This is a genomic window from Roseateles chitinivorans, from assembly GCF_050632145.1.
Taxonomy (GTDB): Bacteria; Pseudomonadota; Gammaproteobacteria; order Burkholderiales; family Burkholderiaceae_C; genus Roseateles; species Roseateles chitinivorans_B.
Window position 1 is genome coordinate 3,267,553 of sequence record NZ_CP192577.1, and the last position, 114,268, is coordinate 3,381,820.

Annotated in this window: 95 protein-coding genes, 6 tRNA genes and 5 pseudogenes (1 of these 106 cut by a window edge); 81 read left to right on the forward strand and 25 right to left on the reverse strand. The window is 68.5% G+C overall.

Annotated elements, in window-relative coordinates; genetic code table 11:
* Positions 1-104: 104 nt before the first annotated feature.
* The 9 genes and pseudogenes from clpP (at position 105) to ACQ86G_RS15105 (ending at position 7,025) form a co-directional block, all read left to right on the forward strand.
* A complete protein-coding gene (gene clpP / locus ACQ86G_RS15065) occupies positions 105-710 on the forward strand; it encodes an ATP-dependent Clp endopeptidase proteolytic subunit ClpP (protein ID WP_067275631.1) in 606 nt (201 codons plus the stop codon).
* Between the two features lie 243 nt (positions 711-953).
* Positions 954-2,266: pseudogene (gene clpX, locus ACQ86G_RS15070) on the forward strand (ATP-dependent Clp protease ATP-binding subunit ClpX).
* A gap of 129 nt (positions 2,267-2,395) precedes the next feature.
* Positions 2,396-4,824, forward strand: a pseudogene (gene lon / locus ACQ86G_RS15075) (endopeptidase La).
* A gap of 237 nt (positions 4,825-5,061) precedes the next feature.
* Positions 5,062-5,137, forward strand: a tRNA-Gly gene (locus ACQ86G_RS15080).
* Positions 5,138-5,226: 89 nt separating this feature from the next.
* Positions 5,227-5,300, forward strand: a tRNA-Cys gene (locus ACQ86G_RS15085).
* A gap of 13 nt (positions 5,301-5,313) precedes the next feature.
* Positions 5,314-5,389: transfer RNA gene (locus ACQ86G_RS15090), tRNA-Gly, on the forward strand.
* A gap of 51 nt (positions 5,390-5,440) precedes the next feature.
* Positions 5,441-5,516 (forward strand) — tRNA-Gly (locus ACQ86G_RS15095).
* 100 nt (positions 5,517-5,616) lie between these two features.
* A tRNA-Leu gene (locus ACQ86G_RS15100) sits at positions 5,617-5,704 on the forward strand.
* Between the two features lie 28 nt (positions 5,705-5,732).
* Positions 5,733-7,025, forward strand: a complete 1,293-nt coding sequence (locus tag ACQ86G_RS15105) for an MFS transporter (protein WP_431261272.1) — start codon at positions 5,733-5,735, stop codon at positions 7,023-7,025.
* 43 nt (positions 7,026-7,068) lie between these two features.
* Here ACQ86G_RS15105 and murI read toward each other — a convergent pair whose 3' ends face one another.
* Positions 7,069-7,938 (reverse strand): glutamate racemase, encoded by an 870-nt coding sequence (gene murI, locus ACQ86G_RS15110; protein WP_431261273.1) that lies wholly within the window; start codon positions 7,936-7,938, stop codon positions 7,069-7,071.
* A 283-nt stretch (positions 7,939-8,221) separates the two neighbouring features.
* On the opposite strand from murI, the gene ACQ86G_RS15115 reads away from it, so the two are divergent.
* From ACQ86G_RS15115 to ACQ86G_RS15130, 4 genes are all read left to right on the forward strand, one after another.
* On the forward strand, positions 8,222-8,977 hold the full coding sequence (locus ACQ86G_RS15115; RefSeq protein ID WP_088403557.1) for an electron transfer flavoprotein subunit beta/FixA family protein: 756 nt from the start codon (positions 8,222-8,224) through the stop codon (positions 8,975-8,977).
* 28 nt (positions 8,978-9,005) lie between these two features.
* The gene (locus ACQ86G_RS15120) at positions 9,006-9,935 is read left to right on the forward strand and encodes an electron transfer flavoprotein subunit alpha/FixB family protein (protein WP_431261274.1); all 930 of its coding nucleotides are present in this window, start codon (positions 9,006-9,008) and stop codon (positions 9,933-9,935) included.
* 100 nt (positions 9,936-10,035) lie between these two features.
* Positions 10,036-11,829: an acyl-CoA dehydrogenase gene (locus ACQ86G_RS15125; protein WP_431261275.1), complete on the forward strand. Its 1,794-nt coding sequence runs from the start codon at positions 10,036-10,038 to the stop codon at positions 11,827-11,829.
* A gap of 130 nt (positions 11,830-11,959) precedes the next feature.
* Positions 11,960-12,898, forward strand: coding sequence for an NAD(P)H-dependent flavin oxidoreductase (locus ACQ86G_RS15130; RefSeq protein ID WP_431261409.1), 939 nt, complete (start codon positions 11,960-11,962; stop codon positions 12,896-12,898).
* Between the two features lie 62 nt (positions 12,899-12,960).
* Here ACQ86G_RS15130 and ACQ86G_RS15135 read toward each other — a convergent pair whose 3' ends face one another.
* From ACQ86G_RS15135 to ACQ86G_RS15145, 3 genes are all read right to left on the reverse strand, one after another.
* A complete protein-coding gene (locus ACQ86G_RS15135; RefSeq protein ID WP_431261276.1) occupies positions 12,961-14,490 on the reverse strand; it encodes an ABC transporter substrate-binding protein in 1,530 nt (509 codons plus the stop codon).
* Between the two features lie 255 nt (positions 14,491-14,745).
* Positions 14,746-16,350, reverse strand: a complete 1,605-nt coding sequence (locus ACQ86G_RS15140) for an ABC transporter substrate-binding protein (RefSeq protein WP_431261277.1) — start codon at positions 16,348-16,350, stop codon at positions 14,746-14,748.
* 70 nt (positions 16,351-16,420) lie between these two features.
* Positions 16,421-16,822 (reverse strand): hypothetical protein, encoded by a 402-nt coding sequence (locus tag ACQ86G_RS15145; RefSeq protein ID WP_431261278.1) that lies wholly within the window; start codon positions 16,820-16,822, stop codon positions 16,421-16,423.
* Between the two features lie 131 nt (positions 16,823-16,953).
* Between ACQ86G_RS15145 and ACQ86G_RS15150 the strand changes: the two genes are divergently transcribed.
* The gene (locus ACQ86G_RS15150) at positions 16,954-18,081 is read left to right on the forward strand and encodes a branched-chain amino acid ABC transporter substrate-binding protein (protein WP_431261279.1); all 1,128 of its coding nucleotides are present in this window, start codon (positions 16,954-16,956) and stop codon (positions 18,079-18,081) included.
* A 185-nt stretch (positions 18,082-18,266) separates the two neighbouring features.
* On the opposite strand, the gene ACQ86G_RS15155 is transcribed toward ACQ86G_RS15150, so the two are convergent.
* Complete coding sequence (locus ACQ86G_RS15155; RefSeq protein WP_431261280.1) at positions 18,267-19,109, reverse strand: isopenicillin N synthase family dioxygenase; 843 nt, start codon at positions 19,107-19,109, stop codon at positions 18,267-18,269.
* A 364-nt stretch (positions 19,110-19,473) separates the two neighbouring features.
* Between ACQ86G_RS15155 and ACQ86G_RS15160 the strand changes: the two genes are divergently transcribed.
* The 5 genes from ACQ86G_RS15160 (at position 19,474) to ACQ86G_RS15180 (ending at position 27,184) form a co-directional block, all read left to right on the forward strand.
* Positions 19,474-22,326 carry a 2-oxoglutarate dehydrogenase E1 component gene (locus ACQ86G_RS15160; protein ID WP_431261281.1) on the forward strand — a complete coding sequence of 951 codons (2,853 nt, stop codon included), beginning with the start codon at positions 19,474-19,476 and terminating at the stop codon, positions 22,324-22,326.
* A gap of 115 nt (positions 22,327-22,441) precedes the next feature.
* Positions 22,442-23,707 carry a 2-oxoglutarate dehydrogenase complex dihydrolipoyllysine-residue succinyltransferase gene (odhB, locus tag ACQ86G_RS15165; RefSeq protein WP_431261282.1) on the forward strand — a complete coding sequence of 422 codons (1,266 nt, stop codon included), beginning with the start codon at positions 22,442-22,444 and terminating at the stop codon, positions 23,705-23,707.
* An 18-nt stretch (positions 23,708-23,725) separates the two neighbouring features.
* Positions 23,726-25,153, forward strand: coding sequence for a dihydrolipoyl dehydrogenase (gene lpdA / locus ACQ86G_RS15170; protein WP_431261283.1), 1,428 nt, complete (start codon positions 23,726-23,728; stop codon positions 25,151-25,153).
* 112 nt (positions 25,154-25,265) lie between these two features.
* On the forward strand, positions 25,266-26,366 hold the full coding sequence (zapE, locus tag ACQ86G_RS15175) for a cell division protein ZapE (RefSeq protein WP_431261284.1): 1,101 nt from the start codon (positions 25,266-25,268) through the stop codon (positions 26,364-26,366).
* Between the two features lie 149 nt (positions 26,367-26,515).
* On the forward strand, positions 26,516-27,184 hold the full coding sequence (locus ACQ86G_RS15180; protein ID WP_431261285.1) for a hypothetical protein: 669 nt from the start codon (positions 26,516-26,518) through the stop codon (positions 27,182-27,184).
* Between the two features lie 139 nt (positions 27,185-27,323).
* On the opposite strand, the gene ACQ86G_RS15185 is transcribed toward ACQ86G_RS15180, so the two are convergent.
* Positions 27,324-28,091 (reverse strand): PP2C family protein-serine/threonine phosphatase, encoded by a 768-nt coding sequence (locus ACQ86G_RS15185; RefSeq protein WP_431261286.1) that lies wholly within the window; start codon positions 28,089-28,091, stop codon positions 27,324-27,326.
* Between the two features lie 115 nt (positions 28,092-28,206).
* Here ACQ86G_RS15185 and ACQ86G_RS15190 point away from each other — a divergent pair, with 115 nt between their 5' ends.
* Together ACQ86G_RS15190 and ACQ86G_RS15195 are read left to right on the forward strand one after the other, a co-directional pair.
* Positions 28,207-28,449: a YdcH family protein gene (locus ACQ86G_RS15190; RefSeq protein ID WP_431261287.1), complete on the forward strand. Its 243-nt coding sequence runs from the start codon at positions 28,207-28,209 to the stop codon at positions 28,447-28,449.
* Complete coding sequence (locus ACQ86G_RS15195; protein WP_431261288.1) at positions 28,436-30,556, forward strand: ATP-dependent DNA helicase; 2,121 nt, start codon at positions 28,436-28,438, stop codon at positions 30,554-30,556. Before ACQ86G_RS15190 ends, ACQ86G_RS15195 begins: the two co-directional genes overlap by 14 nt.
* 65 nt (positions 30,557-30,621) lie before the next feature.
* Here the strand turns inward: ACQ86G_RS15195 and ACQ86G_RS15200 are convergent, their stop codons facing one another.
* A complete protein-coding gene (locus ACQ86G_RS15200) occupies positions 30,622-31,404 on the reverse strand; it encodes an outer membrane protein assembly factor BamD (RefSeq protein WP_431261410.1) in 783 nt (260 codons plus the stop codon).
* Positions 31,405-31,546: 142 nt separating this feature from the next.
* Here ACQ86G_RS15200 and ACQ86G_RS15205 point away from each other — a divergent pair, with 142 nt between their 5' ends.
* From ACQ86G_RS15205 to ACQ86G_RS15305, 21 genes and pseudogenes are all read left to right on the forward strand, one after another.
* Positions 31,547-32,617, forward strand: coding sequence for an RluA family pseudouridine synthase (locus ACQ86G_RS15205; RefSeq protein WP_431261289.1), 1,071 nt, complete (start codon positions 31,547-31,549; stop codon positions 32,615-32,617).
* A 55-nt stretch (positions 32,618-32,672) separates the two neighbouring features.
* Positions 32,673-32,912 (forward strand): hypothetical protein, encoded by a 240-nt coding sequence (locus tag ACQ86G_RS15210; protein ID WP_431261290.1) that lies wholly within the window; start codon positions 32,673-32,675, stop codon positions 32,910-32,912.
* Between the two features lie 37 nt (positions 32,913-32,949).
* Entirely contained in the window at positions 32,950-33,843 is an 894-nt protein-coding gene (gene scpB / locus ACQ86G_RS15215; protein ID WP_431261291.1) for an SMC-Scp complex subunit ScpB, read from the forward strand.
* Positions 33,844-33,893: 50 nt separating this feature from the next.
* The gene (locus ACQ86G_RS15220; RefSeq protein WP_431261292.1) at positions 33,894-36,059 is read left to right on the forward strand and encodes a pseudouridine synthase; all 2,166 of its coding nucleotides are present in this window, start codon (positions 33,894-33,896) and stop codon (positions 36,057-36,059) included.
* Between the two features lie 190 nt (positions 36,060-36,249).
* On the forward strand, positions 36,250-36,675 hold the full coding sequence (gene ndk, locus ACQ86G_RS15225; RefSeq protein ID WP_067275554.1) for a nucleoside-diphosphate kinase: 426 nt from the start codon (positions 36,250-36,252) through the stop codon (positions 36,673-36,675).
* Positions 36,676-36,735: 60 nt separating this feature from the next.
* Positions 36,736-37,929 carry a 23S rRNA (adenine(2503)-C(2))-methyltransferase RlmN gene (rlmN, locus tag ACQ86G_RS15230; RefSeq protein WP_431261411.1) on the forward strand — a complete coding sequence of 398 codons (1,194 nt, stop codon included), beginning with the start codon at positions 36,736-36,738 and terminating at the stop codon, positions 37,927-37,929.
* Complete coding sequence (gene pilW, locus ACQ86G_RS15235) at positions 37,926-38,747, forward strand: type IV pilus biogenesis/stability protein PilW (protein ID WP_431261293.1); 822 nt, start codon at positions 37,926-37,928, stop codon at positions 38,745-38,747. The genes rlmN and pilW overlap by 4 nt, the downstream gene beginning before the upstream one ends.
* A gap of 64 nt (positions 38,748-38,811) precedes the next feature.
* Positions 38,812-39,816, forward strand: coding sequence for a helix-turn-helix domain-containing protein (locus ACQ86G_RS15240; RefSeq protein ID WP_431261294.1), 1,005 nt, complete (start codon positions 38,812-38,814; stop codon positions 39,814-39,816).
* 58 nt (positions 39,817-39,874) lie between these two features.
* Entirely contained in the window at positions 39,875-41,179 is a 1,305-nt protein-coding gene (ispG, locus tag ACQ86G_RS15245; RefSeq protein WP_431261295.1) for a flavodoxin-dependent (E)-4-hydroxy-3-methylbut-2-enyl-diphosphate synthase, read from the forward strand.
* Complete coding sequence (gene hisS, locus ACQ86G_RS15250; protein WP_431261296.1) at positions 41,176-42,483, forward strand: histidine--tRNA ligase; 1,308 nt, start codon at positions 41,176-41,178, stop codon at positions 42,481-42,483. The genes ispG and hisS overlap by 4 nt, the downstream gene beginning before the upstream one ends.
* Before the next feature lie 38 nt (positions 42,484-42,521).
* Positions 42,522-43,196, forward strand: a complete 675-nt coding sequence (locus ACQ86G_RS15255; protein WP_431261297.1) for a YfgM family protein — start codon at positions 42,522-42,524, stop codon at positions 43,194-43,196.
* A complete protein-coding gene (bamB, locus tag ACQ86G_RS15260) occupies positions 43,193-44,338 on the forward strand; it encodes an outer membrane protein assembly factor BamB (RefSeq protein WP_431261298.1) in 1,146 nt (381 codons plus the stop codon). Before ACQ86G_RS15255 ends, bamB begins: the two co-directional genes overlap by 4 nt.
* Position 44,339: 1 nt before the next feature.
* Positions 44,340-45,683, forward strand: a complete 1,344-nt coding sequence (der, locus tag ACQ86G_RS15265) for a ribosome biogenesis GTPase Der (protein WP_431261299.1) — start codon at positions 44,340-44,342, stop codon at positions 45,681-45,683.
* Between the two features lie 79 nt (positions 45,684-45,762).
* Complete coding sequence (gene hfq, locus ACQ86G_RS15270) at positions 45,763-46,005, forward strand: RNA chaperone Hfq (RefSeq protein ID WP_067275532.1); 243 nt, start codon at positions 45,763-45,765, stop codon at positions 46,003-46,005.
* A gap of 6 nt (positions 46,006-46,011) precedes the next feature.
* On the forward strand, positions 46,012-47,373 hold the full coding sequence (gene hflX / locus ACQ86G_RS15275) for a GTPase HflX (protein WP_431261300.1): 1,362 nt from the start codon (positions 46,012-46,014) through the stop codon (positions 47,371-47,373).
* 53 nt (positions 47,374-47,426) lie between these two features.
* Positions 47,427-48,704, forward strand: a complete 1,278-nt coding sequence (gene hflK / locus ACQ86G_RS15280) for an FtsH protease activity modulator HflK (protein WP_431261301.1) — start codon at positions 47,427-47,429, stop codon at positions 48,702-48,704.
* A gap of 19 nt (positions 48,705-48,723) precedes the next feature.
* On the forward strand, positions 48,724-49,632 hold the full coding sequence (gene hflC / locus ACQ86G_RS15285; RefSeq protein ID WP_431261302.1) for a protease modulator HflC: 909 nt from the start codon (positions 48,724-48,726) through the stop codon (positions 49,630-49,632).
* Positions 49,633-49,718: 86 nt separating this feature from the next.
* On the forward strand, positions 49,719-49,904 hold the full coding sequence (locus tag ACQ86G_RS15290; protein ID WP_431261303.1) for a DUF2065 domain-containing protein: 186 nt from the start codon (positions 49,719-49,721) through the stop codon (positions 49,902-49,904).
* Positions 49,905-50,091: 187 nt separating this feature from the next.
* Positions 50,092-51,254: pseudogene (locus tag ACQ86G_RS15295) on the forward strand (ATP phosphoribosyltransferase regulatory subunit).
* Between the two features lie 52 nt (positions 51,255-51,306).
* Positions 51,307-52,644, forward strand: a complete 1,338-nt coding sequence (locus ACQ86G_RS15300) for an adenylosuccinate synthase (RefSeq protein ID WP_431261412.1) — start codon at positions 51,307-51,309, stop codon at positions 52,642-52,644.
* Between the two features lie 72 nt (positions 52,645-52,716).
* Positions 52,717-53,238: a phosphoribosyltransferase gene (locus ACQ86G_RS15305; RefSeq protein WP_067275520.1), complete on the forward strand. Its 522-nt coding sequence runs from the start codon at positions 52,717-52,719 to the stop codon at positions 53,236-53,238.
* Positions 53,239-53,454: 216 nt separating this feature from the next.
* On the opposite strand, the gene ACQ86G_RS15310 is transcribed toward ACQ86G_RS15305, so the two are convergent.
* A tRNA-Leu gene (locus tag ACQ86G_RS15310) sits at positions 53,455-53,539 on the reverse strand.
* Between the two features lie 183 nt (positions 53,540-53,722).
* Between ACQ86G_RS15310 and rnr the strand changes: the two genes are divergently transcribed.
* Positions 53,723-56,131 (forward strand): ribonuclease R, encoded by a 2,409-nt coding sequence (rnr, locus tag ACQ86G_RS15315; RefSeq protein ID WP_431261304.1) that lies wholly within the window; start codon positions 53,723-53,725, stop codon positions 56,129-56,131.
* 126 nt (positions 56,132-56,257) lie between these two features.
* Here the strand turns inward: rnr and ACQ86G_RS15320 are convergent, their stop codons facing one another.
* From ACQ86G_RS15320 to ACQ86G_RS15335, 4 genes are read right to left on the reverse strand one after another with little or no spacing between them, the layout of a single operon-like run.
* Positions 56,258-57,355 (reverse strand): NAD(P)H-hydrate dehydratase, encoded by a 1,098-nt coding sequence (locus ACQ86G_RS15320; protein ID WP_431261413.1) that lies wholly within the window; start codon positions 57,353-57,355, stop codon positions 56,258-56,260.
* Positions 57,238-57,804: an NAD(P)H-hydrate epimerase gene (locus ACQ86G_RS15325; protein ID WP_431256159.1), complete on the reverse strand. Its 567-nt coding sequence runs from the start codon at positions 57,802-57,804 to the stop codon at positions 57,238-57,240. Before ACQ86G_RS15325 ends, ACQ86G_RS15320 begins: the two co-directional genes overlap by 118 nt.
* Positions 57,805-57,845: 41 nt before the next feature.
* Positions 57,846-59,051, reverse strand: a complete 1,206-nt coding sequence (locus ACQ86G_RS15330; protein WP_431256160.1) for an FAD-dependent oxidoreductase — start codon at positions 59,049-59,051, stop codon at positions 57,846-57,848.
* 1 nt (position 59,052) lies between these two features.
* Positions 59,053-60,420, reverse strand: a complete 1,368-nt coding sequence (locus tag ACQ86G_RS15335) for an amidase (protein WP_431256161.1) — start codon at positions 60,418-60,420, stop codon at positions 59,053-59,055.
* A gap of 199 nt (positions 60,421-60,619) precedes the next feature.
* Between ACQ86G_RS15335 and rpsB the strand changes: the two genes are divergently transcribed.
* The 16 genes from rpsB to ACQ86G_RS15415 all read left to right on the forward strand — a co-directional run bounded on the left by rpsB (position 60,620) and on the right by ACQ86G_RS15415 (position 75,848).
* Positions 60,620-61,366 carry a 30S ribosomal protein S2 gene (gene rpsB / locus ACQ86G_RS15340; protein ID WP_331614126.1) on the forward strand — a complete coding sequence of 249 codons (747 nt, stop codon included), beginning with the start codon at positions 60,620-60,622 and terminating at the stop codon, positions 61,364-61,366.
* A 130-nt stretch (positions 61,367-61,496) separates the two neighbouring features.
* Positions 61,497-62,393 carry a translation elongation factor Ts gene (gene tsf / locus ACQ86G_RS15345; RefSeq protein WP_331614127.1) on the forward strand — a complete coding sequence of 299 codons (897 nt, stop codon included), beginning with the start codon at positions 61,497-61,499 and terminating at the stop codon, positions 62,391-62,393.
* 106 nt (positions 62,394-62,499) lie between these two features.
* Positions 62,500-63,210 (forward strand): UMP kinase, encoded by a 711-nt coding sequence (gene pyrH / locus ACQ86G_RS15350; protein WP_431256162.1) that lies wholly within the window; start codon positions 62,500-62,502, stop codon positions 63,208-63,210.
* A 49-nt stretch (positions 63,211-63,259) separates the two neighbouring features.
* Positions 63,260-63,820, forward strand: coding sequence for a ribosome recycling factor (frr, locus tag ACQ86G_RS15355; protein WP_088403598.1), 561 nt, complete (start codon positions 63,260-63,262; stop codon positions 63,818-63,820).
* A gap of 13 nt (positions 63,821-63,833) precedes the next feature.
* Positions 63,834-64,565 carry a polyprenyl diphosphate synthase gene (uppS, locus tag ACQ86G_RS15360; RefSeq protein ID WP_255362421.1) on the forward strand — a complete coding sequence of 244 codons (732 nt, stop codon included), beginning with the start codon at positions 63,834-63,836 and terminating at the stop codon, positions 64,563-64,565.
* A 1-nt stretch (position 64,566) separates the two neighbouring features.
* Positions 64,567-65,400 (forward strand): phosphatidate cytidylyltransferase, encoded by an 834-nt coding sequence (locus ACQ86G_RS15365; RefSeq protein ID WP_431256163.1) that lies wholly within the window; start codon positions 64,567-64,569, stop codon positions 65,398-65,400.
* Positions 65,401-65,452: 52 nt separating this feature from the next.
* A complete protein-coding gene (gene ispC / locus ACQ86G_RS15370) occupies positions 65,453-66,661 on the forward strand; it encodes a 1-deoxy-D-xylulose-5-phosphate reductoisomerase (protein ID WP_431256164.1) in 1,209 nt (402 codons plus the stop codon).
* 54 nt (positions 66,662-66,715) lie between these two features.
* The gene (rseP, locus tag ACQ86G_RS15375) at positions 66,716-68,086 is read left to right on the forward strand and encodes an RIP metalloprotease RseP (RefSeq protein ID WP_431256165.1); all 1,371 of its coding nucleotides are present in this window, start codon (positions 66,716-66,718) and stop codon (positions 68,084-68,086) included.
* A 33-nt stretch (positions 68,087-68,119) separates the two neighbouring features.
* Positions 68,120-70,399: an outer membrane protein assembly factor BamA gene (gene bamA, locus ACQ86G_RS15380; protein WP_431261414.1), complete on the forward strand. Its 2,280-nt coding sequence runs from the start codon at positions 68,120-68,122 to the stop codon at positions 70,397-70,399.
* The gene (locus tag ACQ86G_RS15385; protein ID WP_297525927.1) at positions 70,399-70,908 is read left to right on the forward strand and encodes an OmpH family outer membrane protein; all 510 of its coding nucleotides are present in this window, start codon (positions 70,399-70,401) and stop codon (positions 70,906-70,908) included. The genes bamA and ACQ86G_RS15385 overlap by 1 nt, the downstream gene beginning before the upstream one ends.
* An 8-nt stretch (positions 70,909-70,916) precedes the next feature.
* Positions 70,917-71,993 carry a UDP-3-O-(3-hydroxymyristoyl)glucosamine N-acyltransferase gene (lpxD, locus tag ACQ86G_RS15390; protein ID WP_431256166.1) on the forward strand — a complete coding sequence of 359 codons (1,077 nt, stop codon included), beginning with the start codon at positions 70,917-70,919 and terminating at the stop codon, positions 71,991-71,993.
* Entirely contained in the window at positions 71,990-72,448 is a 459-nt protein-coding gene (gene fabZ, locus ACQ86G_RS15395) for a 3-hydroxyacyl-ACP dehydratase FabZ (protein ID WP_088403604.1), read from the forward strand. The genes lpxD and fabZ overlap by 4 nt, the downstream gene beginning before the upstream one ends.
* Before the next feature lie 58 nt (positions 72,449-72,506).
* Positions 72,507-73,298 carry an acyl-ACP--UDP-N-acetylglucosamine O-acyltransferase gene (lpxA, locus tag ACQ86G_RS15400; protein WP_431256167.1) on the forward strand — a complete coding sequence of 264 codons (792 nt, stop codon included), beginning with the start codon at positions 72,507-72,509 and terminating at the stop codon, positions 73,296-73,298.
* 18 nt (positions 73,299-73,316) lie between these two features.
* Positions 73,317-74,462 carry a lipid-A-disaccharide synthase gene (gene lpxB, locus ACQ86G_RS15405; protein ID WP_431256168.1) on the forward strand — a complete coding sequence of 382 codons (1,146 nt, stop codon included), beginning with the start codon at positions 73,317-73,319 and terminating at the stop codon, positions 74,460-74,462.
* A complete protein-coding gene (rnhB, locus tag ACQ86G_RS15410) occupies positions 74,434-75,078 on the forward strand; it encodes a ribonuclease HII (protein WP_431256169.1) in 645 nt (214 codons plus the stop codon). Before lpxB ends, rnhB begins: the two co-directional genes overlap by 29 nt.
* Complete coding sequence (locus ACQ86G_RS15415) at positions 75,075-75,848, forward strand: TrmH family RNA methyltransferase (RefSeq protein WP_431256170.1); 774 nt, start codon at positions 75,075-75,077, stop codon at positions 75,846-75,848. The genes rnhB and ACQ86G_RS15415 overlap by 4 nt, the downstream gene beginning before the upstream one ends.
* Before the next feature lie 45 nt (positions 75,849-75,893).
* Here ACQ86G_RS15415 and ACQ86G_RS15420 read toward each other — a convergent pair whose 3' ends face one another.
* Both ACQ86G_RS15420 and ppsR read right to left on the reverse strand, forming a co-directional pair.
* On the reverse strand, positions 75,894-76,784 hold the full coding sequence (locus tag ACQ86G_RS15420; RefSeq protein ID WP_431256171.1) for an EamA family transporter: 891 nt from the start codon (positions 76,782-76,784) through the stop codon (positions 75,894-75,896).
* Positions 76,785-76,799: 15 nt separating this feature from the next.
* The gene (ppsR, locus tag ACQ86G_RS15425) at positions 76,800-77,621 is read right to left on the reverse strand and encodes a posphoenolpyruvate synthetase regulatory kinase/phosphorylase PpsR (protein WP_431256172.1); all 822 of its coding nucleotides are present in this window, start codon (positions 77,619-77,621) and stop codon (positions 76,800-76,802) included.
* A gap of 333 nt (positions 77,622-77,954) precedes the next feature.
* Here ppsR and ppsA point away from each other — a divergent pair, with 333 nt between their 5' ends.
* From ppsA to dnaB, 7 genes and pseudogenes are all read left to right on the forward strand, one after another.
* Entirely contained in the window at positions 77,955-80,366 is a 2,412-nt protein-coding gene (gene ppsA, locus ACQ86G_RS15430; RefSeq protein WP_431256173.1) for a phosphoenolpyruvate synthase, read from the forward strand.
* A 239-nt stretch (positions 80,367-80,605) separates the two neighbouring features.
* Positions 80,606-82,684: a sodium:solute symporter family protein gene (locus tag ACQ86G_RS15435; protein ID WP_431256174.1), complete on the forward strand. Its 2,079-nt coding sequence runs from the start codon at positions 80,606-80,608 to the stop codon at positions 82,682-82,684.
* A 204-nt stretch (positions 82,685-82,888) separates the two neighbouring features.
* Positions 82,889-83,251 carry a 30S ribosomal protein S6 gene (gene rpsF / locus ACQ86G_RS15440; RefSeq protein ID WP_067062529.1) on the forward strand — a complete coding sequence of 121 codons (363 nt, stop codon included), beginning with the start codon at positions 82,889-82,891 and terminating at the stop codon, positions 83,249-83,251.
* A gap of 68 nt (positions 83,252-83,319) precedes the next feature.
* A complete protein-coding gene (gene priB / locus ACQ86G_RS15445) occupies positions 83,320-83,604 on the forward strand; it encodes a primosomal replication protein N (RefSeq protein WP_067275440.1) in 285 nt (94 codons plus the stop codon).
* Between the two features lie 57 nt (positions 83,605-83,661).
* Positions 83,662-83,952, forward strand: coding sequence for a 30S ribosomal protein S18 (gene rpsR, locus ACQ86G_RS15450; protein WP_088403615.1), 291 nt, complete (start codon positions 83,662-83,664; stop codon positions 83,950-83,952).
* Between the two features lie 11 nt (positions 83,953-83,963).
* On the forward strand, positions 83,964-84,416 hold the full coding sequence (rplI, locus tag ACQ86G_RS15455; RefSeq protein ID WP_431256175.1) for a 50S ribosomal protein L9: 453 nt from the start codon (positions 83,964-83,966) through the stop codon (positions 84,414-84,416).
* A 197-nt stretch (positions 84,417-84,613) separates the two neighbouring features.
* Positions 84,614-86,034: pseudogene (gene dnaB / locus ACQ86G_RS15460) on the forward strand (replicative DNA helicase).
* A gap of 6 nt (positions 86,035-86,040) precedes the next feature.
* On the opposite strand, the gene ACQ86G_RS15465 reads toward dnaB, so the two are convergent.
* Positions 86,041-86,796: an SDR family NAD(P)-dependent oxidoreductase gene (locus ACQ86G_RS15465; protein WP_431256176.1), complete on the reverse strand. Its 756-nt coding sequence runs from the start codon at positions 86,794-86,796 to the stop codon at positions 86,041-86,043.
* A 265-nt stretch (positions 86,797-87,061) separates the two neighbouring features.
* Here ACQ86G_RS15465 and ACQ86G_RS15470 point away from each other — a divergent pair, with 265 nt between their 5' ends.
* Positions 87,062-87,952, forward strand: a complete 891-nt coding sequence (locus tag ACQ86G_RS15470) for an AraC family transcriptional regulator N-terminal domain-containing protein (RefSeq protein ID WP_431256177.1) — start codon at positions 87,062-87,064, stop codon at positions 87,950-87,952.
* Between the two features lie 4 nt (positions 87,953-87,956).
* On the opposite strand, the gene ACQ86G_RS15475 is transcribed toward ACQ86G_RS15470, so the two are convergent.
* The 5 genes and pseudogenes from ACQ86G_RS15475 to ACQ86G_RS15495 form a co-directional block, all read right to left on the reverse strand.
* Entirely contained in the window at positions 87,957-88,592 is a 636-nt protein-coding gene (locus ACQ86G_RS15475; protein ID WP_431256178.1) for a DUF3299 domain-containing protein, read from the reverse strand.
* Between the two features lie 11 nt (positions 88,593-88,603).
* The gene (locus tag ACQ86G_RS15480) at positions 88,604-89,191 is read right to left on the reverse strand and encodes a DUF3299 domain-containing protein (RefSeq protein WP_431256179.1); all 588 of its coding nucleotides are present in this window, start codon (positions 89,189-89,191) and stop codon (positions 88,604-88,606) included.
* A gap of 1 nt (position 89,192) precedes the next feature.
* Positions 89,193-90,577, reverse strand: a pseudogene (locus ACQ86G_RS15485) (ABC transporter permease).
* The gene (locus tag ACQ86G_RS15490) at positions 90,574-91,305 is read right to left on the reverse strand and encodes an ABC transporter ATP-binding protein (RefSeq protein WP_431256180.1); all 732 of its coding nucleotides are present in this window, start codon (positions 91,303-91,305) and stop codon (positions 90,574-90,576) included. The pseudogene ACQ86G_RS15485 and the gene ACQ86G_RS15490 overlap by 4 nt, the downstream one beginning before the upstream one ends.
* 2 nt (positions 91,306-91,307) lie before the next feature.
* On the reverse strand, positions 91,308-93,074 hold the full coding sequence (locus ACQ86G_RS15495; RefSeq protein ID WP_431256181.1) for a ZrgA family zinc uptake protein: 1,767 nt from the start codon (positions 93,072-93,074) through the stop codon (positions 91,308-91,310).
* A gap of 141 nt (positions 93,075-93,215) precedes the next feature.
* Between ACQ86G_RS15495 and ACQ86G_RS15500 the strand changes: the two genes are divergently transcribed.
* The 5 genes from ACQ86G_RS15500 to ACQ86G_RS15520 all read left to right on the forward strand — a co-directional run bounded on the left by ACQ86G_RS15500 (position 93,216) and on the right by ACQ86G_RS15520 (position 96,713).
* The gene (locus tag ACQ86G_RS15500; protein ID WP_431256182.1) at positions 93,216-93,626 is read left to right on the forward strand and encodes a Fur family transcriptional regulator; all 411 of its coding nucleotides are present in this window, start codon (positions 93,216-93,218) and stop codon (positions 93,624-93,626) included.
* A gap of 213 nt (positions 93,627-93,839) precedes the next feature.
* Positions 93,840-94,460 carry a hypothetical protein gene (locus ACQ86G_RS15505; protein WP_431256183.1) on the forward strand — a complete coding sequence of 207 codons (621 nt, stop codon included), beginning with the start codon at positions 93,840-93,842 and terminating at the stop codon, positions 94,458-94,460.
* A 49-nt stretch (positions 94,461-94,509) separates the two neighbouring features.
* Positions 94,510-95,340: a cytochrome b/b6 domain-containing protein gene (locus ACQ86G_RS15510; protein WP_431256184.1), complete on the forward strand. Its 831-nt coding sequence runs from the start codon at positions 94,510-94,512 to the stop codon at positions 95,338-95,340.
* Positions 95,337-96,110, forward strand: a complete 774-nt coding sequence (locus ACQ86G_RS15515) for a molybdopterin-binding protein (protein ID WP_431256185.1) — start codon at positions 95,337-95,339, stop codon at positions 96,108-96,110. The genes ACQ86G_RS15510 and ACQ86G_RS15515 overlap by 4 nt, the downstream gene beginning before the upstream one ends.
* A gap of 24 nt (positions 96,111-96,134) precedes the next feature.
* Positions 96,135-96,713, forward strand: coding sequence for a DUF308 domain-containing protein (locus tag ACQ86G_RS15520; RefSeq protein ID WP_431256186.1), 579 nt, complete (start codon positions 96,135-96,137; stop codon positions 96,711-96,713).
* A 44-nt stretch (positions 96,714-96,757) separates the two neighbouring features.
* Here the strand turns inward: ACQ86G_RS15520 and ACQ86G_RS15525 are convergent, their stop codons facing one another.
* Both ACQ86G_RS15525 and ACQ86G_RS15530 read right to left on the reverse strand, forming a co-directional pair.
* Positions 96,758-101,047: a hypothetical protein gene (locus ACQ86G_RS15525; RefSeq protein ID WP_431256187.1), complete on the reverse strand. Its 4,290-nt coding sequence runs from the start codon at positions 101,045-101,047 to the stop codon at positions 96,758-96,760.
* A 120-nt stretch (positions 101,048-101,167) separates the two neighbouring features.
* Complete coding sequence (locus tag ACQ86G_RS15530; protein ID WP_431256188.1) at positions 101,168-102,076, reverse strand: class II glutamine amidotransferase; 909 nt, start codon at positions 102,074-102,076, stop codon at positions 101,168-101,170.
* 172 nt (positions 102,077-102,248) lie between these two features.
* On the opposite strand from ACQ86G_RS15530, the gene ACQ86G_RS15535 reads away from it, so the two are divergent.
* Genes ACQ86G_RS15535 through ACQ86G_RS15550 form a run of 4 tightly spaced genes read left to right on the forward strand, consistent with a single transcriptional unit; the run spans position 102,249 to position 105,581 of the window.
* On the forward strand, positions 102,249-102,710 hold the full coding sequence (locus ACQ86G_RS15535) for a DUF305 domain-containing protein (protein ID WP_431256189.1): 462 nt from the start codon (positions 102,249-102,251) through the stop codon (positions 102,708-102,710).
* 8 nt (positions 102,711-102,718) lie between these two features.
* Positions 102,719-104,212, forward strand: a complete 1,494-nt coding sequence (locus tag ACQ86G_RS15540) for a YncE family protein (protein WP_431256190.1) — start codon at positions 102,719-102,721, stop codon at positions 104,210-104,212.
* Entirely contained in the window at positions 104,209-104,781 is a 573-nt protein-coding gene (locus ACQ86G_RS15545; RefSeq protein ID WP_431256191.1) for an RNA polymerase sigma factor, read from the forward strand. Before ACQ86G_RS15540 ends, ACQ86G_RS15545 begins: the two co-directional genes overlap by 4 nt.
* On the forward strand, positions 104,781-105,581 hold the full coding sequence (locus ACQ86G_RS15550; protein WP_431256192.1) for an anti-sigma factor family protein: 801 nt from the start codon (positions 104,781-104,783) through the stop codon (positions 105,579-105,581). The genes ACQ86G_RS15545 and ACQ86G_RS15550 overlap by 1 nt, the downstream gene beginning before the upstream one ends.
* A 48-nt stretch (positions 105,582-105,629) precedes the next feature.
* Here ACQ86G_RS15550 and ACQ86G_RS15555 read toward each other — a convergent pair whose 3' ends face one another.
* On the reverse strand, positions 105,630-106,541 hold the full coding sequence (locus ACQ86G_RS15555; protein WP_431256193.1) for a LysR family transcriptional regulator: 912 nt from the start codon (positions 106,539-106,541) through the stop codon (positions 105,630-105,632).
* A 136-nt stretch (positions 106,542-106,677) separates the two neighbouring features.
* On the opposite strand from ACQ86G_RS15555, the gene ACQ86G_RS15560 reads away from it, so the two are divergent.
* Positions 106,678-107,391, forward strand: coding sequence for a type 1 glutamine amidotransferase domain-containing protein (locus ACQ86G_RS15560; protein WP_431256194.1), 714 nt, complete (start codon positions 106,678-106,680; stop codon positions 107,389-107,391).
* A gap of 10 nt (positions 107,392-107,401) precedes the next feature.
* On the opposite strand, the gene ACQ86G_RS15565 is transcribed toward ACQ86G_RS15560, so the two are convergent.
* The gene (locus tag ACQ86G_RS15565; protein WP_431256195.1) at positions 107,402-109,069 is read right to left on the reverse strand and encodes a UDP-N-acetylglucosamine-peptide N-acetylglucosaminyltransferase; all 1,668 of its coding nucleotides are present in this window, start codon (positions 109,067-109,069) and stop codon (positions 107,402-107,404) included.
* An 18-nt stretch (positions 109,070-109,087) separates the two neighbouring features.
* Complete coding sequence (locus tag ACQ86G_RS15570; RefSeq protein WP_431256196.1) at positions 109,088-110,017, reverse strand: LysR family transcriptional regulator; 930 nt, start codon at positions 110,015-110,017, stop codon at positions 109,088-109,090.
* Between the two features lie 200 nt (positions 110,018-110,217).
* Between ACQ86G_RS15570 and ACQ86G_RS15575 the strand changes: the two genes are divergently transcribed.
* From ACQ86G_RS15575 to ACQ86G_RS15590, 4 genes are all read left to right on the forward strand, one after another.
* Positions 110,218-111,543 (forward strand): amidohydrolase family protein, encoded by a 1,326-nt coding sequence (locus ACQ86G_RS15575; protein WP_431256197.1) that lies wholly within the window; start codon positions 110,218-110,220, stop codon positions 111,541-111,543.
* A 26-nt stretch (positions 111,544-111,569) separates the two neighbouring features.
* Positions 111,570-112,796 carry an arabinose transporter gene (locus ACQ86G_RS15580; protein WP_431256198.1) on the forward strand — a complete coding sequence of 409 codons (1,227 nt, stop codon included), beginning with the start codon at positions 111,570-111,572 and terminating at the stop codon, positions 112,794-112,796.
* Between the two features lie 58 nt (positions 112,797-112,854).
* Positions 112,855-113,973 carry a PA0069 family radical SAM protein gene (locus ACQ86G_RS15585; protein ID WP_431256199.1) on the forward strand — a complete coding sequence of 373 codons (1,119 nt, stop codon included), beginning with the start codon at positions 112,855-112,857 and terminating at the stop codon, positions 113,971-113,973.
* Positions 113,974-114,170: 197 nt separating this feature from the next.
* Positions 114,171-114,268: the start of a hypothetical protein gene (locus ACQ86G_RS15590; RefSeq protein ID WP_431256200.1), read on the forward strand. It continues 400 nt past the right edge of the window; the window shows 98 of its 498 coding nt (coding positions 1-98); the start codon lies at positions 114,171-114,173; the stop codon falls past the right edge of the window.

Consider the following 114,268-nt stretch of genomic DNA (forward strand, 5'->3'; position numbering starts at 1 on the left):
CGTCGTGAGAGGCCCCTCGCTGGAGGAGGGACCCTCGCACGGTCAGGGGATGGAGCGCACGACATAATGGTTTGTCGTGATCTCGAACCACATCAGAGGATTTCATGAGCGCGCTTGAAACCAGCAACCTGGGCATGGTGCCCATCGTCATCGAACAGTCGGGCCGCGGCGAGCGCGCCTACGACATCTACAGCCGCCTGCTGCGCGAGCGCATCGTCTTCCTGGTCGGGCCGGTGAACGATGCCGTCGCCAACCTGGTCGTCGCGCAACTGCTGTTCCTGGAGAGCGAGAACCCCGAGAAGGAGATCTCGCTGTACATCAACTCGCCGGGTGGCAGCGTCTCGGCCGGCATGTCGATCTACGACACCATGCAGTTCATCAAGCCGTCGGTGTCGACGCTGTGCATGGGCATGGCCGCGTCGATGGGCGCATTCCTGCTGGCCGCGGGCGAGAAGGGCAAGCGCTTCGCGCTGCCGAACTCCAAGATCATGATCCACCAACCGTTGGGTGGCGCCCAGGGTCAGGCCACGGACATCGAGATCCACGCCCGCGAGATCCTCAAGACCCGTGAGCAGTTGAACCGCATCCTGGCGGAACGCACGGGCCAGAGCCTGGAGAAGATCCAGGCCGACACCGAGCGCGACTACTTCATGTCGGCCGCGGAGTCGGCGACCTACGGCCTGATCGACAAGGTCATCGAGAAGCGCTGACCGCGGTTCCGGTCTCGTGTCCATGGCGGCGCCCCTCAAGGGCGCCGCTTGTCTTCTCCGGCCCCCGGCGTCGCGCCCGGGCAGGAGAAGTCCCGAGACCCGGAAGTCTCGTGACCGAGCGGATCGAACTGCCGGCGCCGTGCGTCAACTGACCCGCCGTCGACCTGACCAACTGACCACTCTTAGGGGCTTTTATCCCCCCAAGGGTGGTCCCGGCAATTGAACTATCATCAATGCAGGCACTTGCCTGTATTCCCCGCACCCCTTCAGCAGCCCCAGCAGCACTCCCATGGCCGAGAAAAAGGCAACTCCAGCGAAAAAGTCTTGTATTGCTCCTTCTGCGGCAAGAGCCAGCATGAGGTCAAGAAGCTGATCGCGGGCCCGTCGGTGTTCATCTGCGACGAGTGCATCGAGCTGTGCAACGACATCATCCGCGACGAGGTCCCCGCCGAGGCGGCGACCGGCGGACGTGCCAGCAAGTCGGACCTGCCCGTCCCCAGCGAGATCAAGACGACGCTCGACCAGTACGTGATCGGCCAGGACGTGGCCAAGCGCACCCTGTCCGTGGCGGTCTACAACCACTACAAGCGGCTGCGCCACGCGGCCGACACCAAGGACGGCGTCGAGCTGTCCAAGAGCAACATCCTGCTGATCGGCCCGACCGGGTCGGGCAAGACGCTGCTCGCGCAGACGCTGGCGCGCGTCCTGAACGTCCCGTTCGTGATCGCCGATGCGACGACGCTGACCGAAGCCGGCTATGTCGGCGAGGACGTCGAGAACATCATCCAGAAGCTGCTCCAGAACTGCAATTACGACGTCGAACGCGCGCAGCGCGGCATCGTCTACATCGACGAGATCGACAAGATCAGCCGCAAGGCGGACAACCCCTCGATCACGCGCGACGTGTCGGGCGAGGGTGTCCAGCAGGCGCTGCTGAAGCTGGTCGAAGGCACGATGGCGTCAGTCCCCCGCAGGGCGGCCGCAAGCATCCGAACCAGGACTTCCTGCAGATCGACACGACCAACATCCTGTTCATCTGCGGCGGCGCCTTCGACGGCCTGGAGAAGCTGATCCAGAACCGCTCCGAGCGCTCGGGCATCGGCTTCAGCGCCGACGTCAAGAGCAAGAGCGACAAGAAGGTCGGCGAGCTGTTCCGCGAAGTCGAGCCGGGCGACCTGATCAAGTTCGGCCTGATCCCGGAACTGGTCGGCCGCCTGCCGGTGATCGCCACGCTCGGCGAACTGACCGAGGACGCGCTGGTGCAGATCCTGACCGAGCCGCGCAACGCGCTGGTCAAGCAGTACCAGCAGCTGTTCTCGATGGACGGCGTCGAACTGGAAGTGCGCCCGTCGGCGCTGAGCGCCGTCGCGCGCAAGGCGCTGGCCCGCAAGACCGGGGCCCGCGGCCTGCGCTCGATCGTCGAGCACGCGCTGATCGACACCATGTTCGAGTTGCCGTCGCTGGAGAGCGTCGCCAAGGTCGTGCTGGACGAACACAACATCGACGAGGACACCAAGCCGTTGCTGGTCTATCGCGAAACCAAGGCCAGCGCCTGAGGTCGCGAGGACACCCGGGCGATTCGCTTGCCATCACTTCATGTGGAAAGCAATCGCTCAAAGGCTATTGAACGGCACCTTGTAATTGGTAGCTCGGGCCCTAGATGGGCTTGAGAAAGAGAGGTTTTCATGTCCGGTCATCCGATCCTTCCCGCGGAACCCATCACGCTGCCGCTGCTCCGCTGCGCGACGTGGTCGTGTTCCCGCACATGGTGATCCCGCTCTTCGTGGGTCGTCCCAAGTCCATCAAGGCCTTGGAAGCGGCGATGGAAGCAGGGCGCCAGATCATGCTGGTCGCGCAGAAGGCGGCCGGCAAGGACGAACCCAAACCCGACGACATGTTCGAGATGGGTTGCGTCTCCAGCATCCTGCAGATGCTGAAGCTGCCCGACGGCACGGTGAAGGTGCTGGTCGAAGGTCTGCAACGCGCGACGACGCGCAAGATCGAGGACGGTGAAGAGCACTTCACCGCCGAGGTCATGCCCATTCCGCCGGAAGCCGACGACCAGCCCGAGGTCGAAGCCCTGCGCCGCGCCGTGACGCAGCAGTTCGACCAGTACGTCAAGCTGAACAAGAAGATCCCGCCGGAGATCCTGACGTCCATCGCCGGCATCGACGACGCCGGCCGCCTGGCCGACACGATCGCCGCGCACCTGCCGCTCAAGCTCGACGCGAAGCAGTCGGTGCTGGACCTGTCCGAAGTGGGCAAGCGGCTGGAGAAGCTGCTGGACCTGCTGGAACACGAGGTCGACATCCTGCAGGTGGAAAAGCGCATCCGCGGCCGCGTCAAGCGCCAGATGGAGAAGTCCCAGCGCGAGTACTACCTGAACGAGCAGGTCAAGGCCATCCAGAAGGAGCTGGGCGACGGCGAGGAAGGCGCCGACATGGAGGAGCTGGAGAAGAAGATCCAGGCTGCTCGCATGCCGAAGGAAGCGCGCAAGAAGGCCGAGTCCGAGCTCAAGAAGCTCAAGCTGATGTCGCCGATGTCCGCGGAAGCGACCGTCGTGCGCAACTACATCGACACGCTGGTCAACCTGCCGTGGGCGAAGAAGACCAAGATCAAGCACGACCTGGCCAACGCCGAGGCGGTGCTGAACGAGGACCACTACGGCCTCGACAAGGTCAAGGAACGCATCCTCGAGTACCTCGCGGTGCAACAGCGCGTCGACAAGGTCAAGGCGCCCATCCTGTGCCTGGTCGGACCTCCGGGCGTGGGCAAGACCTCGCTGGGGCAGTCGGTGGCGCGCGCCACGGGCCGCAAGTTCGTCCGCATGGCGCTGGGCGGCGTGCGTGACGAGGCCGAGATCCGCGGTCACCGCCGCACCTACATCGGCTCCATGCCGGGCAAGGTGATCCAGAGCCTGAGCAAGGTCGGCACGCGCAATCCGCTGTTCCTGCTCGACGAGATCGACAAGCTGGGCATGGACTTCCGCGGCGACCCGTCGTCGGCGCTGCTGGAGGTGCTGGACCCTGAGCAGAACCACACCTTCGCCGACCATTACATCGAGGTCGACTACGACCTGAGCGACGTGATGTTCGTGGCGACGTCGAACTCGCTGAACATTCCGCCGGCGCTGCTGGACCGGATGGAGGTCATCCGTCTGTCGGGTTACACCGAGGACGAGAAGGTCAACATCGCCCAGCGTTACCTGCTGCCGAAGCAACGCGGCAACAACGGCGTGAAGGATGAGGAGCTCGAGGTCACCGAAGATGCGATCCGCGGCGTCATCCGCTACTACACCCGGGAAGCCGGTGTGCGATCGCTGGAGCGCGAGATCTCGAAGATCTGCCGCAAGGTCGTGAAGGGTCTGCAGCTGAAGACCTTCGACGGCAAGGTGGTGGTCAACGAGGACAACCTCAACGAATTCCTGGGCGTTCGCAAGTACGACTTCGGTCGCGCCGAGAAGAAGAACCAGGTCGGCCAGGTCGTCGGTCTGGCGTGGACGGAAGTGGGTGGCGATCTGCTGACCATCGAAGCCACCGCGATGCCGGGCAAGGGCACCATCATCCGCACCGGCTCGCTGGGCGACGTGATGAAGGAGTCGGTCGAGGCGGCGCGCACGGTGGTGCGTTCGCGGGCTCGTCGTCTGGGCATCAAGGACGAGCTCTTCGAGAAGCGCGACATCCACGTGCACGTGCCTGACGGCGCGACGCCCAAGGACGGTCCGAGCGCGGGCATCGCGATGACGACGGCCTTCGTGTCGGCGCTGACCGGGATCCCGGTGCGGGCCGATGTGGCGATGACCGGCGAGATCACGCTGCGCGGCGAGGTCACGGCGATCGGCGGCCTGAAGGAGAAGCTCCTGGCGGCGCATCGTGGCGGCATCAAGACGGTCATGATTCCGGAAGAGAACGTCAAGGATCTGCAGGACATTCCGGAGAACGTGAAGAACCAGCTCGAGATCGTCCCGGTCCGCTGGATCGACCGCGTGCTGGAAGTGGCGCTGGAGACCTATCCGCAGGCGTTGCCTGAGGAAGAGGTCGCTGCCGCGACGACGACGCCGGCCGAGAAGGTCGCGGAGCCGAAGCCGGATGCCGGTGATTCGCTGAAGCACTGATTCGTTCGCGAATCCCCATGACAACGGCGCCTTCGGGCGCCGTTGTTCGTTTCAGCGTGATGAGGGATCGCGCAGGGGCGGTTGCGTTTGGGCGATCTTCAGAAAGAAGTCGCCGAACTCTTGCGGGAGCGTCAAAAACCGTTCTATACTCTCGGCTTCAGCGCAAACGGTGCAGCAGCAACAAAGCAATTCGCAAGGATTGCACGGCAGTTGAGGCAGGCAGTGTGTTGAAGACCTGCGGGAATAGCTCAGTTGGTAGAGCGCAACCTTGCCAAGGTTGAGGTCGCGAGTTCGAGCCTCGTTTCCCGCTCCAGGTTTAAAAAATGGAAGCCCCGGCTTCCATTTTTTATCGAAGTCGGACAACCAAATCCGGCTTCTACAGAATCCCGTCCAGGGTTCTGGGGCGCGATAGCAAAGCGGTTATGCCCCGGATTGCAAATCCGGTCAGTCCGGTTCGACTCCGGATCGCGCCTCCAAAGAATGGACATTGCGGGAATAGCTCAGTTGGTAGAGCGCAACCTTGCCAAGGTTGAGGTCGCGAGTTCGAGCCTCGTTTCCCGCTCCAGACGACACCAAAGGTCGGTTGGGGTGATTCATCACTCCGCTGTCCTGCGATGCGGGAATAGCTCAGTTGGTAGAGCGCAACCTTGCCAAGGTTGAGGTCGCGAGTTCGAGCCTCGTTTCCCGCTCCAAATCCTCAAAAGGGAAGCCCATGCGGCTTCCCTTTTTTCTTTGTCGGTCGCCGTGATAATGCGCGCTCACTCCGACATGGAATCGATGCGGAGTCGTCGCGCCTCGATGGTGAAATTGGTAGACACAGCGGACTTAAAATCCGCCGCCCTCAACCGGCGTACGGGTTCGAGTCCCGTTCGAGGCACCACGCGATCGGCTTCCAGAGACCGCAGCGCATGGGCATGTTTGTGCAGGAACTGTTGAACCCGGGCGTGCGCAAGCGCGAAGTCTTCGGCTGGTCGATGTACGACTTCGCCAACTCGGGCTACACCACGGTCGTCCTGACCGCCGTCTACAACGCGTACTTCGTCGGCGTCATCGCCAAGGGCCAGCCGTCGGCGACGCTGCTCTGGACCGTGCTGATCGCCGTCTCCAGCTTCCTTGTCATGGTGACGATGCCGGGGCTGGGTGCCTGGGCCGATGCGCATGGCGCGAAGAAGAAACTGCTCGGCATCTGCACGCTCGGCTGCGTGCTGTCGACCGCCGCGCTGGCGGTGTTCGGCGCCGATCAGCTGTGGTGGGCCGCCGCGGCTGTCATCCTCTCCAACGTCTTCTTCTCGTACGGCGAATCGCTGATCGCGGCGTTCCTGCCGGAACTCGCTCGGCGCGATGCGCTCGGGCGCGTGTCGGGCTGGGGGTGGGCCTTCGGTTACCTGGGTGGGATGCTCGCGCTTGGACTGAGCCTGGGCTACGTGCTGAGCGCGCAGGCGCGCGGCGACTCCGCCGACCACTTCGTTCCCGTCACGATGTTGATCACCGCCGGCCTGTACCTGCTCGCCGCGCTGCCGACCTTCCTGCTGCTGCGCGAGCGCGCCGATCCCTGCGCCACGCGGCGCGTCTCACGCATGGGGTCAGGTCTTTCCCAGCTGTGGACCTCCTGGCAGCGCGCCCGCGCATACCCCGATTTCCTGCGCCTGCTGGCCTGCGGGACGAGCTATCAGGCCGGCATCGCCGTCGTCATCGCACTTGCGGCGGTCTACGCCGAACAGGCGCTGGGGTTCTCGCAGGCGCAGACGATGACCCTGGTGTTCCTCGTGAACATCGCCTCCGCCGTCGGCGCCTTCCTGTTCGGTTACTACGAGGACCGCATCGGTCACCAGCCCGCGCTCGCGATGACGCTGGTCGGCTGGATGGTCATGACGCTGCTGGCCTTCCTGGCGACCAGCGCCTGGCTGTTCTGGATCGCCGCGGTGATCGCGGGGCTGTGCATGGGCTCCAGCCAGTCCTGCGGCCGCGCACTGGCAGGCGCGCTCGCGCCTCACGACCGCCTGGCCGAGTTCTTCGGCCTCTGGACCTTCGCCACGCGCCTCGCCGCGATCATCGGTCCGCTGACCTACGGCGCAGTCACGGTGCTGACGGCGGGCAATCACCGGCTGGCGATCCTCGCGACCGGTGTCTTCTTTGTCCTGGGCTATTGGCTGCTGAGACGCGTCGACATGACGCGAGGACTCGCGCGGGCCCTGATCTGAGTTCGCATCGGGCGTCGTCGAACGCGGCTGCGCCGCCTGATGCTCAGGCGGTGATGCGGGCCGCCGTCACGTCGCGCCAGCCGAGCGCCTCACGCGCCAGATGCTGGAGCGGGGCGGGATCGCCGGTGCTTTCGAGCACGATCGCCGCAGGTCCGGTCGCGACCATGCCGAGGCTCTCCCACACGCGCCGGGCCTGACGCGCGACGGCGTCCTCGATGTTGAGCAACTGCACGCCGTCACCGAGCGCCGCCTGGATGCGCGGCTGCACCAGCGGATAGTGGGTGCAGCCGAGCAGCACCGTGTCGACACCACGCTCCCGCAGCGGTGCGCAGAAGCGCTCGATCAGATCGCCGAGTTCGGCGCTGCGCAGATCGCCTTGCTCGATCAGCGTGACCAGGCCGGGGCAGGGCTGGCTGATCAACTCGACATCGCTCGCATGGGCGGCGACGAGCTGCTCGAAACGTCGGCTCGCGATCGTCGCCGTCGTGGCCATCACGCCGATGCGGCCGTTGCGCGTCGCGGCCACGGCCGGTTTCACGCCCGGCTCGATGCCCACGACCGGCCAGTCCGGCCAGCGCTCCCGCATCGCCTGCACGGCATGCGCCGTCGCCGTGTTGCAGGCCACCACCGCCATGCGGGCGCCGACCTCGCGCAGGCGCTCGGCCACGCGCACGCTGCGCTCGACGATGTAATCGCTGCTGCGATCCCCGTAGGGCGCATGCGCGGTGTCCGCGACGTAGTGCAGCGGCACCTCGGGCAACTGCTCGCGCAGCGCCTTGAGCACGGTCAGCCCGCCGACCCCGGAATCGAAGACCCCGATGCAAGGGACGCGCAGATCGGTGTCGTGGGGGCTGGCGAGGGTGATCGCGGAGGCGGTCGTGAGGGGACTTAGTGGGGAGGGCAGGAGAGGCACGGAACTCGCGGGCGTGATCGTGAGAAGGCGGACGGCGTGTGTCGGGAGCGCAGTCTAGAGGAATCCCTCACTCCTGCCGTGAACCCCTTGGCAGCGGCGAAGCTATGGCTAGAATAGAACGATCGTTCGTTTTATTTTCGAGCCAGCGCCGAGGAGACGCTCGCGGTTTTCCGGGATGCCCGGGACGGGAGCAGGGGCGCATGACGGCTGGGAGACACGGGAGCGCCCCGGGGCTCCCATAGAATCTGATTAACGTTAACGTCAATCCGCTTGGAGTGCTTCGATGAAGGTATTGGTCCCCGTCAAACGAGTCGTCGATTACAACGTCAAGGTGCGCGTCAAGAGTGACGGGACCGGCGTGGACATCGCCAACGTGAAGATGTCCATGAACCCGTTCGACGAGATCGCCGTCGAGGAAGCCGTCCGCCTGAAGGAGAAGGGCGTGGTCACCGAGGTGATCGCCGTCTCCTGCGGCGTCACGCAGTGCCAGGAAACGCTGCGCACCGCGATGGCCATCGGCGCCGACCGTGCGATCCTGGTCGAGACCCCGGCCGACCTCGAGCTGCAGCCGCTGGCCGTGGCCAAGCTGCTGAAGGCGCTGGTCGACAAGGAACAGCCGCAGCTGGTGATCCTGGGCAAGCAGGCCATCGACGACGATTGCAACCAGACCGGCCAGATGCTGGCCGCGCTGACCGGCCTGCCGCAAGGCACGTTCGCGTCGAAGGTGGAAGTCGCCGACGGCAAGGTCAACGTGACGCGTGAAGTCGACGGCGGCCTGGAGACGGTCAGCCTGACGCTGCCCGCGGTCGTGACGACCGACCTGCGCCTGAACGAGCCGCGTTACGTGACGCTGCCCAACATCATGAAGGCGAAGAAGAAGCAGCTCGACGTGGTCAAGCCCGCCGACCTGGGCGTGGACGTGTCGCCGCGCATCAAGACGCTGTCGGTGGCCGAGCCGCCCAAGCGCAGCGCCGGCATCAAGGTGCCGGACGTCGCGACCCTCGTGACGAAGCTGAAGACCGAGGCCAAGGTCATCTGAACCGCAGAACAAGATCCGGAGATAAGACATGACCATCCTCGTCATCGCTGAACACGACAACGCCTCGCTCAAGGGCGCCACGCACCACGTCGTCACCGCCGCTGCCGCCATCGGCGGCGACGTGCACGTGCTGGTCGTCGGCTCGAACGCCGGCGCCGCCGCGCAGGCCGCCGCGAAGATCTCGGGCGTCGCCAAGGTCCTGCACGCCGACGGCGCGCAGTTCGCCGACGGCCTGGCCGAGAACGTCGCCGCCCAGGTGATCGCCATCGCCAAGGACTACTCGCACCTGCTGTTCCCGGCGACCGCCGCCGGCAAGAACGTCGCGCCGCGCGTCGCCGCGCTGCTGGACGTCGGCCAGGTGAGCGACATCACCAAGGTCGTCAGCCCTGACACCTTCGAGCGCCCGATCTACGCCGGCAATGCGATCGCCACCGTGCAGTCGACCGACGCCGTCAAGGTGATCACCGTGCGCACGACCGGCTTCGACTCCGCGGCTGAAGGCGGCAGCGCTGCCGTGGAATCGCTGTCCGGCGTGGCCGACAGCGGCAAGAGCAGCTTCGTTGGCCGTGAGGTCACGAAGAGCGATCGTCCCGAACTGACCGCCGCCAAGATCATCGTGTCGGGCGGCCGCGCGCTGGGCAGCAGCGACAAGTTCAACGAAGTGCTGACGCCGCTGGCCGACAAGCTGAACGCCGCGCTGGGTGCTTCGCGCGCCGCGGTGGACGCGGGCTACGCGCCCAACGACTGGCAGGTCGGCCAGACCGGCAAGATCGTCGCGCCGCAGCTGTACATCGCCGCCGGCATCTCCGGCGCGATCCAGCATCTGGCCGGCATGAAGGACTCCAAGGTGATCGTCGCGATCAACAAGGATCCGGAAGCGCCGATCTTCTCGGTGGCCGACTACGGCCTGGAAGCCGACCTGTTCACGGCCGTGCCTGAACTGGTCAAGGCGCTGTAATCGATCGCTGAGCACCGCGGCCGCATCGAACGGCCGCTGACAAGACCAAGGGCGCCCGCCGACGACGCGCGGCGCCCTTTTTCATCCGGAGACAAGCCCCATGACCTACCGCGCCCCGATCAAGGACATGCTGTTCAACATGCAGGCCCTGGCCGGCCTGCAGACGCTGGCCGAGCAGATCCCCGCGTTCGCCGACCACGGCCTGGACACCGCGCAGGCGGTGCTCGAGGAATCGGCCAAGCTGAACGAGGACGTGATCGCGCCGCTGAACGTCGAGGGCGACAGGAACCCGTCGACCTGGAAGAACGGCGAGGTCTTCGCGACGCCGGGCTTCAAGGCGGCGTTCAAGCAGTACGCCGAGGGCGGCTGGCAGGGGTTGCAGCATCCGGAGGCCTATGGGGGTCAGGCCTTGCCCAAGACGATCGGCGCGGCCTGCGGCGAGATCGTGCAGGCGGCCAACGTCAGCTTCGCGCTGTGCCCGCTGCTGACCGACGGCGCGATCGAGGCGCTGCTGGTCGCGGGCTCCGAGGAGCAGAAGCAGACCTTCATCCCGAAACTGATCTCCGGCGAGTGGACCGGCACCATGAACCTGACCGAGCCGCAGGCCGGTTCGGATCTCGCGATGGTGCGCACCCGCGCGGAGCCGCAGGGCGACGGCACCTACAAGGTCTTCGGCACCAAGATCTTCATCACCTGGGGCGAGCACGACATGGCGGACAACATCGTCCACCTGGTGCTCGCGCGCGTGCCGGGCGCGCCCGAAGGCGTGAAGGGCATCAGCCTGTTCCTGGTGTCGAAGTTCCTGGTGAACGCCGACGGCTCGCTGGGCGCGCGCAACGACGCGCACTGCGTGTCCATCGAGCACAAGCTCGGCATCAAGGCGAGCCCGACGGCGGTGCTCCAGTTCGGCGATCACGGCGGCGCCATCGGCACGCTGATCGGTGAAGAGAACCGCGGCCTTGAATACATGTTCATCATGATGAACGCGGCCCGCTTCGGCGTCGGCGTGCAGGGCATCGCGGTGGCGGACCGCGCCTACCAGAAGGCCGTCGAGTACGCGAAGGACCGCGTGCAGTCGCGGCCGGTCGACGGCTCGTCGAAGGACGCCGCGGCGATCATCCATCACCCCGACGTGCGTCGCATGCTGATGACGCAGCGCGCGCTGGTCGAAGGCTGCCGCGCGATGGCGATCGACGCCGCCGCGGCCTACGACATGGCCCACCACCACGAGGACGCCGAGACCCGCAAGGAGGCCCAGGCCTTCTACGAGTTCATGGTGCCGCTGGTGAAGGGCTACAGCACGGAGATGAGCCTGGAGGTCACCTCGCTGGGCGTGCAGGTGCACGGCGGCATGGGCTTCATCGAGGAGACCGGCGCGGCGCAGTACTACCGCGACGCGCGCATCCTGCCGATCTACGAGGGCACGACGGCGATCCAGGCCAACGACCTGGTCGGCCGCAAGACGGTGCGCGACGGCGGCGCCTTTGCGCGCAGCGTGGCGGCGCAGGTCGAGGAAACCGAAGGCGCGCTGGCCGCCAACGGCAGTGCCGACGCGCTGGCCGTGCGCACGCAGTTGGCCGCGGCACGCGCGGCCTTCGTCGAGGTGGTCGACTTCATCGCGGCCAACGGCAAGGCCAAGCCGAATGCCGCCTTCGCGGGATCGGTGCCTTACCTGATGGTGGGCGGCAACCTGATGGCGGGCTGGCAGCTGGCGCGCTCGCTGCTCGCCGCGCAGGAACTGAAGGCGACCGGCGAAGACGTCGCCTTCATGGACGCCAAGATCGTCACCGCGCGCTTCTACGCCGAGCACATCCTGCCCCGCTGCGCCGCGCAGCGCGACGCGGTCGTGAACGGCGCGGACAGCGTGATGGCGCTGCCGATCGACGCGTTCTGACGCGTCCTGACGCCTGATGAGCTGACTGCAACGTCCCCTGCGCGACGCATGATCGCGGGTGCGGGGGTCACCATGGACGGCATCGATCCGTCGACTTGACCCGAGGAGATTCCGAGGTGGCACTTCCCCGCTGTTCAACAAGCTGCGCCTGCCGGTCATCGGCTCGCCGCTGTTCATCATCAGCAACCCCAAGCTGGTGATCGCGCAATGCAAGGCCGGCATCGTCGGCTCGATGCCGTCGCTCAACGCCCGTCCGGCCGAGCTGCTCGACGACTGGCTCGCCGAGATCACGGAGACGCTGGCCGCGCATGACCGCGCGCATCCGGAGTCGCCGGCCGCGCCGTTCGCGATCAACCAGATCGTGCACAAGAGCAACGACCGGCTCGACCACGACATGGCCCTGTGCGCCAAGTACAAGGTGCCCATCGTGATCACGTCGCTGGGCGCGCGCGAGGACGTCAACGCCGCGGTGCACGGCTGGGGCGGCATCGTGCTGCACGACATCATCAACAACAAGTTCGCGAAGAAGGCGATCGAGAAGGGCGCCGACGGCCTGATCGCCGTCGCGGCAGGCGCCGGCGGCCATGCCGGCGTGAAGAGCCCCTTCGCGCTGATCCAGGAGATCCGCGAGTGGTTCGACGGCCCGCTGGCGCTGTCGGGCTCGATGGCCAGCGGCGACGCGATCCTCGCGGCGCGGGCGATGGGCGCGGACCTCGCGTACATCGGCTCGGCCTTCATCGCGACGGAGGAAGCGCGCGCGTCCGACGACTACAAGCAGATGATCGTCGAGAGCAACAGCGACGACATCGTCTACAGCAACCTGTTCACCGGCGTGCACGGCAACTACCTGAAGGGCTCGATCGTCAAGGCCGGCCTGGATCCGGAGAACCTGCCCGAGAGCGATCCGACGAAGATGAACTTCGGCGGCACCGGGGCGAAGGCCTGGAAGGATGTCTGGGGCAGCGGCCAGGGCATCGGCGCGATCCGCGAGGTGCTGCCTGCCGGCGAACTGGTGGCGCGCTTCGATCGCGAGTACCAGGCGGCGCGCCAGCGCCTTGCGCTGGTCTGACCACCGCGCGACATGACGACAAAGGCCACCTCGCGGTGGCCTTTTGCATGGGGTCTACGCGATCACTTGATCGTCGTGAACCGCGCCTCCGGTCGATCGTCGGAGCGGTGCGGCGTCGTGACGCTCTTCTTCATCGCCCACGGGCGGACCTGGTGATGCAGCGGGATGAAGAAGACCTCGTCGCGGATGCGCACGAGGCCGTCCTTCAGCAGCGCGTTGCGCTTGGCCACGTCGCCTTCGACCTTCGCGGCGTCGATGATCTGGTCCAGCTTCGCGTCGCTGAGGCGGAAGTAGTTGCCGCTGCCGTCCGCACCGCCCGCGCGCGTGCGCGCCAGCGACTGCATCGTGTACAGCGCGTCATACGTCGGCACGCCCCAGCCGTACAGGAACAGCGGGTACTCGAAGGCCTGCAGCTTCGGGCTGAAGGTGCTGAACGATTCGGTCTGCAGCCGGGCCTTGATGCCGACCTTGCTCCACATCGACACCACCGCGAGGCAGATCTCCTCGTCGTTGACGTAGCGGTTGTTGGGGCAGTTCATCGGCACGTCGAAGCCGTTCGGGTAACCGGCCTCGGCCAGCAGCTTCTTCGCGCGTTCGGCGTCGACCTTGGTCGGCACGTCGATGTCCGGCGCGTTGCCGTTCACGCCCGGCGCGACCATGATGCCGGCCGGCACCGACAGACCGCGCATCGTCGCGCGCTTGATCGCCTCGCGGTCGATGGCCAGCGACAGCGCCTCGCGCACCCGCTTGTCCTTGAACGGGTTCTTGCCCGTCACGCTGCTGCCCTTGAGCTGCTCGCTGCCCTGGTCCATGCCGATGAAGATCGTGCGCGTCTCGCTGCCTTCCGCGACGCTGAGCTTCGGATCGGCCTTCAGCCGGCCCACGTCCTGCGTCGGGATGTCGGACAGCAGGTCCACGTCGCCCGACAGCAGCGCCGCGACGCGCGTCGGATCCGACTTGATCGGCGTGTAGATGACCTCGTCGACATTGGTCGCGTTCTTCGCGTCCCACCACTCCTTGTTCTGGACCATCGTGATGCGCTGGTCCGGTTGCCAGCCGGTGATCCGGTACGGGCCGGTGCCGTTGGCGTTGCGCGTGGCGAAGGTCTCTTCCTTGGCCTTGAAGTCCGGCAGGTTGGTCGCCTTGTTCTTGTCCGCCCAGGTCTTGCTCATGATGCGGAAGTCGACGAACTGACGCAGCAGGATCGGATTGGGGGCGGCCAGGATCACATCGACGGTGTGGCTGTCGACCTTCTTGATGTCGGTGACACCGGCCACGAACAGGTGCATCGTGCCCACCGGCTGCTTGATCCGATGGAACGAGAACACCACGTCGTCCGCGGTGAACGGCGAGCCGTCGTGGAACTTCACGCCCTTGCGCAGCTCGAAGCGGACCTGCGTCGGGCTGACCTGCGTCCACTTGGTGGCCAGCGAGGGCTCGACCTGGTATTGGCGGTCGTAGCGCGTCAGACCCTCATAGGCGTGCTGCGCGATCGCGTTCGTGGTGCTGTGGTTCTGCGAGTGCGGATCCAGCGTCAGCACGTCGTTCTGTGCGGCCCAGCGCAGCGGGGCGGCGTGGGCGGTCCCGGCCATCGCCGCGAGGGCGGCGACGCACAGAGCGGTCAGAGCGGTGCGGGCGGATCGGATCGATCCGGAGTGATTCCTCGACATGAGCGGTAGCTCCCTTGGCAACGTCGTTAAGCAAACGTGAAGTCGCCTGGATGCTAGCCGCCGCAACCCTCGACGGGAGCGCGGTCCACCTTGGGGATTGCCCCAGGGGCGGGCCGGAAAACTCAGCCGCCGAGGAAGGACATCCGGGTTCCGAGCATGGCCCGCCCGGTCACGCCCTCACTTGATCGTCGTGAACCGCGCCTCCGGCCGGTCGTTGGAGCGGTGCAGCGTCTGCAGGTTGGCGCGCATCGCCCACGGCCGCACCTGATGGTGCAGGGGGATGAAGAGGTACTGGTCGCGCGTGCGCACCAGCGCGTCGCGCAGCAGGGCGTTGCGCTTGGGGATGTCGATCTCGCTCTTGGCGGCGTCGATCAGCTTGTCGAGCGCCGGATCGCTGACCTTGGAGAAGTTGAAGCTGCCGTCCGCGCCGCCGCTGCGGGTGCGCGCCAGCGCCTGCAGCGAGTAGAGCGCGTCCATCGTCGACACGCCCCAGCCCAGCATGTACAGCGGCGCTTCGAAGCGCTGGAACAGCTGGCTGTGTTGCGACATCGGCTGCGCGGTCAGGCGCGCCGTGACGCCGATCTTGCTCCACATCGAGACGACGGCCAGGCAGACCTTCTCATCGTTGACGTAGCGGTTGTTGGGGCAGTTCAGCGGCAGCTCGAAGCCGTTCGGATAGCCGGCGTCGGCGAGCAGCTTCTTCGCACGGACCAGGTCGGGCTTGGCGGGCTTGTCCAGCGCGGCGTCGTAGCCGTTGACGCCGGGCGGGACCATCAGCGAGGCCGGCACCGACATGCCGCGCATGATGCTGCGCTTGATCGCCTCGCGGTCGATGGCGATGGAGAGCGCTTCCCGCACGCGGATGTCCTTGAACGGGTTCTTGCCCTTCACGGACGAGCCGCGCAGCTCGTCGCTGCCCAGGTCCATCGCGAAGAAGATGGTGCGGGTCTCGGGGCCCTCGATCGACTTGAGCTTGGCGTCGGCCTTCACCGCGGCGACGTCCTGCGTCGGCACCTCGGTCAGCAGGTCCACGTCGCCCGAAGTGAGCGCCGCGACGCGCGTCGGATCCGACTTGATCGGGATGTAGCTGACCTCGGTGATGTTGCCCTTGTTCTTGTCCCACCAGCCCTTGTTGATCGTCATCGAGATCTTCTGGTCGGGCTGCCAGGAGGTGATCTCGTACGGGCCGGTGCCGTCGGTATGGCGGCTCGCGTAGTTCTCGTCCTTGGCCTTGTAATCGGCCATCTGCGTCGCCTTGTTCTTCTCCGCCCAGACCTTGCTCATGATCCGGAAGTCGACCAGGTTGCGCAGCAGGATGGGCTGCGGCGAGTCGAGGATCAGGTCGACGGTGAAGTCGTCGATCTTCTTGATCTCCTTGATGCCGGTGACGTAGATCTGCATCGTGCCCTGGGGCTGGCGGACGCGGTCGAAGCTGAAGATCACGTCGTCCGCGGTGAAGGGCGAACCGTCGTGGAACTTCACGCCCTTGCGCAGCTCGAAGCGCACCTGCGTCGGGCTGATCTGCGTCCACTTCGTGGCCAGGCAGGGCTCGACCTCCCACTGCTCGTTGTAGCGGGTCAGGCCCTCGTAGGCGTGCTGCAGGATGGCGCTGGTGGTGGTGTGGTCCTGCGAGTGCGGATCCAGCGTCAGCACGTCGTTCTGCGCGGCCCAGCGCAGCGCCACGGCTTGCGCGCCGGGTGCGGCGGCGATCGCGCCGAACGCGAGGGCCACGGAGAGCGCCATGCGGGCGCGGACAAAGCGGAATGTCTGGATGCGGGACATGGGCGGACTCCGATGAAGCCTGGTCAGGCGATGCTCGGCCCATGCTATGCCCGGCGGGGGCAGGCGTTGCTTAGCGCTTCTCCGGAGATGACGCGGAGGAAGCGCCGGAAGTCGGCAAGGTCGGCGAGACGGGCGCGGTCGTCGGCTCGATGTCCGCGTCGCAGCCGATGCCGGCGGCGATCATGCGCCGCGCGTAGCGGCGGATTAGGCGATTGAGCAGCCCCTCCGGCTTGAGTGTTCGCAACCCAACATAGCGCGTCGGATGCACCAGCATGCCGCATCGGTACTGCCGGTCGTCCTCGGACCACTGCAACGCGCGACACGCACCCTCGCGCTTCAGGCTGACCAGCATGCCGAGCGGACAGGGCTCGGCGAGGCAGCAGACGCCGCAGCCGTTGCACGGCGCGCCGACGGCGGGCTTGGGTGGCGCTTCCGGCTGGATCCAGATGACGCTGCCTGATCGGGAGGACATGCCCCACTGTAGACGGGCGCGCGTCGCCTCTTTCACGGGCGCGCTTCCCCGTCGCGCCGCAGCCGCTTCACGGCGTCATTACGTAGACTCGTGCTCTCCCTTACCGGGGAAGACCTTACCGAGGAAGACATATGAAGAAGTTCTCTCTGAAACTGCTGGTGCTGGCCGCCGGCTTCGCCGCCCTGGGTGCCCACGCGCAGGAGCGCGTCCGCATCGGCTTCATGAGCCCGGTCACCGGACCGCAGGCCGGTTACGGCATCGACAACCGCGACGGCGCGGCGCTCGCCATCAAGGAGCTGAACGCCAAGGGCGTGAAGGTCGGCGGCAAGCCGGTGGTGTTCGAGCTCGACGTCAACGACGACGTGGCCGATCCCCGCCAGGGCGTGCAGGTGGCGCAGGCGCTGGTCGACAAGAAGATCAAGTTCGTGCTCGGGCCCTACAACTCGGGCGTGACCATGCCGGCCTCGCGCGTGTTCTCCGACGGCGGCGTGATCGTGCTGACGGTGGCGTCCAACCCGCGCATCACGCAGCAGCCGAACCAGTCCAACCTGTTCCGCATCGGCGCGACCGACAACCAGCTCGGCGCGAAGATGGCCGTGTACGCGGCGCAGGACCTGAAGGTGAAGACGGTCGCCGTCATCGACGACCGCACCGCCTACGGCCAGGGCGTCGCGCAGGAGTTCACCGCACAGGCGACCAAGCTCGGCATCAAGGTCGTGTCCAAGGAATTCACCAACGACAAGGCCACGGACTTCAGCAGCATCCTGACCGCCGTGAAGGCCGCCAAGCCCGACGCCGTCTTCTACGGTGGCTACTCGGCGCAGGGCGGCCCGATGCTGCGCCAGATGCGCGGACTCGGCATCACGGTGCCGCTGCTGGGCGGCGACGGCATCTGCTCGTCGGAGACCGCGACGCTGTCGCAGATCGCGACCGACCTGAACGCGTACTGCACGCAGGGCGGCGCGCTGATCGACCGCAGCGCCAAGGGCAAGCAGTTCCTGGACAAGTACAAGGCCGAGTTCAAGCGCGACCCGCTGACCTACGCGGCGTCCTTCTACGACGGCGCCTACCTGCTGGCCGGCGCCATCGAGGCGACGCAGTCCACCGATCCGAAGAAAGTCGGCGAACACCTGGCGAAGTCGAGCTACGCCGGCGTGGCCGGCGAGTACGCCTACGACGACAAGCACGACCTCAAGTCGTCCGCCGTCACGGTGTTCACGCTCAAGGGCAAGGACGTCGTGCCGTTGAAGAGCCTCTGAACTCCTGAAGACCGAGCCAGAGCCGGCAGCACCGGTGCCCCTCTGCGCTCACAGTCTTCGCTTCGCTCAGGGTTCGCTTCGAGGGGCACCGGCGCCGCCGGCTCCCGCGTGAGATCGCCCTGAAATGCAGAAGGCCCGTTCCCGGGAGGGAAAGGGCCTTGCTTCTGATGGGGCCTGGCCTGGTGTCAGGTCTTGACGCCCAACTCCCGCAGCCGTTCTTCCAGGTACTCGTGCGCGGTATAGCGATCCGACAGGACCACGTCCTCACGCGGATGCAGGAACAGCGGCAGCGACACGCGGCTCTTCTTCGCGCCTTCGCCGGTCGGGTTGACCACGCGGTGCTGCGTCGACGGGTAGTAGCCCTGCGACGCTTCCTGCAGCATGTCGCCGATGTTGATGATCAGCATGCCGAAGTCGCCCGGCACATCCACCCATTCGCCGTCCTTGCCCTGGACCTGCAGGCCGGGCTCGTTGGCCGCCGGCAGGATGGTCAGCAGGTTGATGTCGCCGTGCGCTGCGGCGCGCAGCGACCCGGCCGGCTCGTTGCCGGTCAGCGGGGGATACCGCAGCACGCGCAGCAGGGTGTGCCGGCTGTCCTTGATCATGTGGGACAAGGGCTCGCGATAGTTCTTCGCGATGTCGGCCGGGGTGTGCTTCTCCACCCACGACAGCAGCTCCGCCGCCAGGTCGTTGGCGATGCCGTAGTAGCGCATCGCGTCCTCCTTCAGCGACGCCGGCATCCTTCCCCACGGGTAGAGGTGGAAGTACTCCTTGATGTCCTTCTGCGTGTGGCCCTTGGCGGTCTCCGAGATCTCGGTGGAGAAGTAGCCGTCCTGCGTCTCCTTGGAGAACGCCAGCTCGTGTTTCTCGGTCCCGTTGAAGTAGCCGAGCCAGTCGGCGTAGATCTTCTCGACCAGTTCCTGGGGCAACGGGTGGTTCACCAGGACGCCGAAGCCTGTCTCGTGCAGGGAGCGGGTGAATTGCTCGGCCGCATCCGCGGCGCGGTAGTCGACGACTCGAACTTGCATGTGGGATCTCCTGTGTCCCGGGCAGTCCGCCATTCAATCTCGGGGCGGTACGCCAACCCGCAGTCTACTGCTTGGAGTTGTTGCCTCGCAAACGTTTGTGAGTCGATTCCGGGTGTGAGGCCGATGTGACGATCCGTTCGCTTGATCCCCGTCATGGACAGGGCGCACAAGATGTGGGCGAACCAGCAACAGCACGGGTTCCAGCGTGGTGCTACAGTCCTGCGCTTGTGACTTCAGGTCCTTCCCGTACCCCTTTTCTGGCAACAGCAAAGGCGGGTCGCAATCCGCCAACCGGTCAAGCCGTGTCGCGGAAGGTTCATAACCAGCCGATAGCTCCGGAAGCCGGGGCAGAGGTGAGCGAAAGATGATGCAGCAATACAGCTCGAACTCCTACCTGTTCGGGGGCAATGCTCCCTACGTCGAGGAGATGTACGAGCAGTACCTCGACAACCCGGGCGCCGTGCCCGACAACTGGCGCGCCTACTTCGACGCGCTGCAGCACGTCCCCGCGGTGGACGGCAGCGACAAGCGCGATGTGGCCCATGCCCCCGTCGTCGAATCCTTCGCGCAGCGCGCCAAGGCCAATGCCTTCAACAACCAGGTGTCCTCCGCCGAGCTCGAAGTGGCCGGCAAGCAGGTGCACGTCCAGTCGCTGATCGCCGCGTACCGCACGCTGGGCTCGCGCTGGGCCGACCTGGACCCGCTCAAGCGCACCGAACGCGCCAAGATCCCTGAACTGGAACCCGCGTCCTACGGCCTGACCGAAGCCGACATGGACCGCACGTTCAGCGCGACCAACACGTATTTCACCAAGGCCGAGCGCATGACCCTGCGCGAGATCGTGCAGGCCCTGCGTGACACCTACTGCGGCTCCGTTGGCGCCGAGTTCATGCATGTCACCGAGCCGACCGAGAAGCGCTGGTGGCAGGAACGCCTGGAGGCGATCCGCAGCAAGCCGACCTACACGGCCGAGAAGAAGCAGCAGATCCTGGAGCGCCTGACGGCCGCCGAAGGTCTGGAACGCTACCTGCACACGAAGTACGTCGGCCAGAAGCGCTTCTCGCTGGAAGGCGGCGAGAGCTTCATCGCCTCGATGGACGAGCTGGTCAAGTGCGCCGGCGCCAAGGGCGTGCAGGAGATCGTGATCGGCATGGCCCACCGCGGCCGCCTGAACGTGCTGGTGAACACCCTGGGCAAGATGCCCAAGGACCTGTTCGCCGAGTTCGACCACACCGCCCCTGAAGACCTGCCCTCGGGCGACGTGAAGTACCACCAGGGCTTCTCCAGCGACGTGACCACCCCCGGCGGCCCCGTCCACCTGAGCCTGGCCTTCAACCCGTCGCACCTGGAGATCGTGAACCCGGTCGTCGAGGGCTCGGTCAAGGCGCGCATGGACCGCCGCGGCGACAAGACCGGCGAGCAGGTGCTGCCCGTGCTGGTGCACGGCGACGCGGCCTTCGCCGGCCAGGGCGTCGTGATGGAGACGCTGGCGCTGGCGCAGACGCGCGGCTACTACACCGGCGGCACCGTCCACATCGTCATCAACAACCAGATCGGCTTCACCACCAGCGATCCGCGCGACACGCGCTCGACGCTGTACTGCTCCGACGTCGTCAAGATGATCGAGGCCCCGGTGCTGCACGTGAACGGCGACGATCCGGAAGCGGTCGTGCTGTGCACGCAGCTGGCGCTGGAGTACCGCCAGCAGTTCAAGAAGGACGTCGTCGTCGACATCGTCTGCTTCCGCAAGCTGGGCCACAACGAGCAGGACACGCCCGCGCTGACGCAGCCGCTGATGTACAAGACCATCGCCAAGCACCCCGGCACCCGCCGCCTGTACGGCGACAAGCTGGTGGCCCAGGGCGTGCTGGACGCCGAAGGTCCGGACGGCATGGTCAAGGCCTTCCGCGCCGCGATGGACGAAGGCCGTCACACCGTCGACCCGGTGCTGACCAACTTCAAGAGCAAGTACGCGACCGACTGGACCCCGTTCCTCGGCAAGAAGTGGACCGACAGCTGCGACACCGCGCTGCCGGTGGCCGAATGGAAGCGCCTGGCCGAGAAGGTCACGACGCTGCCGGGCGGCTTCAAGGCCCACACGCTGGTGGAGAAGGTCATCGCCGACCGCGCGGCCATGGGTCGCGGCGACGTCAACGTCGACTGGGGCATGGGCGAGCACATGGCCTTCGCCTCGCTGGTGGCCTCGGGCTACCCGATCCGCCTGTCGGGCGAAGACTGCGGCCGCGGCACGTTCACCCACCGCCACGCGGTGCTGCACGACCAGAACCGCGAGCGCTTCGACGAAGGCATCTACATCCCGCTGCAGAACGTCGCGGAAGGCCAGGCCCCGTTCGTCGTGATCGACTCGATCCTGTCGGAAGAGGCGGTCCTGGGCTTCGAATACGGCTACGCCGCCGCCGACCCGCACACGCTGACCATCTGGGAAGCGCAGTTCGGCGACTTCGTGAACGGTGCGCAGGTCGTGATCGACCAGTTCATCGCCTCGGGCGAAGTGAAGTGGGGCCGCTCCAACGGCCTGACGCTGATGCTGCCGCACGGCTACGAAGGCCAGGGCCCCGAGCACAGCTCGGCCCGCCTGGAGCGCTTCATGCAGCTGGCCGCCGACAACAACATGCAGATCGTCCAGCCGACGAGCGCGTCGCAGATCTTCCATCTGCTGCGTCGCCAGATGCTGCGCATGTTCCGCAAGCCGCTGGTCATCCTGACGCCCAAGTCGCTGCTGCGCGCCAAGGACGCGACCTCGCCGGTCAGCGAATTCACCAAGGGTGAGTTCCGCACCGTCATCGGCGAGACGAGCGCCGAGGTCGACGCGAGCAAGGTCAAGCGCGTGATCGCCTGCTCCGGCAAGGTGGCCTACGACCTGATCAAGGCCCGCGGCGACAAGAAGGACGTCGCGATCATCCGCGTGGAACAGCTGTACCCGTTCCCGCACAAGGCGTTCGCGGCCGAGCTGAAGAAGTACCCGAACCTGGCCGAGATCGTGTGGTGCCAGGACGAGCCGCAGAACCAGGGCGCCTGGTTCTTCGTGCAGCACTACATCCACGAGAACATGGCCGACGGCCAGAAGCTCGGCTACGCGGGCCGTCCCGCCTCGGCCTCGCCGGCCGTCGGCTACGCCCACCTGCACCAGGAACAGCAGAAGGCGCTGCTGGAGCAGGCCTTCGGGAAACTGAAGGGTTTCGTGCTGACCAAGTGAGTCATTGCGGACGCCGCGCGCCGCAATGACACCGGCGCCGGGGGCGGGCACATGCTCCCCGGCGACCGGCAGGCGCAAGGCTCCGGTTTACTGAAAAACCGAGAGAAAAAACATCATGGCAATCGTTGAAGTCAAAGTCCCCCAGCTGTCCGAATCGGTCGCCGAAGCGACCCTGCTCACGTGGAAGAAGAAGCCCGGCGACGCCGTGGCCATCGATGAGATCCTGATCGAGATCGAGACCGACAAGGTCGTGCTGGAAGTGCCGGCGCCGTCCGCCGGCGTGCTGTCCGAACTGGTCGTCGCCGATGGCGGCACCGTCACCTCGGACCAGGTCATCGCCAAGATCGATTCCGAAGGCAAGGCTGGCGCCGCCGCCCCGGCCGCTGCCGCTCCGGCTCCCGCCGCCGCTGCTCCCGCCCCGGCCGCCGCTGCCGCCTCTTCGGACAGCAAGGCCGGCGTCGCGATGCCCGCCGCCGCGAAGATCATGGCCGACAACAACCTGGCCGCCGGCTCCGTCCCGGGCACCGGCAAGGATGGCCGCGTGACCAAGGGCGACGTGCTGGGCGCGATCGAAGGCGGCGCCAAGCCGGCCACGATCCCCGCGCCGGTGCAGGCCCCGGCCGCTCCGGCCAAGGCGCCGCTGCAGGCCGTCGCCGCGCCCGTCGCCGCCAACCTGGGCGACCGTCCGGAACAGCGCGTGCCGATGAGCCGCCTGCGCGCCCGCATCGCCGAGCGCCTGCTGCAATCGCAGTCGACCAACGCCATCCTGACCACGTTCAACGAAGTGAACATGGCCCCGGTGATGGAGCTGCGCAAGAAGTTCCAGGACAGCTTCACCAAGGAACACGGCACGAAGCTGGGCTTCATGAGCTTCTTCGTGAAGGCCGCCGTGCACGCGCTGAAGAAGTACCCGGTGCTGAACGCCTCGGTCGACGGCAACGACATCGTCTACCACGGCTACTTCGACATCGGCATCGCCGTCGGCTCGCCGCGCGGCCTGGTCGTGCCCATCCTGCGCAATGCGGACCAGATGAGCTTCGCCGACATCGAGAAGAAGATCGCCGAGTTCGGCAAGAAGGCCCAGGAAGGCAAGCTCGGCATCGAAGAGATGACCGGCGGCACCTTCTCGATCTCCAACGGCGGCACCTTCGGCTCGATGCTGTCGACGCCGATCATCAACCCGCCGCAGTCGGCCATCCTGGGCGTGCACGCGACCAAGGACCGCGCCGTCGTCGAGAACGGCCAGATCGTGATCCGTCCGATCAACTACCTGGCGATGTCCTACGACCACCGCATCATCGACGGCCGCGAAGCCGTGCTGGGCCTGGTCGCCATGAAGGACGCGCTGGAAGATCCGTCGCGTCTGCTGTTCGACATCTAAGCCAAGGACGATAGCGACATGAGCAAGCAATTCGACGTCGTCGTCATCGGCGGCGGCCCCGGCGGCTACATCGCGGCGATCCGCGCGGCGCAACTGGGCTTCAACACGGCCTGCATCGACGAGTGGAAGAACGACAAGGGCGGTCCCGCCCTGGGCGGCACCTGCACCAACGTCGGCTGCATCCCGTCCAAGGCCCTGCTGCAGTCCAGCGAGCACTTCGAGCACGCCGGCCACGGCTTCGCCGACCACGGCATCTCGATGAACGACCTGAAGATCGACATCGCCAAGATGGTCGGTCGCAAGGACGCCGTCGTGAAGCAGAACAACGACGGCGTGCAGTACCTGTTCAAGAAGAACAAGGTCACCTTCTTCCACGGCCGCGGCTCGTTCGTGGCGGCGAAGGACGGCGCGTACGAGCTGAAGGTCGCCGGCGCCGCCGAGGAGACCATCACGGCCAAGCATGTGATCGTCGCCACCGGCTCCAACGCCCGCCAGCTGCCGGGTGCCCCGTTCGACGAGACCAACATCCTGTCCAACGACGGCGCGCTGCGCATTCCCGCCGTGCCGAAGAAGCTGGGCGTGATCGGCTCCGGCGTCATCGGCCTGGAAATGGGTTCGGTGTGGCGCCGCCTGGGTTCGGAAGTGACGATCCTGGAAGCGCTGCCCGCCTTCCTGGGCGCTGCCGACGAGTCCGTCGCCAAGGAAGCCGCCAAGGTCTTCAAGAAGCAGGGCCTGAACATCGAGCTGGGCGTGAAGATCACGTCCGTCGAGAACGGCAAGGACGGCGTGGCGGTGAAGTACACCGACGCCAAGGGCGGCGAGCAGACGCTGGCGGTGGACAAGCTGATCGTCTCGATCGGCCGGACCGCCAACACCGTCGGCCTGAACCCCGAAGCCGTCGGCCTGAAGCTCGATGAGCGCGGTGCCGTCATCGTCGACGACGAGTGCAAGACCAACCTCCCGGGCGTCTGGGCCATCGGCGACGTCGTGCGCGGCCCGATGCTGGCGCACAAGGCCGAGGAAGAAGGCGTTGCCGTGGCCGAGCGCATCGCCGGCCAGCACGGTCACGTCAACTTCAACACGATCCCGTGGGTGATCTACACCAGCCCGGAGATCGCGTGGGTCGGCAAGACCGAGCAGCAGCTGAAGGCGGACGGCGTGGCCTACAAGGCGGGTCAGTTCCCGTTCCTGGCCAATGGCCGCGCCCGCGCGCTGGGCGACACGACCGGCTTCGTCAAGTTCCTGGCCGACGCCAAGACCGACGAGATCCTGGGCGTGCACATCATCGGCCCGATGGCCTCGGAGCTGATCGCCGAGTCCGTGGTCGCGATGGAGTTCAAGGCCTCGGCCGAGGACATCGCCCGCATCTGCCACGCGCACCCGTCGCTGAGCGAAGCGACCAAGGAAGCGGCCCTGGCCATCGACAAGCGCACGCTGAACTTCTGAGCTCCGGCTCGAAGCGCATCGGATGCGTGAACAAGGGGCGGCGACGAGTCGCCCCTTTTTCTTGTCCTTTCCCGATCCCGTGTTGAGATGAACGCCGCCGCTTGACCATCGTATGACCACCGTCACCGAGCTCTATCACCAGACCCTCGCCGAGCGCGGCTACACCGCCGACGCGGCGCAGCTGCGCGCGGTCGCCTCGCTGCAGCGCTGCCAGGACGAATGGGCCGACTACAAGGCGCGGCGCTCCAACGCGGTGACCAAGTTCCTGGTGCGGCCGCCGCTGCCGCGCGGCGTGTACATGTTCGGCGGTGTCGGTCGCGGCAAGAGCTTCCTGATGGACTGCTTCTTCCAGGCTGTGCCGCTGACGCGCAAGACCCGGCTCCACTTCCACGAGTTCATGCGCGAGGTGCACCGCGAATTGCAGGAGCTCAAGGGCATCCAGGATCCGCTGGACGAGCTCGGCAAGCGCATCGCACGGCGTTTCCGGCTGATCTGCTTCGATGAGTTCCATGTCGCCGACGTCACCGACGCGATGATCCTGTACCGGCTGCTGGACGCGCTGTTCAAGAACCGCGTGTCCATCGTGACGACGTCCAACTTCCATCCTGACGGGCTCTACCCGAACGGGCTGCACCGCGACCGCATCCTGCCCGCGATCGAACTGCTGAAGCAGAACCTCGAAGTCATCAACGTCGACAACGGCACCGACTACCGGCAGCGATCGCTGGAGCACGTCGAGCTGTATCACACGCCGTTGAACGCGGAGACCGAGCGGGCGCTGACCACGGCGTTCGAGTCGCTCGCCGAGGCGCGCGACGAGGATCCGGTGCTGCACATCGAGCACCGCGAGATCCGCTCGCGCCGCCGCGCCGGTGGCGTGGTGTGGTTCGACTTCTCGGAACTCTGCGGCGGACCGCGCTCGCAGAACGACTATCTCGAGCTGGCGACCCAGTTCCACACCATCATCCTGTCCAACGTGCCGGCGATGCCGCCGCGTCTGGCCAGCGAGGCGCGCCGTTTCACGCTGCTCGTCGACGTGCTCTACGACCGGCGCGTGAAGCTGATCATCTCCGCGGCCGTGCCGGCGGAGCAGCTGTACACCGAGGGCCCGCTTGCCCACGAATTCCCGCGCACCGTCTCGCGGCTGCAGGAAATGCAGTCGAAGGAGTATCTGGAGTTGGAGCGCCGTGACGTCGACACGCGGCTGACCTGAGGTCGACGCCAGGCTCGGCCTCGACGGCCTCGCCCGCCGTTCCGCTCAGTGGGCGGCGGCTGCCTTCCGCCCCCTCCGATTGGGGTGTAGGGAAGTCACGGGCCGGCGTGTCACCGGAACCGGTGTCGCCGGATGCGATGATCGTGCCCATGACTTTCCGTCCCGTCCTTGTTCTTCTGCCGATGGCGCTGTCGGGCGCTGCCGTCTCCACGGCTGTCTGCGCGGCGGAGATGACCCGTGCCGAGATCAGCGCCGCCCGCGCCCGCATCGAGCAGACCTACCAGGCCAAGGTGCGCGAGTGCAACCAGCGTTTCGTCGTGACCGGCTGCCTGGAGGATGCCCGCGATGAGCGCATCCGCGAACTGCGCCCGCTGGACCACGCGGAGCACCAGGTGAATGCCGAGGAGCGCCTGCGCCGCAGCGCCGCCGCGCGCGAGCGCGTCCAGCAGAACGAGCGTGACGCGGCGAAGGATGAGGCGCGGCGCAAGACCGAATCGGTGCGTGAAGCCGCCCAACCCGCCTCGGCGCCGGTGGTGCCGGGCGCACGCACCCCGCGAGCCAATCCTGAGTGGCATCAGCGCCGCGAGGCGAAGCTGGACGCCGAGGCGAAGGCCGAGGCCGCCCTGCGTCGCGAGGCGGCGGCGGAGCGTCGCCAGAAGGCGTTGGACCGCCAGCGCAAGGCCGGCGAGCAGCAGCAGCGGTCGGCGGAGAAGGCAGCATCGGCGGCTTCCGCGCCGGTCGGCAAGAACACCAAGCCCCCTGCGGCCCGTCTGCCGACGCCTTCGGCGTCCGACATCCGCGCGCTGCCCAGGCCGTGAGACCGCGCAGCGCGCTGTGATGCGCCTCGATGACGCGCCACGATCGCCGCCCAGCGGTCATCGCACCGATCAATGACAAACGCCGGTCTCGAGACCGGCGTTTGTCATGGCGGGGCGGTCATCGCGCCCGCTGGCGGACTCAGTCGAGCGGATCGACCCGCACGATCGCCAGCGACAGGTTGTCGCCGGTGCCCTTGGCGCGTTGACGCGCCTTGTTGACCAGCAGTTCGGCGCCGTCGCGCGGCGGCAGGCTGTGCATCACCGTGCCGAGCTCGGCCGGCGAGAAGTAGTGCCACAGGCCGTCGGAGCAGCACATCAGCGTGTCGCCGTACTCGAGGTGCTCGATGAAGGATTCGACCGGCGTCGGCTCCTGCACCGTGCCAAGGCAGGCGGTGAGCAGGTTGGACTGCGGATGGACCAGCGCCTCGTCCTCGGTGATCTGGCCTTCGTCGACCAGACGCTGCACGTAGGACTGGTCCAGCGAGCGCGTCACCATGTTGGGGCCGCGGAAGTGATAGATCCGGGAGTCGCCGGTGTGGATCCAGTAGCAACGCCGGTCGGCCGTCAGCAGGTAGGCGGCCAGCGTGCTGTGCGGTTCCTCCTCGGCCGAGATCGCCGTCAGGCGGATCATCAGGTGGGATTCGGAGACGATCTGGCGCAGCAGGTCGGATTCGTCCTCCTCGCCGGGGACGAAGCGCTCGAAGAGCTGCTGGGCGGTGAGGATGACCTGGTCGGCGGCCTTGCGGCCGCCGCTCTTGCCGCCCATGCCGTCGGCGACGATGCCGAGGACGCAGCCGCTCTGTCGGGGGTGGGCGATGACCTGGACCTGATCCTGCTGGTACAGACGATCGCCGCGATGGATGCCGGTGGCGGCGCTGAGGCGATAGCCTGGGATGTTGCGACTCATCCCAAAACTATAATCGTCCGGCTCGGCTTCCCGGTCGGGTGGTTCCCCGTTTATGGATGAACAACTTCACTCTCCCGCGCGCCGTCTGATTGAACTTCGCATCGCCCATGCGGAGTTGGACGGCCGTATCGACGCGTTGATGGGCAGCCTGCGCGTGGAGGCCGTCGACGCCGTCGCGGACATCGATCCGGGCCGGACGGTCGCCGCGATCTCCACCCTCGCGACCCCGATCGCTGGCGGGCGGGCGGAGCCTCCCGTCGACGAATTGACGCTGCGTCGGCTCAAGAAGCAGCGCCTGGCGCTGCGCGACGAGATCGCGCGGCTCGAACGCGCCAGCGATCCCGATGAGCCTGCCTGACCCTCACGATCCCGCCACAGACGCCTCGACGGACGACGCCACCGACGATCTGATGGCGGCGGCCCCCTGGGGCGTGGCCGAGGCGTCACCGGCGCTGGCGGCCTCGCGCGCCCGTGCGGCGGCCGAGGAACTGCGCCCGGGGGAGCTGGAACAGTCGGTGATCGCCGCGTTCGACACGGGTGGCCCGCTGTCACGACATGGCCCCGGCTACGCTCCCCGCGAGCCTCAGCAGCGCATGGCCCTGGCCGTCGCGCAGGCAATCGCCGGGCGCGGCACGCTGGTCGTCGAGGCCGGCACCGGCGTCGGCAAGACCTTCGCGTATCTGGTGCCGGCGCTGCTCAGCGGCGGCCGGACGCTGATCAGCACCGCGACGAAAAGCCTGCAGGACCAGCTCTTCATGCGCGACCTGCCGCGATTGCTGGACACCTTCGCGCTGCCGCTGCGCGCCGCGTTGCTGAAGGGGCGGGGGAGTTACCTCTGCTTGCACCGACTGCAGCAGGCGCGCCACAGTGCGGAGCTGCCCGATCGGCGCGCCGTCGCGCAGCTCGCGCGCATCGAGCGCTGGGCGATGACGACACACACCGGCGACTTCGCCGAGATCGACGGCATGGACGAGCGCTCGCCGGTGATCCCGATCGTCAGCTCCACGCGCGACAACTGCCTGGGCACCGACTGCCCGTCCTACCGCGACTGCCACGTCGTGAAGGCGCGGCGCGAGGCGATGGAGGCCGACCTCGTCGTCGTGAACCACCATCTGTTCTTCGCCGACCTGGTGCTGCGCGACAGCGGCGTCGCGGAGCTGCTGCCCAGCGTCGAGGTCGCGATCTTCGACGAGGCCCATCAACTGCCCGAGGCTGGCCTGAACTTCCTGGGTCGCCTGCTGGGCAGTGCGCAACTGTTCGACTTCGGGCGCGACATGCTGGCGCAAGGCCTGGCCCATGCGCGCGGGCTGCAGGAGTGGCAGGCGATCTCCGGCGGCGTCGAGCGCGCGGCACGCGCGCTGCGACTGGCCTGCGCTGGTGGGCGCGACCTGCGCGGCGTGCTCAAGCTGCGCTGGAACGAATGTTCCGGCCGCGCCGAGTTCGAGGAGGCGCTGAGGCAGGTCACGCAGGCGGTCGAGCTCAGCGTGGACGCGTTGGCGACGGTGATGGAGGTGGGCCCGGATCTCGTGCGGCTGCACGAGCGAGCCGTCGAGCTCTACAAGACGGCGCAGCTGTTCGCGCGCGCGCCGGATCCGGGCGCTGTGCGCTGGGTCGATGTCGGCACGCATCAGGTGCGGTTGATGGAGTCGCCGCTGGACATCCGCGACGCGATGCAGGAAGCGCTCGCCAGTTCGCCCAAGGCCTGGGTGTTCACCTCGGCGACGCTGGGCGAAGACGAGGGGCTCACCTGGTTCACCGAGCCTGCCGGACTCGGTGAGGCGCGCACGCTGCGCGTGGGCAGTCCGTTCGACTACGCGTCGCACGCGCGGCTCTACGTGCCCAGGCATTTCCCGAAGCCGTCGGAGCCCGACCATGGCGAATCGGTGGGCTGGCTCGGCGCGCGCCTGGCGGCGCGGCTCGGCGGGCGCACCTTCATCCTGACGACGACGCTGCGCCAGTTGCAGACGGTCGCCGATGTGCTGCGTCAGCGCTTCGAGGAAGGCGGCCATCGCATCGAGGTGCTGGTGCAGGGCACGATGCCGAAGCGGCAGCTGCTGCAGCAGTTCATCGATCAGCCGGCGTCGGTGCTGGTCGGCTCGGCGAGCTTCTGGGAAGGCATCGACGTGCCCGGCGACGCGTTGCAATGCGTGCTGATCGACAAGCTGCCGTTCCCGCCGCCGAACGATCCGCTGGTCGAGGCCCGAGTCGCGCGGCTGGAGTCCGAGGGGCGCAACCCGTTCATGGAGTACTTCGTCGCCGAGGCTGCGATCGCGCTGAAGCAGGGCGCCGGCCGGCTGATCCGCACCGAGACCGACCGCGGACTGCTCGTGGTCTGTGACCCGCGTCTGGCAGGCTCGCATTACGGCAAGCGCCTGCGCGAGGCGCTCCCGCCGATGACGCAGGTGCCGGACGAAACGACGGCGCAGGCGTGGCTCGCCGAGCTGAAGGCCTCTCACGACGCGTGAATGAAAAAGCCCGCTCAAGAGCGGGCTGATTCTTTCCGATGGCGCTGGATCTGGTGGGTTTCAACTCACCAGATGACCCACCAGGATTTTTCCTTCGGCTTGGCCTTTCCCGTCGTCAGGTACGAGCTGTCCGGGAAGCTCGCCTGCAGCACGCGACGCGAGTCGTCGCGCAGCTGTTCCAGGCCGAGCTTGTCGTAGCTCTGCACCATCAGGAACAGCGCCTCTTCCAGCGCTGGGGCGTTCTGGAACTCCATCAGCGCGGCCTGGCCACGGTTCGCCGACGCCAGGTAGGCGCCGCGGTTGTAGTAATAGCGCGCCACATGCACCTCGTAGGCCGCGAGGCTGTTGGTGATGTAGTCGATGCGGATGCGGGCGTCCTCCGAGTACTTCGACTCCGGGAACTGCTCGACCAGCTGCTTGAACGCCTGCATCGAATCGCGCGCGGCCTGCTGGTCGCGTTCGCTGATGTCCTGGCGGGCTATGCGGCCGAACAGGCCGAGGTCGTCGTTGAAGTTGACCAGGCCCTTCATGTACAGCGCATAGTCCAGCGCCGGGCTCGACGGGTTGAGCTTGATGAAGCGGTCCAGCACCGTCACGGCCTGCACGCGCTCACCGCTCTTGTAGTTCGCCCAGGCCAGGTCCAGCTGCGCCTGCTGGCCCAGCGTGGTGCCCGCGGCGCGGCCCTCGATGCGCTCCAGCGTCTTGATCGCCCGGTCGTAGGAGCCGGAGAGCATGTCCTCCTTGGCCTCTGCGTACAATTTCTCCAGGTTGGCCTGGGAATTCGGGTCTTCCTTGGGGGCCGAGGAACAGGCCGCCAGCCCCAGCACGGCAGCCGCCGCGGCGGTCATCGCCACGCAGCGCCACGCGGCGCGCCAGGAGCCGGACGCTTCAGAAGAATCCGCGGTCCGGCGGCGCAACACCCGAGTCTCGATCATGGTCCACAGGGCGCGCGCCACGGCGGCCCTCATCTGAAATTGGAGCGGCGATTATATGGTTCAGGTCGGTCACGACCCGGCAGGGCAGGGCGGGCTTTACCCTGGTGAGAAACCAGGGGAGTTCCAGGCCCATCCGGCCCTCCCCGAAGGCGTCGACGACGCCCAGGACGTCGGCGCCGACGCGCCCGAGCGTCGCAGCGCCGAAGCCGGTCGCGACGAACTCGCGCTGCGCCTGGACAAATGGCTGGTGCAACTGGCCCCGGAGTTCTCCCGCAGCCATCTGCAGGGCCTGATCGAGCGCGGCTGCGTCACGCTCGACGGACAGCGCGTCACCCACGCGTCGCGCAAGCCCCGGCTCGGGCAGACGCTGGTCGTCGATCTGGTCCCGACCGAGGAGGCGCTCGCCTTCCGGCCGGAGCCGCTCGCGCTCGACATCGTCTTCGAGGACGAGCACCTGCTGGCGGTCAACAAGCCGGCCGGCCTGGTCGTCCATCCGGCGGCGGGCAACTGGTCCGGCACCTTGATGAACGGGGTGCTGGCCCACCATGCCAGGGCGGCGACCCTGCCGCGCGCGGGCATCGTGCACCGGCTGGACAAGGACACCTCGGGGTTGATGGTCGTGGGCAAGACGCTGCCGGCGGTGACCGCGCTGGTGCGCATGATCGCGGCGCGGGAGGTGCATCGCGAGTACCTCGCGCTGGTGCACGGCCGCACGCCCGACGAGTGGCTCGTCGACGCGCCGATCGGCCGCGATCCGCAGTCGCGCACGCGGATGGCCGTGGTCGGCGGCGGCAAGCCGGCGCGCACCGACTTCTTCAAGCTGGCCGAAGGCGAGTGGCAGGACGCGCGCGGCCTGAGCCGGACCGTGTCCGCGTTGCACTGCGTCCTCCACTCGGGCCGCACGCACCAGATCCGCGTCCACGCCGCACATCGCGGGCATGCCCTGGTGTCGGACGCCCTCTACGGCGGGGCCGAGGCGCTGGGCGTGCCGCGTCAGGCGCTGCATGCGGCGCGGCTCAGCCTTGCGCATCCGATCACCGGCGATGCGCTGCGCTTCGAGGCCCCGTTGCCGGACGATCTGGCGTCGGGTTGGCGCGTCGCGGGTTTGCCCGATCCGGCGTTCTGAGAGGAGTCCGCGCGCTCGCGCTACAATGCGTGCCATTACTTGCGCTGACACCCACGTGAAGAACGTGCGCAAGGCGGCGACGGGCTGGCAGTTGACCCCGTTCGCAGCGCAGGCCGCGCACCGACGCGGCGCCCCACTGACCGGCCGGATCCACCCACTGAGCGGCGGCCGTTGGAGCACAGAGCTCCCAAGCAAGCAGATCGAACCCGTCCGGCGCGGCCCGTTGCCGCTGTCGGCGCCCAAGATGGCGACACACACCGATTTGACCGGTCCCGAGGCCGGCATCATGAATTGAGCCCATGCTGAGCGCATGCTGATCCGATGCTGATCCGATGAATACGCAGGAGGCCAAGCGTGTCCTGGAGACGGCGCTGCTCTGTGCGCAGGCGCCGCTGACGCTGCGTGACATGCGTTCGCTGTTCGCGGAGGAACTCAACGGCGACAGCGTGCGGTCGCTGCTCGACGAGCTGCTGCGCGAATGGGAAGGGCGGGGCGTCGAGCTGGTGGCCTTGTCCTCCGGCTGGCGTTTCCAGAGCCGGCCCGAGATGCGCGAGCACCTCGACCGGCTGCATCCGGAGAAGCCGCCGAAGTATTCCAGGGCGGTGCTGGAGACGCTGGCGATCATCGCCTACCGTCAACCGGTGACCCGGGGCGACATCGAGGACATCCGCGGCGTGGTGGTGGCGACACCGATCATCAAGCAGCTCGAGGACCGCGACTGGATCGAGGTCATCGGGCACCGCGAGGCGCCGGGCCGGCCGGCGCTGTATGCGACGACGAAGCATTTCCTGGACGACCTGGGGCTGCATTCGCTGGAGCAGCTGCCGGCCTTGATCCAGGGCGGCGACCCGACGCCGATCGCCGGTGCGCTGCAGGCCTCGCTGCTCGAGGAGCCGCCGGGCGACGTGGTCGTGGAGATCGAGCCGCCGGAGTCGGAGATCCGATCGGGCGAGCCGGTGGCGGTGGCGGAAGCCGCTGAAGCCGCTGAAGCCGCTGAAGCCGCTGAAGCCGCCGAAGCCGTCAAGGCTGATGAAGCCGCCGGCACGGCAGAAGCTGTCGAGACGGCAGGCTCTGCGGAGACGGCGGACGCTGCCGAGACCGTTGAAGAGAACCCGACGGCGCCCGACCCTTCGGACGCCGCCGTTGAAGAAGAATCCAAGCCGGCCGCCACGCGCGATCCGGGTGAAGAACCACAGGCTGGGGCCGTCAACCCCGAGCCCAATTGAGCGCCCCGGGAAGGGGCCGTGTCCACCGCTGACAAGGTGCAAGCCGACACATGAATTCCAACGACATCGACGATTCCAAGCCCGAGACGCTGACGACCGACCCGGCCGACGCGCCCGCGAAACCCAAGCGCACCCGCAAGGTGGCCGCGGCCCCGGTGGAGGCGACCGATCCGGGCGTCGCGCCCGCGGCCGAGGAGGCGCCGAAGCCCCGCGCCCGTCGCAAGACGGCCGTGGCGGCCGATGCTCCGGCCGAGGCGCCTGCCGCCGAGGAGGCGGAAGCGCCCAAGCCCAAGCGCCGCGCCACGAAGAAGGCCGCCGAGGCCGCCGAGACCGTTGAAGCGGCGGGGGCGGACGCCGTTCCGGCGCCGGCCGAGCGCGCCACGCTTCCGGTCGCGGCCGTCGAGTTGTCGCCCGCACCGGTGTCCCCGGTGGCTGGCGCGATCGGCGAGCTGGTCTCGCCGGAGGCCCGCGAGCCGCGGGACGCTGGTCCGGTGGTCGGCGACGGCGCCGAAGGCGCGGACGGCGAGGCAGGCGGTGAACGCGAAGGCCGCGGCCGCAACCGCCGCCGCCGTGGTCGCGACCGGGATCGCGAGCCCGGCGAGGGGCAGTCCGCCCAGACGCCGCGCGATGCGGCCGTCGACACCGGCGGGAGCGTCGATTCCGCGTCGTCTCAGGCCGACAGCGCGCAGCTCCAGGCCGAGGCGCAGGCGCGCTTCGATGCGCTGGTGTCAGGGGCCTTCGATGCCGAGGACGACGAGGTGGCGTCCGCGGAGATTGCCGAGTTCGAAGCCTCGTCCGACGACGAGGGCGCCGGGACCGCCGACCAGCCCGCCAAGCGCGTGCTCGCCGCCGATGCCGATGCGCCCAAGCTGCAGAAGGTGCTGGCGCAGGCCGGCGTCGGCTCGCGCCGCGACATCGAGGACATGATCGCCAAGGGTCAGATCACGGTGAACGACGAGGTCGCCCACGTCGGTCAGCGCATCTCCTACGGCGACCGCGTCGCCGTGGCCGGCAAGCCGATCAAGGTCCGCATCGCGCCGGTCGCGCCGCGGATCCTGGCGTACCACAAGCCGGTCGGCGAGGTCGTGACCTTCAACGACCCCGAAGGCCGCCCCACCGTCTTCCGTGGCCTGCCGCGCCTGCCGCAAGGCAAGTGGCAATCGGTCGGTCGGCTGGACCTGAACACCGAAGGGCTGCTGCTGTTCACCAACTCCGGTGAACTGGCCAATCTGCTGATGCACCCGCGCTTCGGCGTCGAGCGCGAGTATGCGGTCCGCGTGCTGGGCTCGCTGAGCAAGGAGCAGAAGGAGAAGCTGCTGACCGGCGTCGACGTCGACGGCCAGCAGGCGAGCTTCAAGAGCATCGAGGACGGCGGCGGCGAAGGCGTGAACCGCTGGTACCGCGTCGTCATCACCGAAGGTCGCAACCGCGAAGTCCGCAAGCTGTTCGAGACCGTCGGCCTGGCCGTCAGCCGCCTGATCCGCATCCGCTACGGCACCGTCGTGCTGCCGCGCGGCCTGCGCCGCGGCGTGTACATCGAGCTGGGCGACGCCGACGTGCGCGTCATCCGCCAGCTGGCCGGCAACGAGCCGCGCCCGCCGCGCCAGAACGACCGCAACGACCGGGGCGACAAGCGTCGCCGCGGCAACAGCGACGGCCCGCGTCCGAGCCGGCCCGAGCCGTCGCGCAACGAGCAGCGCGGTGATCATCGTGGCGATCGCGGTGATCGCGGCGACCAGCGCGGAAACCGGAACGATCAGCGCGGTGACCGTGGCGATCAACGCAACGATCAACGCGGCGACCGCCAGGACCGCCCGCAACGCAACAACGAGCAGCGCGCCCAGCAGAACCAGCAGCGTCCGCAGCAACAGCAGCAGGAACGCGAGCGCGACCGCCGGCCCCGCGACGAGGATGATGACGACTTCATCCCGAAGCACATCAACCCGTTGGAGCAGACCTTCGACCGTCGCTTCGCGACCGGCAGCAAGCGCATTCCGCAGGGCTTCGGCAAGGGCGGCAGCGATTCCGGCCACTCCCATCAGGGCAACAAGCGCGGTCCGGGTGGCGAACATCAGCCGGATCCGATGAAGACCTCGATGGGTTACATCGGTGCCGATGCCTTCATCAACCGCGGCAACAACCGGGGCGGCGGCGGTCGTCGTGGCGGTGGCGGCGGTGGTGGGGGCGGCGGCGGCGGAGGCCGCGGCCGCCGCTGATCAGGCTTGAGCGTCCCCGACCCGCCTTCCCGGCGGAGCGGGGCATGACGGACCGCAAGGGGGCCGGGTTCCATCCCGGCTTTTTGCCTTCCGGTGACAGACCGTTGATAACGGGATGTCACTTGGGGGCTTGACTTCACGCATTACAATCCCGGGCTTTGCCAAGCCCAAGATTTTCAAGGAAAAAGACATGGCCATCGAACGCACCCTCTCCATCATCAAGCCCGATGCCGTGGCCAAGAACGTCATCGGCCAGATCTACAGCCGCTTCGAAGGCGCCGGCCTGAAGGTCATCGCCTCCAAGCAGAAGCAGCTGTCGCGCGCCGAAGCCGAAGCGTTCTACGCCGTGCACAAGGCCCGCCCGTTCTTCAACGACCTGGTGACCTTCATGATCTCCGGCCCGGTGCAGATCCAGGTGCTGGAAGGCGAAGGCGCCATCCTGAAGAACCGTGACCTGATGGGCGCGACCGATCCGAAGAAGGCCGAGAAGGGCACGATCCGCGCCGACTTCGCCGACAGCATCGACGCGAACGCCGTGCACGGCTCGGACGCCGCCGAGACGGCCGCCGTGGAAGTGGCCTTCTTCTTCTCCGGCCTGGAAATCAACGCCCGCTGAACCGGGCAAGGCCTCTGACCTCCGGGCCATGAGGCCCTGAGTGGAAATGAGGAACGCATGATGGACACGGTCAACCTGCTCGGATTCGATCTGCAAGGCCTGGCCGCGTACTGCGAGCAGCTGGGGGAGAAGCGCTTCCGTGCGACCCAGCTGTTCCGCTGGATCCATCAGAAGGGCGCCTCGGACTTCGCCCAGATGTCCGACCTGGCCAAGTCGCTGCGCGACAAGCTGGCCGGGCGCGCCCACATCACCGCACTGCCGGTGATCTCCGAACATGTCTCGGCCGACGGCACCATCAAGTGGTTGTTCGACGTCGGCCAGGGCAACGCCGTCGAGGCGGTCTACATCCCCGAGGACGACCGGGCCACGCTGTGCATCTCCAGCCAGGCCGGTTGCGCCGTGGGTTGCCGCTTCTGCTCGACCGGTCATCAAGGCTTCAGCCGCAACCTCGAGACCTGGGAGATCATCGCCCAGCTCTGGTACGCCGAGCACTCGCTGCGGCAGCGTCTGGGCAAGGACGAACGCATCATCTCCAACGTCGTGATGATGGGCATGGGCGAGCCGCTGCAGAACTACGGCGCGCTGATCCCCGCGCTGCGGATGATGCTGGACGACCACGGCTACGGCCTGTCGCGCCGCCGCGTGACGGTGTCGACCTCGGGCGTGGTCCCGATGATCGACCGCCTGCGCGACGATGCGCCGGTGGCGCTGGCCGTCTCGCTGCACGCGCCCAGCGACCCGCTGCGCGACCAGCTGGTGCCGCTCAACCGGAAGTATCCGATCGCGGAACTGCTGGCGAGCTGCAAGGCCTACCTGGACAAGGCGCCCCGCGACTTCATCACCTTCGAGTACTGCATGCTGCAGGAGGTGAACGATTCGCCGGAGCAGGCGCGCGAGCTGATCGCGCTGCTCAAGGGCAAGGTGCCCTGCAAGATCAATCTGATCCCGTTCAACCCGTTCCCCGCGTCGGGCCTGAAGCGCAGCACGAACGAGCGCGTCAAGGCCTTTGCCGACCTGCTTATCCAGGCCGGCATCGTGACGACCGTGCGCAAGACGCGCGGCGACGACATCGACGCCGCCTGCGGCCAGCTGGCCGGCGAGGTGCAGGATCGGACGCGGGTGCATCTGCGCATGGTGCGCGCGCCCGTGGTGGTACAGCGCGGCGCGGCATCGGGCGCCAGATCGGGCGATGCCCCGGGCGCCGCGCCCGCATCGCCGTCGACTCCCGTCACTCCCACAGGCCCACGTCCATGACCCTTTCGTCGCCCGGCTCCCTCTTTCCGCGTCGTTCCGCCCGGACCCTGTCCGTCGTGTTGCTGATCGCCGCGGCCCTGGCCGGGTGCGCGGGCGGTGCGCAGCAGCAACAGCAGCCGCGCACGGAGAGCGACAAGACCGACAACGACCGCCGGGCGCAGGTGCGGCTCGAACTCGCCAGCGGTTACTTCGCCCGCGGGCAGTACGAGACGGCGCTGGACGAAGTCAAGCTCGCGATGACCGCCAAGCCGGACCTGCCCGAAGCGCTCAACCTGCGCAGCCTGATCTACGCGGCCATGGGGGAGTACGGCCTGGCCGAGGACGGCTTCAAGCAGCTGATCGCGCGCGATCGCAACAACGGCGACACCCTGCACAACTACGGCTGGTTCCTGTGCCAGCGCCAGCGTTACGCCGAGGCGTACCAGCAGTTCGACGCCGCCGTGGCGCTCCCGACCTACCGCACGCCGTCGCGCACGCTGCTGGCCTGGGGGGCCTGCGAAGCGCGCGAAGGCCGCCTGGTGCCGGCGCAGGTCCACCTGACCAAGGCGTTCGAAGCCGAACCCGGCAATCCGACGATCGCGATGAACCTGGGCGAGGTGCTGTACCGCCAGGGGGAATACGAACGCGCGCGCTTCTATGCGCGCCGCGTCAACAGCAACGTGGAGCAGGCGAATGCCGCCAGCCTCTGGCTGGAGCTGCGCATCGAGCGCCGCCTGGGGAACACGTCCAACATGGATGACCTGGGTCAGCAGATGCGGCGCAAGTATCCGCAGGCGACCGAGACGCAGGCACTGAACAACGGTCGATTCGATGAATGAGGGACATCGCATGACTCCGACGGCCACTGACGAGGCGTCGCTCGCAGCCGATTTCGCGGCTTCCATGTCCGCGCCCAGTTCGGCCGGCGCCGTGCTGCGCCGGGCGCGCGAGGCCAGGGGCTTGCATATTGCCGCGCTCGCCGCGACCCTGAAGGTGCCGCAGTCGAAGCTGGAGGCCCTGGAGGCCGATCGCTACCAGGACCTGCCCGACGCCACCTTCGCCCGGGCGCTGGCGCGCTCGGTGTGTCGCGTCATGAAGCTCGACGCGGCGCAGGTGCTGATCCTGCTGCCGAGCAGCGGCGCCGAGGCGTCGCTGGACCGCGTGACGCCGGGCCTGAACCAGCCGTTCCGCGCCCGGTCGGTGAGCCAGGATCCGGCGCTGTCGACGGCGCTGCTCAAGCGCCCCGCGGTGCTGGGCGTCGGTGTGCTGCTGATCGCCGCGGTGGCGGTCTACGCGATCCCGTCGAGCTGGATCGAGCAGGTCACCCAACGCTTCCGGCAGTCCGAGTCCTCCGCCACGGCGCCCGGCCCGGGCAACGTGTTCGGCACGTCGCCCACCACCACCGACACGCCGCCGACGACCGTCGAGACGCCGGTGGCGAACGTGTCCGACCCGACGCCGCAGACGAGCGTCGGCGCGGCGCCGCAGACCGCGCCAACGACCACCCAGGCGGTGCCCACGCAACAGGCGACGACGGCGTCGCCCGTCCCGTCCGGCAACGCCACGACCGTGACGACCACCGCCGCCACGCCGGCGACCACCGCCCCGACGCAGCCAGCGCCTGTCGCGCCACCCGGCCAGGCGGTCCAGGCCGGGGTGCCCGCTCCCGGCACTTCGCCGCTGAAGGTCCGTGCCAGCGCGGAATCCTGGGTCGAGGTCGTCGATGCCAAGGGCCAGGTGTTGCTGTCGAGATTGCTGCGTTCCGGCGATCTGGTCGACGTCAACGGCGTCCCCCCGCTGAAGCTGCGCGTGGGCAACGTGTCCGGCACGGAACTGGTGTTCCGCGGCCAGACGGTCGACCTCGCCGCCCGGTCGCGCGACAACGTCGCGCGCCTCGAATTGAACTGAACGCGGCGGGCCGCCGGGCGCCGCACGAGCCGTACTTCCTTTGCAAGAGCGTCGCAAGATGGACAAGCCAGCCACTCCCGATTTCGCCGAAGCCGTCGATCTTTCCGACCTGATCGCCGCCGCCGCGCCGTCCGCGCGCCGTTCGCGCCAGGCGCAGGTCCGCTGGGGCAGCCGCGTGGTGACGATCGGCGGTGACGCGCCGGTGCGCGTGCAGTCGATGACCAACACCGACACCGTCGACGTCATCGAGACGGCGATCCAGATCAAGGAGCTGGCGCAGGCCGGCTCGGAACTGGTCCGCATCACCGTCAACAACGCCGAGGCCGCCGATGCCGTCCCGCACATCCGCGAGCAGCTCGACCGGATGGGCGTCGACGTGCCGCTGGTCGGCGACTTCCACTACAACGGCCACCGGTTGCTGACCGAGCACCCGGCCATGGCGCAGGCGCTGTCGAAGTACCGGATCAATCCGGGCAACGTCGGCAAGGGCGACAAGAAGGACCGCCAGTTCGCCCAGATGATCGAAGCCGCGATGCAGTACGACAAGGTCGTGCGCATCGGGGTCAACTGGGGCAGCCTGGACCAGGAACTGCTCGCCCAGATGATGGACGACAACGCGAAGCGCGCGTCGCCCTGGGACGGCAAGCAGGTCATGTACCAGGCGCTGATCCAGTCGGCGCTGTCGTCGGCCGCGTATGCCCGCGAACTGGGCATGAACCCCGACAACATCATCATCAGCTGCAAGGTCAGCGGCGTGCAGGACCTGATCTCGGTCTACCGCGCGCTGAGCAGGCGCTGCGACTACGCGCTGCACCTGGGCCTGACCGAGGCCGGCATGGGCACCAAGGGCACGGTGGCCTCGGCCGCGGCGCTGGCGGTGCTGCTGCAGGAAGGCATCGGCGACACGATCCGCGTCTCGCTGACGCCGCAACCCGGCGAGTCGCGCACCCAGGAAGTGGTCGTCGCGCTGGAGATCCTGCAGTCGCTGGGCCTGCGCGCGTTCAACCCGAGCGTCACCGCCTGCCCCGGCTGCGGCCGCACGACCAGCACGACCTTCCAGGAACTGGCCAAGCAGATCGACGATTTCCTGCGCGCGCAGATGCCGGTCTGGCGCGAGAAGTACCCCGGCGTCGAGACCATGAAGGTCGCGGTGATGGGCTGCATCGTCAACGGCCCCGGCGAGAGCAAGCATGCCGACATCGGCATCAGCCTGCCGGGCAACGGCGAGGCGCCGGCGGCGCCCGTCTTCATCGACGGCGAGAAGGCGCTGACCCTGCGCGGCGACAACATCGCCGGCGAGTTCCACGCCCTGGTCGAGACCTACATTGAAAAGCGCTTCGGCGCGAGCACCACCACCGCATGAGCAAGAACATCCAGGCCGTCAAGGGGATGAACGACATCCTCCCGGCCAGCGTCGACCGCAAGGACAAGCTGCCGAGCAGCCAGCTGTGGAGCTGGTTCGAGACCACGCTGCGCGGCGTGCTGCAGCGCTACGGCTACCAGTACATGCTGACCCCGATCGTCGAGCCGACCGCGCTGTTCGTGCGCGGCCTCGGCGAGGTCACCGACATCGTCGAGAAGGAGATGTATTCCTTCACCGACAGCATGAACGGCGACAAGCTGACGCTGCGTCCCGAGGCCACTGCCGGCATCGTCCGCGCGATGGTCGAGCACAACGCCCTGTACAACGGCCCGCTGCGGCTGTGGACGATGGGACCGATGTTCCGCCACGAGCGTCCGCAGAAGGGGCGCTACCGCCAGTTCAACCAGCTGGACGTCGAGGCGCTGGGCTTCGCCGGTCCGGACGTGGATGCCGAGATCATCCTGATGGTCCGCCGCCTGTGGCAGGAACTGGGCCTGGTCGTCGGCGAGCATGTGCGGCTGGAGCTGAACTCGCTGGGTCAGCCCGACGAGCGCGCCGCGCATCGCGCCGCGCTGATCGCCCACTTCGAGGCGCATGCCGACAAGCTGGACGAGGACGGCAAGCGCCGCCTGCACACCAATCCGCTGCGCATCCTCGACACGAAGAATCCGGCGATGCAACCGGTGGTCGAGGCCGCGCCGCACCTGATGGACTTCCTCGGCGAGGAAAGCCTGGCGCACTTCAATGCCGTGCGCGCGATCCTGGACGCCGCCGGCGTCGAGTACCGCATCAACACGCGCCTGGTGCGCGGCATGGACTACTACAACCTGACCGTCTTCGAATGGGTGACCGACCAGCTCGGTTCCCAGGGCACGGTCTGCGGCGGCGGTCGCTACGACGGCCTGTTCGAACAGCTCGGCGGCAAGTCGACGCCGGCGGTGGGCTTCGGCCTCGGCATCGAGCGCCTGCTGCTGCTGATCGACGAGCTGGGTCTGCCGGTGCCGTCCTCGGCGCCGGATGTCTACGCGATCCTGCCGGACGCTTCCGCGCTGCCCCAGGCCATCCCCGTGCTGGAAGCGCTGCGCGCCGAAGGCGTCGCGGTGCAGATGCATGCCGGCGGCGGCTCGTTCAAGTCGCAGTTCAAGAAGGCCGACGCCTCGGGCGCCCGTTTCGCGCTGGTCTTCGGCCCGGACGAACTCGCCCGCGGCGAAGTCGCCGTCAAGCCGCTGCGCGGCGAGGGCGAACAAGTGACACGTCCGCTTAACACGGTCGCCGCATGGGCGGCCGACCTGCGCACCGCATAATCGCGACCTCGAATTTCAACCCGGACCCTCACTCGAACATGGCGGCTCATCTCGATCTCGAAGAACAGGAACAGCTGGAGCAGCTCAAGGCGTTCTGGAAGCGCTGGGGCAATCCGATCACGTGGCTGCTGACGCTGGCGCTGGTGGCCTACGCCGGCTGGACCGGCTGGAACTACTGGCAGCGCACCGAGGCGGCCAAGGCCGCGGCGATGTTCGGCGAACTGGAGCGCTCGGTGCAGGCCGGCGATCTCGGCAAGACCGCGGCCGTCTTCGGCAACCTGAAGCAGGACTACGCCGGCACCGGCTATGCCGCCCAGGCGGCGCTGGTGACCGCCAAGCTGCAGCTGGACAAGGACAAGGCCGAAGAGGCCCGTGCCACGCTGGCCTGGGCCGCCGCCAATGCCAAGGGCGATGCCTACCGCGATCTGGCGCGTCTGCGCCTGGCCGCGCTGCAGATGGATGCCAAGCAGTTCGATGAGGCCGGCAAGACGCTGGATGCGGTCAAGAGCGCGGACTTCGCCGCGCTGGTGGCCGATCGCCGCGGCGACCTCGCGCTGCTGCAGAACAAGCCCGACGTCGCCAAGACCGAGTTCAAGAAGGCCTACGACGGCCTGGACAAGCAGCTCGACTATCGCCGCCTGCTCGAAGTGAAGCTCGCCAGCCTGGGCGTGGCGGTCGGCGGCGACGAGCCCGCCGCGGGAGCTTCCCAATGAATGCGGGCCTGACCTTGGGTCGGCTGGCCCGCGCGCTGCTGCTGGGCGGCGTCGCCGCGACACTGGGCGCCTGCTCGCTGTTCAGCAGCTCCACCGCGCCCAAGCCGGCGCCGCTGGAGAACATCACGCCGTCGCTGCAGGCCCGCGTGGCCTGGGAGGCGCGCGTCGACAGCGTCAAGTTCCCGCTGACGATCACGGCGGTCAACGACCGCTTCGTCGTCGGCGGTTCGGACGGCGTCATCAGCGCGATCTCCGCGACTGACGGCACCACGCTGTGGCGCGCCGACATCGGCAAGGGCCTGACGGCCGGCGTCGGCAGCGACGGCCGCTTCGCCGCGGCGGTGACCCGCGACAACGAGCTGGTCGTCACCGAAGGCGACAAGATCCTGTGGCGCAAGACGATGACGACGCCGGTCGTGACCTCGCCCTTCGTCGCCGGCGAGCGCGTGTTCGTGCTGACGCTGGACCGCGCGGTGCTGGCCTTCGACGCGGCCGACGGCCGCCGTCTGTGGGAACTGCGCCGTCCGGGCGAGCCGCTGACCTTGCAGCAGGCCGGCGTGATGGGCGCCTACCAGAACACGCTGCTGGTCGGGCAGGGCTCGCGCCTGGCGGGCATCGATCCCACCCGCGGCCTGCTGATGTGGGAGGCGACCGTCGCCAACCCGCGCGGCACCAATGAAGTCGAGCGCCTGGCCGACCTGGTGGGCCCGCTGGCCCGTGACAACGACGTCTTCTGTGCCCGGGCCTTCCAGTCGGCCGTCGCCTGCGTCAACGGCGAGCGCGGCAACACGATCTGGACCCGCAACAACGCCGGCCTGCGCGGCGTCGGGGCCGATTCGACGATCGTCGTCGGCGGCGATGCGTCCGACCGCCTGACCGCCTGGGGCACCCGCACCGGCGACGTCGTCTGGACCGCCGACCAGTTCCAGAACCGCAAGCTCAGCGCGCCGCTGGTGACCGACAAGTCGGTCATCGTCGGTGACAGCGAGGGCTACGTGCATTTCCTGTCCAAGGACAAGGGTCTGACCGTGCAGCGCCTGCAAACCGACAGCTCCGGCCTCGCCGCGGCGCCGGTGCAGCTCGGCGGCACGGTGCTGATCGCCACCCGCAGCGGACACCTGTTCGCGCTGCGCCAAGACTGATATGAAACCTGTGATCGCCCTGGTGGGCCGCCCCAACGTGGGCAAGTCCACGCTGTTCAACCGGATGACGAAGAGCCGCGACGCCATCGTCGCGGACTTCGCCGGCCTCACGCGCGACCGCCATTACGGCGATGGTCGTCTGGGCGAGCGCGAGTTCATCGTCATCGACACCGGCGGCTTCGAGCCGGACAGCACCACCGGCATCGTCAAGGAGATGGCCAAGCAGACCCGCCAGGCCGTGGCCGAGGCGGATGCCGTCATCTTCGTGCTGGACGTCCGGACCGGCCTGGCCGGCCAGGACATGGACATCGGCCGCTACCTGCGCCAGTGCAACAAGCGGGTCTTCGTCGCGGTCAACAAGGCCGAAGGCATGAGCGACAGCCTGCTGCTGGCCGAGTTCCACGAACTCGGCATGGGCGAGCCGCATCCGGTCTCGGCCGCGCACGGGCAGGGCATCCGCTCGCTGCTCGAGGCCGTGCTGGACAGTTTCGAGGCGCCGGCCGACGACGAGCCCGTCGAGGGTGAGGACGAGCATGACGCCAAGGCGATCCGTCTGGCGGTCGCCGGCCGTCCGAACGTCGGCAAGAGCACGCTGATCAACACCTGGCTGGGCGAGGAGCGGCTGGTCGCCTTCGACATGCCCGGCACGACGCGCGACGCCATCAGCGTCGACTTCGAGCACAACGGCCAGAAGTTCAAGCTGATCGACACCGCCGGCCTGCGTCGCAAGGGCAAGGTCTTCGAGGCGATTGAGAAGTTCTCGGTGGTCAAGACGCTGCAGGCGATCGCCGACGCCAATGTCGTGCTGCTGCTGATCGACGCGACGCAGGGCGTCACCGACCAGGATGCGCACATCGCCGGCTACGCGCTGGACAGCGGCCGGGCGGTGGTCATCGCGATCAACAAGTGGGACGCGATCGACAGCTACCAGCGCGAGACCATCGAGCGCCAGATCCAGACGCGCCTCGGGTTCCTCCGCTTCGCTCCGATCCTGAAGATCTCCGCGCTGAAGCGCCAGGGCCTGGGTCCGTTGTGGAAGGCGTTGGCGGATGCCTACTCGTCGGCCTACCGCAAGATGACGACGCCGGTGCTGACGCGCCTCATCCAGGAAGCGGTCCAGCATCAGCAGCCGCAGCGCTCGGGCATCTCGCGCCCGAAGCTGCGTTACGCCCACCAGGGCGGCATGAACCCGCCGATCGTCGTCATCCACGGCAATGCGCTGGAAGGCGTCAGCGACGTCTACAAGCGCTATCTGGAAGGACGCATCCGCGACCACTACAAGCTGGTGGGCACGCCGATGAAGATCGAGCTGCGTTCCTCGAAAAACCCGTTCGCCGACACCTGAAGACAGCGCGGTCCGGGGAAACCCGGTGCTGTGATAAGGTGTGGCATTCCAACACCTCACTTCCAACACGGAGAATATCGTGAGCAACAAAGGACAACTCTTGCAAGACCCTTTCCTGAACCTGCTGCGCAAGGAGCATGTTCCTGTGAGCATCTATCTCGTGAACGGCATCAAGTTGCAAGGCCATATCGAGTCCTTTGACCAGTACGTGGTGCTGCTGCGCAATACGGTGACGCAGATGGTCTACAAGCACGCCATCTCGACGGTGGTTCCGGGCCGTGCGGTGAACTTCCACACCGGCGAGAGCAACGACGCCAGCTGAAGCTGATTGACCACTCCAGACCCCACCCATTCGACGCCGCCCTCCGAGGCGGCGCGTGCCATTCTGGTGGGGGTCGATCTGGGCCGCGGCGAGGCCTTCGACCCCACCCTCGACGAACTCGCGCTGCTGGCCGAATCGGCCGGTGACACCCCCGTCGCCCGGGTCGTCGCCCGGCGCAAGGCGCCCGACGCGGCGCTGTTCATCGGTTCCGGCAAGGCCGACGAGATCAAGCTGATGGTGCAGGCGCTCGGCGCCCACGCCGTGCTCTTCGACCAGGCCATCTCTCCCGCCCAGCAACGCAACCTCGAACGTCATCTCGGCGTGCCCGTGGCCGACCGCACCGCGCTGATCCTGGAGATCTTCGCGGCGCGCGCGCAGAGCTTCGAGGGCAAGCTGCAGGTGGAACTCGCGCGGCTGCAGTACCTCGCCACGCGCCTGGTGCGCCGGTGGAGCCATCTGGAGCGTCAGAGCGGCGGCATCGGCATGCGCGGCGGCCCCGGCGAGCGGCAGATCGAGCTGGACCGCCGGATGATCGACGACCGCATCAAGTCGATCAAGGAACGCCTCAAGAAGGTCCAGAAGCAGCGTGCCACGCAGCGCCGCGCCCGCGCGCGCAACGGCGTGTTCCGCGTCTCGCTGGTGGGGTACACTAACGCCGGCAAGAGCACGCTGTTCAATGCGCTGACCAAGGCCAAGGCCTATGCGGCCAACCAGCTCTTCGCCACGCTCGACACGACGACCCGTTCGCTCTATCTCGAAGAGGCGGGGACCAGCGTGTCGCTGTCCGACACCGTCGGCTTCATCCGCGACCTGCCGCACAAGCTGGTCGAGGCGTTCAAGGCGACGCTGCAGGAGGCCGCCGATGCCGACCTGCTGCTGCATGTCGTGGACGCCGCCAGCCCGGTGCTGGCCGAACAGATGGAGGAGGTGGAGCGGGTGCTCGCCGAGATCGGCGCGCAGCACATCCCGCAGATCCTCGTCTACAACAAGCTCGACCTGCTCGAGGACAACCAGCGTCCCCGTCAGCTGCAGGACTGGCTGACGCGCGTCGGCGGCGAGCACGGCGGTCAACGCCTGCCGCGGATCTTCGTCAGCGCGGTGAAGGGCGAAGGCCTGGACGAGCTGCGCACGATGATCGCGTCGCTGATGCAGGCCGCGCCGGTGCCCGAGTACGCGGGTCAGGAAACGGACCAGGATGTCGACCAGCACGCCGAGCACGATATCGAGCAGGACTCGGACCTCGCGGGCGAGGACGGCTTGACCGATGTCGACGGAAGGGACGACCTCAACGAGGGCGACTTGAACCCTCGGGACCCGCCCCAAGATCGTTCGGACCCGCAGGATCATCCGCAGGGACGCACAGGCTGAGGCCGTACGCCAATGCCCGATACTTGCAACAAGACTTCCTCATCAGGATGCGTATGAATCAAGACGATCGCATGTCCGTCGCCGGTGGCGGACGTGACCCGCGGGGTGGAGCCGGCAGCCTGCGCCGCCGGCTGGGCCTGTGGATGAGCAATGGCCGCAATGAAGGCCCGCCCGACCTGGACGAGCTGTGGCGCGATTTCAATCGCAAGCTGTCGCGCCTGTTCGGCGGTCGCGGCGGCAATGACGGCAACGGTCCGTCGGGCAACGGCGGCGGCAACCAGCCGCCCGACATGCGCGGCGCCGGCATCGGCGTGGCGCTGGTGATCGGCGTGGTGCTGCTCGGCTGGCTGGCCAGCGGCGTGTTCATCGTCCAGGAAGGCCAGCGTGGCGTGATCACCTCGTTCGGCAAGTACAGCCGCACGGTGGACGCCGGCATCCAGTACCGCCTGCCGTATCCGTTCCAGGCGCACGAGGTCGTCTCGTTCACGCAGCTGCAGACGGTCGAGATCGGCCGCAACTCGGTCGGCCAGGCCACGGGCCTGCGCGACTCGTCGATGCTGACGCAGGACGAGAACATCATCGACGTCCGCTTCACCGTGCAATACCGGTTGAAGGATGCGCGCGACTACCTGTTCGAGAACTTCAACACCGACGAGGCCGTCAGCCAGGCGTCCGAATCGGCGGTGCGCGAGATCGTCGGCCGCAGCAATACCGACGCGGTGCTCTACGAGCAGCGCGACGCGATCGCCAACGACCTGGTGAAGTCGATCCAGACGCAGCTCGACCGGCTCAAGACCGGCATCGAGGTGGTCAACGTCAACCTCAGCAGCGTGCAGCCGCCCGAGCAGGTGCAGGCCGCCTTCGACGACGCGTTCCGCGCGACCGCCGACCGCGAGCGTCTGAAGAACGAGGGCGAGGCCTACGCCAACGACGTGATCCCGCGCGCCCAGGGCCAGGCGGCCCGCCTGCGCGAGGATGCCGAGGCCTACCGCGCCCGGGTCGTCTCGTTCGCCGACGGTGACGCGCAGCGCTTCAAGTCGGTGCTGGCCGAGTACCAGAAGGCGCCGGCCGTCACGCGCGACCGCCTCTACATCGACACGATGCAGCAGGTCTATTCGCGGGTCACCAAGGTGATGGTGGACGCCAAGAGCGGTTCCAACCTGCTGTACCTGCCGCTGGACAAGCTGATGCAGCAGACGTCGGGCACGGTCACGACGACGGCCCCCACCCCGGTGCTGCCCACCGAGACGACGCCGAGCAGCCCGTCGTCGCTGAGTACCGATCCGCGTTCGCGCGACGCCATGCGCAGTCGCGATCGCGACGGCCGTTGATCGAGGGGAGCCCACAACAATGAATCGCATCGTCTCCGTCGTCGTCGGTCTGCTGATCCTGTTCATGATCGCCAGCTCGACGCTGTTCGTCGTCGACCAGCGCCAGTTCGCGGTCGTCTATTCGCTCGGTGAGATCAAGGAAGTGATCACCGAACCCGGCCTGAAGTTCAAGCTGCCCCCGCCGCTGCAGAACGTGGTCTTCCTGGACCGCAGAGTGCAGACGCTGGATGCGGCCGATCCGCGCCCGATCTTCACCGCCGAGAAGAAGAGCCTGGTCATCGACTGGCTGGTGAAGTGGCGCATCGTCGATTCGCGCCAGTACATCCGCAACAGTGGCACGCAGTTGCGCAGCCTGGAAACGCGCCTCAGCCCGATCGTGCAGAACGCGCTGAACGAGGAAGTGACCAAGCGCACCGTCCGCGCGGTGCTGGCCACCGAGCGCGAGAAGGTCATGCAGGACGTGCGCAAGCGCCTCGAGGAAGAAGCCAAGCAGTTCGGCATCGAGATCGTCGACGTGCGCGTCAAGCGCGTGGACTTCGCGGCCAACATCACCGAAGCGGTCTACAACCGGATGAAGTCGGAACGCGCCCGTGTCGCCAACGAACTGCGCTCCACCGGCGCGGCCGAGGGCGAGAAGATCAAGGCCGACGCCGACAAGCAGCGCGAAGTCATCACCGCCGAGGCCTACCGCGACGCGCAGAAGATCATGGGTGAGGGCGACGCCAAGGCGTCGGTCCTGTACTCGGAAGCCTTCGGCCGCGACCCGCAGTTCGCTCAGTTCTACCGTTCGCTGGATGCGTACCAGCGCTCGTTCAAGAACAAGGGCGACGTGATGGTGCTCGATCCTTCGAGCCCCTTCTTCAACGCGATGCGGAATGGCGGCCCGGGCGGCCCTGGCGCCCCGGCGGCTCCCGCACCGAAGAAGTGAACCGGCAGGGGTCGACGACGCGCACGCCGCGTCGCCGGCCTCCGTCATCAGGCTGACCGGCGGCAGCCGGGGAGGGCGGCCTCATCATGGGTGGCGACAAGTGGCTGGCAGCGCTGGCGCTGCTGCTGATCATGGAGGGGCTGATGCCCTTCCTGAACCCCGGCGCCTGGCGTCAGCTGTTCGCCAAACTGTTGGCGATGAGCGACGGCCAGTTGCGATTCCTCGGCCTCGCGAGTCTGGTCTGCGGCGGCGTGCTGCTGATGTTGCTCTGAACGTCGAATCGCCGCTCGAGGCCGTGAGGCATTGCAGCGCACGAGGGACGGCCGGGCTGCGCAGCCTGTCACGAAGCCTCGCTGAATCGTTGGCGAACCCGCGCCGGACCCCTTCCTGAGGGTCTCGGCGGTCGAGCGGCGTCCCGACCCCGGTACAATGCCGTTTTTAACCCCTCCCTGAACGTCCATGGCCTCTGCTTGGCTGCTGCCCGAGCACATTGCTGACGTCCTCCCTCCCAGGCGCGCCGCATCGAAGAACTTCGACGCGAACTCCTGGACATGGCGCGGACCTACGGTTGCGAGCTGGTGATGCCTCCGATGCTGGAGCATCTCGACTCGCTGCTTTCCGGCACCGGTCAGGCGCTGGACCTCAAGACCTTCAAGCTGGTCGACCAACTGTCCGGTCGCAGCCTCGGCCTGCGCGCGGACACGACGCCGCAGGTGGCCCGCATCGACGCTCATCTGCTGAACCGTGCCGGCGTGACACGCCTGTGCTACTGCGGCCCGGTGCTGCATACGCGGGCCGAAGGACTGACCGCGACGCGCGAGCCGCTGCAGTTCGGTGTCGAGATCTACGGACATGCCGGCCTCGAAGCCGATCTGGAAGCGCAAGAACTCGCCATCGACGCGATGCAGCGCGCCGGCGTGACGCGCCTGGTGCTGGACCTCGGCGACGCGCGCCTGGTGCGCGGCGTGCTTGGCGATCACACGCTGGGCGAGGACCGCCTGAACGCCCTGGTGGCCGCGATGGCCGCCAAGGATGCGGCCGGCGTGGCCGCGTTCTCGAACGAATTGCCGGACGACGTCGTCGCCGCGCTGCAAACCCTGCTGCGCCTGTACGGCGGCGTCGAGGTGCTGGCCGACGCGCGCAAGGCGCTGCCGGCCAACGCGCTGGTCACGGCCGCGCTGGATGACCTGGAGTGGCTGATCCGCCACCTGGGCGCCGCGTATCCCGACGTGCGCATCGGCGTCGACCTCGCGGATCTGCCGGGCTTCGGCTACTACAGCGGCGTGCGCTTCGCGCTGTACGCGGAGGGTGGCAGCGATGCGGTCCTGCGCGGCGGCCGCTACGACGAGGTCGGCGCGGTCTTCGGCCGGCGTCGTCCGGCGGTCGGCTTCAGCCTGGACCTGAAGACGCTGGTGGGCCTGATCCCCGCCACGTCGCTGCGGGCCGCGGTGCGCGCCCCGTGGGGCGAGGATCCCGACCTGCGCGCAGCGGTCCGCCGCCTGCGTGAGCAGGGCGAAACCGTGGTCTGCGTCCTGCCGGGCCACGGGCAAGAGAACGACGAATTCGAATGCGACCGCGAGCTGGTGCAGTCCGGCGGTCAATGGGTGCTGCGATCGCTGTGAGCGACGCGATTCGCCCCTCCACCCCCAACCTCCAAATCATCGGATGAACGACATGCAAAGCAGTGAGATCGCGCGCGGGCGCAACGTGGTGGTCGTCGGCACCCAATGGGGCGACGAAGGCAAGGGCAAGGTCGTCGACTGGCTGACTCCGCACGCGCAAGGCGTGGTCCGCTTCCAGGGCGGTCACAACGCCGGCCACACGCTGGTCATCAAGGGCGTGAAGACGGCGCTGCAACTGATCCCGTCGGGCATCATGCGCGACGGCGTCGCCTGCTACATCGGCAACGGCGTGGTGCTGGACCCGACCCACCTGCTGTCGGAGATCGAGCGCCTGGAGAAGGCCGGCGTGGAGGTGCGCTCGCGCCTGTACATCAGCGAGTCCTGCCCGCTGATCATGCCCTTCCACGTCGAGGTCGACCGAGCCCGCGAAGCGCTGCGCGAAAGCAGCGGCAGCGGCAAGATCGGCACGACCGGCAAGGGCATCGGCCCGGCCTATGAAGACAAGGTCGCCCGCCGCGCATTGCGCGTGCAGGACCTGAAGCATCCGGACCGCTTCGCCAAGAAGCTCAAGGAACTGATCGACCTGCACAACGCGGCGCTGACCGGCTACCTGAACTCGAAGGCGCTGGAGTTCCAGCCGATCTTCGACCACGCGATGTCGCTGGCCGACCAGATCAAGCCGATGATGGCCGACGTCGGCTACATGCTGCACAAGGCGCATCAGGCGGGTCAGAACATCCTGTTCGAGGGCGCGCAAGGCACGCTGCTGGACATCGACCACGGCACCTATCCGTACGTGACCTCGAGCAACTGCGTGGCCGGCAACGCCGCCGCAGGCGCCGGCGTGGGTCCGCAGATGCTGCACTACATGCTGGGCATCACGAAGGCGTACGCAACGCGCGTGGGTTCGGGGCCGTTCCCGACCGAGCTGGACTGGGAAACCCCGGGCACCGTGGGTCACCACCTGTCGACGGTCGGCCAGGAGCGCGGCACGGTGACCGGTCGCGCCCGCCGCTGCGGCTGGATCGATGCCGCCGCGTTGAAGCGCTCGATCATCATCAACGGCATCTCCGGCCTGTGCCTGACCAAGCTGGACGTGCTGGACGGCCTGTCCGAGATCAACATCTGCGTGGGCTACGAGCTTGACGGCAAGCAGATCGACATCCTGCCGCTGGACGCGGACGAGATCGTCGCCTGCAAGCCGGTCTACGAAGTCTTCCCCGGCTGGACCGAATCGACCTTCGGCATCACCGAGTGGGACAAGCTGCCGGCCAACGCGCGTTCCTATCTGAAGCGCGTGGAAGAGGTGATCGGCGCGCCGATCGCCATGGTGTCCACCGGCCCCGACCGCGACCACACCATCCTGCTGCAGCATCCGTTCCAGGGTTGAGCGACCGCTCGCGCCCTGTCGTTTTCCGTCTTATCCAGACCTGACCCCATCCATCGCTGAGGAGCCTCCCCCATGTTGACCGACGACGGCAAACATCTGTACGTGTCGTGGGATGAATACCACCTGTTGATCGAACGCCTGGCGCTGAAGGTGCATGCCTCCGGCTGGGAGTTCGACCAGATCCTGTGCCTGGCGCGTGGCGGGATGCGTCCCGGCGATGTGCTGTCGCGGGTGTTCGACAAGCCGCTGGGCATCATGTCGACGAGCTCGTACCGCGCGGAAGCGGGCACGATCCAGGGACGTCTGGACATCGCCAAGTACATCACCATGCCCAAGGGTGAGCTGGCTGGCCGCGTGCTGCTGGTGGATGACCTGGCGGATTCGGGCGTGACGCTGAAGGCGGTGGTGGAGCGGCTGCGCGGCATGCCGTCGATCAGCGAGCTGCGTTCGGCCGTGATCTGGACGAAGAGCGTCTCGGAATACACCCCGGACTACTACGTCGAAATGCTGGAAACCAGCCCGTGGATCCATCAGCCGTTCGAAGACTACGACGCGCTGCGACCGGATGCGCTGGCGAAGAAGTTCGCGATCTGATGAGGGAAGGGCTGACGACTGTCAGCCCTTTTTGTTTGTGCGGTCCGCCGGTTCGCGCGGCTCGCTGTCATCGCAGGAGAGGACTCGGTCACGCAAGCGCGACCCCGGTTTGGACCTCACGGTCCAAACCATTCGAGTCCTCCCGTGATGTCCCCCGGACATCACTTCCTGGGCATCAGAATGAGAAAAGCCGGCTGGAAGCCGGCTTTTCGAATATGGTGCCCAGGAGAGGACTCGAACCTCCACGGAGTTACCCGCTAGTACCTGAAACTAGTGCGTCTACCAATTCCGCCACCTGGGCAAGGTCAGAAGCCTGCTTCTCGCGAAACCCAGCTCAAGCCTCTTCATGAAGAACTTCTTGAAGTATTCTTGAGCCTCGGTTTCTCGAAACACAGAAATGCTTCTGCGTTTCAGGAAAGACAAGGATTCTACTATCAAAAACTTCAAGAATGCAAGCCCCCAGGGCGCTCAGAACGCGCAGCTGATGGGGGAGATCGAAGGCACGGTGCAGGGTCACCGCGACGGGCACGGTTTCCTGATGCCCGACGATGGTCAACCGGACGTTTATCTGTCCTCGCAGGAGATGCACGCCGTCATGCACGGCGACCGCCTGCGGGTGCGCATCGTGCGCCACGACAAGCGCAACCGTCCCGAAGGCCGCGTGCTCGAGATCCTCGAACGCCGCAAGAAGCCGATCATCGGCCGTCTGCTGCTCGAGTCCGGCATCTGGCTCGTCGCCCCTGAAGACAAGCGCTACGGCCAGGACATCCTGGTCCCGAAGAACGCGATCGCCAACGCGACCGCGGGCCAGATCGTCGCCGTCGAGCTGACCGAGCCGCCGTCGCTGTATTCGCAGCCCGTGGGTCGCGTGACCGAGGTGCTGGGCGAGATCGACGACCCCGGCATGGAGATCGAGATCGCCGTGCGCAAGTACGAGGTGCCGCACGCGTTCAGCGCCGACACGTTGTCGCAGGCGGCGAAGCTGCCCGACAAGGTCCGCGCGGTCGACATGAAGCATCGCATCGACCTGCGCGACGTCGCGCTGGTGACGATCGACGGCGAGGATGCCCGCGATTTCGACGACGCGGTCTACTGCGAGCCCCACAAGCAGGGCCGGGGCAAGACGGCGTTCCAGGGCTGGCGGTTGCTGGTCGCGATCGCCGACGTCAGCCACTACGTGAAGCCCGGCGAGGCGCTCGATCGCGACGCCTACGAGCGCGCGACCTCGGTCTACTTCCCCAGACGCGTCATCCCGATGCTGCCGGAGAAGTTGTCGAACGGCCTGTGCTCGCTGAACCCCGAGCAGGACCGCCTGTCCATGGTCTGCGACATGCTGGTCAGCGAGTCTGGCGAGGTGCACGCCTACCAGTTCTATCCGGCGGTCATCAATTCGCATGCGCGCTTCACCTACACCGAGGTGGCGGCGATCCTCGGCAACACGCATGGTCCCGAGGCGCACAAGCGCAAGACGCTCGTGCCGCACCTGCTGCACCTGCACGAGGTCTACCGCGCGCTGCTGTCCCAACGCGCGAAGCGCGGCGCGATCGACTTCGAGACCACCGAGACCCAGATCGTCTGCGACGACAACGGCCGCATCGAGAAGATCGTGCCGCGCACCCGCAACGAGGCGCACCGCCTGATCGAGGAGGCGATGCTCGCCGCCAACGTCTGCGCGGCCGACTTCATCGCGGGCGGCAAGCATGCGTCGCTGTACCGCGTCCACGAAGGTCCGACGCCCGAGAAGCGCACCACGCTGCAGGCCTACCTGCGCGCGCTGGGCATCGGCATGGGCATCAGCGACGATCCGTCCCCGGGCGAATACCAGGCGATCGCTCAGGCGACCAAGGACCGTCCCGACGCGCAGCAGATCCACACGATGCTGCTGCGCTCGATGCAGCAGGCGATCTACACGCCGGCCAACGAGGGCCACTTCGGCCTCGCGTACCAGGCCTACACGCACTTCACCAGCCCGATCCGGCGTTATCCGGACCTGCTGGTGCATCGCGTGATCAAGGCGCTGCTCGCGACGAAGAAGTACGCGCTCGACGCGCACAAGATGACGGCCGCGAACCCGATGCCCAAGCGGCCGGGCAAGCCCGCGTCGAAGGCGCCGAGTCCGGCCTCCGCGTCGACCGAGGCGGAACGCTGGGAAGTCGTCGGCGCGCACTGCAGCGCCAACGAGCGCCGTGCCGACGAGGCGTCGCGCGACGTCGAGGCCTGGTTGAAGTGCCGCTTCATGCGCGATCACCTGGGCGAGGAATTCGCCGGCACGGTGAGCGCGGTGACGAGCTTCGGCTTGTTCGTGCAACTGGACGCGCTGTATGTCGAAGGCCTGATCCACATCACCGAACTGGGCGGCGAGTACTTCCGTTTCGACGAGGTCCGCCAGGAGTTGCGCGGCGAGCGCACCGGCATCCGCTACGCCACCGGCGCGCGCGTGCAGGTGCAGGTGAGCCGTGTCGACCTGGATGGTCGAAAGATCGACTTCCGGATGGTGCGCGACGGTGACGAGCAGCGCCTGCTGCGCGGTGCCCATCGCGACAAGTTCGGCGATCGCCGTGGCGGCGATGGCAAGGGGCCGGCGAGGAAGCAGGACAAGCGGGCCGAGCAGCGCGCGCGTCGCGAAGCCGCAGCCGCCCCGGCGGCGACGGTTGAGCCGATGCCGCAACCGCAGCCTGATCCGCCGACGGCGGTCGACGCGCTCGAGCGCATCGAGCAGGCCGACCGCGTGCTGAAGGCCGAGCGCCGCAAGTCGGAGCGCGCGACGAAGGGTGCTTCCACGCATCCGGTCAAGGCGGTCAAGCGCACGGCGCGCAGCGCGACGAAGTCCGTCGCGGCGAAGGGCAGCGGCGCGCCCGCGGCCAAGACGACGCGGCGCAAGCGCGGCGCATGAGTGGCGCGTGATCGCGTCCTGACCGGCCTCGATCGCCCTGTCGATCGGGGTTCCGGCGGGGCGCGTTGAAGCAGGGTCTGGTCATGCCAGGCCCTTCGTGTTTCTGGCGAATGCGCTTGTCGGCGTTCAGGCAGAAGGGGCGTGCAGCGCGGCCATCGCGTCGATCAAGTCCGCGGCGAGCCGCGGTCCGGCATGGCCCTCGGCAGCTGCGCCGTGCCAGGCCGTGGCAGTGCAGGCGAGGTCATGCGGCGCGATGCCTGGCGATTGCGCCCAGAGCCCGCCGATCCAGCCGGCGAGCACATCGCCGGTGCCCGCGGTGGCCAGCGCCGATGAACCGGTGCCGTTGATCGACGGGCGTCGCTCCGGCGTGACGACGACACTGCCGGAGCCCTTGAGCACGACGGTGGCCGAGAAGCGGCGCGCCAACTGCGTCGCGGCGTCGAGGCGATCGGCCTGCACGTCCGCCGCGGAGGGCAGGCCGAGGAGCCGGGCGGCTTCCAGCGGATGCGGCGTGAGGATCGTGGGCCAACCGTGCGCGGCTCGGCGGCGCAGTGCGTGCTGCAATGTCTCGTCGGCGGCGACGAGGTTCAAGGCGTCGGCATCGAGCACGACGCGTGTCGCACCGTGCAGCACGGTGGACAGCGCCGATGCGATCGCCGTGCCGCCGCCGCATCCGCAGACCGCGACGATGTCCCGCCAGGTGTCCGGCGAGGCGCTCCAGCGCGCCGCGTCCCAATGCATCAACTCCGGTCGGGCCGGCCAGGGTTGGCCGTCGTCGTCCGGCAGCGCCGCATACACGCGACCCGCGCCGGCGGCCAGGGCGGAGGTCGCGGCCAGCCACGCGGCGCCGCGCATCGTCGGTGCGCCGCCCAGGACGACGACGTCGCCGTTGCGCCCCTTGTGGCTCGATGCGGAGCGGGCGAATGCACGCTGCCACTGCGCGATTCGCCCGGCGCCGAAGAGCAGGGCAGGGCTGTTGCTGTCGTCGTTGGGTTCGCGGTCGCCGCAGAGGTCGTCGACCGACGTGCCGAGATCGTCGAACCAGACGCGTCCTGCGAGCGCCCGGCCTTCTCCGGTGAACAGCCCGGTCTTCAGCGTCAGGAAGGTCAAGGTGTGGTGGGCGCGGACGACGTCGGCGCCCAGTGCCCGGCCGGTGCGCACGTCCAGGCCGCTGGGGACGTCGACGGCCAGTACCGTGGCACCCGCATCGCGCCGCAGGTCGATGGCCTGGATGGCTGAAGCGAAAGCGCTGTCGGGGCTCGGCTGGCGCCGAGGCCGAGCAGGGCGTCGAGGACGAGGTCGGTCGATCGAGGCAGCGGCTGTGCATCGGCATGCAGGCGCAGGCCGGCTCGCCGGGCGGCGTCGAGCGCATGCGCGGCATCGCTGCCCGGCTGGGGTGAGGCGCCGATCAGGAGCGCGTCCACCGTCCATCCGCGGGCCGCCAGGTGGCGGGCCGCGATGAGGCCGTCCCCGCCGTTGTTGCCGGGGCCGGCGAATACGGTGGCATGCCGGCCGAACGGCTGCAGCGCCAGGGCGAGGCGGGCGACCGCCAGTCCGGCGCGCTCGATCAGCGTGTGCGGCGGATGCTGAGACAGTGCGGCCGACTCGATGCGACGGGTCGACGGCGCGTCATGCAGGGGGCGATCGTGGGAGGTGGGCAGGACCGGCAGCATGCCGCCGACTCTATCCCGGTCTCAGTTGTCCCGGCCCCGGTTCACTTGAGCCGTCCCGGCTCCAGCAGCGCGGCGTCGATGCCGGGATCCTTCTTCGCGAGCCGCGCCGCGAGCAGTTGCGCCGCGGCGCCGGCCATCGTCCAGCCGTGCTCGCCATGGCCGATGTTGAGCCACACGCCGGGCAGGCCGGATTCGCCGATCAGCGGCAGTTCGTCGGGCAGCAGCAGGCGCGAGGTCTTCCAGCGCTGCTGGCCGCCGGCGAGCAATGCGCCCGGGAACCAGTCATGCGCGGCCTGGTGCAGCGTGCCCATCGACTGGCCGTCCGGCTGTGCCGACGAGCCGCCGAGTTCGTTCGCGCCGCCGACGCGCACGCGCTGGCCGAGACGCGTCAGGCTCACGCCCAGGCTCATGTCGATGACGGTCGCGCGCGGGCCCAGGTCCGGATGCGCCTCCAGCATGCGCAACGGCGCGGTCAGCGTGTGCGTGTGGACGGTGCCCCAAGGCAGTTTCAGTCCCTGCGCGGCGAGCAGCGGCGCGGCGCCCTTGCCGGCGCAGACGAGCACCGCATCGACGCGCAGGGGTTCGCGTGCCGCCACGTGGACGGCCGGCTGGCTGCCCGGTTCGATGCGCAGCACGTCGGTGTTGAAGTTCCACTGGACGCCGAGCCGCTGTGCCTCCAGCTTCAGCGCCTGGCTGAACTGGCGCGCGTTGGCCGCTTCGTCCTGTGGCAGCAGGATGCCGCCGTGCAGGCCGGTCTCGCCGTTGAGCCCGGGTTCCTGCGCGCGGCAGCCGTCGGCATCGAGCTCGCGATGCGGCACCTGCCGCTCCTGCAGCCGTGCCAGCAGTGACGCCGCGGCCTTGTAGTCCTTCGCGGTCCGCCACAGCAGCAGCACGCCCGCCTCGCGCTCGACCTCCATCTTCAGCTCTCGCCGCCACACCGCCATGACGGCCTGCCCGCGCAACGCGAGCGCATGCAGCGATTCCGGCAGTGCCTGCATGCCGCGTGTCCGGCCGGCGCGCCAGTGCGCGAACTTCCAGCCGAGCTGGCCGGGCTTGCCGCGCCACGTCAGCGGCGTGTCCGGCCGTGCGGCCATCAGGCCCGGCGCGATCAGCCCCGGCGGCGCGAAGCTCGCGCCGGTGGCGACGCTGGTGTCGCGTTCGAAGACATGGACCTCATGGCCCTGCAGCGCGAGTTCGTAGGCGCTGGTGACGCCGGCCAGGCCGGCTCCGATGATGGCGATCCGCATCTCAGCGGATCCCCGTGTCGAGGGCTGTCTGGAGTGCCGTCTCGACGCGCGACGCGGCGCCCAGCACGGCACGATCGTGCATCGCGGGCGCCCACAGCATCAGGCCGACCGGCAGCTCGCCGGGGTGTCCGCACGGGATCGAGATCGCGCAGCCGTCGAGCAGGTTCACGACGGCGGTGTTGCGCAGCAGGCGCGCGTTGGTGGCGAAAAACAGGTCGTCGCTGGACAGCAAGGGGGCGATCTCCGGGGCTTGGAGGGGAACGGTGGGGCTGAGGAAGACGTCGATGCCGGACATCTCCGTCGTCATGTCGTTGATCCAACGGCGGCGGGCATCGAGCAGCGCCTGGTAGGTCGCGGGAAGGATGGCTTCCCCGCGGCGGATGCGCATCGCGACGCGCGGGTCGTAGCGGTCGCCGCGTTCGGCGAGGCGCGCATGGTGCCATGCCCAGGCCTCGGCGGCGGTGATGCCGCCCTGCGTTTGCAGTTCCGCCACACGGGGCAGGGCGGGCAGCGCGCGCTCCTCGATGCGGGCGCCGGCCGCGCGCAGCGCCGCGAGCGCGCGTTCGAACGCGGCGGCCACGGCGGGCTCGAGCTCGTCCTGCATGAAGGTCGGCGTGATCGCGTAGCGCCATGCCGACAAGGGGCGTTCGTCCAGCTCGACCGGCGTGCCGCTGAGCACCCCGTGCAGCAACGCCGCGTCCCGCACCGAGCGCGTGATCGCGCCGGCGGTGTCCAGCGAGGGCGCCAGCGGCACGCAGCCGTCGAGCGGCACCCACCGCGCCGTGCTCTTGAAGCCGACCAGCCCCTGCAGCGCGGCCGGGATGCGCAGCGACCCGCCGGTATCCGATCCGAGGGCTGCCCACGCGGCGCCCGTCGCGACGCTGACCGCGCCGCCGGAAGTCGATCCGCCGGGGATGCGGTCCAGGCCGTCGATCGCGTGTGTCACCGGATTCCGGGGCGTGCCGTGGTGCGGATTGATGCCGACGCCGGAGAAGGCGAACTCGCTGAGGTTGGTATGGCCCATCAGCGCGGCGCCGGCGGCGCGCAGCCGGGCGACGGCGGGGGCGTCGCTCGTGGCGGCCGGCGCGTCGTCCATCGCGGCAGAGGCAGCGGTCGTCGGGTGTCCGGCGACGTCGAACAGGTCCTTGACGGACACCGCCAGACCGCCGAGCGCGAGGCGGGGCTCGCCGCGTTCGGCAGCCGCATCCGAAGCCTCGGCGGCCGCGCGGGCGGACTCGTCGAAGCGGCGCAGGTACACGTGCTCGCACGCGGCGCCGTCGGCGTGCGCCAGGCTTTCAGACAGCAGGGTGCGCGCCGATTGCCGGCCCAGGCGCAGAGAGGCGAGCGCCTCGGTCAGGTCGATCGGCATGCAAAAACGGGTTATACTCGTTGGGTTTTTCCCGGATAAGCCAGCCGTTGGGGCTGGAGTCCGGTGGAGAGCGCGGTCGATGAACGGTTCAAGCTGTCCATCCATCGCAAATTCGCGAGTCCGGCTAATCGAGGTGTTGCAACGTCTTTCAGGCGTCGCAATTCGTGCCGGATTCTAGAACCAACCTTCGGAGTTACTTATGTCCGTCACGATGCGTGAGATGCTGGAAGCCGGCGTCCATTTCGGTCACCAAACCCGCTTCTGGAATCCCAAGATGGCCCCGTATATCTACGGCCATCGCAACAAGATCCACATCATCAACCTCGAGAAGACGCTGCCCGCGTTCGAGGAAGCCCTGAAGTTCGTGCGCCAGCTGTCCGCCAAGCGCGGCACGATCCTGATGGTCGGCACCAAGCGCCAGGCCCGCGACATCGTCGCCGCCGAAGCTGAGCGCGCCGGCGTCCCGAGCGTCAACCAGCGTTGGCTGGGCGGCACGCTGACCAACTTCAAGACGGTCAAGACCTCGCTGAAGCGCCTGAAGGACATGCAGGCCCAGATCGACGCCGGCACCCAGCCCGCGATCAAGAAGGAAGCCCTGATGTTCGCCCGCGACATCAACAAGCTCGAGAAGAACATCGGCGGCATCCAGGACATGGCCGCGCTGCCGGACGCCCTGTTCGTCATCGACGTCGGCTACCACAAGATCGCCATCCTGGAAGCCAAGAAGCTGGGCATCCCGGTCATCGGCGTCGTGGACACCAACCACTCGCCGGTCGGCATCGACTACGTCATCCCGGGCAACGACGACTCGGCCAAGGCTGTCGCCCTGTACGCCAAGGCTGTCGCCGACGCCGTGCTGGAAGGCCGCGCCAACTCGTCGAACGAAGTCGTCACGGCCGTCGCCGCTGAAGGCGACGAATTCGTCGAAGTGAACGAAGGCGCCTGATCCAGGCCCTGACCCTCGACGGGTTCTGACAAGGGGGCTGATTCAGCCCCCTTCGTCCAAGTAGAGTCCAAGCAGATTCAGATTTTCAGCGGTGCCGGAGCGTTCCGGGCCGCGATCAACGGAGATTGAAATGGCAGCAATTACCGCAAGCATGGTCGCCGAGCTGCGCGCCCGCACCGACTCCCCGATGATGGAGTGCAAGAAGGCGCTGACCGAAGCCGACGGCGACATGACCCGCGCCGAAGAGATCCTGCGCGTCAAGCTGGGCAGCAAGGCCGGCAAGGCCGCCTCGCGCGTCACCGCCGAAGGCGTCGTCGCCGCGGCCGTGAAGGGCAACGCCGGCGCGCTGATCGAAGTCAACTGCGAAACCGACTTCGTGTCGAAGAACGACGCCTTCCTGGCCTTCGTGAACGCGCTGGCCGGCCTGATCGTCGACAGCAACCCCGCCGACATCGCCGCCCTGTCCGCCCTGCCGCTGTCGCAGGAAGGTTTCGGCCCGACGGTCGAGGACGTGCGCGCCGGCCTGATCGGCAAGATCGGCGAGAACATGACGATCCGCCGCTTCAAGCGCTACGAAGGCGCCAAGCTGGCCTCCTACCTGCACGGCACCCGCATCGGCGTGATGGTCGAGTTCGACGGTGACGAAGTCGCCGCCAAGGACGTCGCGATGCACGTCGCCGCGATGAAGCCGGCCGCGCTGTCGTCCGCCGAAGTCCCGGCCGAGCTGGTCGAGAAGGAACGCAAGATCGCCGCCGAGAAGGCCGCCGAGTCCGGCAAGCCGGCCGAGATCGTCGCCAAGATGGTCGAAGGCTCGGTGCAGAAGTTCCTGAAGGAAGTCTCGCTGCAGGACCAGGTCTTCGTGAAGGCCGCCGATGGCAAGCAGACCGTCGCCCAGATGCTGAAGGACAAGGCCACGACGGTGAAGTCGTTCACCCTGTACGTGGTGGGCGAAGGCATCGAGAAGAAGGTCGACGACTTCGCCGCCGAAGTGGCTGCCCAGGTGGCGGCTGCCAGCAAGCAGCAATAAGCGTCGCGACTCAAAAGGGCGCCTCTGGCGCCCTTTACACTTGTGCGCTTGCGCATGCAGGCGCACGCACGACACTCCCTCCATCGGCTGTATTGAAGAGGTAACAATGCCCGCCCACAAACGCATCCTGCTCAAGCTTTCCGGTGAAGCCCTGATGGGCGAAGACTCCTACGGGATCAACCGCGCCACCATCGTGCGCATGGTCCAAGAGATCCAGGAAGTGACGAAGCTCGGCGTCGAGGTCGCGGTCGTCATCGGCGGCGGCAACATCTTCCGCGGCGTGGCGGGTGGCGCGGTCGGCATGGACCGCGCGACGGCCGACTACATGGGCATGCTGGCGACGGTGATGAACTCGCTGGCGCTGGCCGACACGATGCGCCAGGAAGGCATGACCGCGCGTGTCATGTCGGCCATCGCGATCGAGCAGGTCGTCGAGCCCTACGTGCGTCCCAAGGCGCTGCAGTACCTGGAAGAGGGCAAGGTCGTCGTCTTCGCCGCCGGCACCGGCAACCCCTTCTTCACGACCGACACCGCCGCCGCGCTGCGCGGTGCCGAGATCGGCGCCGAGATCGTGCTGAAGGCGACCAAGGTCGACGGCGTCTACACGGCCGACCCGAAGAAGGACCCGACGGCCACGCGCTACTCGCGCATCAGCTTCGACGAGGCCATCGGCAAGAACCTGCAGGTGCTGGACGCGACCGCGTTCGCGCTGTGCCGCGACCAGAAGCTGCCCATCAAGGTGTTCTCGATCTTCAAGCCGGGCGCGCTGAAGCGCGTCGTGATGGGCGAGGACGAGGGCACGCTGGTGCACGTCTGAACGGGTTGGCGCGTTAGAGACCACGCCGCCCCTGATCGAGGAAAAGAACATGAGCATCGCCGACATCAAGAAGAACGTCGAAGCCAAGATGGCCAAGTCCGTCGAGGCGTTCAAGAACGAGCTGCAGAAGATCCGCACCGGTCGCGCCCACCCGGGCCTGCTGGACCAGGTGCACGTCGATTACTACGGCTCGATGGTCCCCATCTCCCAGGTGGCCAACGTCACGCTGCTGGACGCCCGCACGGTCAGCGTGCAGCCCTGGGAAAAGGGCATGAGCCAGAAGATCGAGAAGGCCATCCGCGAATCGGACCTGGGCCTGAACCCGTCGTCCATGGGCGATCTGATCCGCGTGCCGATGCCGCCGCTGTCGGAAGAGCGCCGCCGCGATCTGGTGAAGGTCTCCAAGGGCGCCGCCGAAGACGCCAAGGTGGCCGTGCGCAACCTGCGCCGCGACGCCAACGAGCAGGCGAAGAAGGCCGCCAAGGACAAGGTCATCACCGAGGACGACGAGCGTCGCAGCCAGGACGAAGTCCAGAAGCTGACCGACCGCGTCGTCTCGGACATCGACAAGCTGCTCTCGGCCAAGGAAGCCGAGATCATGGCCGTCTGACCGTCGCATCCTCGTGAGCGCCGACAGCAAGGCGGGAGTGCCCCGCCATGTGGCCATCGTCATGGATGGCAACGGTCGTTGGGCGAAGAAGCGCTTCCTCCCGCGTTTCTTCGGCCACAAGCAGGGCGTCGACGCCCTGGTGCGGGTGGTCCAGGCCTGCATCGATCGCGAGATCGAGTACCTCACCGTCTTCGCCTTCTCCAGCGAGAACTGGAAGCGGCCCAGCGACGAGGTGTCCGGCCTGATGGGCCTGGTGCTGGCGGCGGTGTCGCGTTACCTGGCGCGCATGGGCGCGATGGGCGTGCGCATCCGCATCGTCGGCGACCGCGAGGCGGTCTCCGACAAGCTGCGCGCCGCCTGGGCCGAGGCCGAGGGCTCCACCGCCCACAATTCCAAGCTGACGCTGAACGTCGCCTTCAACTACGGTGGCCGCTGGGACATCGTCCAGGCCTGCCGCAAGGCGATGGAAGCGGGCGTGCCGCCTGCCGAGCTGACCGAGGCCCGGTTGTCCGAGTTCATGGCGATGAGCTATGCGCCGGATCCGGACCTCTTCATCCGCACCGGCGGTGAGCTGCGCATCAGCAACTTCATGCTGTGGCAGACCGCGTACACCGAGTTCGTGTTCTCCGACTGCCTGTGGCCCGAGTTCGGCGAGGCGCAACTGGACGAGGCGATCGCCGCGTTCCGGGCGCGCGACCGCCGCTTCGGCGGGGTCAACGTTCCGGGCGTCGCCCAGGAGGCTTGAGATGCTGCTTCAGCGCGTGATCACGGCCCTGGTGCTGCTGGCGATCCTGCTGCCGGCGCTGTTTGCGGCCGACCCGATCTGGTTCGGGCTGCTGACGCTGGTGATGATCGCGGCGGCCGGTTGGGAGTGGTCGCGCCTGAACGGCAAGCCCGGTGCGCCGGCGCTCGCGTTCGGCGCGCTGCTCGCCGCCGCCTGCGCGGCGACCTTCTACGCCGTCGGCTTCGACGTGCCGTCGTGGTGCTGGTGGCTGGCCGGCGGCATCTGGGTACTCGGCGGCGTGCGCGCGCTCGCGGCTGGCGTCGCCGGATGGCCGAAGCTGTCGCCCGTGCTGAGACTCGTGCTCGGCGCGGTGCTGCTGTGGGCCGCCTGGCTCGCGCTGATCGTCGCGCGCCAGCGCGGCATCAATTTCCTGCTGTCGGCGATGTGCCTGGTCTGGATGGCCGACATCGCCGCCTACTTCTCCGGCAAGGCCTTCGGCAAGCGCAAGCTCGCGCCGGCGATCAGCCCGGGCAAGAGCTGGGAAGGCGCGATCGGCGGCCTCGTCGGCGTGATCGTCCTGGGCTTTGTCTGGGTCCACGTGATCGACGTGCGCGTGCCGGTCGATTCGGCCTCGTTGTACACGGTGCTGGTCAAGCGCATCGGCGTCGTGTCGCTGCTGGCCCTGGTCTTCCTGTCGGCGATGAGCGTCGTCGGCGATCTCTTCGAATCCCTGGTCAAGCGGGCCGCGGGCGCCAAGGACAGCAGCCAGCTGCTGCCCGGGCATGGTGGCGTCCTGGACCGCGTCGATGCGCTGCTGCCGGTGCTCCCGCTGGCGCTGGCGCTGACTTCCCTCTGATCCTTCCCTCCGATCCCCCTCGATCCCCGGGACCGCCGCGAGACCTCCTGCGATGACCGATCACCTCCACCGCCCGCAGCAGGTCTGCGTGCTGGGCTCCACCGGATCCATCGGCACCAGCACGCTGGACGTGATCGCGCGCCATCCGGATCGCTATCGGGTCTTCGCCTTGTCGGCGATGAGCCGCGTCGACGAACTGGCCGCGCAGTGCGTGCAGTTCCAGCCGCGCTTCGCCGTGCTGCCCGATGCCGCGCTCGCCTCGCAGCTGCGCTCGAGGCTGCGCGAGGCCGGTTCCCGCACCGAGGTGCTCGACGGCATGGCCGCGCTGAGTGACGTCGCCGCGCATCCCGACGTGGATGCGGTGATGGCCGCGATCGTCGGTGCCGCCGGCCTGCCGCCGGCGATGGCCGCGGCGCGCGCGGGCAAGCGCCTGCTGCTGGCGAACAAGGAGGCCATCGTGCTCGGCGGCGCGCTGTTCATGCGCGCGGTGGCGGAGGGCGGCGCGACCTTGCTGCCGGTGGACTCGGAGCACTCGGCGATCTTCCAGTGCCTGCCCGAGGATCGCTCGACCTGGTCGCAGCGCATCGACCACATCGTGCTGACCGCGTCCGGCGGTCCGTTCCGCCAGCGGGATCCGGCCTCGCTGGCCGACGTCACGCCCGAACAGGCCTGCGCCCACCCGAACTGGGTGATGGGCCGCAAGATCTCGGTCGACTCGGCGACGATGATGAACAAGGCGCTCGAGGTCATCGAGGCGCGATGGCTTTTCGACCTGAAGCCCGAGCAGATCAAGGTGCTGATCCATCCGCAGAGCATCGTGCACTCGATGGTGGTCTGCCGCGACCACTCGGTGCTGGCCCAGCTCGGCACGCCCGACATGCGTGTGCCGATCGCCTATGCGCTGGCGTTCCCCGAGCGCATCGTCTCGGGCGCGGGTGTCCTGGACCTGCTCAAGACGCCCAGCCTCGCCTTCGAGGAGGCGGACCAGCGCCGCTTCCCCGGTCTGCACCTGTCGTGGCAGGCGCTGCGCGCCGCCGAGGGCAGCACCGCGGTGTTGAACGCCGCCAACGAAGAGGCGGTCGCCGCGTTCCTCGATCGCCAACTGCGCTTCGACCACATCTGCCGTGTCAACCGCGAGGTGCTCGAATCCGTGAATCCCGAGGCCGGCGAGGTCGACAGCGTCGAGGGCCTGCTGGCGCTCGACGGTCGCGCCCGCCGCCATGCGCGACAGCAGATCGCGGCGCTTGCCGCGGCGGTCTGATCCTCCGGTCGACGACCGCCGCCCCGCCCAGACCTCGATCCAGGACGCCCCGCGATGCTTTCCCAAGTCCTCTATTTCCTCGTCACGCTGGGCATCCTCATCGTCATCCACGAGTGGGGCCACTACCGCGTGGCCCGCGCCTGCGGCGTCAAGGTGCTGCGCTTCTCGGTGGGCTTCGGCCGCGTGCTGCTGCGCCGGCGCCGGTCGCCCGACAGCACCGAGTTCACGCTCAGCGCGATCCCGCTCGGCGGCTACGTCCGCATGCTCGACGAGAGCGACGGCCCGGTGGCGCCGGACCAGCAATCGCAGGCCTTCAACCGCAAGACGCTGTGGCAGCGTGCGGCGATCGTCGCGGCGGGTCCCGCGGCCAACCTGATCCTGGCGGTGCTGCTGTTCGCGGTCGTCGGCTGGATCGGCCGCGAAGAGCCCAAGGCGCTGCTCGGCTCCCCGGCGGCCGGCGGACTGGCCGAACGCGCCGGCCTGCGCGCCGGCGACTGGGTGCAGGCGTGGTCCCACGACGGCCAGGACTGGGAGGACATCCGGTCGATGCCGGACTTCGGCTGGCAGCTGGCGCAGTCCGTCGCGGACCGGCAGCCGCTGCTGATCAGCGTCAGCGACGCGGCGGGTCACGGTCGTCGGACGGTGCGCCTGGACACCGACACGCTGGAGACCCGCGACTTCGACGAGAAGACGATGGGCCGGATCGGGCTGGGCGGCGTCTTCGTCGAGCCGGTGCTGGGCCGCATGGTCGACGGCGAGCCCGCGCAGGCCGCGGGCCTGCTGCCCGGCGACCGCGTGCTGCGCGTCAACGACGAGCCGGTGCCGGACGTCGCCTGGTTCATCCAGCGCGTGCGCCGCGCCGTCGTCGACGGGCAGCCGGAGCCCTTGCGCGTGCTCGTGCGTCGCGACGGACAGTCGCTGGAGCGCGTGGTCACGCCGCGCGTCGAGGTCAACGGCGACCAGCGCGTGGCCCGCATCGGTGCGGGTTTCGATGCCCGCCCGTCCACGGTCATGGTGCACTACGGCCCCGTCGAATCGGTGCGGCAAGGCCTGACCCGCACCTGGGAACTCAGCGCGCTGACGGTGAAGACACTGGGTCGGATGTTGGTCGGTGAAGCTTCGGTAAAGAACCTCAGCGGGCCCATCACGATCGCCAAGGCGGCGGACCAGTCGGCCAGCCTCGGATTGACCGCATTCCTGAGCTTCCTCGCCGCCGTCAGCGTGAGCCTCGGCGTGCTGAACCTGCTGCCGCTGCCGATGCTCGATGGCGGACACCTGATGTATTATCTTTTCGAGGGTTTGAGCGGCCGCCCTGTCTCTGAGTGGTGGCACAAGCAGCTGCAACGCGCAGGCATTGCCGTCGTGCTGCTGATGATGAGCCTGGCCCTTTTCAACGATCTGACCCGCACGCTGGGTCTGCACTGAAGCTTCCGCATGCCCCGATTCCTGCCCGACGCCTTGCGCCCCCACGTGATCCAACTGGCGGTGCTGGCCACCGCGCTGCAAGCCGGTTCCGCCTGGGCCGCCGAACCGTTCGTACTCAAGGACATCCGCGTCGAGGGCCTTCAGCGGACCGACCCGGGGACGGTGTTCGCGGCGCTGCCGTTCCGCATCGGCGACACCTACAACGATGAGAAGGGCGCCGCCGCGCTGCGCGCGCTGTTCGCGACCGGCCTGTTCAAGGACGTCCGCATCAACCTCGACACCGATGCCGTCGTCATCGTGATCGAGGAACGTCCGATCATCGCCAACGTCGGTTTCGTCGGCCTCAAGGAGTTCGACACCGAGGCGCTGACCAAGTCGCTGAAGGACGTCGGCATCGGCGAAGGCAAGCCCTTCGACAAGGCGCTGGCCGACCGCGCCGAGCAGGAACTGAAGCGTCAATACCTGACCCGCTCGCTGTACGGTGCCGAGGTCACGACCACCATCACCCCGATCGAGCGCAACCGCGTCAACGTCAGCTTCTCGGTGACGGAAGGCGAGCCGGCCAAGATCGCCGAGATCCGCATCCTGGGCAACAAGGTCTTCAGCGAAGGCACGCTGACGGGGCTGCTGGAGCAGACCACCTCGGGCTGGCTGACCTGGTACACGAAGACCGACCGCTACTCGCGCGCCAAGCTGAACGCGGACCTGGAAACGATCCGCTCGTACTACCTGAACCGCGGCTACCTCGAGTTCAACGTCGAGTCCACGCAGGTCACGATCTCGCCGGACAAGCAGAGCATCAGCATCGCGATCACGGTCAGCGAAGGCCAGCCGTACACGGTCAACGGGATCAAGCTCGAAGGCGACTTCATGGGTCGCGACGAGGAGTTCAAGCGCCTGATCGCGCTCAAGCCCGGCCAGCCGTACAACGGCGAGGCGGTGGCGCAGACCACGCGCAACTTCCAGGACCTCTACGGCACCTTCGGCTACGCCTTCGCGCGGGTCGAGAGCCGCCCGGAGATCGACCGCGCGACCGGCCAGGTCACGGTGACGCTGGTCGGCGAACCGCAGCGTCGCGTCTACGTGCGCCGCGTGCTGGTCTCGGGCAACACCCGCACGCGGGACGAAGTGATCCGCCGCGAGTTCCGCCAGTTCGAATCGTCGTGGTACGACGGCGCCCGCATCAAGGCCTCGCGCGACCGTGTCGAGCGCCTGGGCTACTTCAAGGACGTCACGATCGACACGACCGAGGTCCCGGGTTCGCCCGACCAGGTCGACGTCACGCTGACGGTCACCGAACGTCCGACCGGCAACATCCAGATCGGCGCCGGCTACTCCAGCGCGAGCAAGCTGTCGCTGTCGGGCTCGATCTCGCAGGAGAACGTGTTCGGCTCCGGCAACTACCTGGGCATCCAGGTGAATACCGCCAGCACCGGCCGTTCGCTGGGCGTCACGACGGTGGACCCGTACTTCACCGTCGACGGCGTGTCCCGCGCGATCGACGTGTTCTACCGGACCGTCAAGCCGATCAACAACCTCGGCGAGGAATACGAGTTCGCCTCGTACGGCGGGTCGGTCAAGTTCGGCGTGCCGTTCTCCGAGGACGACACGGTGTTCTTCGGCATCGGCTACGAGACGACGCGCATCACGACGCGCACCGGCCTGCCCAACAGCTACTGGCTGTTCCGCGAGCAGTTCGGCGCGTCGGCGATGTCGATCCCGCTGACGATCGGCTGGAAGAAGGACAACCGCGACTCCGTGATCACGCCGACCGCCGGCGCGATGAAGCGCGTGAACCTGGAACTGAGCCCCGTCGGCGATTCGCGCTACACGATCGCCAACCTGCAGTACCAGGAGTTCTTCCCGCTGGGTCGCAAGTTCTCGCTGATGGTCAACGGCGAATTCGCCTACGGCAAGGGCCTCAGCGGCCGGCCGTATCCGATCTTCAAGAACTTCTACGGCGGCGGCCTGGGGTCGGTGCGGGTGTTCGAGCCCGGCACCCTGGGCCCGGTCGACGTGACCGGCTCCTACACCGGCGGCAACCGCAAGTTCAACCTGAACACCGAGTTTTACGTGCCGGTGCCCGGCTCGGGCAATGACAAGAGCTTCCGCCTGTTCGCGTTCCTGGACGCCGGCAACGTGTGGGGCCAGGACGAGAAGCTCGACTTCGGCAGCGTGCGCGCGTCGGCGGGCGCGGGCATCAGCTGGCTGTCGCCGATGGGTCCGCTGCGGCTGAGTTACGGTTCGCCGATCCGCAAGAAGCCCACGGATAGAATCGAGCGATTCCAATTCCAGATCGGGACTGCATTCTGATGAAGAGCAAGCTGTCGCAGATCGTCGCCACCGTCCTTCTGGCGGGCGCGGCGAGCCTGGGCGCGCAAGCCCAGGAAGTCAAGATCGGCTACGTCAACAGCGAGCGGATCCTGCGCGAGACCAACTTGGCCAAGGCGGCGGAGACGAAGCTGCAGGCCGAGTTCAGCCGGCGCGAGAAGGCGCTGGTCGAGCTGGAAACCAAGCTGCGCGGCGCGGCCGAGAAGCTCGACAAGGACAGCCCGGCACTGAGCGAGGCCGAGCGCGGCCGCCGCCAGCGCGAACTGATCGAGCAGGACCGCGACCTGCAGCGCAAGCGCCGCGAGTTCAACGAGGACGTCGCCCAGCGCAAGAACGAGGAACTCTCCGCCGTGATCGAGAAGGCCAACAAGGTCATCAAGCAGATCTTCGAGCAGGAGAAGTACGATCTGATCGTTCAGGACGCGATTCATGCCAGCCCCCGCGTGGACATCACGAAGAAGGTGATCGACGCGCTCAACGGTCAGAAGTGACGCCCAAAGTGACCACGAAGCAGGTCCTGGTCTCCGATCTGATCGCCGCCTTGGGCGGCGATCTTGTTGGTGCGTCCGAGACGGCGATCCGCGCGATCGCGCCGCTGGAAGATGCCGGCGCGGACGCGATCTCCTTCCTCTCGAATCCCAAATACGAAGCGCAGCTGGCGACGACGCAGGCGGCCTGCGTGATCGTGTCGCCCAAGCTGGCGGACGCCGCCGCGGCCCGCCAGGGCGCCGGCACGACCGCGTGCTGCATCGTGGCGCCGGATCCCTACCTCTACTTCGCGCGGCTGACCCAGTGGTGGGCCGCGAACATGCGCAAGCCGCGCGTGACGCCGGCCATCCATCCGACCGCGACGGTCGCGGCGGATGCGGTGATCGGCCGGGGCGTCGAGGTCGGCCCGCATGCGGTGATCGAATCCGGCGCGGTGCTGGGCGACGGCGTGCGCATCGGTGCGCACACGATCGTCGAGCAGGACGCCCGCATCGGCGCGCACACGCGGCTGGCGCCGCACGTGGTGTTCGGCCATGACTGCGTGATCGGCGAGCGCTCGATGCTGCACAGCGGCGTCGTGATCGGCGCGGACGGTTTCGGCTTCGCGCCGGCCAAGCGCGCGGACGGCACGCCCGGTGTCGAGTGGGTCAAGATCGAGCAGCTCGGCGCGGTGCGCATCGGCGACGGGGTCGAGATCGGCGCCAACACCTGCGTGGACCGCGGCGCGCTGGGCGACACGGTGATCGCCGACGGCGTCATCATCGACAACCTGGTGCAGATCGCGCACAACGTGAAGATCGGCAAGGGCACGGCGATCGCCGGTGCGACGGCGATCGCCGGCAGCGCCGAGATCGGCGCCAACTGCATCGTGGCCGGCGCGGCGCGCATCAACGGGCACATCCGCATCACCGACGGCGTGCAGATCGGCCCGACGGCCAACATCAGCAACAGCATCGACAAGCCCGGCGCCTATGCCGGCATGTGGCCCTTCGAGGATGCCGCATCGTGGCAGAAGAACGCCGCCGCCCTGCGCGGGCTCTATGAGCTGCGCCAGCGCGTGCGTGCCCTGGAAAAGAAGACGACATGACTGAGACGACCCGCATCGACATCCACGGCATCCTCGAGAAGCTGCCGCACCGCTATCCCATCCTGCTGGTGGACCGAGTCCTGGAAGTGGAGAAGGGCGTGCGCATCCGCGCGATCAAGAACGTCAGCATCAACGAGCCCTTCTTCCAGGGGCACTTCCCGCACCGTCCGGTGATGCCGGGCGTGCTGATCCTGGAAGCGCTGGCGCAGGCCGCGACGCTGCTGGCGGTCGAGAGCTACGACTTCACGCTGGACGAGAACCACGTCGTCTACTTCGCCGGCATCGACGGCGCGCGCTTCAAGCGTCCGGTCGAACCGGGCGATCAGCTGATCCTCGAGGTCACGCTGGACCGCGCCAAGGCCGGCATCTACAAGTTCGGCGCCAAGGCGCTGGTCGGCACCGACATCGTGGCCGAGGCCGGCCTGATGTGCACGATGCGCAAGCTCGACTGCTGAGCCTCTGCTGGCTCTCCCGACGACCCCCTTGCTGAACCGCCGCTGAATCCGGACGCCCATGGCCCAGATCCATCCCACCGCGATCGTCGACCCGAAGGCCGCGCTCGACGACACCGTCCAGGTCGGCCCGTACGCGGTGGTCGGCCCCGAGGTGCGCATCGGCGCGGGCACCCGCGTCGGTCCTCACACCGTGATCGAGGGCAGGACCACGATCGGTCGCGACAACGCCATCTTCCAGTTCGCGTCGATCGGCGCGATGCCGCAGGACATGAGCCACGGCGGCGAGGTGACGGAGCTCGTCATCGGCGACCGCAACACGATCCGCGAGTTCTGCACCTTCAACACCGGCACGTTCAAGGAACAGGGCGTCACGCGCGTCGGCTCCGACAACTGGATCATGGCCTACGTGCACCTGGCGCATGACGTCATCGTCGGCGACCACTGCGTGCTGGCCAACAACGCGACGCTGGCCGGCCACGTGCACGTCGGCGACTGGGCGACGATCGGCGGCCTGACCGGCGTCCATCAGTTCGTGCACGTCGGCGCGCACGCGATGATCGGCTTCCAGGGCCATGTGGCGCAGGACGTCGCGCCCTACATGACGGTCGACGGCAACCCGCTGGGCGTTCGCGCGGTCAACCTGACCGGCCTGCGCCGCCGCGGCTTCAGCAACGACCGGATCGGCGTGATCCGCCAGCTGCACAAGCTGCTGTTCCGCGACGGCACGACGCTGGAGCAGTCCGTGGCCAACATCGAAGCGCTCCAGCAGGGCCAGGACGCGGAGTCGATCCGTGACATCCAGCTGATGCTGGACTTCCTGGCGGGCGCCAAGCGCGGCCTCGTCCGCTGATCGGCCCGGACGACCGACATGAGTTCCACGGATCCTCGACTGGGCCTGGTGGCCGGCGAGGCCTCCGGAGACCTGCTCGCCAGCCTGCTGCTGCAGGGCCTGAAGGCGCGCTGGCCTGAGCTGAGTTCGGCCGGCATCGGCGGCCCGAAGATGCAGGCGCAGGGCTTCGACGCCTGGTGGCCCAGCCACAAGCTGTCGATCTTCGGCTACTGGGACGCCATCAAGAACATCCGCGAACTGCTCGCGATCCGGCGCCAGCTCGGCGACCGCCTGATCGCCGAGCGGCCGTCGGTCTTCGTCGGCGTCGACGCGCCCGACTTCAACTTCGGCCTGGAACAGCGCCTGCGCGAGGCCGGCATCAAGACGGTCCACTTCGTCTGCCCGTCGATCTGGGCCTGGCGCGCGGAGCGCGTGCAGACCATCAAGCGCAGCGCGGACCACGTGCTGTGCCTGTTCCCGTTCGAGCCTGCGATCCTGGAGAAGGCCGGCATCCCGTCGACCTACGTCGGCCACCCGCTGGCGGACCAGATCCCGTTCGAGCCGCCGCGCGAGGAAGCGCGACGCGACCTGGGCTTCGGGGAGGCCGACACGATCGTCGCCATCCTGCCCGGCAGTCGCCGCAGCGAGCTGGACTACATCGGCCCGCCGCTGCTGGACGCGGCCCGACGCATGCACCAGGCGCGTCCGGCGCTGCGCTTCGTCATCCCGATCGCCCCGGGACTGCGTCCGATGGTCGAGGCGCTGATGGCGCAGCATGGCCAGGGCCTGCCGATGACGCTGGTCGACGGCCGCGCGCAGGACGCGCTCGCCGCCTGCGACCTGACGCTGGTCGCCAGCGGCACCGCGACGCTGGAAGCGGCGCTGCTGAAGCGGCCGATGGTGATCGCCTACAAGCTGCACTGGTTCAACGCGTGGCGGATGAAGGGCAAGGCGCTGCTGCCGTGGGTGGGGCTGCCGAACGTGCTCGCGCGCGAGACGCTGGTGCCCGAATGCCTGCAGGACGATTGCACCGGCGAGCGCATCGCCCGCGAGGGCCTGGCCTGGCTGGACGATGCGCCGCGCCGGGAGCGGCTGCGCGAGCGCTTCCTCGAGATCCACCAACAGCTGCGCTGCAACACCGCGCAAAGGGCCGGCGATGCGATCGCGAAAATCCTCGGCGCCTGAGCTTCCGGCGCAACTCGGCCTCGAGTGGGTCCGCGAGGGGCTGCTGTGCGGCGTGGACGAAGCGGGCCGCGGCCCGCTCGCGGGTCCTGTGGTCGCCGCGGCGGTGATCCTCGACGACCAGAACCCGATCAAGGGGCTGAACGACTCGAAGGTGCTCAGCGAGAAGAAGCGCGAGCAACTGTTCGACGAGATCCGCGCCAAGGCGCTGTGCTTCTGCATCGCGGAAGCGACGGTCGAGGAGATCGACCGCATCAACATCCTGCAGGCGACGATGCTGGCGATGCGCCGCGCGGTCGAGGGCCTGCGGCTCAAGCCCGCGCACGTGCAGGTCGACGGCAACCGGCTGCCGGTGCTGCGCATCCCGGCCGAGGCCATCGTCAAGGGCGATGCGCTCGTGCCGGCGATCTCGGCCGCGTCCATCCTGGCCAAGGTGCACCGCGACCGCTTCTGCCTGCAGATGCACGAGCAGCATCCGGAATACGGCTTCGACAGCCACAAGGGCTACGGCACGAAAGAGCACCTGGACGCGCTGCGCGTGCACGGCGCGACCGTGTGGCACCGGCAGAGCTTCGCGCCGGTGCGCACGCTGGAACTTCCTGAAGCACGCATCGCATGAGCTGGCAGTCCATCACCGCGCGAGACAACCCGAACCTGCAGCGCCTGCGCAAGCTGGCGCAGGACGGCGGCGCCTATCGCAAGCTGGGCGGCGTCTGGCTCGAGGGCGACCACCTGGCCCGCGCGGCGGTGCAACGCGGTGTGAAGCCGTCGCTGGCGCTGATCACCGATGCGGCCGCGGCGGACGAGGCGCTGCATGCGCTCGCCGACGTGGCGCCCAAGGTGCTGGTCGTGTCGCCCGAGTTGTTCAAGACGGTGTCGGGCCTGGAGTCGCCGGCGCAGATCGGTTTCGAACTGGCGCTGCCGACGCAGCCGCGCATCGACGCGAAGGCCGACTCGGTCGTGCTGGACCGGCTGCAGGACGCGGGCAACGTCGGCACGATCCTGCGCAGCGCCGGGGCCCTGGGCTTCCGTCAGGTGCTGGCGCTCAAGGGCACGGCGGCGCTGTGGTCGCCGAAGGTGCTGCGCGCCGGCATGGGCGCGCACTTCGGGCTGAATCTGGTGGAAGGACTGAGCGTCGAGGACCTCGACGCGCTGAAGGTGCCGCTGCTGGCGACGAGCTCGCACGCCGATGCGCTGCTGCATCAAGCCGATCTCCCGAACCCGTGTGCCTGGGTCATGGGCCACGAAGGGCAGGGCGTCGCCCAGGCGCTGATGCAGCGCTGCGCGCTGCGTGTCGGCATCCCGCAGCCCGGCGGGGAAGAGTCGCTCAACGTGGCCAGCGCGGCCTCGATCTGCCTGTACGAAAGCGCGCGTCGCAGGCTGGGCTGACGGCACGCCGCTCGCAATGGGCGGGATGCGGCCCGCTCGAGGCGGTCAGTGCGCCATCGCGAGCGCCGCGACGCCCAGCGCGATGAACACCGCGCCGGCGATGCGCCATCCGCGCTCGCCTTCACCGAACAACTGTCCGCCGATCAGCGCGGCGAACAGCATCGACAGCTCCCGCGCCGGCGCGACGCGCGACAGCGGCGCGAGCTTCATCGCGTAGAGCACCAGGATGTAGGCCGACGGCGCCCCGACGGCCACCACCAGCGCATGCTTCCATTGCCGGCGCAGCGCGGGCAGGAAACCGGCGCGATCGCGCAGCACGGCGGGAAGGCTCACCGGCACGCGCAGCAGGTTGCAGAGGTAGTCGTAGAGGATCGGCGACAGCGCCAGCACCTTCACCGCATAGCCGTCGATGACGCTGTAGGCCGCGATCGTCGCGCCGGTGAGCGCGCCCCAGGCGATGCCCATCTGGCGCTTGCGATGCAGCGCCGGATCGCGGGTCGCGCCCTTGGCGAAGAACGTCGGCCCCGCCGCCATCAGCAGGATCCCGCCGACCACGCCCGCGAGTCCGAGTCCGCCGCCCAGCCCGAGGTGCTCGCCCAGCAGCACCACCGCCACCAGCGACGACAGCAGCGGCCCGCTGCCGCGCGCGACGGGATAGACGATGGTCATGTCCGCCGCGCGGTAACCGGCGAGCAGGGCGTTGAAATAGGCGAGGTGCACGACCGCGCTGGCGATCACGGCGGTCCACGCCTGCCAGCCCCATCCGGGCAGGTCGTCGAACCCGACGACGACGACCACCGGCAGCCACAGCAGCGTGACGCCGACGGCGGTCATGCAGGCGAAATGATGGTTGCCCTGCGCCTTCTTGGCGGCGAAGTTCCACAGCGCGTGGATCAACGCCGCCGCGACGACCAGGGCGAGCGCGCTCGCTGGCATCGGTCGGGAAGGGGCTCAGTACATCAGGCGATCAGGACGGATGTCGCGCAGGATCGTCGTGGCGATCTCCTCGATCGACTTGTGCGTCGACGACAGCCAGTTGATGCCGGCCTTCTTCATCATCGTCTCGGCCTCGCGCACCTCGTAATGGCAGTTCATGAGGTCGGCGTACTTGCTGCCGGGACGGCGCTCGTTGCGCACCTGCGCCAGGCGCTCCGGATCGATCGTCAGGCCGAAGCACTTCTTCTTGTGCGGGATCAGCAGCGAGGGCAGGTGGCCGCGATCGAAGTCCTCGGGGATCAGCGGGTAGTTGGCGGCCTTGATGCCGTGCTGCATCGCCAGGTACAGCGAGGTCGGCGTCTTGCCGCAACGGCTGACCCCGACCAGGATCACGTCCGCCGAATCGAGGTTGCGCGCCGACTGCCCGTCGTCGTGCGCCAGCGAGAAATTGATCGCCTCGATCCGGTCGTGGTACTCCTGGCTCTTGGCCACGTCGGAGAAGCGGCCCACGCGGTGGCTGGACTTGATCCGGAACTCGTCCTCCAGCGGCGCGATGAAGGTGCCGAACATGTCCATCACGAGGCCTTGACACTCCTGGCGCACGACGTTGAGCACCTCGCGGTTCACCAGCGTCGCGAACACGATGGGGCGCACGCCCTCGCGTTCGCCGGTCTCGTTGATCTCCTGGACCAATTGGCGGGCCTTCTCGCCGCTGTCGATGAAGGGGCGGCGCACGTGGCGGGCCTTCACCGAGAACTGCGCCAGGATGGAGTTACCGAAGGTTTCGGCGGTGATGCCGGTGCCATCCGAAACGAAGAAGACGGTGTGCTGGGTCATGGGGGCCTTTGAATCGTGCCGGGCATTGAACCTGGAGCCTTCGCCGGAGCGGGCATGCCGCATGCCGAAGCGGGAAGTTCGGCCGTTGTTTCGCCTCGGCCCGGCCCCGAACGGGGGCTTACATCATAGATCGGCGACCCACTAGAATCGTCCGCAACTTGCCCCTGCCCATCGCATTGAACGCCGCATGAACGCTGCTTCGCGCCGCCCACAAGAATCGACAACACCTGTCGTGCGCCGCGTCATGCCTGTCTCCCTCGAAGCCGCCGACGCGATCGGCCTGCTCGGGAGTGCGCGGGGAGCCCCGGTTTCTCAACATCACGGAGTTTTCCCATGTCTGATGCACGCTTCGAGGCGACCGCCCTGGTCGTACCCTTCGAGAAACTGAGGATGACCGACGTCGAGTCGGTGGGCGGCAAGAACGCCTCGCTCGGCGAAATGATCTCGCAGCTGGCCGAAACCGGCGTGCGCGTGCCCGGCGGCTTCGCCACCACGGCGCATGCCTTCCGCGAGTTCCTCAAGCATGAAGGCCTGGATGTCCGCATCCAGAAGCGCCTGGCCGACCTCAACACCGACGACGTCCGCGCGCTGGCCGCGGCCGGCGCCGAAATCCGCGGCTGGCTGGAAGCGCAGCCCTTCCCGGCCGACCTGGAAGCGGCGATCCGCGCCTCGTTCGCCGGCCTGACCGCCGACAACCCGGACGCCTCCTTCGCCGTGCGTTCGTCCGCCACCGCGGAAGACCTGCCCGACGCCTCCTTCGCCGGCCAGCAGGAGACCTTCCTGAACGTCGTCGGCATCGAGGACGTGCTGCACAAGATGAAGGAAGTCTTCGCGTCGCTCTACAACGACCGCGCGATCAGCTACCGCGTCCACAAGGGCTTCGCGCACAGCGACGTGGCCCTGTCCGCCGGCGTGCAGCGCATGGTGCGCTCCGACCTCGGCGCCGCCGGCGTCATGTTCACCATCGACACCGAGTCCGGCTTCAAGGACGTCGTCTTCATCACCTCCAGCTACGGCCTGGGCGAGACGGTGGTGCAGGGCGCCGTCAACCCCGACGAGTTCTACGTCCACAAGCCGGCGCTGCAGCGCGGCAAGTTCGCGCTGATCCGCCGCAACCTGGGTTCCAAGCTGATCCAGATGACCTTCTCGACGCCCGAGGAAAAGGCGGCGAGCGGCAAGCTGGTCAAGACCGTCGACGTCGAGGTCGAGCAGCGCAACCGCTACTCGCTGACCGACGAGGACGTCGTCCAGCTGGCCAAGTACGCGGTGATCATCGAGCAGCATTACGGCCGCCCGATGGACATCGAGTGGGGCAAGGACGGCAACGACGGTCAGCTCTACATCCTGCAGGCGCGTCCGGAGACGGTGAAGAGCCAGGCCGAGGGTCAGGTCGAGCAGCGCTTCAAGCTCAAGGGTTCCGGCACCGTGCTGGCCGAGGGTCGCGCGATCGGCCAGAAGATCGGCACGGGCCCGGTGCGCCTGGTCGACAGCGTCGCTGAAATGGAACGCGTCCAGCCCGGCGACGTGCTGGTCACCGACATGACCGACCCGAACTGGGAACCGGTCATGAAGCGCGCCAGCGCCATCGTGACCAACCGCGGCGGCCGCACCTGCCACGCGGCGATCATCGCGCGTGAACTGGGCATCCCGGCGGTGGTCGGCTGCGGCGACGCGACCGACAAGCTCAAGGACGGCCAACTGGTGACGGTGGTCTGCTCCGAGGGCGACACCGGGTTCATCTACGACGGCCTGCTCGAGACCGAAGTCAGCGAAGTCCACCGCGGCGAGATGCCCTACAGCCCGGTGAAGATCATGATGAACGTCGGCAATCCGCAGCTGGCCTTCAACTTCTCGCAGATGCCCAACAGCGGCGTCGGCCTGGCGCGGCTCGAGTTCATCATCAACAACAACATCGGTGTCCACCCGAAGGCGATCCTGGACTATCCGAACATCGACAACGACCTGAAGAAGGCGGTCGAGTCGGTGGCCCGTGGCCATGCGTCGCCGCGCGCGTTCTATGTCGACAAGCTGGCTGAAGGCATCGCGACGATTGCCGCCGCCTTCTGGCCGCAGCCGGTCATCGTGCGTCTGTCCGACTTCAAGAGCAACGAGTACCGCAAGCTGATCGGCGGCTCGCGCTACGAGCCGGACGAAGAGAACCCGATGCTGGGCTTCCGCGGTGCATCGCGCTACATCTCGGGCGAGTTCCAGGATGCGTTCGCGATGGAATGCGAGGCGCTCAAGCGGGTGCGCAACGACATGGGCCTGACCAACGTCGAGATCATGGTGCCCTTCGTGCGCACGGTGAAGCAGGCGCAGAAGGTCGTGGAGATGCTGGCGGAACGCGGCCTGAAGCGCGCGGCCAACGGCGGGCAGGACGGCCTGCGCGTCATCATGATGTGCGAGGTCCCGAGCAACGCCATCCTGGCCGAGCAGTTCCTGGAGCATTTCGACGGCATGTCGATCGGCTCGAACGACCTGACGCAGCTGACGCTGGGGCTGGACCGCGACTCGGGCCTGGAGCTCCTGTCTGGCGACTTCGACGAACGTGATGCGGCGGTCAAGGCGCTCATCTCGCGTGCCATTGCGGCGTGCCGCGCCACGGGCAAGTACATCGGCATCTGCGGTCAGGGTCCCAGCGATCATCCGGACTTTGCCGAATGGTTGGCTGCCGAAGGCATTGCTTCGTTGTCCCTGAACCCGGACTCGGTGGTCGAGACCTGGCAGCGTCTCGCGAAGCGCTGAGCCCTCGCGCAGCACCTCACGACGGCCCTGCGGGGCCGTTTTCATTGCCGTCCTCGGTCGCAAAACCGTGAAAGGACGGCAGTGGTTGGGGACGGCATGGCGTGGGGTTTCGGACCTTGCGTCCGGGGCCCCACGCCATGGCGGCCAACGCTGCGGCCCAAGCAGGCGGGCGGTCGCCGACACGCCCCGGGGGAAGTTGTGGATGCGCCCGCACCGCAAGGGGGCGATGATCCGCCCCCATGTCGACTCCTCCGCCAGACGCCGCGTTCCGCCGCCGGCTCCACCGCATCTACGGTGCCTACACGATCGGCTTCGTGCTGCTGGTCGGCGTGCTGGGTGTGCTGGAGCGGATGGGCATGCCCAAGCAGTGGCTGGGGTTCTCGTTCCTGCTGCTGACGGTGCTGATCTACGCCGGCATCGGCGTGTTCAGCCGCACCACGGATCCGGTCGAGTACTACGTGGCCGGCCGCCGCGTCCCGGCTTTCTACAACGGCATGGCTGCCGGCGCCGACTGGATGAGCGCGGCGAGTTTCCTCGGCATGGCGGGCAGCCTGTACCTCGCCGGTTACGGCGGGTTGGCGTTCGTGCTCGGCTGGACGGGCGGCTTCTGCCTGGTGGCGCTGCTGCTCGCGCCTTACCTGCGCCGCTTCGGCGGCTTCACGGTGCCCGACTTCCTCGGCGCGCGTTTCGAGAGCCGAGGCCTGCGGGTGATGGGCGCCGCGGCGGCGGTGCTGGTGTCGTTCATCTACCTCGTCGCGCAGATCTACGCGATCGGCCTGATCACGACGCGCCTGACGGGACTGACCTTCGAGATCGGGCTGTTCGTCGGTCTCGGCGGCGTGCTGGTGTGTTCCTTCCTCGGCGGCATGCGGGCCGTGACGTGGACCCAGGTGGCGCAGTACATCATCATGATCGTGGCCTACGTGGTGCCGGTGATGTGGCTGTCGACGATACAGACGGGGTCGCCGCTGCCGCAGTTCACCGCGGGCACCGAGATCCGCGAGATCACCGTCCGCGAGCAGCAACTGCTCCACGACCCCAAGGAGCTGCAGGTCCGCGGGCTCTATGAGCAGCGCGCCAAGGACTTCGAGCAGCTCGTCGCCGGGTTGCCGCACTCGCTCGATGCCGAGCGTCAGCGTGTCTCGCAGGTCATCGCCCAGCTGAAGTTCGAGGAGGCGCCGCTCGCGCAGATCCAGGCGGCGGAGAAGGTGCGCGCCGCGTTGCCGCGCACCGAGGCCGAGGCGCGCGACCTCTGGCAGCGCGCCGTCGCTTTCAACCGCCAGCGCGCCGAGCCGCTGGCCGGCATGCCGCCGCACGCGTTGCCCTTCGCCGGCGATCCCGACGGCACGCCTGCCGAGCAGGAGGCCTACACGCTGGCGCGCCGCAACTTCCTGGCGCTGGTGCTGGTGCTGATGGTCGGCACCGCCGGCCTGCCGCACATCCTGACCCGCTACTACACGGTGCCCACGGTGGCGGAGGCGCGCCGCTCCGTGGCCTGGACGCTGTTCTTCATCGCGCTGCTCTACCTGTTCGCCCCGGCGCTGGCGGTGATGCTCAAGCACGAGGTGCTGCACCACCTGGTCGGCTCGCCGATCGCGGAGCTGCCGGGCTGGATGAAGCAGTGGATGCGGGTCGATCCGGGTCTGCTGAACATCCAGGACATCAACCAGGACGGCATCCTGCAGCTGGGCGAGCTTCGCCTGGGCGGCGACATCGTCATGCTGATGACGCCCGAGCTCGCCGGCCTGCCGTACGTGCTCTCCGCGATGGTGGCCGCCGGCGCGCTGGCCGCGGCGCTGTCGACGGCGGACGGGCTGCTGCTGACGATCTCCAGCGCGCTCTCCCACGACGTCTACTACCGCGTCATGAATCCGCGCGCCTCGATGACGCAGCGGGTGACGATCTCCAAGGCGCTGCTGCTGGCGACCGCGCTGACCGCCGCGGCCGTGGCCGCGCAGAAGCCGGCGGACATCCTGCTGCTGGTGTCGGCGGCGTTCTCGCTGTCGGGGTCCACGCTGGTGCCGGCGCTGGTGGCCGGCATCTTCTGGAAGCGCGCCAACAAGCAGGGCGCCGCCGCCGGCATGCTCGCCGGACTCGGCATGACGCTGTACTACATGGTGAACGCGCACGCGGGCTTGCGCCAGGCGGTGGGCATCGGTGGCGACCCCCAGCTGTGGTGGGGCATCCAGCCGATGGCCGCGGCGTTGTTCGGACTGCCGGCGGGCGTCGCCGCACTGGTCGCGGTGAGCCTGCTGACGCCGCCCCCGTCGGCGACCGCCCGCGCGCTCCAGGCCCGGGTGACCGGCGCTGCGCCCTGAGGTCTGGCCTGCCCCCTGGCCGAGGCCCGGTCGGGGGAGTGGACGCAGGACGCCAAAGTCGTCTAGAATCCGCGATTCCCCTTGCCGGGCCCACGAGTAGACGCTGGGGTCCGGCTTTCAGGCCAAGGGCCGGTTCCTGGGATGGCTTCAACGCTGGACCAGGACCACCGCGCCGGAGGTCGTCGAAATCCATAAGGAGTTCGTATGCGTCATTATGAAATCGTTCTGCTGATCCATCCGGATCAAAGCGAACAAGTTCCGGCGATGCTGGAGCGCTACAAGGGCCTGGTCACCAACGGTGGTGGCAAGGTTCATCGCGTGGAAGACTGGGGCCGCCGTCAGCTGGCCTACATGATCCAGAAGCTGGCCAAGGCGCATTACCTGTGCCTGAACATCGAATGCAGCAAGGAAATCCTGGCTGAAATCGAGACCGGTTTCCGCTTCAACGACGCCGTGCTGCGTCACCTGACCGTCGTCAAGGACAAGGCCGAGACGAACCCGTCGGTGATGATGAAGGCCGTCGAGCGCGAAGAAGCCCGCAAGGCCCCGCAAGAAGCGTCCGCCTGAGCTGACAAGCGCGGTCACTGACGTTCCCGAATTCCTGACCTGCTGACTCACGGATCTTTCCCGCTCGCATGAACCGACTGGTGCTGCAGGCGCAGATCCTCGAGATCGCGGCGATCCGATACACCCCCGCCGGGCTGCCGGCCCTGGACCTGATGCTCAAGCACGAGTCCATGGTCGATGAAGCCGGCTCCACGCGCAAAGTCGCGATGGAGATCAAGGCGGTGGCGATCGGTGAAGTCGTGAAGCGGGTCCAGGCGCTGGGCCTGACGGAGAAGACGGTGTTCACCGGATTTCTCTCGGCACAGCGGCAGGGGCGAGGCACGGTGTTTCACATCACCGGTTTCGCCGACTGAACGGGACGGACCGATCGCGCAGATCGTTTAAATCTGGATAGATAGCAGGAGTTCACTATGCCCCCGCCACGTGGTAAAGGTCGGTTCTCGAAGGACCGCAAGCCCAAGCGCAACCAACAATCGCTGCTGTTCCGCCGCAAGCGTTTCTGCCGCTTCACCGTCGCCGGTGTTGAGCAGATCGACTACAAGGACGTCGACGTCCTGCGCGACTTCATCGGTGAAAACGGCAAGATCGTGCCCGCCCGCCTGACCGGCACGCGCGCCTTCTTCCAGCGTCAGCTGTCGGTGTGCATCAAGCGCGCCCGCTTCCTGGCCCTGCTGCCGTACAGCGACCAGCACAAGGTCTAAGGAGTCCACCCATGCAAGTCATCCTGCTGGAAAAAGTGGCCAACCTGGGTAACCTCGGCGATGTCGTCAAGGTCAAGGACGGCTATGCCCGCAATTTCCTGATCCCGACCCGCCAGGCGCGCCGCGCCACGGAATCGGCCATCAAGGAATTCGAAGCCAAGCGCGCCGAACTCGAGAAGGTCGCCGCCGAGAAGCTGGCCGCCGCACAAGCCCTGGGCGAGAAGATCAACGGCAACACCGTGACGATCTCGCAGAAGGCCGGCGTCGACGGTCGTCTGTTCGGTTCCGTGACCAACGCCGACATCGCCGAAGCGCTGACCAAGGCCGGCACGGCCATCGTCAAGTCGCAAGTGCGTCTGCCCAACGGTCCGCTGAAGACCGTCGGCGAGTTCCCGATCCACGTTGCTCCGCACACCGACGTGGTGGTGGAAGTGACCGTGAAGGTCGTCGCCGAGATCGAGTAATTGCTCGAACGTCCGGCTTGGGCGCTCCGCGCGCCCTCCGGACATGCCCTGACCCCGCCAGGCCCTTGGGCCTGACATGATCAAGGCAGAACAAGAAAGCCGACAGCTGCGAAGCCGTCGGCTTTCTGCTTTTCCGGGGTTGAGTTATCCCGCTCGCTCCACAAGCTATCAAAAGCTCATCCACAGGCTTGTCCACAATGTCCGCGATCTTCACCACGCCCGGATCCAGTGCCAGCGACAGCGAGATCGCGCGACTGCGCGTGCCGCCCAACTCGGTGGAAGCCGAGCAGAGCGTGCTCGGCGGCCTGCTGATCGACAACACCGCCTGGGACAAGGCGGCGGACACGCTCAGCGACTCCGATTTCTACCGCTACGAGCACAAGCAGGTCTACGCCGCGATCGGCAAGCTGATCAACGGCGGCAAGCCGGCGGACGTGGTGACGGTGTTCGAGGAGCTGACCTCGCTCGGCAAGGCCGAGGAATGCGGCGGACTGGCCTACCTGAACGCGCTGGCGCAAGGCGTGCCGAGCGCGGCCAACCTGCGTCGTTACGCCGAGATCGTCCGTGAGCGCGCGATCCTGCGCAAGCTGGTGGCGACCTCGGACGAGATCGCGACCGCCGCGCTGAATCCCGCCGGTCGCGCGGTCAACGAGATCCTGGACGAGGCCGAGGGCAAGATCTTCCGCATCAACGAGGAAGGCTCGCGCGGCGGCACCGGTTTCCAGAGCATGGACCGGCTGATGGTCGAGCTGATGGACCGCGTCAACGAGCTGGCGGAGCAGGGTGCCGAGGACGTCACCGGCGTGCGCACCGGCTTCTTCGACCTGGACCGCATGACGGCGGGCCTGCAGCGCGGCGACCTGATCGTGCTGGCGGCGCGCCCTCGATGGGCAAGACCGCGTTCGCGATCAACATCGGCGAGGCCGTGGCGATCAACGAGGGCCTGCCGGTCATCATCTACTCGATGGAAATGGGCGCGGCGCAGCTGGCCCTGCGGATGGTCGGCTCGATCGGCCGCATCGACCAGAGCAACCTGCGCACCGGCCGCCTGAAGGACGACGAATGGGGCCGGCTGGCCGAGGCCGTCGACAAGCTCGGCAACGCGCCGATCTACATCGACGAGAGCCCGGGCCTGTCGCCCAGCGAGGTGCGTTCCAGAGCGCGGCGCCAGGCGCGCATCTCGGGCCAGATCGGCCTGATCATCATCGACTACCTGCAGCTGATGAGCGGCAACGGCGGCGGCAGCGAAGAGAACCGCGCGACGGTCGTCGGCGAGATCTCGCGGGGACTGAAGGCGCTGGCCAAGGAGCTGCGCTGCCCGGTGATCGCGCTGTCGCAGCTGAACCGCTCGGTGGAAACGCGTCCGGACAAGCGGCCGATGATGTCCGACCTGCGCGAGTCGGGCGCCATCGAGCAGGACGCGGACATCATCATGTTCATCTACCGCGACGAGTACTACACCAAGGACGAGTGCAAGGAGCCGGGTGTCGCGGAGATCATCATCGCCAAGCAGCGTAACGGCCCGGTGGGCACGGTGAAGCTGGCCTTCGTGAGACAGAACACCAAGTTCGAGAACCTGGCGCCGGGCTACGTCAGCCCGGGCGGCGACGAGTACTGATCGCCGTCAGATCACCTGGCCGCCGGACACCTCGATCCGCTGCGCGTTGACCCAGCGGTGGTCGGCGGTGAGCAGGCTGGCGATCATCGGACCGATGTCGTCGGGAACGCCGACGCGTCCCAGTGCCGTCATCCCCGCGAACTGCTGGTTGAGATCGGGCATGTCGCGCACCGCGCCGCCGAGGAAGTCGGTTTCGATGGCGCCCGGCGCCACCGTGTTGACGGCGATGCCGCGGCTGCCCAGTTCCTTGGCCAGGCACACCGACAGGACCTCCACGGCGCCCTTGGCCGTCGAATACGCCGAGAAGCCGGGGAAGGTCACGCGCGTCAGCCCGGACGAGAGGTTCACGATGCGGCCGCCGTCGGCGATCAGCGGCAACAGCGCCTGCGTCAGGAAGAACACGCCTTTCACGTGGACGTTGAACAGGGCGTCGAAGTCCGCCACGGTGGTGTCGGCGAACGAGGCCATCGCGCCGTGACCGGCGTTGTTGACGAGGTGGTCGAAGGCGCCGCGCCCCCAGGTGTCCCGCAAGGCGGCACGGACCTGCCCGGCGAAGCCGGCAAACGTGTTGACGTCGGCGACGTCCAGCGGGAGCGCCACGACCTGGCGACCCAGTGCCTGGATCTCCTGGACGACGCGTTGCGCCTCGGCGGCGCCGCTGCGGTAGGTGAGGATCACGTCGCCGCCGCGGCGCGCGATGCTGAGGGCGGTGTTGCGGCCCAGGCCGCGGCTGGCGCCGGTCACGAGAGCGATGGAAGTCATGTCAGTCTCCGAGAGGATGAAAAGGGGTCGCGGCGGAAGGGCCGCTCGGCTCCGGCGATGCGCCGGAACGGCATCCAATGTGCTTGTGGCCCGTCTCCCGCAGTTGCCAGTTCCTTCCCCAGTTCTTGCCTGATCCCGGGTTGCCGGGGACCGGCCGGAGGTCGGTGAAGGCGCGCTCCGGCACGGCTTGCTCGAAGATCGGCGTTTCTTGCGCGATCCTCCGCGCCCCGTTGCGGACGCGGGACGTGATCGCTACCGTGCGTGCATGTCCACGTCGTTGCTCCCCGTCGTCCGGCGCTACGCCGATTTCTATGCCGATGCGCAGGGCGTCGCCGTGACGCCGCTGCCCGGGTTCACCGTCCTGCGCGCCACGAGCCCGAGCGAGCTGCTGTATGCGATCTCCCGGCCCCTGGTCGCCCTCGTGGTGCAGGGCAACAAGCGCGTGATGATGGGCGCGCGCGCCTTCGACTTCGGCGCCGGGGATTCGTTGCTGATCACCGCGGACGTGCCCACCATCAGCCAGATCACCGGGGCGACGCTGGTCGAGCCGTACTACTCGCTCGTGCTGGACCTGGATCCGTCGCTGATCCAGGAACTGGCGCTCGAGATGAGCGTGGCCGAAGGCGATCGCGGCACGCCCGTGCGCGTCGATCCGACGGACCCCGAGGTGAGCGCCACGGCGTTGCGCATGCTCGAGCTGCTGGATCGCCCGACGGCCGTGCCGGTACTCAAGCGGCAACTGGTGCGCGAGATGCACTACTGGCTCATGGCGGGCCGCCATGGTCCGGCGATCCGGAATCTGGGCGTGTCGGACAGCCGCTCCCGGCAGGTGTCGAAAGCGGTGGCCCTCATCCGGTCGGAGTTCGCCAGGCCGCTGCGCATCGAGCGCCTCGCCGAGGCCGCGGCGATGAGCCCGTCCACCTTGCACGAGCACTTCAAGGCGGTGACCTCGCTGTCGCCGCTCCAGTTCCAGAAGCAGCTGCGCCTGATCGAGGCGCGCCGGATGATGTTGTCCGAGAACGCCGCCGCCTGCGATGCCGCCTATGCGGTGGGGTATGAAAGCGTGCCGCAGTTCACCCGGGAGTACGGCCGCATGTTCGGGGCGTCCCCCGTGCGCGACGTGAAGGGGACGAAGGCGAGGATCCGGGCGGTCTGAGGCCTCAGCGCTCCACGCGCACCGTCTCCGGCACGAGGCGGTAGCCGCTGGTCGCGAGCGCCGAGCTGAGGGCGTGGACCTGCAGCGTGCCGGTGACCGTCACGATGGACATCGCGCGCACGCCCTCGATCTTCGCGGGCGTCTTCACGTAGACGATCTGGTTGGGCGGCGGCGGCGGGCTGTGGATGCAGGCGCCGAACGACGGCACCAGCAGGAACTCGTCGGTGCCGCCCCATCCCACGCCCACCGGCACCGCGTAGCCGCGCAGGCGCACGCGGCGGCCGTCGAGTTCCGGTCGCACCGGCGCGTTGTCGAAGGCGTCCCGCAGGTCTTTCAGCATCTGGCGCGCGAGGGGATCGTTGTCATCGAGCTGGGCGACGTCGGGTCCGCCGCCTTGACCGCCTTGACCGCCTTGACCGCCTTGTTCGCCTCGACCGACCCGCGGCCGCGGATCCCATCCCGGCGGCATCAGCTCCGCCCACGCGATGGCCTTCACGTCGGCCGGCGGATCGGTCGCGAGCGGCGCGGAAGCGATCGCCCGGGACGGATCGGTCCGGTTCAGCACGATGCCCGCGGGGATCCCGATCGCGACGACGGCGGCCAGCGCGAGCAGCGTCAGCGGGGTTCGCCAGGACCGCATGACCGGCGCGATCAACGCGGCTTGTTCCGGTAGGGCTCGACGATCGCGGCGTCGAGGCGATATCCGCTGACGCCCATGTCGCTGGGCTGCCGATCCAGCCGCATCAGGCCGCTGGCCCACACCGTGTCCATCGATCGCAGCTGTTTCGCCGGCTGCGCCAGCTTCACCAGGATGATCTGGTTGGCGGGCGGCGGCGGCATGTGGATGCAGGCGCCGAAGTAGGGCACGAGCAGGAACTCGCGCACGCCGTCGCGATCGGTCTGCAGCGGCACGACGTAGCCGGGCAGGCGCACCGGCGTGTCCTGCAGCGTGTCCACCAGCGGCGCGTTGTCCAGCTCGTCGCGCAGGTCCGCCATCAGTGCCGCGGTGCGCGGGCTGTTGTCGCTCAGACGTCCGATGCCGACGTCGCGGAACCGCTTCATCGGATCCCAGCCCGGCGGGACGAGCTGGATCCAGGTGAGGTCGCGGTAGGCCGATGTCGGCCCACTGGCTGCCTTGGCCTCAGGCTGCGCAGCCGGCGCCGCGTGGGCCGAGGTGATCGCAAGCGCGACCGCGACCGCGACCGCGCCAGCGGCGATACGAAGGGAAACGGATGTCATGTCAGACCTTCGGAGAGAGGCCGTCGCTGAGCGACAGCGCGTAGGCACGCCATCCCGGCAGCAGGCTGGCCGCCCAGCCGAGCGCGGTGACAAGGCCGAGCAATTGCCATTCGGAGGCGGACGGCAGGCCGGCGCTGAGGCCGATGCCGAAGCGCAGCTGCACCCACGGCCCGAGTCCGGCGATCAGCAGCAGGCACAGCGCGGCGCCGAGCACGACGCCGCAGACGGTCACCAGCATGCCTTCGACCGCCAGCAGGCTGAAGATCCGCGCCGGATTGGCGCCGACGGCACGCAGGATCGCGAGCTCGCGACGGCGTTCGTTGAGGCCGGCGAGGATGACCGCGACCAGCCCGCACAGGCTCACCGCCGCGACCAGCGCGCTCATCAGCGTCAGGCTGCGCTCGCCGAGCGCGACCACGTCCCACAGCTCATCCAGCGCGACGCCGGGCAGGATGGCCATCAGCGGCTCGCCGCTGAAGTCGTTGATGCGCCGCTGGGTCGAGAACACCGCCGTGCGCCGCTTCAGGCCCACCAGGGCGGCCGTCACCTGATGCGGGGTCAGGTCTTGCCAGGCGAGGGCGTCCAGGCTGACCGCCTGGCCGGGAATCGGCGCACCGGCGACCCAGTCGAGGTGGATGGCTTCCATCGCCGCGAGGCTGATGTGCAGCGAGCGGTCCACCGGCGTGCCGGTGCGCCGCATCACGCCGATGACGTGGAAGGGCTTGTCGGCGTGATCATTGGCCGCGAGCGCGCCGTCACCGTGGCTGAGGACGACCTTGTCGCCGATGCGGTAGCCGAGCGAGGCTGCGACGTCGGCGCCGAGCACCACGCCGAAGAGATCGGGCGGCAGTCCATTCGATCCATTCGAGCCGCTCCTCCCGCTCGCCCCGTTCGTTCCGTTCGCCCCGTTCGTTCCGTTCGTTCCGTCAGTCACGCTCGATCCATGCGGATCGACGGGCGCGTCGTCGAAGGGGCGGCCTTCCGCCAGCGACAACGGCTGGGCGTCGCCATATCGGAAGCGGCGGAAGTAGTCCCCGTCGTCGCGACCACCGGGAAGCCGCGGTGCGAGTCGCCGAGCGAGATCGGCACGACCCAGTCCACGCCGGGGAGCCTGGCCAGCGATTGCACGCTGGGCCACTGGATGTTGTTGGTGGCGCCGCCGATGCGGAAGACCGAATACAGCAGCAGCTGGACCGAGCCCGTGCGGGCGCCGACGATCAGGTCGGTGCCGGAGACCGATTGCGCGAAGTTCTTGCGGACGTCGTCGCGCAGCCGCGCGATGCCGAGCAGCAGCAGGGTCGACAGCGCGATCGACAGCACCACGAGCGACAGCACGAAACGGCGGTTCCAGGCGCTCTGCGCGGCGAGGCGGAGGAGGGCTTTCATGCGGCGGACTCCCCGACGCGTTCCCCGATGCGTTCCTCGATGCGCGCCGAACCACGCTGCAGCGCCGGCAGGTCCAGGCAGCGCGGGAAGCGCGCGGCGAGCCGGGTGTCGTGGCTGACGAAGAGCAGCGCACTGCCGGATTCCGCGCAGACCTCGCGCAGGATGGCCATGAAGGCATCCCGGTGCGCATCGTCGAGCGCGGAGGTCGGCTCGTCGGCGATCACCAGGTCCGGATGGCCGATCAGCGCGCGCGCGGCGGCCACGCGCTGCTGCTGGCCGACGGACAGCTCGCTCGCCCGCCGGGCGATCAGCTCGGGCCCCAGGCCCATGCGCCGCAGCAGCGCCCGCGCGCGTTCCCGCGGCTGGCCGGCCAGCGTCGCGCGGCGGCGCGAGAACTCGCAGGTCAGCAGCACGTTGTCCAGCGCCGAGCGGTAGGGCAGCAGGTTGAACTGCTGGAAGATGAAGCCGACATGGTCGGCACGCAGCCGGTCGCGCTGCCGGCCGGAGCAGTCCGCCAGCTCGTGGCCGAGCAGCTTCAGCCGCCCACCGCGGGGCGTGAGCACGCCCGCGATCAGCGACAGCAGCGTGCTCTTGCCCGATCCGCTGGGACCGCGCAGGAACACGGCCTCGCCCGGCTCGACGCGCAGCGCGGCGATGTCCAGGCAGTCCCGCGTGGCCCGCGGCCAGCGGAACGTCAGGTCCCTGGCCTCCAGAACTGGCACGACCATGGTCAGCCGCCCAGCGACAGCGTCGCATCCGGGCGCTTGAGCACCTGGCGGGACTGCCCCTTCGGTGTCGCGACCTGCGCGTCGATGCGCTGGATGCGCGGGAAGAGCGTGAACAGCTGATGCGACAGCGTCGACAGGTCGGCCGCCGCGGCGCAACGGAAGCGATAGCTGACGTCGACGTCGAGGTGTTCCGACGTCCTCGGGGCGCTGTCGGTGGACGATCCGGCGATCAGGCCGGACTCGAGCTGCGCCTCCTCGAACCGGCACCGGCCGCGCGCATCCGGCGTGAAGAGCACCGCACCGCCGCGCAGCGTCGCGAGCATCCGTTCGACGGACTGGCGTTCCGCCGGCGTGCGCGGCTGGCGCTCGAAGCCGAGCACGCTGTCGAGCGGCGACTCCAGCTGGATCGACAGCGTGTCGCCCTCGATCGCGACGTCCAGGTGCACGACGCCGTGCTCGTGCTTGTCGCCGTGCGCCTGCGCGGCGCCGAAGGTCATCAGGCCGGCCGCCAGCGCGACGGCCGCCGGGAGGCTGCGGGAGGTCTTCTTCGTGATCATCTCAGCGGGTTCCTTCTTGAGGGGCGGCGATGTCCCATGCCGGCCAGGGATCGGTGCCGGGGGCGCGGTGGTCGAGGTCAGGCAGGCGTCGAGCGCGCGGGTGAGGGCGGGGATGTCGAGGTCCTGGCCGATGAGCACCAGTTCCTGGCCGCGCTCGCCCAGCGGGACGCTCCATCGACCGACCGGATCGAGCTGGTGGCCGCGACCCGCGCCGGACAGGCAGGCGAGCCAGTCCAGCCGGCTCGCCAGCCACACATAGCCCTTGAAACGCAGCAGCCCTGGCCAGGGCTGCGCGATCAATGCATGCAGACGCTCCGCATCGAAGGGCCGGTCGGCGCGATAGACGACGCTGGCAAGGCCGTACTCATCGGCCTCGGAGTGGTCATGTCCTTCCAGGGCCCGGATCCATCGGGGCTGCGACTCGGCCTGTTCCATCTCGAAGAGGCCGGTGCCGAGCAGCTCGCCGATCGGCACGTCGCCGTGGCGGGCGTCGATGATCCGGGCGCCCGGGTTGAGCGCCTGGATCACGGCGTGGACCTGCGCGATTTGCGCGGCGTCGACCAGGTCCGTCTTGCTCACGACGACGACGTTGGCGAACTCGATCTGCTCCACCAGCAGCTCGACGAGAAGGCGCCGGTCCTGCGCGTCGACGCCGCTGTCGCGCTGTGCGAGGAAGTCGTCGCTCGTGTAGTCGTTCATCAGGTTGAGCGCATCGACCACCGTGACCATCGTGTCGATGCGTGCGAGTTCACGCAGTCCCTGGCCGTGTTCGTCGACGAAATCGAAGGTCGCCGCGATCGGCATCGGTTCCGAGATGCCGGTGGACTCGATCAGCAGGTAGTCGAAGCGGCCTTCGCGGGCAAGCCGGCCGACCTCCTGCAGCAGGTCGTCGCGCAGCGTGCAGCAGATGCAGCCGTTGCTCATCTCGACCATCGCCTCGTCGGTGCGCGACAGGCCCACGCCGGCGCGCTCGGCACCGTCGCGGACGAGGCCGGCATCAATGTTGAGCTCGCTCATGTCGTTGACGATCACCGCCACGCGCAGCGGGCCGCGGTGTCGCAGCACCTGGGTGAGCAGGGTCGTCTTGCCGGCGCCGAGGAAGCCGGACAGCACCGTGGCGGGCAGGCGGTGGGGAAGGGCGGCGGTGTCGGCGAAGGCGGGATCGACGTCGGCAGCGTCGATGGCGTCGTCGATGGCGGCGGCAGTGGACATGGTCGTCTCCAGGGCGAGGAATTCCCGTTCGTCTGGCTTTGTTGCTAATGCGAACGCATTCGCAATATAGCAGCATGACAGAATGCGCGAGCCCTCCCGACCTGCTTTCGCGGTGCCCTGATCGCCCGCGCCTTGACACCCATGGAACGTTCGACCCGACAGCGCAGTGCCATCCGGACCGTCATCGACGACGCGGGTCGTCCGCTCTCGCCGCAGGAGGTGCTGGATGCCGCGCAAGGCGAGGTGCCGGGACTGTCTCTGGCGACGGTCTACCGCAACCTGAAGCAGCTGCTGGAGGCGGGCGAGATCCAGTCCGTCTCGCTGCCGGGGGACAGTCCGCGCTACGAATCGGCGCATCACGACCACCACCACCACTTCCAATGCACGGAATGCGGCCGCGTCTTCGACGTGCATGCCTGCCCCGGCGACATGACGCAGCTGGTGCCGGACGGCTTCACCGTGGCGCGCCATGAGCTGACGCTGTACGGGCGCTGCGCCGACTGCGCGACGCCGAAGCGGGCGGCACGCAAGCGCGTCGTCAGCGCCTCGTAGGCTTCAGCAGCGCCCGAGCGCCCGAGCGCGCAGGCACGCTGCACGCGTCCCCGTTCTCCCGAACGTCAAACCGCCTGCCGTTTCAGGCCCGCCTAAGTTTCAGCGTTGAAATCAATCAACTAGTTGGTAGACTGCGCTCATGCCACCGCGTCACCCAGATGTGGCGGCAGTCCCTCAAGCCAACGCGACGGTCCAGTCGCCAGGAGTTCCCAGATGCGGTTTCAACGCCTTCAATCGCTGCTCGCCATCGCGCTCGTCGCGCTCGGCACGGCGGCCCCCTCCCTCTCGTCCGCAGCCGACGCCGGCGTTCGCGTGCGCGGCACCGTGATCGCCCGCAGCGGCGATCAGCTCGACGTGAAGTCGCGCGAGGGCAGCGTGGTCACCATCAAGCTCAAGGAAGGCTGGATGGCCTCCGGCGTCGCGGCGGCCTCGATCGGCGACATCAAGCCGGGCGACTACGTCGGCATCGCCTCGTTGCCGAAGTCGCAGGGCGGCGACGGCGCGCTGGAGGTCGTCATCTTCCCGCCCGCGATGAAGGGCGCGGCGGAAGGCAGCTTCGGCTGGGACCTCAAGCCCAACAGCACGATGACCAACGCCACCGTCTCCAACGCGGTGAAGTCGGTCGAGGGCAGCACCGTGACGGTCACTTACCACGGCCAGGAGAAGAAGATCGCCATCCCCACCGGCACGCCGGTGGTGACGCTGACGCAGGCCACGGCCGATGACGTGAAGGCCGGCGCGGTCGTCTTCGTCGTCGCGGAGAAGGACGCCGACGGCAAGCTGTCGTCGGGTCGCCTGGTGGTCGGCAAGAACGGCGTGGTCCCGCCGATGTAAGACCGGACCGGCCGGCGATCCGCCGGCCGGTGCCCTTGCAGGCCCTGCCATGGACACCTCGATCCCCGACCCCCACGCCGCCCTCCGGCGCGAACCCGAGCTCGAACCGGAGGCCGAACCCGTTCGGCGGCGCCTCGTGCCGCGACACAGCGCCACGGTGCGTCTGACGCATTGGCTCAACCTGCTGTGCTTCCTGACGCTGCTGGCCAGCGGTCTTCAGATCCTCAACGCCCACCCGCGTTTCTATGTCGGCAAGGCGGGCGCCGACCACGATGTGGCGGTGCTGACGCTCCCCGCGATGCCCGGTTGGGCGACGCTGCCGTCGTATCACGACCTCGGCGCGGGACGGCGGATCCACTTCACCTTCGCCTGGCTGCTCGTCCTCAACGGCCTGGTCTACCTGGGCCACGGCGTCTGGCGCGCGCACTTCCGGCGCGACCTGCTGCCGGCGGGCGGCGAGCTCGACCGCCGCCATCTCTGGCAGGAGATCAAGGACCACGCGCGGTTCCGTTTCCCCAAGGGCGAAGCGGCACGCCACTACAACGTGCTGCAGAAGCTCACCTACCTCGTCGTGATCTTCGGGCTGCTGCCGCTGATGCTCGCGACGGGCCTGGCCATGTCGCCGGGCGTCAACGCGGCGGCGCCGTGGTTGCCCGACGTGCTGGGCGGCCGGGCGACGGCGCGCACGCTGCACTTCCTGACGGCCTTCTCACTGGTGGCCTTCGTCGTGGTGCACCTCGTCATGGTCGTGGCGTCGGGGACGTGGAACAACCTGCGGTCCATGGTCACCGGCCGCTACGCGATCGAGACCGGGCCGGCGCCGTGGCCGGGAACCAGGCCGGACCCCGAGACCACGATCGAGCGGAGTGCGCAGCCATGAACGAGTTCTCGAGACGCCGGTTCCTCGGCGGCGCCATTGCCGGTGTGGGGGCTGTCGCGCTCGCCGGATGCGATCGCGTGATCCAGCATGCGGGTGTCGATCAGGTGCTCAGGGGCACGGAGCGCCTGACGATGCAGGCGCAGCGCGCGATCCTCCAGCGTGAGCGCCTGGCCGCGGAATTCACCGAGGCGGATCTGTCGCCGGTCTTCCGGGCGAATGGCACGCGCATGCCGGACTCCGACGAGTATGCGCAGCTGCTGGCGGGGAAGTTCTCCGACTGGCGGTTGCGCGTCGACGGCCTGGTGCAGCAGCCGTTGAGCCTCTCGCTGGCCGATCTCATGAGCCTGCCGTCGCGCACGCAGATCACGCGGCACGACTGTGTCGAGGGCTGGAGCGCGATCGCCAAATGGCAAGGCGTCCAGCTCAGCCGGGTGCTCACCGCGGCGGGCCTGGCGCCGGGCGCGCGCTACGTCGTCTTCCATTGCGCCGACGAGCTCGAGCAGACGCTGGACGGCAGCGGCCGCTACTACGAGAGCATCGATCTCTTCGATGCCTGGCATCCGCAGACGCTGCTCGCGTACGCGATGAACAACCGGCCGCTGCCGGTCGAGCACGGCGCGCCGCTGCGGCTGCGCGTCGAGCGGCAGCTCGGCTACAAGCACGCGAAGTACCTGATGCGACTGGAGGTGGTGTCCGGGTTCGACCGGCTCTGGGGCGGCAAGGGCGGCTACTGGGAAGACCGCGGCTACGAGTGGTACGCCGGCATCTGATCAACAACTGGAATTCACGTCATCATGTCCAAGCAATCGAACACCTCCGCCCTCCAGCAGGACCATTGGCTCCGGCGCTACACGCTGGTCCGCGCACTGTTCTCCATCGTCTGGGTCGCCGCCGCGATCGTGATCGGCAGCCGGTCGTCAGCGATCGCTGCGGTGCTGCTGGTGCTCTATCCCGCCTGGGATGCCGCCGCCAACTGGGTGGACGCCAATGCCAGCGGCGGCCTGCGGGCCAACCGCACGCAGCGCATCAACGTGTGGGCGAGCGGCCTCACGACGCTCGCCGTGTGCCTCGCGCTGACCGCGGGCATGAACGCCGTCCTCGGCGTCTTCGGCGTCTGGGCCATCGCGTCGGGTCTGATGCAACTCGGCACGGCGCTGCGCCGTTGGAAGTCGCAAGGCGGGCAATGGGTGATGGTCCTGAGCGGCGCGCAGTCCGCGCTGGCCGGCGGCTTCTTCATCGCGCAGGCGCAGAAGGCCGACGTCCCCTCCATCGTGAACGTCGCGGGCTACGCGGGCGTCGGCGCGCTGTACTTCCTCATCTCCGGCATCTGGCTGACGGTGAGCCTGTCGCGCCGGGCGAAGGCCGGTGCCTGAGGCCGCTGCCTGAGGCCGCTGCCTGAGGCGGCGGCGGGCGCGATTCACGGCGGCGGATACTGCGCCGCCGTGCGCTGTCCCTCCACGCCCACGCTGCGTTGCAGCCGCACGCCGAAGTTCCACCCGAGCGTGCGCTGATCCTTGCCTTTCTCGCGCACGATCAGCATCAGCGGGCGCCACGTCGAGTCCTGCGCCATCGTGCGGTCCGCATTGGCGCGCGCGTCGGCGGCGCCTTGCGCGTCGCCGCGCAGTTGCGCCAGGCCCTCCAGCGCGCGGAAGGTGTCGATCCACGCCGATGCCTGCGGGCGCATCGAGAAGTTGATGTTGTACTGGCAGAGGCTGTCCTTGGGCAGGCCCTTCAGCTTGCTCTCGAAGTCGCTCAGCAGCGCCTGCGCCTTGTCGCGGTTGGCGCGCGTGTTCTTCTCGCCGCTCACGTCCGGTTCGAGCGTCTCCACGCATCGCGCGATCCAGTCGTCGCGGTTCTCGCCGATCTTCTCCAGCATCTGCGCCGGCGTGCTGAAGTGACGGTCCAGGTCGGCGTCCTGCTTCCCGCCGATCGTGAACGGCGACACCGCGTTCTTCTCCAGGTTCCAGAACAGGTCGCGGTTGACGTCGAGCAGGCTGGGCATGCCGCCGCCGCTGATCGAGCCGTCCTTCCCGTCCTTGCCGAGTTTCACCTCCGACGGATTGGCCGGCGTCAGCGTGTTGACCTGGACGCCGACCGACAGCTTCTGCTGCGCGGTGTCGCCCTTGTCCGCCGTCACCTGGATGTGGCCGCCGTGCTCGGTGCGTGACTCGGCGATGCGCTCCGCCTTCAGCGCCGCCCCGGCGCTGACGCCGACGCGGTAGGTGTTGCCGTCGCCGCCCGCCAGCTTGAGGTTGGCGCCGGCGCTGACCTTCGAGACGAAGCTGCGCGTCAGGCTCTGGCCATGGATCTCGCCCAGGCTGACCTTGGGATGTCGGTCCAGCACCGCCTCCAGGGGGCCCGAGTAGGGCGGGGCGCCTGTCGCATGCACCTGGTCCCAGCGCACCCAGCTGTCCAGCACGCCCAGCATCTCCTTGCGCAGCTCGTCGTCCTTGCCGCGCTGGCGGAACAGCCGCAGGATCGTGCCCTCGGTCTCCTGGTGCGTGCGGCTCATCTTCTCGGTCGCGCTGACCTGCGCCTTCACCACGCCGGGCAGGTCCGGTCCGACGGCCACGCCGACGGTGGCCTCCGGGCCGCTTGCGCGCGTGCTGCCCAGCGAGAGCTCCATGCCCAGGATCGGCATGAAGGCCTGGAAGAAGGCCTCCTCCTTGCGCGACCAGCCGGCCGAGACCACCGGCGACACGACCGGCGACGGCACGCTGTAGGGCAGGGACGGCAGGCCGCCGCCGACGACGCCGCCGCCCGACAGCTTCACCTTGTCGCGCAGCTGCATCGACAGCAGGATCGGCTCGAAGTAGCGCACCACGTCTTCCTTGCTCTGGAAGCGCTTCTGGCGGGCCGCGTCGGCCGATGCATGCAGGGCCGCGTCGTGCGTGAGCGCGCCCTGGCGCTCCGCGGGCGCGGACTCGGCGAGCGTCAGCTTCACCTGGTCGATGACGGCGCGCAGCGCGTCCGGCGCGGAAGCGCCGCTCTTCGCGAGTTCCTCGAACAGCGGCGGTAACGCGTGCTCGCGGTTGGGCTTGTGCAGGCGACCGGGCTTGTGCGCGCTCGCCGGGTTCTCCAGCGCGTAGACCGCCGCGCGCAGTTCGCCGGCCTCGCTACCCTTGAACTGCCATTGCGCCGGATGGCCCTGGCGGGTGGCGCGCTCGGCCAGCGCCTGCGTCGCGGTGGCGAAGGCGCGCGCTTCGGGCGCGGACATGCCGGCCGCGGCCAGGTCACGCGCGAGGTCCGATCGGGCCCAGTCGCCGAGTTCCCCGGCGGTCTTGCGCACGCCGCTGTCCGCCTGGCTGCGGTTCGTCGTCATGCCGAAGCTCTCGGCGATCGCCGTGGCGCGCTGGAGGCCCGCGGGCGTGAACGGCGTCTTGTGCCGGTGCGGCGTCACCGCGCGCTGCAGCCACGATGCCGACGGCTCCTCACGCGACAGCCACTCGCCGATCGCCTTGTTCATGCGGTCGTCATGGCGGGCATAGGGCGAGCCGGCGGCGTTGGAGACGCAGCCGTTGCGCACCGCGTGATACGCCGTGCGTTCGGCGCTGGTGAACGTCGGTGCCGCAGTCGTTGCAGTCGTTGCGGGCGTTGCGGTCGTCGCGGTCGTCGCGGGTGTCGCAGAGGTCGACGGCGTCGCGGCCGTCGTGGCCGTCGTGGCCGATGGCGAGGGCGTGGTCGATGGCGACGACGATGCAGGAGTCGGCTCTGTCGGCGGCTGCCGCGCGACCCGCTTCGCACCGGCCAGCCACTGGCGCACGGCGGCGTCCGGTTCCACGCGCTGCGCGGCGTCGGCCGACCAGAAGCTGCGCATCGCCTGCAGCGTCTCGCTGTCCGGCATGCTGCCTTGAGGATCGCCGAGCAGATGCACGACTTCCGCGCCACGCGGCAGCACGCTGGCCTGGCGCAACAGGTTGCGGACGTCCGACTCCGCCGCCGTGGGCTCACGATCGGCGCCGTTGTCCGGCAGGTCCGCCACGCCTTGCATCCAGTCGCGTGTCGGGCGCGACTGCAGGGCCTCCAGCGCCTGCCGCGCGCGGGCGGCGTCGCCCTGGCAGACCACCGACAGCAGCTCGGAGGCGATCTCCATGACCCCGATCGACGGCAATGCGTCCGCCGACGAATTGGTGGGACGGCCATTCACCGCCTGCAGCAGGCGGGCGCCGAATCGTTCGCTCTCGACGCCGCCCGCGAAGCCGCGCGGTCGCGTCGCCTGGACCTGCAGGGCCTGCGCCTCGCGCGCGTCGAAGGTCGCCTTGGCGACGGCCGGGTCGGGCGGCGTGTCGACGCTGGCCGCCAGCGTGATCGAGGCCTGCAGCACCGCCGACACGCCGGCATCGGTGGCGTGCAGCCGCCCGCGTGCCGCGGCGGCGTCGGGCTTCAGCGTCGTGACCTGGGCGGCGGACGCCTCGACCGCCGACCGTGCCCGCGCCAACGCACCGGCCGTCGATTGCCGCGCCGTGTCCGCCTCCGCCAGCATCGTCTTCAAGCGCAACAGGCGGGGCAGTGCGTCGGGCGTCAAGGTGCCGGCGCCCGCCTGCGCCGCCGTCACCTGCGCTTGCGCACGGTCCACCGCAGTCGCTAGGCTGGCGTGATGGCGTTCCGCCTCGTCGTGCGTGATCTGCGCGGTCTGCTCGGCGCGCCTGGCCACCGCCAGACCGCGCTCCGCATCGCCGAGTTGTCGCACCTGGTCGATCGCCGTCGACCGCGCGCCGTACAGCGCGTCCTTGGTGTCATCCAACCGTTGCCGGACGAAACGGTCCTTGTCCACGAGTTGCTGTCGCGCCTGCACCTCCGCGGCCAGCGGCTGGAGACCGCCGGCCCCGGCCTGCGCCTGCTGCAGGCGCGTGGCATCGGCCAGACGCGCCTCGGCGGCCTGCACCGCCTGCCGCGCGCTGCGCTCCTGGACGGCGGCGCCGGCGGTGGCCTTCGCGATCGAGGCCTTCTCTGCGGCCGTCGTGCCCGGTGTCGGCGAGGGGGTGGCCGGGACTGCCGCCGAGGTCGAGGGCGATGCAGTCGACGATGCGCTCGCCGTTGCCGTCGCTGCCACGGCCGCGCTCGCGGCCTGTGCCGCGGTCAACTGCAGCTTCGCCTGGTCGAGCACGACTTCGGCGCTCAGGCGATGGTCCAGCGCCTGCGTGATCGCGTCGCCGGAGGCCGGTGTGGTGGCGGCGTTCTCCGGTCGAGGCTTGCCGGCATGGGTGCTGGCCTTCTCGGTCAGCGGGCGAGGCTTCAGCCAGGGCACGACGGTGGTGGCGATCCGGTTGCCCGTCGAGCGTGTCGGCGCCTCCCAGGGAGAGGGCGTGCGCGGCGGCAGCCGCTCGTTCAGCCCTTGCGCCTGGGCGGACAGGGCCGCGAGCTGACTGGTCTCATCGGTCGGTGCGGCGGCCTGCGGTGTGGGCAGCGATGCGCGTACCGGACGTTCCACGGTGCCGCCGACACCGGGCACGATGGCGTTGAAGGCCACTTCGCGACCGAAGATCGCGCGCTTCGCGCGTGTCGGCAGGCCCTGGAGCGCACCGGACTTGGAGGGGGCCTTGCCCGCGGCATTCGACGTGGCAGTCGTCGGGTGGGCGGGACCGCCTGGCCCGCCGGCCGTGCTCGGATTCGCCGTGACCGATCCGGTCGTGCCGGTCGATGTGCCGGCACTGGCTGAATCCGCGGGGACGACCGGTCCACCGGTCGTGAGCTTGGAAGAAACCATCGGCGGTGCCGCCTCCTGAGTGCGATCGGGATGTCCGCGGGTCTTTTTCCCCCGGGCCGAGTCACTCTAGAAGCGCGCCTGCCGGCGCCCAACGAATCGAATCGCGTTAGGACATGCGGCTCATACCGCGATGTCGCGCAACAGCATCGGCCATGCCGAGCTGCCCGCCCATCGCGGCTTCTGCCAGGGCCGGCCCACGGTCGCCGTGGCGATGGGGAATGCGCGGGTGGCCGGATTGAGGTCGCGCCAGACCTCCTCGCCGTCGACGAACACGCGGCACTCGCCGGTGGCCAGCGGCTGCCAGGCCTCGTCGGCGGTCAGCGGATCGGTGGCGACGATGACGATGCGGTCGTCCGCGCCGTTCATCGCGCTCAGGTCCAGCGACATGTCGCAGTCGACCAGGCGCGCCATCGGGAACGGATGGCGCCGCTGCAGCACCTGCAGCCGGCTGGAGCAATGGGTGTACAGCGCGGCGCCGTTGGTCAGCAGGAAGTTGAAGTTGCCGTGGCGGGCGATGACCTCGCTGAGCTGCGCGACGTGGGGCGCTAGCTCGCGCCAGGACGGCGGCTGATCGTGGTCCTGAAGGCGGTCGGCGAAGCGCTTGCGCAGTTCCTGCAGCAGCCAGCAGAAGGCGCGTTCGCTGTCGGTGCTGCCGACCGGGCGATAGGGGCCGTCGAGCACGGGCTGGAAGTCCTTCAGGTCGCCGTTGTTGGCGAACACCCAGGTCTGTCCCAGCCATTCGCGCTGGAACGGATGGCAGTTGGACAGGGTCACCCCGCCCTGCGTCGCGCGCCGCAGGTGCGCGATCACGATGCGCGACTTGATGGGGTAGCGGCTCAGGAACTCCGCGAGCGGCGACTCGCTGGCCGGCTGGTCGTCGTGGAAGACGCGGCATCCGGAGCGCTCGTAGAACGCCATGCCCCAGCCGTCGATGTGCTCCGCCGTTCGACCGCCGCGGGCAGCGAACCCGGTGAAGGAGAAGGTGATCGCTGCATCGCTGTTGCAGTTCATTCCCAGCAGTTGGCACATGGCCGCGACTATCGCGTGCGCGGATCGGACGGACAAATGCGGAACCCGCATGGGCTCATGCGGTTTCGGGGATGGGCGAGTGTCGCCCGCGTCTTGGGAGCGTCTGGGAATAAGCGCCGCCGCCGGGTGTCTACAGCAGGGAAGGCCGTTGCCTTTCAACCTGGAGCCCGACATGACCTCAAACAGCACGCGGCCTGCACGGCCGCGCTTGCGCAGACTGCGACGGGTGCTGCCTTGGATCGCGGCCACCGCCGTCACCGCGGCCGCCGCGTGGGCGGGCGCCGCCACGTCGGCGGACGCCTTCCATGCGGAGAACGCCGCGGCGATGGACCGCATGATGGCCGCGATGGAGATCACCCCCTCGGGCGACATCGACCGCGACTTCGCGGCCATGATGATCCCCCACCATCAGGGCGCCATCGACATGGCGCTGGCGGAGTTGCGCCATGGCTCCAACGAGCAGCTGCGACGCATCGCGCAGGAAATCATCATCGAGCAGCAGCAGGAGATCGCGGCGATGCAGCTCGCGGTCGGCGGCGCGCTGCCGCCCTCGGCGCCCGCGCCCACGCAGGTCGGGCGCGCAGCCTCGGCACCGACGCCGACGCCGGCTTCCGTCCATCATCATTCGCACTAGGACTCCTCATGCTGAAGCCTCTCCTGCAGTCATCGCTGCTGTTCCTCGCCGCCTGCGGCGGTGCCGCCCTGGCCGGCCAGGCGCCCGGCCGCGCGGCGGACGCCGACATCCCCGTCAGCCACCGCGACCGGATCTACGCCGCCGAGCAGTTCTCCAACACGCTCTCCGTCACCGACCCCGTCGACCACCGTCTGCTCGGCGTCATCCGCCTGGGCGACCCGTCGCCGGGCAACTTCAGCCCGCTCTATCGTGGCCAGGTGCTCGTGCATGGCCTGGGCTTCTCGCCGGACCACCGCACGCTGGCGGTGGTGTCGATCGGCTCGAACTCGGTCACCTTCATCGACACGCGCACCAACGCGGTCAAGCACACGACCTACGTCGGCCGCTCCCCGCATGAAGCCTTCTTCACGCCGGACGGCAAGGAAGTCTGGGTCACCGTCCGCGGCGAGAACTACGTGTCGGTGATCGACGCCGCGACCTTCCAGGAGAAGACCCGCATCGTCACCGCGGCCGGACCTGGCATGCAGATCTTCTCGCCGGACGGCAAGTACGGCTACGTCTGCTCGTCCTTCAATCCGGAGACGGCGGTGGTCGAGGTCGCGAGCCACAGGATCGTCGCGACGGTGAAGCAGGACAGCCCGTTCTGCCCCAACATCGCCGCGACGCCCGACGGCCGCCAGGTGTGGTTCACGCTGAAGGACATCGGCCGCACGACCGTCTTCGACGCGCGTCCGCCGTTCGGCGTCATCACCTCCTTCGACACCGGTCCGATCACCAACCACGTGAACTTCACGAAGACCGCCAAGGGCACCTTCGCCTACGTGACCGTGGGCGGCCTGAACCAGGTGAAGGTGTTCCGCACCGACGACTTCTCCGCCGTGACCACCATCCCGGTGGGCAAGCTGCCGCATGGCGTCTGGCCGTCCGGCGACGGCAGCCGGATCTACGTGGGCCTGGAGAACGCCGACGCGCTGGCGGTGATCGACACGGCGTCGAACACCGTCGTCGGGAACGTGCCGATCGGGCAGGCGCCGCAGGCCATCGCCTACGTGCCGGACGCCGTGCCGGAAGGCGACGGCCTGCAGGGCCTGCAGCCGCTCGGCGTGGCGGGGCAGGTGGGCTCGCTGACGCTGAGGGCCGTGGGCGAGTCCTCGGACGGAAGCACGACCGGGTCCGCGACAACGGCCGCGACAGGATCGCCCACCAGCGTGGCGCTCTTCGATCAGGGCCTGTTGCAGGTGTTCCAGGCGTCGGTGACCGGGTTGAAGCCGAAGCAGCCGTATGTCGTGGCCTTGGCCGAGCAGGCGGACGGCTCCGGCGCGCTGCAGCCGCTGGCCAACTTCATGACCAACCCGGCCGGTTCGGCGATCGTCAACGCCATTGGCCCGATCCGGCAGATCGTGCAGGCCGAGGCGCCGGCGACCCGGCGCTACCTGGTCGTCGCGCCCGTGGTCGACGGCAAGCCCGGAAGTCCCGTGCAGGTGCAGGCGGCGACGCGATGAGCCGAGGCGCTGGCATGGCGATGATCGAGGCGATCGAGCCGCTGATCCCGGCCCTGCGCCGCTATGCCAGCGCGATGCTGCGCGATCGCGACCTGGCGGACGATCTGGTCCAGGACTGCCTGGAGCGTGCGATCGGCCAGTGGGACGCTCTGCGGCAGAAGGAGAACACCCGCCAGTGGGTGTTCGCGATCGCGCACAACCTGATCGTCAACCGCCTGCGGCAGCAGGCCCGGCGCGGCGAGCACGTGGACATCGCGGAGGTCGCCGAATCCGCCCTGATGGTGCCGGCGTCGCAGGAGCATCGCGTGCAGGTCGGCGAGTTGATGGCGGCGCTGGAAGCGTTGCCGCAGGACCAGCGCAGCGTGGTCCTGCTGGTGTCCGTCGAGGACCTGTCCTACGCGGAGGCGGCGAGGGCGCTCGACATCCCGATCGGCACGGTGATGTCGCGCCTGGCGCGAGGACGAGAGCGACTGCAGCGCGCGCTCGACGGCGAGGAGCCCGCAGTGGCGGCGTCGACAGCGGCAGCGGTGAAGACGCCTGCGGGCTCGCATTTGCGGAGGATGAAGTGATGACCAGACCCACGCCATCGGCGCCCATCGTCGAAGACGACCTCCATGCCTACGTCGACGGCTTGCTGGACGCCGAGCGACGCAAGGCGGTGCAGGACCATCTGGACCGCGATCCGGAGGCGGCTGCCGCGGTGACCCGGCTGATCGCGCAGCGGCAGCTGCTCCGGTCGGCGTTCGCGCCCATCGTCGACGAGCCGGTGCCCGAGCGCCTGCAACTCCGGACGCTGCTCGCTCAGCGGCAGGCGCCGCCAGCGCGCCAGTGGCGTTGGGCCGCGGCGGTGCTGGTCGCGCTCGGCGCGGGCAGCGTCGGCGGCTGGCAGGTGCGCGACCAGTGGGATCCGGTGAACGGTGCCGCGAACGGCGGGGCGAACGGCATTGCGGCGCTCGCTGGCGAAGCACGCAGCAGCTACCTCGCCTATGCGTCCGATGCGCCGGAGGACCTCGACCGCGAGCGGTTGCTGCGGGTGGTGTCGGACAAGCTCCGGCGGCCGGTGGAGATCCCGGACCTCAGCGCGGCCGGCTATCGCTTCGCGGGCGGCCGGCTGGTCGCCACGGTCCACGGTCCCGCCGGCATGTTCTTCTACGACCGCGAGGACGGCACACGGATGGCGGTGATGCTGCGACCGATGGCCGTCGAGAAGGAGGCGCCGATGATGGCGCAGACCACGCGGCCCGTCGGCGGCTACAGCTGGGCCATGCGCGGTCTGGGCTACAGCGTCGTGGGCACCGAAAGCCCGACGACGCTGCACCCCGTCGCCGACGAGGTGCGTCGGCAGGCGCGCGAGAAGGCGTCGATCTGACAGGGACCCCGTCGGACCCCTGCGCGACGGTCGCAGCGTGCCGTGAGGTCAGGGCGCGCGATCCATGGCCACGTCGACATCGCGCAGCAGCTCGCACAACGCGTCGAAGACCAGCCGCACCCGCGCGGTAGGCCGCCGGATCGGCCGATAGACGTAGATCAGCGACGGCGGCGGGTTGAAGTCGTCGAGCACGGCCACCAGACGGCCGGCGCGTATCAGCGGCAGCGCGAGGTGCCCGGGCAGTTGCCCGAATCCCGCGCCCGCCAGCACCGCCTCGCATTCGGCCTCCGGATCGTCGGTGACCAGCGCCGGTTGCGGCGGCACGACCTGCTGGCCGTCCTTGAACATCCACGGCCAGGGACGACCGGTGTTGCGGTCGATCATCACGGTCATCGGCGCGGCCAGCAGCGACTCGACGCTGTCGGGCGCGCCGACGCGCTCGATCAATGACGGTGCGCCGACGACGAACAGCCCCGCGCCGGACACCGGACGCGCGACGAAGCGGCTGTCCCGCAGCGGCCCGATGCGCACGCCGACGTCGATCTGCCCGTCGACCACGTCGGCGACGACCTCGGACAGACGCAGGTCCAGTCGCAGCTCTGGATGCGCGGCCAGCAAAGGCGCCAGCGCGGGCGCGATCACGCGACGTCCGAGCGCGCTCGGCGCGGCGATGCGGACCAGGCCGACGATCCGCTCGTCGGCGGCGGAGGCGCCGGACTGGAAGACGCGATCGATGCCGGCGACGGCTTCGGCCGCGCCCGCCGCCAGCTGCTCGCCGAACTCGGTCAGGCGAACGCCGCGCGTGCTGCGGTGGAACAGCGGCTCGCCGAGCTCCTCCTCCAGCGCGCCGATGACCCGCGTGACCACCTGCGGCGACACGCCCGCCCGCGCGGCGGCGTCGCGGAAGTTGGCCGACTCCGCGGCGAGGCAGAAGAGGCGGAGGGATTCGAGGCGATTCATGAAGTCATCCGGGGCTGGCCGTCGCGGGCGTTCCCTTCAGCGGAAGACTGAAAGCGCGCCGCGTTCATTTACGGGTGGGGAGGCCGTCGACACACTGCCCGACGTCGACATTCTCACTTCCGATGAAAGACCTCCCATGATCAACGTGCTCATGATCCTCACCAGCGCCACCGTCTGGACCCAGAAGGATGGCCGCCAACGTCCCTCGGGCTTCTGGGCCGAAGAGTTCATCGCGCCGCACCAGCACTTCAGCGGCGCCGGCGCGCGCATCACGATCGCGACGCCGGGCGGACTGCCCGCCGTCGTCGACGCGCTGAGTCTCTCGCCCGAGGCGAACCACGGCGACACCGCCAAGGTCGAAGGCTTCGCGCGCTACCTCGAAGGATGTGCCCAGGCGCTGCGCGCACCGATGCGCATCGAGGACGTCGTCGTTGCCGACCACGACGTCGTGTTCGTCCCCGGCGGCCACGGTCCGATGCAGGACCTCGCCGTGAATCCCTCTGTCGGCCGGGTGCTGACGACGGCCTTGGCGGCACCGTTCAAGGTCGTCGCCGCGGTGTGCCACGGCCAAGCCGCGTTCCTGGCCGCCGGTGACGCTCAAGGGTGGGCCTTCAAGGGCCGCCGCATGACGGCGTTCACCAACGATGAGGAGACGCAGGTCGGCCTCGCCGCGAATGCGCCGTGGCTGCTCGAGGATCGGCTGCGTGACGCCGGCGCCCGCTTCGAGCAGGGCGGGGCGTGGCAGCCGCACGTCGTCGTGGACGGCAACCTCGTGACCGGGCAGAACCCCTTGGCCGCCGGAGCGGTGGCGCGCGAGGTCATGGCGCTCGCGTCGCGGATCGCTGCCTGAGGCAGGAACCTCAGCCGCCGGCTGGCAGGGCCTCCGGCGGCTGGCCCGCCACCGCGCGCGCCCACATGCGCTCGTAGAGCGCCTCCAGATCGCGCGCGAATGCCGGCGAATCGATCCACGGAGGCGTCGCCGGACTTCCTCTATCGGCTGACCGGCCAAAGCCTGCGTGGCTGACAAGCGAGCAGACCGTCTCGACGTACGCCTCGGGCGTGTCGCAGACCAGCTCGGGCAGGCCGGCCTGCACGAGCAGGCTCTCCGCCACGCGCGACGCGAAGCCGTCGCCGCGCAGCGTCACGACCGGCACGCCGGCTGCGAGCGCATCGCTGGTCGTCGTATGCCCGTTGCAGGGCCAGGTATCGAGCGCGACGTCCGCGGCGGCCAGTCGGTTCCAGTGGTCGGCCATGCCCACCGGCGGCATGAAGACGAGCCGCGCCGGCGCGATGCCGCGCGAGGCGGCCTCGGCGCGCAGCTGCGCGTCGGCCTGCTCGCCGCCGCTGAGCTGCCACAGCAGCGCCTGCGGCAGCCGATGCAGGATCGCCATCCACGCGTCGAAGACGCTGGGCGTGATCTTCGACACCACGTTCGCCGACAGCAGCACGATCGCCTCGTCCGGCAGGCCGAGTTCGGCGCGCGGTGTCGGTTCGATACGGCGCGTCGCATCGCCGGGTTGATAGCAGCGCGGCAGCTGCGCGATGTGTTCCGAATAGAACGGCGCATCGCCGAGCGGCGTGACCACGTCGTCGCCAATGACGTAGTCGATGAAGTCCGCCCCGCAGCTGCCGGGGAAACCGAGCCACGCGACCTGCACCGGCGCCGGCCGGGCGGCGAGCGCGGTGAATCGGCTGCCGGCGGTGTGGCCCTTGAGGTCGACCGCGATGTCCATGCCTTCGGACCGCATGCGCGCGGCGATGCCGGCGGGATCGAGATCGCCGACGTCGATGCAGCGCTCGCAGGCCGCGCGGATGCGCTGCTGCAGCGCGGAACCGTCATCCGGTCCGTGCGAGAAGAGCAGCACCTCGAAGCGTTCGCGATCGCGGCATTCGAGGACCTCCACCATCAGCGCGGCGGTCGCATGCGCATGGAAATCGGAAGACAGGTAGCCGATGCGCAGCGTCGGCTTGGCCACGGCCTTCACCGGCGGCAAGGGCGCGATGCCGCGGCTGAGGAAACGCGTGCTCAGGCGCGCCACCTTCAGCAGATCCGCCGCCGCGTGCGGCACGGTGACCAGCGCGAAGGGGACGCCGAACTCGTCGCCGGCGTCGTCGGGCTTGGCCTGGATGACGGCGTGCAGCGCGCGCAGGTTCCCGTCGAAGTCCGACCATCGCGCGCATTGCTGGTCGCCATGCGCCTGGTAGGCCAGCGCCATCACGCTGTCCGGCCGCAGCGCGGCGACGGTGCGGAAGCACTCGGCCGCCTCGGCCTTCATCTGCAGCGACTGCAGCGCGAAGGCGAGCTGCAGGTAGGCGTCGACGTCGTCGATCTTCAGCGCGAGCGCCTGCATCAGCGGACCGATCGCGTCCTGCACCCGCCCGCTGCGCCGCAGCGATTCGCCCAGGTAGCGCTGCAGCTCGTTCGAGGCGACCTGCGCGTGCGGTTCCAGCAGCGCGACGGCCTCGGCGTAGCGGCCGCGGCCCATCTCGTGGAGGGCGTTGCGCAGCAGGTCTTTCAGGGCATCCATGGGGACGATTATGGAAGCTCAGGCCGTCGGGCCCGATGGCGCGCAGAGCTCGATGCAGAACGCCATGAACGCCTCCACCGAGGCCGGTGGCAGGCGCCGCGACGGGCGCACGATGTGCAGCGGGAAGGTTTCGCCGGGCCAGTCGGGAAACAGCTCGACCAGCGTGCCGTCGCCGATCAGGTGCTCGACGCTCAGCGCCAGGACTTGCGCCACGCCGGCGCCCGCCACGCAGGCCTGCACCATCGCGTCCGCATCGGTCATCGTCAGCGAGCCCGACGTGGCCACCGTCAGCTGCTCCTTCGCGCGTCCCTTGCCGCGGACGAAGATCCATTCGAACGGCTTGCCGCGCTGCGGGTCGATGTACTGGAGGCAGTCGTGCTTCGCCAGCTCCGCCGGCTTGCGCGGCCGTCCGCGACGATCGAGGTAGGCGGGCGCCGCCACCGTCAGCACGCGGTTCTCCAGCAGCTTGCGCGAGGTCATCGTCGATGCCGGCTGCGGGCCGAAGCGCACCGCCACGTCCACGCCCTCGGCGACCAGGTCGCCGCTGCCCGGGAACTGCACCATCGTCAGCGTGAGGTCGGGATAGAGCGCCTGCAGGCGGGGCAGGGCGGGCGCGAGCACGTAGCGCGCGAACAGCGGGTTGAGGCTCACGCGCAGCGCGCCGCGCACGCTGACCGCCGCGCCGGAGACGAGGTTCGCCGCTTCCTCGATGCCCTCCAGGTGCGGCACCGCGTGCTCGTAAAGCCGTGCGCCCTCGCCGGTGAGGTGCAGCGATCGCGTCGTGCGGTCGAGCAGGCGCACGCCCAGGCGCTCCTCCAGCCGCGACACCGCGCGGCTCACGCCGGAGGCCGACAGGCCGAGCACCTCGCCCGCCTTGCTGAAGCTGCCCGCCTCGACCACCGCGGCCAGCACGCTCATGCCGGCCAGCAATCGTCCGTCGATGCTCATCCTGTTGTCCTCATCTTTGAATTTCAGCAAAGATCATTTGAACGACTCTACCTTTATCAAAGATCGTCCGCTTCGCATCATTCGGTCCGTTGCCTCAATCCCGAGTCGATGTCCCCCACGGATCGTCCAACGAATCGTCCAGCGACTCCTCCGCCGATCCCCCACCCATTCCTCCACCGATTCCTCCAACGGAGTTCCCCATGACCGATCGCGACATCCTCTTCAAGGCCGGCACCGTCATCACGATGGATGCGGCGCTGCCCAACCTGGCCGTCGGCGACGTGCTGGTGCGCGACGGGCGCATCGCCGCCGTCGGCGCGGACCTGCCGGCGGGCGACGCCGAGGTCGTCGACGCCGCCGGCAGCATCGTGATGCCCGGCCTGGTCGACGCCCACCACCACGCCTGGCTGGGCGTGATGCGCCGGTTGATGCCCGACGTCGACGACCTCTTCGCCTACATCGATGTGGTGGCCGGCAAGTTGGGCGCGCACTTCCGCCCGCAGGACATGTACACCAGCACGATGCTGACGGCGGCCGCGTCGCTGGACGCCGGCATCACGACGATCGTCGACGCCTGCCACAGCTCGCGCAGCCCCGAGCACACCGACGCGGCGCTGGACGCGCTGGACGCCTCCGGCATCCGGGCGCTGCACATGGTCGGTCCGGCGATGGACAAGGGCGCCTCGTCGGCGCATCTGCCGGGCGACCTGGCGCGACTGGCCGCGCGCTGGAACGGCACCGACAGCCGCGTGCAGGTCGGCCTGTTCGGCCAGTTGAAGCTGGACTGGTGGGAGGTCGCGCGCGGCCTGGACATGCGCATCCTGACCGAGTTCATCGGGGATCTTGCGCAGCTCGGCCCCGAGTTCGCCAGGCCCGGCGTGCTCGGCCCGCACAACCTCTTCAACCACTGCACGCGGGTTCCCGCGGCGACCTGGCAGCTGTTCGCCGACGCGGGCGTGAACATCACGGTGAATCCGCGTTCGGACGCGCTGTTCGGCTTCGACGACGAGACCTTCGCCTACCAGGTGGCCGTGGACCACGGCCTGGCGCCGGCGCTGGGCATCGATCTCGACACCGCCTTCGGCAGCGACCTGTTCGGCGAGATGCATGCGCTGTTCCATCAGCAGCGCGCCGCGATGCGCTACCGCCGGTTCCGCGGCGAGTCTGCCGTGCCCGCGCCCATCGGCGTCGAGGAGGTGCTGCGCGCCGCCACCGTGAACGGGGCGCGGGCCGCCGGCATCGAGCACCGCGTCGGCACGCTGACGCCAGGCAAGGCCGCGGACCTGATCATGGTGCGCACCCGCGGCGCGGCCGTGTTCCCGGTGACGAACGCGATCGCCACCATCGTGCAGGCGGTGGAGCGCGCCGACGTCGACACGGTCATGGTCGGCGGGCGCCTGCGCAAGCGCGGCGGCCGGCTGATCGACGTCGACCTGGCGAAGCTGGCCGCCGACGCGGCGTCCTCGCGCGATTTCCTGCTCGACGCCAGCGGACATCGCGTCGATCTGTTCAAGACGGCCGCCTGATCGACTCACGACCCCTGGGAGATGCCATGTCTGCCTCCGCTTCGTCCCGCGTGGACGGAGCGGCGCGTCTCGATGCCGCGCCGCTTCCGATGCCTGCTTCCACGCCCGTCCTGACGCGTCCCGCGCCCGGCGTCATCGCGGCGCTGTTCTGCGGCTACCTGGCGGTCGGGCTGCCGCTGCCGGTGCTGCCGCTGTTCATCCACGAGCGCCTCGGCTTCGACGCGCTGACGGTCGGGCTCGTCATCGGCCTGCAGTTCGTCGCCACGGTGCTGACGCGCGGATACGCCGGCCGCCTCGTGGACGGGCAGGGCGGGCGGCGCTCGGCGCTGCAGGGCGCGATCGGCTGCGCCGTCGCGGGCCTGCTGTACCTCGTCGCCGCGCTGCCGGCGTGGTCCCCGGCGGCCGCGTTGGCCCTCGTCGTCGCCGGACGGCTGGTGGCCGGCTTCGGCGAGAGCCAGTTCGTCACCGGCAGCGTGTCGTGGTCCATCGCGTCGGTGGGGCCGCAGCGCGCGGGCCTGTCGATGTCGTGGACCGGCATCGCGATGTTCGGCGCGCTCTCGATCGGCGCGCCGATGGGCATGGGCTTGTATCGCGGCCATGGCCTGCCTGCCGTGATGGTCGCGTGCATCGCCGCGCCGCTCGCCGCCTGGGCGATCGCGCTGGCGACACCGGCGTACCGCATGGCCGGCGGCCCGCGCCTGCCGTTCCGGCGCGTCGTGGGCCAGATCTGGCGCCAGGGGCTCGGGCTGACGCTGCAGGGCGTCGGGCTGGCCGGGCTGACCGCCTTCGCGTCGCTGTACTTCGCGGCACGCGGCTGGTCGCATGCCGGCGTGGTGATGACCTGCTTCGGCGTCGGCTTCATCGCCGTGAGGCTGCTGCTCGGGCATCTGCCCGACAAGATCGGCGGACGGCGCGTGGCGCTGTGGTCGCTGGTCGTCGAGGCGATCGGGCAGGCGCTGGTCTGGGGCGCGCCGCTGGAGACCGTCGCGTTGGCCGGTGCCTTCGTCAGCGGCCTGGGCTGCGCGCTGATCTATCCGGCGCTGGGCGTCGAGGCGCTCAAGCGCGTGCCGCCCGCCAGCCGCGGCAGCGCGATCGGCGCGTTCGCGGCCTTCCTCGACATCGCGTACGGACTGGCCGGGCCAGCCGCCGGTCTGGTCGCGGGGCGCTTCGGCTTCGCGGCGGTGTACCTGCTGGGTGCGGCGGCGGCGGTGCTGGGCGCGGTACTGGTCCTCACCGGCCGCCAGGAGGGGTGAGCCCGGTGGATGCCGATGGGCACTGGCATTCTTCGGCGATACTGTATAAATTGACAGTATGCCGCAAGACACCAAGATCGCTGCCCCGCCGCTGTACCTCCAGGCCGACGCGCTGAAGGGACGGGGCAGCGCCTGGGCGATGCCGCACCGCTTCGAATCGCGCGAGCGGGAGCAGTACGACGACGGCTGGGGCACGCTGGACCAGGAGGCGCTCGAGGAGCACGTCGCCCCGAAGACCGAGATCATCGAGGAGCACGCCAAGAAGATCGTCAGCGGCAACCAGTCGCCCGACATCGGCTTCGACCTGTCGATCAATCCCTACCGCGGCTGCGAGCACGGCTGCATCTACTGCTTCGCACGGCCGACGCACAGCTACCTGAACCTGTCGCCGGGCCTGGACTTCGAGACCAAGATCATCGCGAAGGTCAACGCCGCCGAGCGGCTGCGGGAGACGCTGGCGTCGCCCGCGTACAGGCCGGCGCCGCTGGTGCTGGGCACGGCGACGGACGCCTACCAGCCGATCGAGCGCAAGCTCGGCATCACGCGCGCCGTCGTGGAGGTGCTGACGGAGGCTCGGCATCCGTTCTCGGTGGTGACCAAGTCCAGCGGCATCGAGCGCGACCTGGACCTGATCGTGCCGATGGCGCTCAAGCGGCAGGTGTCGGTCTACCTGTCGGTGACCTCGCTGGATCCGGCGCTGTCGCGGACGCTGGAGCCACGCGCGGCGTCACCGCAGCGACGGTTGCAGACGATCAGGGCGCTGGCGGAGGCGGGCGTGCCGGTGGGGGTGAGCGTGTCGCCGGTGATCCCGTTCCTGAACGAGCCGGAGCTGGAACGCATCCTCGAAGCCGCTGCGGAGGCGGGCGCGACGAAGGCCTTCAGCATTCCCTTGCGGCTGCCCTGGGAAGTGGCGCCGCTGTTCCACGACTGGCTGCGGTTGCATCAGCCGGACAAGGCGGCGCGCATCATGGCGCGGCTGCGCGACATGCGCGGCGGCAAGGACAACGATCCGCGCTTCGGCACGCGTTTCACCGGCGAGGGGATCTGGGCCGAGCTGCTCCAGCAGCGGCTGCGCAAGGCCTCGCAGCGCCTGGGACTGGGCCGCGAGCGGCACCAGTTCGACTTCAGCGAGTTCCGCCCGCCGTCCAAGGTGGTGGGGCAGCAGTCGTTGTTCTGAGCGGCGGCAAGACCTGGCCCCTCGTCAGTTGGGCTGGGCAGCCTCGCTGGCAATGACCTTCCTCAGTATGCGCAGGGGGAGTGACCTACCCGGATCAATGCCCCCCGATGAAACGCTCTTCGGAGGGAATGTCTTTCGATCGCATCACGCAGAGACTGGTTGGCATTGAGTCGAGGACTCGCAATGCAGGAGCAGTGATGTCTCTACAAGTGAACTACGTCAGGCCCGTGAGTCGGACCGACAGGTTGGTGGCGATCATGGTGATGCCCGTGCCGACCGCAGAGGGGATGTCAGA

Bases quoted from the DNA above. Each gene is read 5' to 3' on its own strand.
- clpP (WP_067275631.1), top strand. From the start codon at position 105: ATGAGCGCGCTTGAAACCAGCAACCTGGGCATGGTGCCCATCGTCATC.
- ACQ86G_RS15105 (WP_431261272.1), top strand. From the start codon at position 5,733: ATGGGCATGTTTGTGCAGGAACTGTTGAACCCGGGCGTGCGCAAGCGC.
- ACQ86G_RS15115 (WP_088403557.1), top strand. From the start codon at position 8,222: ATGAAGGTATTGGTCCCCGTCAAACGAGTCGTCGATTACAACGTCAAG.
- ACQ86G_RS15120 (WP_431261274.1), top strand. From the start codon at position 9,006: ATGACCATCCTCGTCATCGCTGAACACGACAACGCCTCGCTCAAGGGC.
- ACQ86G_RS15125 (WP_431261275.1), top strand. From the start codon at position 10,036: ATGACCTACCGCGCCCCGATCAAGGACATGCTGTTCAACATGCAGGCC.
- ACQ86G_RS15135 (WP_431261276.1), bottom strand. From the start codon at position 14,490: ATGGCCGGGACCGCCCACGCCGCCCCGCTGCGCTGGGCCGCACAGAAC.
- ACQ86G_RS15140 (WP_431261277.1), bottom strand. From the start codon at position 16,350: ATGTCCCGCATCCAGACATTCCGCTTTGTCCGCGCCCGCATGGCGCTC.
- ACQ86G_RS15145 (WP_431261278.1), bottom strand. From the start codon at position 16,822: ATGTCCTCCCGATCAGGCAGCGTCATCTGGATCCAGCCGGAAGCGCCA.
- ACQ86G_RS15150 (WP_431261279.1), top strand. From the start codon at position 16,954: ATGAAGAAGTTCTCTCTGAAACTGCTGGTGCTGGCCGCCGGCTTCGCC.
- ACQ86G_RS15155 (WP_431261280.1), bottom strand. From the start codon at position 19,109: ATGCAAGTTCGAGTCGTCGACTACCGCGCCGCGGATGCGGCCGAGCAA.
- ACQ86G_RS15160 (WP_431261281.1), top strand. From the start codon at position 19,474: ATGATGCAGCAATACAGCTCGAACTCCTACCTGTTCGGGGGCAATGCT.
- odhB (WP_431261282.1), top strand. From the start codon at position 22,442: ATGGCAATCGTTGAAGTCAAAGTCCCCCAGCTGTCCGAATCGGTCGCC.
- lpdA (WP_431261283.1), top strand. From the start codon at position 23,726: ATGAGCAAGCAATTCGACGTCGTCGTCATCGGCGGCGGCCCCGGCGGC.
- zapE (WP_431261284.1), top strand. From the start codon at position 25,266: ATGACCACCGTCACCGAGCTCTATCACCAGACCCTCGCCGAGCGCGGC.
- ACQ86G_RS15180 (WP_431261285.1), top strand. From the start codon at position 26,516: ATGACTTTCCGTCCCGTCCTTGTTCTTCTGCCGATGGCGCTGTCGGGC.
- ACQ86G_RS15185 (WP_431261286.1), bottom strand. From the start codon at position 28,091: ATGAGTCGCAACATCCCAGGCTATCGCCTCAGCGCCGCCACCGGCATC.
- ACQ86G_RS15195 (WP_431261288.1), top strand. From the start codon at position 28,436: ATGAGCCTGCCTGACCCTCACGATCCCGCCACAGACGCCTCGACGGAC.
- ACQ86G_RS15200 (WP_431261410.1), bottom strand. From the start codon at position 31,404: ATGACCGCCGCGGCGGCTGCCGTGCTGGGGCTGGCGGCCTGTTCCTCG.
- ACQ86G_RS15205 (WP_431261289.1), top strand. From the start codon at position 31,547: ATGGTTCAGGTCGGTCACGACCCGGCAGGGCAGGGCGGGCTTTACCCT.
- scpB (WP_431261291.1), top strand. From the start codon at position 32,950: ATGAATACGCAGGAGGCCAAGCGTGTCCTGGAGACGGCGCTGCTCTGT.
- ACQ86G_RS15220 (WP_431261292.1), top strand. From the start codon at position 33,894: ATGAATTCCAACGACATCGACGATTCCAAGCCCGAGACGCTGACGACC.
- ndk (WP_067275554.1), top strand. From the start codon at position 36,250: ATGGCCATCGAACGCACCCTCTCCATCATCAAGCCCGATGCCGTGGCC.
- rlmN (WP_431261411.1), top strand. From the start codon at position 36,736: ATGGACACGGTCAACCTGCTCGGATTCGATCTGCAAGGCCTGGCCGCG.
- pilW (WP_431261293.1), top strand. From the start codon at position 37,926: ATGACCCTTTCGTCGCCCGGCTCCCTCTTTCCGCGTCGTTCCGCCCGG.
- ACQ86G_RS15240 (WP_431261294.1), top strand. From the start codon at position 38,812: ATGTCCGCGCCCAGTTCGGCCGGCGCCGTGCTGCGCCGGGCGCGCGAG.
- ispG (WP_431261295.1), top strand. From the start codon at position 39,875: ATGGACAAGCCAGCCACTCCCGATTTCGCCGAAGCCGTCGATCTTTCC.
- hisS (WP_431261296.1), top strand. From the start codon at position 41,176: ATGAGCAAGAACATCCAGGCCGTCAAGGGGATGAACGACATCCTCCCG.
- ACQ86G_RS15255 (WP_431261297.1), top strand. From the start codon at position 42,522: ATGGCGGCTCATCTCGATCTCGAAGAACAGGAACAGCTGGAGCAGCTC.
- bamB (WP_431261298.1), top strand. From the start codon at position 43,193: ATGAATGCGGGCCTGACCTTGGGTCGGCTGGCCCGCGCGCTGCTGCTG.
- der (WP_431261299.1), top strand. From the start codon at position 44,340: ATGAAACCTGTGATCGCCCTGGTGGGCCGCCCCAACGTGGGCAAGTCC.
- hflK (WP_431261301.1), top strand. From the start codon at position 47,427: ATGAATCAAGACGATCGCATGTCCGTCGCCGGTGGCGGACGTGACCCG.
- hflC (WP_431261302.1), top strand. From the start codon at position 48,724: ATGAATCGCATCGTCTCCGTCGTCGTCGGTCTGCTGATCCTGTTCATG.
- ACQ86G_RS15290 (WP_431261303.1), top strand. From the start codon at position 49,719: ATGGGTGGCGACAAGTGGCTGGCAGCGCTGGCGCTGCTGCTGATCATG.
- ACQ86G_RS15300 (WP_431261412.1), top strand. From the start codon at position 51,307: ATGCAAAGCAGTGAGATCGCGCGCGGGCGCAACGTGGTGGTCGTCGGC.
- ACQ86G_RS15305 (WP_067275520.1), top strand. From the start codon at position 52,717: ATGTTGACCGACGACGGCAAACATCTGTACGTGTCGTGGGATGAATAC.
- rnr (WP_431261304.1), top strand. From the start codon at position 53,723: ATGGGGGAGATCGAAGGCACGGTGCAGGGTCACCGCGACGGGCACGGT.
- ACQ86G_RS15325 (WP_431256159.1), bottom strand. From the start codon at position 57,804: ATGCTGCCGGTCCTGCCCACCTCCCACGATCGCCCCCTGCATGACGCG.
- ACQ86G_RS15330 (WP_431256160.1), bottom strand. From the start codon at position 59,051: ATGCGGATCGCCATCATCGGAGCCGGCCTGGCCGGCGTCACCAGCGCC.
- ACQ86G_RS15335 (WP_431256161.1), bottom strand. From the start codon at position 60,420: ATGCCGATCGACCTGACCGAGGCGCTCGCCTCTCTGCGCCTGGGCCGG.
- rpsB (WP_331614126.1), top strand. From the start codon at position 60,620: ATGTCCGTCACGATGCGTGAGATGCTGGAAGCCGGCGTCCATTTCGGT.
- tsf (WP_331614127.1), top strand. From the start codon at position 61,497: ATGGCAGCAATTACCGCAAGCATGGTCGCCGAGCTGCGCGCCCGCACC.
- pyrH (WP_431256162.1), top strand. From the start codon at position 62,500: ATGCCCGCCCACAAACGCATCCTGCTCAAGCTTTCCGGTGAAGCCCTG.
- frr (WP_088403598.1), top strand. From the start codon at position 63,260: ATGAGCATCGCCGACATCAAGAAGAACGTCGAAGCCAAGATGGCCAAG.
- ACQ86G_RS15365 (WP_431256163.1), top strand. From the start codon at position 64,567: ATGCTGCTTCAGCGCGTGATCACGGCCCTGGTGCTGCTGGCGATCCTG.
- ispC (WP_431256164.1), top strand. From the start codon at position 65,453: ATGACCGATCACCTCCACCGCCCGCAGCAGGTCTGCGTGCTGGGCTCC.
- rseP (WP_431256165.1), top strand. From the start codon at position 66,716: ATGCTTTCCCAAGTCCTCTATTTCCTCGTCACGCTGGGCATCCTCATC.
- ACQ86G_RS15385 (WP_297525927.1), top strand. From the start codon at position 70,399: ATGAAGAGCAAGCTGTCGCAGATCGTCGCCACCGTCCTTCTGGCGGGC.
- fabZ (WP_088403604.1), top strand. From the start codon at position 71,990: ATGACTGAGACGACCCGCATCGACATCCACGGCATCCTCGAGAAGCTG.
- lpxA (WP_431256167.1), top strand. From the start codon at position 72,507: ATGGCCCAGATCCATCCCACCGCGATCGTCGACCCGAAGGCCGCGCTC.
- lpxB (WP_431256168.1), top strand. From the start codon at position 73,317: ATGAGTTCCACGGATCCTCGACTGGGCCTGGTGGCCGGCGAGGCCTCC.
- rnhB (WP_431256169.1), top strand. From the start codon at position 74,434: ATGCGATCGCGAAAATCCTCGGCGCCTGAGCTTCCGGCGCAACTCGGC.
- ACQ86G_RS15415 (WP_431256170.1), top strand. From the start codon at position 75,075: ATGAGCTGGCAGTCCATCACCGCGCGAGACAACCCGAACCTGCAGCGC.
- ACQ86G_RS15420 (WP_431256171.1), bottom strand. From the start codon at position 76,784: ATGCCAGCGAGCGCGCTCGCCCTGGTCGTCGCGGCGGCGTTGATCCAC.
- ppsR (WP_431256172.1), bottom strand. From the start codon at position 77,621: ATGACCCAGCACACCGTCTTCTTCGTTTCGGATGGCACCGGCATCACC.
- ppsA (WP_431256173.1), top strand. From the start codon at position 77,955: ATGTCTGATGCACGCTTCGAGGCGACCGCCCTGGTCGTACCCTTCGAG.
- ACQ86G_RS15435 (WP_431256174.1), top strand. From the start codon at position 80,606: ATGTCGACTCCTCCGCCAGACGCCGCGTTCCGCCGCCGGCTCCACCGC.
- rpsF (WP_067062529.1), top strand. From the start codon at position 82,889: ATGCGTCATTATGAAATCGTTCTGCTGATCCATCCGGATCAAAGCGAA.
- priB (WP_067275440.1), top strand. From the start codon at position 83,320: ATGAACCGACTGGTGCTGCAGGCGCAGATCCTCGAGATCGCGGCGATC.
- rpsR (WP_088403615.1), top strand. From the start codon at position 83,662: ATGCCCCCGCCACGTGGTAAAGGTCGGTTCTCGAAGGACCGCAAGCCC.
- rplI (WP_431256175.1), top strand. From the start codon at position 83,964: ATGCAAGTCATCCTGCTGGAAAAAGTGGCCAACCTGGGTAACCTCGGC.
- ACQ86G_RS15465 (WP_431256176.1), bottom strand. From the start codon at position 86,796: ATGACTTCCATCGCTCTCGTGACCGGCGCCAGCCGCGGCCTGGGCCGC.
- ACQ86G_RS15470 (WP_431256177.1), top strand. From the start codon at position 87,062: ATGTCCACGTCGTTGCTCCCCGTCGTCCGGCGCTACGCCGATTTCTAT.
- ACQ86G_RS15475 (WP_431256178.1), bottom strand. From the start codon at position 88,592: ATGCGGTCCTGGCGAACCCCGCTGACGCTGCTCGCGCTGGCCGCCGTC.
- ACQ86G_RS15480 (WP_431256179.1), bottom strand. From the start codon at position 89,191: ATGACATCCGTTTCCCTTCGTATCGCCGCTGGCGCGGTCGCGGTCGCG.
- ACQ86G_RS15490 (WP_431256180.1), bottom strand. From the start codon at position 91,305: ATGGTCGTGCCAGTTCTGGAGGCCAGGGACCTGACGTTCCGCTGGCCG.
- ACQ86G_RS15495 (WP_431256181.1), bottom strand. From the start codon at position 93,074: ATGTCCACTGCCGCCGCCATCGACGACGCCATCGACGCTGCCGACGTC.
- ACQ86G_RS15500 (WP_431256182.1), top strand. From the start codon at position 93,216: ATGGAACGTTCGACCCGACAGCGCAGTGCCATCCGGACCGTCATCGAC.
- ACQ86G_RS15505 (WP_431256183.1), top strand. From the start codon at position 93,840: ATGCGGTTTCAACGCCTTCAATCGCTGCTCGCCATCGCGCTCGTCGCG.
- ACQ86G_RS15510 (WP_431256184.1), top strand. From the start codon at position 94,510: ATGGACACCTCGATCCCCGACCCCCACGCCGCCCTCCGGCGCGAACCC.
- ACQ86G_RS15515 (WP_431256185.1), top strand. From the start codon at position 95,337: ATGAACGAGTTCTCGAGACGCCGGTTCCTCGGCGGCGCCATTGCCGGT.
- ACQ86G_RS15520 (WP_431256186.1), top strand. From the start codon at position 96,135: ATGTCCAAGCAATCGAACACCTCCGCCCTCCAGCAGGACCATTGGCTC.
- ACQ86G_RS15525 (WP_431256187.1), bottom strand. From the start codon at position 101,047: ATGGTTTCTTCCAAGCTCACGACCGGTGGACCGGTCGTCCCCGCGGAT.
- ACQ86G_RS15530 (WP_431256188.1), bottom strand. From the start codon at position 102,076: ATGTGCCAACTGCTGGGAATGAACTGCAACAGCGATGCAGCGATCACC.
- ACQ86G_RS15535 (WP_431256189.1), top strand. From the start codon at position 102,249: ATGACCTCAAACAGCACGCGGCCTGCACGGCCGCGCTTGCGCAGACTG.
- ACQ86G_RS15540 (WP_431256190.1), top strand. From the start codon at position 102,719: ATGCTGAAGCCTCTCCTGCAGTCATCGCTGCTGTTCCTCGCCGCCTGC.
- ACQ86G_RS15545 (WP_431256191.1), top strand. From the start codon at position 104,209: ATGAGCCGAGGCGCTGGCATGGCGATGATCGAGGCGATCGAGCCGCTG.
- ACQ86G_RS15550 (WP_431256192.1), top strand. From the start codon at position 104,781: ATGACCAGACCCACGCCATCGGCGCCCATCGTCGAAGACGACCTCCAT.
- ACQ86G_RS15555 (WP_431256193.1), bottom strand. From the start codon at position 106,541: ATGAATCGCCTCGAATCCCTCCGCCTCTTCTGCCTCGCCGCGGAGTCG.
- ACQ86G_RS15560 (WP_431256194.1), top strand. From the start codon at position 106,678: ATGATCAACGTGCTCATGATCCTCACCAGCGCCACCGTCTGGACCCAG.
- ACQ86G_RS15565 (WP_431256195.1), bottom strand. From the start codon at position 109,069: ATGGATGCCCTGAAAGACCTGCTGCGCAACGCCCTCCACGAGATGGGC.
- ACQ86G_RS15570 (WP_431256196.1), bottom strand. From the start codon at position 110,017: ATGAGCATCGACGGACGATTGCTGGCCGGCATGAGCGTGCTGGCCGCG.
- ACQ86G_RS15575 (WP_431256197.1), top strand. From the start codon at position 110,218: ATGACCGATCGCGACATCCTCTTCAAGGCCGGCACCGTCATCACGATG.
- ACQ86G_RS15580 (WP_431256198.1), top strand. From the start codon at position 111,570: ATGTCTGCCTCCGCTTCGTCCCGCGTGGACGGAGCGGCGCGTCTCGAT.
- ACQ86G_RS15585 (WP_431256199.1), top strand. From the start codon at position 112,855: ATGCCGCAAGACACCAAGATCGCTGCCCCGCCGCTGTACCTCCAGGCC.